The sequence below is a fragment of the Nibrella viscosa genome, assembly GCF_039541875.1.
GTDB classification, from domain to species: Bacteria; Bacteroidota; Bacteroidia; order Cytophagales; family Spirosomataceae; genus Nibrella; species Nibrella viscosa.
Window position 1 is genome coordinate 170,843 of the sequence record NZ_BAABHB010000005.1, and the last position, 115,343, is coordinate 286,185.

Sequence of the window (115,343 nt, forward strand, 5' to 3'; positions counted from 1 at the left end):
CTGATGACGTGCCGGAACATTACGCTGGAGGTTGCCATAAACCAGATCTCGTCTTCGCCAATCAAATCCTCCAGGGTCGACACGGGTGCCTGATCGGGAGGGTTGACCACGTGCGGGGGCGAACCATCTTCGTACGTAATCAGGGCATTGTGGTAACAGGTCGAGAAATCCGGATGCGCATCCAGGAAGTCTGCCTGCTTCTGCAATTTAAGCGGATCGGTCCAGTAATCATCACCATCCATAGCGGCAATGTACGCCCCCCTTGCCTGTTTGTAGGTATCCAGCGTGTTGAACAGGCCATTCTGCCCCATATTATGTGGGTGCAGCACGGGCCGGATCAAATCCGGATACCGTGCGGCATATTCCCGGATAATGTCGCGGGTGCCATCTGTAGAAAAATCGTCGCCGATCAGGACCTCAAACGGAAAGTTTGTCTGCTGCGCAACCACGCTGTCGATGGCTTCACGAATAAACTTTGCCTGATTGTACGTAATGATGCAGACGCTTACTTTCATGCTCCTTTAGGCGTAGATGCCTTTGATTTGCTCAGCAGTCGGAAAATCAGGCGTTACCAGTTCCTCCTGGGGTTTATAAATGTACGGCATGGGATAACCGCGATTGATAAACGTCTGCTCGAGCAGGTTGTTATACCGTAGCTGCACCGACCATCGAATGTTACGCGTTACGTTATTACCCGAACGGTGTACCAGGAACGCCGAAAACAACAGCACGTCGCCCACCTCATACTCGGTCTGAATGTATTCCTCCTCCCGCAGTTCATCGGTAATAGAGCCGGCATAGCCGGTGGTGCTGGCCTGCATCAGACCGGAGGTATGGCTGCCCGGAATAACCTGCAACGCCCCAATTTCCTCGCCGGCCGGCACCATCGGAAACCACACAACCACACTATCGAGCGACCCTTGTCCGGTGCGCCAGTCCTGGTGGGCTCCCAGTTTCCAGTGAGTACTCCCGTCTTTCGATAAAAACCGGCTGTTGAATTGCATAGCGGGCCGTACCGCAATGACCGGCTTCGCTACACCAATTGCCCGGACAAAATCAAGAATCTCGTCGCTCACACCCAGGCGGTGCAGCGAGAGCGTATGCTGCACGGTTTTTCCCGTGCTGACAAAGGCGTTAAAATCTTTCTCGAAGAAAGCGAACATAGCGGCCTCAAAGGCATCCCGATCGTCGATGTCTACCGACTGGCCCAACACATGCTGAATCTGAATAGCGAAAATTTCGCGGGCCTCCCGGTAGATGGCCGAAACAACATCCTTGTTCAGAGCGCCCTTCAGCAGCAGGTAACCATCTTTCTTATACTGGTCAATTTGCTCAGCAGATAACATAGCTTTTGTTCATTTATGGCCCAAAAGTGAGCCCTGTACGGCCTGGTAACACAGAACAAAAATCAGGTACGGGAGTGACTCTTGTCAGTCCTCCCAAACGGCATACGAAAAGCCGGCGGCCCCAAAACCGTTGCCGTTGTATAACAGATATTTCCGGCCGTTGTGTTCATACCGGTGAGCGTAGCAGATCATGAGGTAGTCGAAGGCAGCCGGGTCTTCCGACTTCTCAATCCCAACCAGGTGATCTTTGCGCTCCCACTGTACGCCATCGGCAGATTCTGCGTAACCCAGCCGGTAACTTTGGTTACGGTCGGTCCGGTAATCGCGGGTGTGGCGGTACGAGTAATACATTTTATACAAGCCATCTTCCCTGAAAACGCTGGGCCGCCCTACCGCCTGCAAAAAGTCATCGAACTCCAGCGTAGGCACGTCACTAATAGTCCAGTGAATGCCATCGGTTGAGGTAGCCGACTGCCCGCGATAGAACGGTTCCGGATAGCCGTGAATGTACTCGCACTTATGCCCGGAGATATACCACATACGCCAGGTACCGTCTTCGTCTATCAGAACGGATGGCTGAGCCGCCCAGATGGGATTTTCGATGCTACGGTCCATAATGGGGCCGGCAAACATCTTTTTGAACGTCAGGCCACCGTCGGTACTCAAGGCCAGCCCCATCGAGAGCCGGTAGGAGTTCCAGGTGCGGTTCCAGCCGGTATAATACAGCCGGATGTCTCCGTTCGGCATGGGCACGAACCAGGCCGGCATAGCACCGGTTTCGTCGTACTCGCCGGGGCCACCCAGCTCCAGCACCGAGCGGTCGTGGATGTACAGAATGCGGGTGGGATCGTCGTAATCAACATCAATGAACGTCGGACGTGACTGCCCATTGTCGTCGCGCGACGAAAAATAGATGCGTAAAAAATCTGTGTGCGGATAGGCAAAGGGCACCTGCGCATGCGAACGGCTGTGCGGCAATGATCCATCCGGTTTATATACCAATCCTTTTTTAATCCAGGGCATATCGTAAACGCATTGTGGTTCAACAGACCACAAACTGGTTAGTCTGTCGCTTTTTCGGCACGGAGCCGCCAGGTATCCACAAAATCTTTACCGGGTATGGGCAAATCAATATCTACTTCGGGCGCTTTATCGGCAACAACGTATTCCATGACGTAGTATGCGTTGCCAAAAATATAGTGCAGTTTGAAATCGGTGATATTGGCCGGCACATCTTCCAGCGGCACCTCCGCCCGAAACAGCGGGTTGGCTTTCAGCAGCGTGGCGTAGGTTGGCGTTTTCCGAAGCCAGGGCGCTACGCTTTCGTCGCCGATTACTACCTTGCCGCCAGGCTTCACCACGCGGGTCATTTCCAGGAAAGCCTGCCGGCGCTCCGAGAACGTATTGATGCCCCCGAAATGGAACAGCGCATCGAAGGTGTCATCTGCAAAGGGTAAATAAGACCCATTGGCCAGCAGAAAATGGACGTCTACCTCTTTCGGCTGCAGCTTCTGCGTAGCCAGCCGCAGCATATTCGGCGACAAGTCAGACAGCATAGCCGTACCGCCCGGCGAAATCTGCTCGATAATCAGTGCCGAATCTTTACCGGTTCCGGCGCCTACCTCCAGCACCGTCTGCCCGGGCTTCAGGTCCATAAGCCCCACCATAAACCGGCGCGTAGCCGCTTCGTCTGACTTGTTCAGGGTCTCAAATACCCAGGACACGCCCCGGTCATACCGCAGATATGCCTGATCGTACAGGTACTGTTCGCGGGCATCGTCTTCCAGCAGCGTTTTTGGATAGAGGGCATTGACAATGCCCCCCTCCATAATGTCAAAGGTGGTCCCGTTGGAGCCGATTAGCGTTTTGCCATCGGCCGAGTGTGTCAAAGGTTGCCGGGTTTCCGGGTCAACCAGCGTTTTATAAAATTCTTCCGTTGTCATTCAGCGTTAAGCGGGTTGGCGCAGGCGGGCGGCCATACTGTCGTGAATTTGGGCCAGCGTCTGCTGCAAATCATAAGTCCAGTTCCAGCTTGGATAGTGGCTCTTGAACTTGCTCAGGTCCGAGATGTACCAGATATGGTCACCAATCCGGTTGGTCTCCGAGTAGCTGTAGTTCATTTTGTTGCCGCTAATCGCTTCACAGACAGCTATTGCTTCCAGCATCGAACAGTTGGCAAAGCGTCCCCCCCCGGCATTGTATACCTCCCCTGGCCGCGGGTTCTGGTAGAAATGCCAGAACATGTTCACCAGATCCCAGCTATGGATGTTATCCCGCACCTGCTTGCCTTTGTAGCCGAAAATGGTGTAGTGATTGCCCGTGATGGCACACTTCATCAGGTACGACAGAAAACCGTGCAACTGAGCGCCTGAGTGATTCGGCCCCGTCAGGCAGCCCCCCCGGAACACGCCGGTCTTCATGCCGAAGTAGCGGCCATACTCCTGCACCAGAATATCGGCGGCTACTTTAGACGCGCCAAACAGCGAGTGCTTGGTATGGTCGAGGCTCATGTGCTCATCAATACCATTCTCGAAGTACGGGTGATTTTGGTCGATTTCCCAGCGGGTATCGGTTTCCACCAGGGGCAGGTAGTTGGGGTTGTCGCCGTAGACCTTGTTGGTGGAGGTAAAGATGAAGACAGCCTCGGGGCAGTGCCGGCGGGTCATCTCCAGCAGATTGAGGGTACCGTTGGCGTTAACGGCAAAGTCGGTGAAGGGCTCGCGGGCCGCCCAGTCGTGACTGGGTTGGGCGGCTGTATGCACAATGGCTTTGATGTCGGTGCCGTATTCGCGGAAGATGACGTCGAGTTCGTCAACCTGGCGAATGTCAGCCGTGTAGTGTCGGTAATTTGTGAAGGTATCGGCCAGGCGGTTGCGATTCCACTCGGTTGAGCCATCGGCACCGAAGAAGTATTGCCGCATATTATTGTCGATACCGACAATGACATCGAACTTTTCTGAGAAAAAGGCAACTGTTTCACTTCCTATCAAGCCGGCCGAACCGGTAACCAGTGCAACGTTCATATAGCGTTTATAACTTTTTGCGAAAGAAATATTAAAAATGTTATATTCTGCACTCAAGTACTAGGTCGACAAAGTAACGTAAAAAAGTTCTATACCGAAGAACCTTTCCCTAAAATTGTAGGCAAATAAAAAAGCGACGAACCGGTCTGCCGACTGGGTTCATCGCTTTCAGGAAGGCATTAACTAAAGTCTCAGGCTCCTTCGCCGATCGTGCCGGTGCCGAATAGCTTTTCCCGGATTTTTTGGGTACGGGCTTCCACTTCCGGGCGGGGCGTATACTTATATTTCGACTGAACAGCCGCCGAGTCGGGGTGAACGCCGTAGATATATGAATCGCCCCGGCGGACGTCTTTCTGACGAATGGTATTGTATTTCTGATAGTCACAAGATGCCAGCGACAGCACTGCTACCACCAATACACCTTTGCTCAGTACGCTTTTCATAGAAGATTGGTTACGAATTGATTCCGCAAATTTACAGCGTCAGTCGCTAAATCGGAACAGGAATCTTAATATTCTTCCGGTTAACCCTGCCTGAGTTGTGAAATTTCTTCCCAGACAAAGTTCATCAGTGAACTAATGTGTTCGCGGGAGAAGTCAAACGGCACATTAGCGGCCTGGTATATCTCCCGAATCGGTGCCATATAGCCGAGTGCCAGTGCGTCTTTGTAACCCTGAAGTCCTTTAACCTGATTTTGCCGATAGTTTTGCCAGACGCCAATAGCGCCCAACTGCGCAATACCGTATTCGATATAATAGAACGGCACTTCGTACAGGTGCAACTGCCGCTGCCAGAGGTACTCCTTATACGCTTCCAGCCCGCTCCAGTCGACAACCCGGTCGGTGAACTGCTCGTAGATACGCACCCAATTCTCCCGCCGGTCGGTAACCGAATGCGCGGGGTTCTCGTAGATCCAGTGCTGAAACGTATCAATGGTGGCTACCCAGGGCAAGGTTTCCACAATCGATTCCAGGTGCTGGAGCTTGGCCCGCCGGAGTTCTTCGGGGTCGTCGAAGAATACGTCCCAGTGATCCATCGATAATAGCTCCATCGACATCGACGCCAGTTCGGCCACCTCCATCGGCGGGTTCCGGAACGATTTCAACGGCAACTCCCGCGTCAGGAACGAATGAACGGCGTGCCCACCTTCGTGAACCATCGTCACCAGATCACGCAGGCTGGAGGTAGCGTTCATAAAAATGAAGGGAACACCAATTTCTTCCAGCGGGTAGTTGTAGCCGCCGGGCGCTTTGCCCTTGCGCGATTCGAGGTCCAGATGGCCCATTGCCTTCATAATGCGCAGGTAAGAACCCAGTTGCGGATCGAGCCGGTCAAAGCAGGTAATGCTTTTGTTAAGCAGGTCTTCGCCGGAGGCAAACGGCTTCAGCGGGGGGCGGCCTTCGGGGTCAACGCGGGTATCCCACGGCCGCAGGGCATCTACCCCCAGCTTCTGCTTCCGCGCTTCGGCCAACTGGTCGAGCAGCGGCACCACAGCCTCCGATACCGACGCATGGAAGGCAAAGCAATCATCGGGCGTGTAATCGAAGCGCCCGAGAGCCGCAAACATATAATCGCGGAAATTGGCAAAGCCGGCGTTGGTTGCCATCTGGTGCCGCAGGTCGCGAAGCTTGTTAAACAGGTTATCCAGCGTTTCATGGTCCTGGTACCGGCGGTCCTGAATCTTGCGCCAGGCGTCTTCCCGTACTGCCCGGTCGGTCGACTGTAGCAGGTCGGAGGCTTTTTGCAGGGTCATTTCCTCACCGTTGATCTCTACCGTCATGGCTCCGGTAATGGCCCCGTATTTCCGCTCCTCCATCTGCATCTCCGACTGAAGCGGGATATTTTCGTCCCGGAAGATTTCGATGGCTTTTTTCATACCCCGCACGGTGATATCGAAGCCCCGGTCGGTCAGCTCGGTCAGGTAAGGACTCTCTACGGCTTTTTTGTCCAGTTCATTACCATAAGCCGTCATCTGCGGCTGAATGTCGGCAATGAAAAAGTTCAGGCGGTTCACCAGCTCTTGGTTGGCCGTGTCGCAGGTCATCCGGATGTAGCGCCAGGCAAAATTTTCAGACAGGTACGATTCCAGTTCACTGCGGTCGACAAACCACTGCCGCAGGTCATCGGCGTTTTGAATGGGACGGCTGAGCAGGCTGTCGTAAAAAGGTTTTACATCGTCCCAGCTCTTGAGGTCTATCTCTTCGCCGATAAACCGGCGGGCCGGGCGGGTGGGCATCTGAAGCGAACTATCTGCGGTCATTGGTACGTAATGTTTCAGGCGTGCAAATTATGAATAATAATCCTTCGTATACCCCTTTTGTTCAAGGCTGCGAACGAACAGATTACGACCATCCCACACAGCCAGGCTGTGCCTGTTAAAACCTTATAAAGATGTCACCGTTCAGAAGAAAAAATACAAATTAAGCTTACATTGCATAAGGCATTCAGCATTTATACACCTTAACCGATACTTGATAAATTCTATATGAAACAACTACTACTTACCTGTCTGGTATTTATACCTGGGGTCTGCATGCCAGCCTGCGGTCAGCAATGCTGAAACCTGATTTTTGAAGAAACCTTTGACGGTAGTGCGTTACGGCCTAAGTTACTGCGCCCGGCAACAAACCCGGATTTTCCGGTAATGGCGAATTGCAGTATTATCTACCGCAGAATGTATCGGTGGCGAACGGCTTTCTGCAACTTACGGCGCATAAGGAAACGTATAACAGCTATGCATACACCTCCGGCTGGGTCGATACGAAGCAGAAAGTGAGTTATAAATACGGGCGCATAGTGTCGCGGATGAAACTGCCGGCCGGCAAAGGCTACTGGCCGGCATTCTGGCTGGCGCCCCGTGACGAAGTATATGGTAGCTGGCCACACAGTGGCGAAATTGATATAATGGAGTATCTGGGCCACGAAACCAATAAAGCCTATGGTACATTCCACACGGTCGACAATACCCGTAATCATGTCTTTAAATCGGTATCGTACACCCTGCCGAGCGGCAACTTGAGCAATGCTTACCATGATTTTGAACTGCAATGGACCCCGACCGAACTGCGATGGTACGCTGTACTCTACACCTTCTGGTTCGATGAGGTTACGTTTGGGAAGGTTGGTGCCGCCGGTGCCCGGATACCCGCTACCGAGGGGCAAATGCCAGCGTTTACTGTTGCGCCGAATCCGGTAGCCGATCAGTTTGTTCTACAGCACCAGCCTGTGCAGGAAACAGATAAAACCTACACCCTAACCATAACGGATATGCAGGGAAAAACCCAACGCGCTATGCTTCTCATCAATCCTGCCGCAAATTAAACGATTGATGTAAGTACCCTGCCGGTGGGGCAGTATATCCTGAACGTGTCGGATGGGGTGAACCGGGAGGCTTTAAAGTTGCAGAAGCAATAGGTGTTAACCGCAACGGCGCTAAGAAAACGCTAAGGGCGCAAAGGTTTTCTCTGCGCTCTTGGCGTTTTCTTAGCGCCGTTGCGGTTAACACCTTAATTTTTCTTAAAAACTCTTCCAATCACTTGCTATTACGAAAAGCTTCGTATATGTTTACTACGAAATTATTCGTAGACGACTATGAAGCCGACAGACGCAGAATTGGAAATCCTACAGGTGCTTTGGCAAAAAGGCCCCTGTACCGTGCGCCAGGTACACGACGAACTAATGCAAAACCGGGAAATTGGCTACACCACAGCCCTGAAACTTATGCAGATCATGCATGAGAAAGGACTGCTGAGCCGTGCCGAAGACAACCGCTCGCATACCTACTCGGCCAACATCACCGAAGAAGATACGCAACGGACACTGGTCGACCGGCTGGTCGAAACAGCGTTTCGGGGCTCAGCCTCCAAGCTGGTGATGCAGGCGCTGGGACAGGGCAAAGCCTCCCGCGAAGAATTGGACGAAATCCGGCAGTTACTTAATCAAATCAACCCCGATGCATGAAACCGATGTTAACCTTCCTGTCTGAGCCGGTGGTGGTTGCCCTGGGCTGGACACTCCTTCACGCCCTGTGGCAGGGCTTTGCGCTGGTGTTGCCGGCGGCTATTGCCATGTATCTGCTGCGCCACAAGGCCAGCCAACTCCGGTACAGCATCGGCGTCGGTACCCTGCTGATGCAGGTAGTGGCGTCGGTTGTTACGTTCAGTATCTACTACCAGCCGGTTCAACCTACCCTTTCGTCTGTTTCCCGGTCGGCTATAGCCACGCAGACCACTACCCTCTCTATGGTTCAGTGGCGTCAGTGGGCTGATGCCCTGCCCTGGCCGGTTCAGCTTCAGCGCCTGCTGGAAACCTATCTGCCCGAGATCGTGACCTGCTGGCTGCTGGGCGTAGGCCTGTTGCTGCTGCGGCTGATTGGCGGTTGGCTGTACGTGCAACGGCTCAAAACGATAGCAGTCCAGCCAGTGCCGGACCGGATAACGGAGACCCTCAACCGGCTCAGTCAGCGCCTGAACCTGCGCCAATCGGTTCGGCTCCTCGAATCGGCGCGGGTGCAGATACCGATGGTAATTGGTGCCTTTACGCCGGTGATTCTGTTGCCGGTTGGTCTGGTTACCGGCTTATCGGCGCGGGAGCTGGAAGCGGTGCTGGCCCATGAACTGGCGCACATCAAGCGGTTCGATTATGCGGTAAACCTGTTGCAGTCGGTGGTGGAGGTGCTGTTCTTTTTCCATCCGGCGCTCGGGTGGCTATCGGCACGGGTGCGGGAGGAACGGGAGAACTGTTGCGACGATCTGGCCGTACAGGCCTGCGGAAATGCGTATGCACTGGCGCAGGCCCTGACGCGGGTCGAAGAGTTCAGCCAGACACCGGTCCTGGCCGTGGCCCTGGCTTCGCGCCGGAAGCAACTGCTGGAGCGGGTGCGCCGGATGCTGGGTGTGCCGGGCAAACCCGTTGTGTCCAATAGTCACCTGATCGGCCTTACGCTGGCAACGCTGCTGCTGTTCAGTGCCTCCGTGTACGCCATTCAGCAGCAGGACGAACCCGGCAAACAAGCGAACAAGACTGCCCAAAAGAAATCACCCCGCACCGAGTTTTCCATCATCGACCAGAACAAAGTCGACTATATTATCTGGCAGGGCCAAAAACTGCCGGCCAAACGGGTAACGCAGTTGCAGCAGCAGCTCGACCAGATTATAGACGGCACGCTGGACCTGGAAAACATCACCAACAAAGAAGACCATGACATTCTGCGTATGGTCATTATGAGCCGGCAACCCCTGGAGGCCGATCCGGAGGTAATGGCCGTAGCAATGGTGCAGGATGATCCTGGTTTAGCGGCTACGGCACTGGCAACGCTAACGCCCGATGTGGCTACCACTATTCCTTATCCACAAACTAGTGCGTACAACCCGGTACCGGATACGCTGGACGATAAACTACGTGAGCTGCACAACCGGCAGATTGATAGTCTGGCCAGACTGGAGCGGCAGTTACACGCCCAGCTGCGGACGCTGAGTTTACAAGCCGAAAAGCATCAGTTTCGGGTAGAGGAATTTGAGCGCAAAATGGAAACGCTGAACTGGAAGCGCGAGAAGCTGCACGAGCAACGGCGGCAGCAAATTGAACGAAATATGCGCCAACTGCACGAAAACCAGGCCGCCAGGCAAAAAACCAGTGAAGCCGAACTGGAAAAACGAATCAGCGAGGGCGAACAGAAAATAAAGGAGAGCGAGAAGGGTATTGAGGAGCTTAACCAACAGATTGAAGCCGTGGAGAACGACCTCCGCTCGGTTCGCCAACCGCTGGAAGACCTGGAGCGGCAGATGGAACAATTAGCGCGGGTCCAGGAAGAATACGCCACTAAACTATCCCGGCTGAGTGATGATTTAAGTCGCGCTATGCCTTACATTCCGGAGCCTCCGGAGATCAACATCCGGGCAATGTCTCCTCCCCCACCGGCTCGTCCGGCCCGGGTACCCCGCCCAGCCACGGCTCCTACGCCGGGTGCGGTGCTGGTGCCGGGTCAGCCGGTGGCGCCGGTCTTACCTGTCGGCCCGGCCACCACAATCCGACCGGGAGCAGCCTCGCCCCGGCCCGCTACAATGCCGAAAGCCCGTACCGTACCAACGCCCAAACCGGCAACTTCACCCCGGCCGCCGAGAGACTGAACCAAAAATCCCCGCTCATCACAAGCGGGGATTTTTGTTATTCAATTTCGATTACCACATCCCTGGTCAGGGGGTGGGCCACGCAGGTCAGCACGTAGCCGGCACTAAGCTCAGACTCCGACAGGCCGTCCTCTTCGTCCAGCTTTACCTTACCGGAAACACAGCGTCCCATACAGGCAGTACACATACCGGCCTGGCACGAGTACGGCAAATCGATATCCAGTTCCAGGGCGGCTTCCAGAATAGTCTGGTGCGGCTCCACGGCAAACTTGTATTCGCTGCCTTCGTACAGAATGGTAACCTCCTGCGTTCCGCCGGCTTCGGCGCTAGGGTCTTCAATCACCTCCCCGGCCGCTTCCGGCGGAGCGGTGGCAAAGCTTTCTTTGTGAATATTTTTGGTGGGCACCTGCAGGATCGTGAGCGCATGACGTACCTCATCCATCATACCCTCCGGACCGCAGATGTAATAACTTGCGTCCTGAATCAAATCGTTTGGCTGCTCTTCCAGTACCTTCAGCAATGTCGATTGGTTAATACGTCCCTGCAAACCGCTCCAACCGGGCGTAGGCTGGCTCAGGATATGCGTAACCATCACTCGGTTGCCATGCACCTGCGTAATCGCATCCAGGTGTTGCTTATAAATAATCGACTCCTGGTTGCGATTCCCGTAAATAAGCCAGATGCGGCTTTGGGGCTCCACATGCAGGATGGATTTCATCATCGAGAACAGCGGAGTAATGCCACTACCGGCTCCAATCAGAATAAACTGCCGCCGGTTTGCCGCATCGAGCTGGGGAACAAAATGGCCCATCGGCTCCAGCGTTTCCAGCACATCGCCGGGTTGCATTTTGTCGCAGATGTGGTTAGATACCAATCCGCCGGGCAACCGCTTTACGGTAACAGACAACGAAGCATCGACATGGGGGGAGCTGGACATAGAGTAAGACCGGCGCACTTTACTGCCGTTCATCGGCAAAATAAAGGTCAGAAACTGACCTGGCTGGTACCGTACCGCTTCATTGAGCGGGTGCCAGAAACTAATGGTCACGGCATCCGGCGTTTCTTTGGTAATATCTTTAATCTTCAGGTAATAACGATTCGCCATCGAGAGAGTGAAAAAGTTACGATGTGGCTGCAGCCTATTGCACGCAATGCAACCAGCAACGGCAGTTCAGGAGTATAAACAATTAAAAGAAGGGATGGGTTTTGTACTATTTCGAGAAAGCTTACTTATTCTCCCCATGATACCGGGCCAAATGCTCCATGGGTGCTTGTAGCATCCTCCCCAGCCTTACCTGCCGCTCGGCAGCGGCCGCCCGGAGCAGGTCCTGGAAATAGAAAGCCACCGAACCGATAAAATGCACCGGCCATTCCACAGACTCCGGAAACCGCTTCACATACAAATCCAGAAAGGTAAGAAACGCCTGCTTGACTACGTTCTGCACGTATGGATGCGCCATGTTTTCCGACAGAAACGGGGTAAACGAAGCAAAATACCGGTTGGGCGCGGGTTTCTGATAGGCGTTTTCCAGCACGGTTACCCGACTGAGCGGATACTGCCCAACAAAACGCTGCTGTAAATCCGGAGGCAGCTTATCGTGCAAAAAATCGACTACCAGCGACTTTCCCAGATAGCCTCCGCTGCCTTCGTCGCCCAGCCAGAACCCCAGCGAGTGACTGGGGCTGGTAATCTGGCGACCATCGTACCGGCAGGCGTTGGAACCCGTTCCCAGTATGCATACGATTCCTGGCTCGTTGCCGCAGGCTGCCCTGGCCGCACCCAGCATATCACTCTCCACCTCCACAGTTTGCACACTCGGCCAAACCACCCGGATAGCCGTAGCCACAATGGCGCAACTGGCCGGGCTGTTGCAGCCGGTGCCGTAATAGTATACCGTCTGGATATCGGCACCGTTGGTAGCCGGAAGGAGCTGGTCGCACAGGACCATCGCAATAGCCTCTGTGTTGAGAAAATACGGGTTCAGCCCGACAGTATATATTGTTTGAGCCGTGCCGTCACTGCCGGTTAATAACCACTCGGTTTTTGTGGCTCCACTGTCTGCAATTAAAATCATAGGTTCTCCGTTAATTTACCGATGGCTTTAAACCGCCTGAATACCCAGTCGGCATGGGGGGCCTCGGCGAGTTCGGCGGTTAGGTCCTGGCCGGCCCAGTGTTCGTAATGTTTTCCGTTGCGCCACAGCCGCGAAGAAGTGACGTCGTAGATGATGCCCTGGTAAGCGCACCAGATTTCGTCCCGGTCGGTACCGTTACGCAAGGCCAACTGAGATTTGGTATACAGCTTTAGTTCGGGTGATTCCGCCGGCGTCATATAATCCGTTTACTCAATGCCCGTTAAAATGGGAACGGCACGTTTGTAAGTAAACACAAAATTAGCGTAACTTTAGCCTCATCTGTATTCTGGTTTATTTTTATGAAAAAGAGTTTATTCGCTACCCTGTTTGCTATACTACTAATGAGCGTTCTGGTAATCGGTTGTAAGCCAGCGGCCAAACAACCTGTTTCGGAGCGGATCGCCAAGGTCTGGACCGCCCGGACTGTCGACGAAAACAATACCACGGTATTCACCCGGGGAGGCACCAACAACGTCCGCCCGGCCTACAGTAACTTCCGTCTGGACCTGAGCAGCCCTACCGCCGTTAACCTGCGGGAGTTCGACAACAGCAGCTTTAGCGGTCAATGGGAAGTTCAGGGCGAAAACAAACTGATCCTGAAAAATCTGAATCCGCAGCCAACCGGCACCAATGGCACTATTGAGTTTACTATCAACACCATTTCCGATAATGAGTTGAAACTCACCCGCACAACTGCCAGTCAGAAAACGGGTGGCACCATGAATGTATACACGCTGTCGAACCCATAATCCGGCTCAACAGACTGTCTGCTAAAAAAGCCGTTCCAACCGCAGGTGGAACGGCTTTTTTATGCCCAATTTTGTTGTCAATATATCCGCTCTGCCAAAAGAGCTTTTTTGTACTATGACAACCATCGATTCTTTAGGCGAATTTGGCCTCATTCACAAGCTCAGTCAGTTGGTACCCGCTCCCCGGCACCCGGATACCGTACGGGGTATCGGCGACGATGCCGCCGTGATCGATACCGCCGGCGACGAGTACCTGCTGGTATCTACGGATATGCTGCTGGAAGGCATTCACTTCGACCTGATGTATATGCCGCTGCAACACCTGGGCTTCAAAGCCGTGGCGGTCAATGTCTCCGATATGGCGGCCATGAACGGGCTGCCGGCCCAGCTTACCGTCAGCATCGGACTCAGCAGCCGGTTTACCGTTGAGGCCGTTGAAGAAATCTACCAGGGGATTGCGGCTGCCTGTGAGGCTTACAACGTAGATTTGGTAGGCGGTGACACCACCGCGTCACGAACCGGGCTGACCATCTCGATCACAGTGCTGGGTCGGGTACCCAAAGACCGGATTACTTACCGCAGCACCGCCCAGCCCAACGATGTCATCTGCGTCACGGGTGACCTGGGCGCTGCCTACCTGGGCCTGCAACTTCTGGAGAGAGAGAAACAAGTGTATCTGGCTGACCCCAGTATGCAGCCCAACCTGGAAGAAAAAGCATACCTGGTGCAGCGCCAGCTCCGCCCCGACGCCCGCACCGACATTGTTCACGAGCTGCGCGATCTCGATATAAAGCCCACGGCAATGATCGATATTTCCGACGGGCTGGCCTCTGAAATCCTGCACCTATGCACCCAGTCTAAAACCGGTGCCGTCATCTTCGACGATACCATTCCCATCGACGACCAGACGTACCTGACCGCCGATGAGTTCAAGATCAGCCCCGTTACGGCTGCCCTCAACGGCGGAGAAGATTACGAGCTGTTGTTTACCATCCAGCCGCAGGCGTTTGAGAAGCTGAAGAACCACGCCCGCATCACCGCTATCGGCTACATGACCGCCGACCCCAGCCAGGTAGTTCTCGCTACCCGCGCCGGCCAGCAAACGCCAATTAAAGCCCAGGGGTGGAAGCATTTTTAGGATGAGGAATGATGAACGATGAATGCGCTTACACTTATTTCATTCATCGTTCCTCATTTATCATTCACACAAACTCCTCTCCTTTCTCCTTCGCATCGGCCACAAATTCTTTTACGCGCTGCTCTTCGTCTTTGCGGCAGATGAGCAGCACATTGTCGTATTCGGCTACGATATAGCCGTCGAGGCCATTGATAACCACCAGCCGGTCTTTGGGTGCTTTAATGATACAGTTCCGGGTGTCGTATAACATAACCCGTCCGTCAACTGCGTTCTGGCTGGCATCTTTCTCCGACACTTCGTATAAAGATTTCCAGGTACCCAGGTCCGACCAGCCAAAGTCGCTCAGCACAACATATACGTTATCAGCCCGCTCCATTACGCCATTATCGATAGACATACTTTTACAAAGCGAATAAGCCCGGCTGATAAAGGCGGTCTCCTGCTCATTATAAAAACACGGATTTCCCTCCTCAAATACCTCAGCCATTTCCGGCATATACCGGGCAAAGGCGTTCAGGATAGCCCTGACATTCCAGACAAAAATGCCGGCATTCCAGAGAAATTCGCCGGTTTCCAGAAACTGCTTCGCCAGTTGGAGGTGGGGCTTTTCGGTAAAGGTCTTTACCTTTTTTACCGTTTCACCCGATTCGGGAATATACTGGATATACCCATACCCCGTATCAGGACGGCTGGGCTGGATACCCAGCGTAACCAGAATATCCTGGTTCTGGGTAGCCGCCAGGGCTGTCTGAATCGTTTTTCGGAACTCTTCTTCTTTCAGGATAATATGATCAGCCGGAGCGACCACTAGATTAGCCTCGGGATCCCGAACGCTGATTTTATAACAGGCATAGGCGATACAGGGAGCGGTATTGCGCCGAACCGGTTCGCATAAAATCTGCTCGTCGCTAAGATATGGCAATTGCTCCTGCACCAGGTCCCTGTATTCGGCGCTGGTGACGATATATATATTTTCGGGTGGGCATACACCGGTAAATCGGTCGGCGGTTTGCTGCAGCAAGGTACGCCCGGTACCCAGCACATCATGAAACTGCTTCGGATTGTTTGTACGGCTAAACGGCCAGAATCGGGTTCCCACTCCACCCGCCATGATTACTACATACGTATGACTCATCAATGTACTGATTGATTTAATTGCAACATCGTTACAAAGTTGTTTATTCTCATCCGTATAAACATAAAAAGAAGCGAGCTTCCGGATTAATCTATTATGTAACCATTAAAATTTTGAGATAATTTTAAGAAAAAATTGTACGTATATAGCTTGTTATGTATGTTTAACACATCAAAATCTTTTGTTGAATATTACTTAACAACTACCAAACTTATGTTGAAAAACGCTACCTGGCGCTTATTGATTCTGATGGCGCATGGTTTATTAATGACAACGATGGTAATAGCCCAAACCCGGTTGTCGGGGCAGGTAACTGACGCAGGCACAAAAGAAGGCCTGACGGGGGTAAGTGTGTCGATTCGGGGAAGTGTAGCCGGCACCGTTACTGATTCAAAAGGCAACTTTTCGCTGGCAACCAACGTACCCACCCCGTTTACACTTCTCATCACTTCTGTGGGTTATAAATCGCAGGAGCTTTCTATTACCGGCAGCCAAAACAATATTACCATAAGGCTGGAAGAGCAGCCAGTAATGGGACAGGAAGTGGTTGTATCTGCTTCGCGGGTGGAAGAGAGCGTACTCAGATCGCCTGTGGCTGTTGAGAAGATGGACATTCGTGCGATCCGTGAAACTGCGGCCCCTTCGTTTTACGATGCTTTGGCTAACTTCAAAGGGATAGACATGACTACGCAGGGCCTGCTGTTTAAATCCTTAAACACGCGCGGCTTTAACGCTACCGGTAATGTGCGAACGGTCCAGATGATCGACGGGATGGATAACCAGGCTCCTGGCCTCAACTTCCCCGTCGACAATATCGTGGGTATGCCTGAACTGGATGTCGAGAGCGTAGAGGTACTACCCGGGGCCGCATCAGCCCTATACGGCCCGAATGCCATCAACGGCCTGATTCTGATGAACAGCAAGAGCCCTTTCCTGTATCAGGGGCTCAGCGCTACCTCAAAACTAGGGGTAATGAGCGCCAGCAACCGTGACCGGGTCACTACGCCTTTTTATGATCTGTCAGTACGATATGCCAAGGCCTTTAACAACCGATTCGCGTTCAAGGTAAACCTGGCCTATATCCGGGCACAGGACTGGCAGGCCACCGACTACACCAACCTGAACCTGGGAGGTGTAGAGAACGGCACCCGTGGCCCAGGGGTAAAAACCGATTACGATGGTATGAACATCTACGGCGATGAAGTTCAGTCGAACATCAATAGTGTAGCCTCCACCCTGGCGTCGCGGGGTCTGATCCCGCAACAGGCGGTCGGGCTGGTACCCAATGCCATTGTGAGCCGCACGGGTTTCCGGGAGCGTGACCTGGTCGACTACAACACCAAAAGCTTTAAAACAAATGTAGCCCTGCACTACCGCATCAACGACCGGGTAGAGGCTGTGGCGCAGGTCAACTATGGCTACGGGACTACGGTTTATACCGGAACCGGCCGCTATTCGCTGCGAAACTTTAACCTTACTCAGGCTAAGCTGGAACTGCGGGGCGATAATTTCACCCTGCGGGGCTACACTACCCAGGAGCGTTCGGGGCAGTCGTATACCGCTGGTCTGGCCGCTGTATCTATGCTGAATGACATTAAGCCCCACGCAACCTGGTTTGGCGAATACGTCAGCGCCTTTCTGCAGGCACGAACCGGTGGCCAGGCCGAAGAAGCGGCTCATATCGCAGCCCGTACTTTTGCCGACCGGACTATGCCGGCTCCTGGGTCGGCTGAATTTCAGACCCTGCTTGACCGATACCGGAATAAGCCTATTAGTGAAGGCGGAGGAGCCTTCTTAGACAGAACCAACCTATACCACGCTGAAGGTATTTATAATTTTAAGAATCAAATCAAGTTCATCGACCTGCTGGGTGGCGCAAACTACCGGCAGTACCAGCTGCGCTCCAACGGTACGCTTTTTGCCGATACCAAAGAAGGCCGCAGCGGCACAATTGCCATTAACGAATACGGTGCTTTTTTGCAGGCCTCCAAGAGCCTTTTTAGCGATCACCTGAAACTGACAGCATCGATCCGTTACGATAAAAACCAGAACTTCGCTGGTCAGTACACCCCCCGTTTTTCAGCGGTAACTACGTTCGGCGACCACAACTTCCGTATATCGTACCAGACGGGATTCCGAATTCCGACCACCCAGAATCAGTATATCGACTTAGCAACACCCGCGGGTACGCTCATTGGCGGCTTACCGGAGTTTGTCAACCGGTATAACCTAACCAGCGGTGTTCTGCGTCAGAATCTGGCCCCGGATGTGATTGCCCGGACGATCAGCAGCGACCCAAGCATTGTTCAGGCCGCGACGCAGTATGCCACTGCAGCTATTACTGCCCAGGTAACAGCCGGTGTTACCGCACAGGTGCAGCAAGCGGTAGCAGCCGGACAAGTCCCCAACAATCCGGCCGCTATTCAGGCCGCTGTTCAGGCTGGGGTAAACGCTTCGCTGCCGGGGGTACTCCAGCAGCAGCTCCCCGGCCTGGTGACTCAACTGGCTCCCGCCTTTGCCTTGGCCAAACTGCCTAAGTATCAACCCCAAACGCTGCAGCCGGAGCGCATTCAATCTATCGAGTTCGGATACAAAGGCTTAATTGCCAAGAAGCTGTTTGTCGATGCGTATTATTACACCAGTACGTATAAGAATTTCATTGGAGGGACTATTATCATCGTGCCAACAGCCGCAGCAGCACCGGGTCTGCCGATCGAATCGGGTATCGGGTCTGGTAACTTCAAGGCCTATTCACGTCCGGCTAACACCGCCGAGATAATTAAGGTGAATGGTTTTGCCATCAGCGCCAACTATTCACTCGACCGGGGTTTCTACGTGGGCGGTAACTTTGCACAGAATAACCTGATTGGTTTTACGCCTACTCCTGAGCAGCAATATGCGAGTTTCAACACACCTAAAAACCGCTATAACCTGATGTTCGGCAAGCGCATTGGCGCCGGTGACCAGTTTGGTTTTAACCTGACGTTCCGTCATCAGGATAGCTATGTTTGGGAGGCCGGCTTTGTCCAGCCTACGACAACGACCGTGCCGCTGTTTACCAACACAATAGTTCCGGCCGTCAGTAACTTCGACGCTCAGGTGAGCTACAAGTTGTCGAGTATGAAGTCTATTTTGAAGGTAGGTGGCACCAACCTTTTTGGCAAGCCTTACATTCAGGCGTTCGGCAGTGCCCAGGTCGGCTCTATGTATTATGTCTCGCTGACGTTCGACGAGTTACTGAACTAGCGCCCGGTCACCGCTAAAAAAGAACCCCGCGCCACTCTCTGGTGCGGGGTTCTTTTTGGCAGGCCTGACGCAGCTTAAACCTTTTCGCCAAAGGCCAGATCGCCGGCATCGCCCAGGCCGGGTACAATATAGTAGTGTTCATTCAGGTGATCATCAATTGCGCCGATCCACAGGTGACATTCCGGCATCCGACTCTGGAGAAATTCAACGCCTTCGGGACTGGCAATGATAGCCGCCACGTGGGTTTGCGCCGGAATGCCGTAGCGCAGCAGCGCATGGTACACTTTCTCCAGCGAGCGACCCGTAGCCAGCATTGGATCTGTGAGTACGAGGGTTTTGCCGCTCAGATCTGTGCAGGAAATATAATCCATGGCAATCTCAAAATTCTCTTCACCGACCACATACCCCCGAAAAGCACCCGCAAAGGCGTTATCGGCCTGGTCGAAGTAATTCAGAAAGCCTTGATGAAAGGGCAGGCCCGCCCGGAGAATAGTAGCCAGAACCGGCTGCCGCAGGGGCAACTGCGTCTCGGCAACACCGAGTGACGTCTGTATCTTTACGTTATGATACGGTAGTGTTTTCGAAATTTCGTAGGCAATCAGCTCCCCTAGTCGCTCCAGATTGCGCCGAAAACGCAGCCGGTCTTTCTGCACAGATACATCGCGAAGCTCGGCAATAAACTGGTTGGCCAGTGACGGTTGGTTGGCAAATACAAACATGCTTGGGGAGGGGTTATCCCGGTTGATTCGGCCCAATTTAGCCGGTACTTTACCGTTTATCCAAACGGTTTGCCTATTTTGTACTCGAATTCATTTGGCTGACCCGGCTCTTTTGATCAGCCCGCCGATATTTGTATGAAGTACAACGTTTACGTTACTCTTTTTCTTTTGCTATCCGTTGCCGCTCAGGCACAGAGTCCGTTTGTCCCGCTGACCCCCGATTACTATCACCTGGTCGACCGTATGGAGATTCGGCAGGGGCGCTGGGCCGAAGGGTTCCATAGTTCCATAAAACCATATAACCGGCAGAGTATTATCCGGCTCGCCGACAGCGTAGAAGCTAATTTACGGTACCCCCTATCCCGAACCGATTACTTTAACCTGGGTTACCTGCGCGACGATAGCTGGGAATGGGTTGTCGCTAAAGATTCGGCGAGCCGCTCCCGGCCTACCCAACTTTCGCCGGGCGACAGCCGGCGTCCTTTCCTTAAAACCTTTTACCGGAAAAAAGCTGATTTTTACAGCGTACAGACCCCCGATTTTGATCTTCACGTAAATCCCGTTTTTTATTACAGCACCGGCACGGAGAGCAATAGCAGCAATCGGCTTTTTGTGAACACCAGGGGCGTTGAGGTACGGGGCAGTATTGCCAAACGGCTGGGCTTTTATTCGTTCTTCTCAGACAATCAGGCGGTCTTTCCCCGCTACATCCGCGAATACGGTCAACTCTACGGGGTACCCGATATGGGCTTTGCACCGGGTGAAGGCTTTTCCAAGATTTACCGTCAGACGGGAGTCGACTTTCTGGCCGCCCGTGGCTACATCACCTTCAATATTCTTAAGATAATCAATTTTCAATTCGGCCACGACCGTAACTTTATCGGCAACGGGTATCGGTCGCTGCTGCTCTCCGACAATAGTGCGCCTTACCTGTTTTTGAAGCTGACCACCACCTTCGGTCGCTTCCAGTATACCAATCTGATCTCCGAACTACAGAATACCACCGCGCCTATCCGGCAAAATGAGCCGATTACCCAGAAATTTACGGCGATTCACCACTTGAGCATGAACCTGGGCAATCACATTAATGTCGGGTTGTTCGAAGCAGAGGTGTTCGGCCGGGATCGGTTCGATATTAATTACCTGAACCCAATCATCTTTTACCGATATGTCGAATCATTCCGGGGGAGTTCCGACAACGCCATTATTGGTCTTGATTTTAAAGCCAATTTCCGGCGGCACTTTCTCTTTTATAGCCAGATCCTGATTGATGAGTTCCTGATTAGCGAGTTGCGTGCCCGTCAGGGTTCCTGGACCAATAAGTTTGCGGTTCAGGCCGGCCTGAAATACATTGATGCGCTGGGCGTTCCGAACCTGGATCTGCAGGGGGAACTTAACCTGGCCCGGCCGTATACGTACTCCCACAAAACCGGCCAGACCAATTACGCGCACTATAGTCAGCCGTTGGCTCACCCGTTGGGTGCTAATTTTATTGAAGGGCTGGGCATTGCCCGCTACCAGTACAAGCAGTTCAACGGCGTAGGCACGTTTGGGGTAATCCTGTACGGGGCCGACCAGCCTTACCGAAACTACGGCGGTAATATTCTGAAAGATTACGACACGCGGGTTCGCGACTACGGAAACTTTATTGGACAGGGCCGGCAAACGGCCGTTACCTATGCCGATTTACGGCTATCATATATGTTCAAGCACAATGTTTTTCTGGAGGGCCGTTACCTGTATCGTTTTCAGGACAGCCAGTTTACCCCGCTGGCCTATACTACCCAACTCGGTAGCGTCGCCCTGCGCTGGAACCTGCCTTACCGGAACTGGACTTTTTAACTTAGTTTGAGGTTTGAAGTCTGAAGTTGAAAAAAGTGCGTTAGCCAACTTCAAACTACAGATTTCAAACTACAGACTTCAAACTACCACATGCAATCCATCATTCTTCAGGAGCTGACCGAAGCTCAGTCCGTTTTAGACGCGTTCATTACGAACTCCGAAAATCTGGCAGCTATTGAAGCGGCTGCCCGGCTAATGGCTGATGCCCTTCAGAACGGCCATAAGATTATCTCCTGCGGCAATGGCGGCTCACACTGCGATGCTATGCACTTTGCCGAAGAACTTTCGGGCCGCTACCGCGAAAACCGCCGGTCCCTGGCTGCCATTGCCATCTCCGATGTGAGTCACCTGTCCTGCGTCAGCAATGACTACGGCTACGAATATGTTTTTTCCCGATTTATTGAAGGGCTCGGCAATGAGGGAGATGTGCTGTTAGGCATCAGTACCAGCGGCAACTCCGGCAACATTATCCGGGCCGTAGAGGCTGCCCGCCAGAAAGGTATGAAGGTGGTGCTGCTAACCGGCAAAGACGGCGGTAAACTGGCCGGCACCGCCGATGTAGAAATTCGGGTCCCTCACTTCGGCTACGCCGACCGCATTCAGGAAATTCACATTAAAGTGATTCACCTGTTTATTCTGCTGATTGAGAAACAGGTGATTGGGGGTTAGTTGATCAGTTAACAGATAGATTGGCTGGCTGGTTATTTTCGCGCCACTACCATGGCTCGACCGGGAATACTCATGTAGTTGACGACTTTGTAGGGCTCCAGACCAGCCCGTTCCTGCCAGGTGCTGATTTCGTCGATGGTCCAGTTACCGGCGGTACTGCTCAGACCAAAGTAGAGATCGGTGCTGCTGCCGACAAGGTCGGGACGGCTGCCGATTTCGGGCCGGATGAACTCGTTGATGATAAAAACACCTTTGGGCCTTAGGGCACGGGCAGCCTTTTCGGCAACCAGTTGATTCTGCTCCGCAGTCAGATGGTGGGCCAGGCTTGACATCAAAATAATATCATAGGCCTGTTCGCCAAATTCATCGGTTACGGCATTACCGACCTGGTGCCGAACCCGGTCGCCCAGACCATACTGCGCCAGTATAGGTGTCGATTGTTCTACGGCTCCGGGCAGATCCAGGATGATGGATTGAAGGCCGGGATTACGCTTGCACAGGGCCACAGAATGCTGTCCGTGTGCCCCGCCAATGTCCAGCATATGGGTAGCGCCTTTCGGCACAGGTGCCCGGCGGCCAAACTCTTTGGCTTCGGTACCGGTCGCGGCCATCATGGCCCGCTGGTAATATCCCCACTGCTCCGGCGTCAGCATGTCATGGTATTGTATGCCTTCGCCGGTACGCAGGTACGCCCCCATCCGCTCCAGCCAGGGCCACACCACCCGATTGTTGAATACCATCATACCGTGGACCGACTCCGAATCGTCCGGGCGCATCCACCGGCGGGTCATTTTGGTAGGAGCAAATTGTTCATTACGGTAAGTAAAATAGCCGAGGGCCGTCAGCAGGCCCATCAGTTCGGTGGTTGCCTTCGGGTTCAGCTTGCAGGTTTCGGCAATAGCATCCAGGGTAGTAGCTCCCTGCATCACGGCGTCAAAAACCCCGGCATCGGCAGCTTCCAGCACAGCTTTAGAAATGACGGGAAAGATCTGGGCGTGCAGCAGGGGCATCGGCACCATATTCATGAGCAGACCAAGCCACTCCAGTGGATTATCAGGCGATACTTTCAGTTGCATCCGGCAGTAATGAACAGTGATATGGTAAAAGCTTAATCAACGAACGTCTGCCGGACCGAATAGTTTAACGCGGCCGGTTATTTTGTTGGTATTGGGCAGACTACCCCGCCCAGTTCTCCCGGTCCAGGCTACGGTACTGGATAGCCTCCGCTAAGTGTTCAATCTTGATGTCGTCGCTACCGGCGAGGTCGGCAATGGTGCGGGAGACTTTCAGGATGCGGTCGTAGGCGCGGGCCGACAGACCCAGGCGCTCCATCGCGGTTTTCAACAGCGTCCGGCCGGCATCGCTGATGGCGCATACTTCTTTGACCATCTGCGAGGGCATCATGGCGTTGGAGTAGATACCCTGCCCATCTTCAAACCGTTTTGTCTGTATATCTCTGGCCCGTATGACGCGCTCCCGGATTTGCTCGCTCTTTTCAGCGGGTCGGTTGGCCGTCATCTGATCGAAGGAGACGGGCGTCACCTCCACGTGCAAATCAATCCGGTCGAGCAGGGGACCGCTGATCTTGTTGAGGTAGCGCTGCACCACTCCCGGTCCGCAAACGCATTCTTTTTCGGGGTGGTTGTAGTAGCCGCACGGGCAGGGATTCATGCTGGCGATCAGCATAAAATTGGCGGGAAACTCAACAGCCCACTTGGCCCGGGAGATGCTTACCTTCCGTTCTTCGAGCGGTTGCCGCATCACTTCCAGCGCCGTTCGCTTAAATTCCGGTAACTCATCCAGAAACAATACACCATTATGCGACAGCGAGATTTCACCCGGCTGCGGAAAGCTGCCCCCGCCGACCAGGGCCGCATCGCTGATGGTATGGTGCGGTGACCGGAACGGCCGCGTTGAGATGAGCGTGGCCCGGCTGCCCAGCTTACCGGCTACGGAATGGATTTTAGTAGTTTCCAGCGCTTCATGCAGGGTCATCGGCGGCAGAATGGAAGGGAGCCGCTTAGCCAGCATGGTTTTGCCGGCACCGGGCGGGCCAATCATAATGACGTTATGCCCACCGGCAGCGGCAATCTCCATCGCTCGTTTAATGTTCTCCTGCCCCTGCACGTGCGCAAAATCGGCATCGTAAGCGTTCTGTGTATTAAAGAATAGGTCGCGGGTATCGGTCGTCAGCGGCTCGATGGCTTTCTTGCCCTCAAAAAACTCAACCGCATCCATGATGGTCTCAACCCCGATCACGTCGAGGTTATTGACAATGGCCGCTTCCTGCGCGTTTTCGAGGGGTAGCACAAACCCTTTGAAACCCTGCTTTCGGGCCTCAATGGCAATGGGCAACACCCCTTTGATGGGCCGCAGCCGCCCATCCAGCGAAAGCTCACCCATAATGACGTAGTCCTCTAAACTTTTCTGCGGTGTCAACTGCTCCGACGATTGGAGCACACAGAGCGCAATGGGCAGGTCATACGATGAGCCTTCTTTCCGAATATCGGCCGGAGCCAGGTTCACCACTACTTTCTGCCGGGGCATGCGGTAGTCAAAATATTTCAGCGACGCTTCGACCCGCTGCTGACTTTCCTTAACGGCGCTGTCGGCCAGACCTACCATAAAAAAGTGCAATCCCTGCCCTACGGTTACTTCAATGGTAATGATGGTTGCATTTACGCCGTAGACAGCGCTACCGAAGGTTTTGGCTAACATACTGGTTTGAGATATGGCACTCCTATGAAGGGCCAAAAATATGACGGAAAGGGTTCACAAAAATTAACCCCGGCTTAAAATGGCCGGGGCACTATTCGTACATCCAGCTTTTCGTCAAACAGTACCTTCATATTGGGCGGAAAAAGTCTGCAACAGCTTACCTGCTAATTCAATAATCTCCGCTTGTTTCCGGCTTACAGACGGATATCCTTCCAGGAAACTAGTTTCCAAATAGTCAGACAGCCTTTGCATAGAGACTCGGGTACCGGTAAAAACAGGCGTACCCCCCATGATCTCCGGGTCAACGGTAATCACTTGCTTAGCCGTTAACATACTTTTCTAAAGGGTTACTCTTTCCAGCGCCACTCATTCGCAATCTGCAACGGGGTGCGTAGGCCTTGTGTTACCAGAAAATCGCGGGTTTTGCTATCGTCCAGCCGCCGGGCCGGAATGTCGTCGGCATCGGCCAGGGCGTAGAGGACCATGGCGGAATAGCGAACGGTGTTCTTTAGCTGCTCTTTGTTCACCAGATTCATCTTGTCGCAGTTGGCGTGGTAGCAGTCCACCACCTCCTTCGGCAGGCTGCCGTTCATGCCCACTACGGGTATGCCTTCGATCATAAACGGCTGATGGTCGCTGTGCAGGCCCGCCTGATTGGCCATGTTGTTGGCAAATGCCGGCTCTACCTGCTGAATGGTTTCGCCCACCGTCCGGAAAAACGGCACCATTGCATCCCGGCCGAAGGCATTGATACCAGTGGGATTGTTGGTCATGTCGAGGTTCAGAATGTACCGTATTTTATCCAACTGTCCCTTGCTTTTCAGGTCTTCTACCATGCTGCGGGAGCCCAGCAGACCCTGCTCCTCACCCATGAACATAACAAACTCGATGGTCCGCTTGGGCTTCAGCTTCAGGGCTTTGAATGTCCGGGCAATGTCCAGCACTGAGAACGAGCCAATGCCGTTGTCAATAGCACCGGTAGCCAGGTCCCAGGTGTCGAGGTGACCGCCGATAATAATTTTCTCTTCAGGGTATTTAGAGCCTTTGAGGGTAGCCACAACGTTGCGGGCGCGGATTTTCCGGCTGGAATTGGTCATGTCGATGACCGCGTTGAGGTTTTTTTCTTCGCTCATCCACTTCCGCACTTCCTGACCGCTCTCCAGTGAGATACAGACCGACGGAATCGGAATAAGCTTGCCAGTTACCGACGCCGTTCCCGTCAGCAGGACATCGCCCGGCACCAGGTTAACCATAATAACGCCGATGGCCCCGTACTGAATCGCCAAAGCCGTTTTCTCAGAGCGGTGCAGGTTACGGGCCCCTTTGGTGGGAGCTGCCAGGCCGATGTTAACCAGGGCTATTTTCCCCTTCAGTTTGTCTTTTACGGCGGCAAAATCGCCCTCCAGGCCGTTACCCACATCCACAATATCACCGGCCACGTGGGCCTCTACGGGTGAATGGGCCAGCGTCACCACCGGCACGTCGCGGAAGTTATCGCTCTTGCGGGGAACCACCGATAGCGCTACCGTGCCGCGCATCCAGGATTCTACTTCAAAAGGTTCATAGCGAACGTCTTTGAAGCCGTACGTCTTCAGCAGGTCGTGAGTGTAGGCTTCGGCACGGCTGCCGTTGGTGCTGCCGGTCAGCCGGTGACCGATGGTAGCCGAGGCATCGTCCAGCGTTTCGTAGGCCCGGCTGTTTTCGAGTACTTCCCTGTTGATGCGGGCAAATGTCTTCTCCAGCGAGGGCTTGGCGACATTGACATCTTCCGGGTAAAAGGCCGTTAAGGATAAAGCGCCGACAGAGAACAGAACAACGTAAATTCGTTTGGTCATAGATGATGCGGAACTCATCAATTTTTTTTAAAAATACGAAAAAGATAGAATTTTTGGGTGTTGCTGTTTAGACTCCTTTTTAAGCGGAAGCGTTTACCCGAACAAAGATTTTTTTTTGCTACCCCAATGGCTGTATTGGAGCGATCAGATGCCCGACGGTATCCGCAAAACGCAACTATAGCCAACGAATTATGAAAAATAGTAGTTTTACCCTCATCACCACGCTGACTTTTTACAGCATGACACAAGCCCAGACACCGCCCATTGCCCAACAGAAACCCAAAGAATTAACGATTCACGGCCACACCCGCACCGATAATTACTACTGGCTGAACGACCGTGAAAACCCCGAGGTCATCAATTACCTCAACGCCGAGAATGCATACCTCGAACAGGTATTGGCACCGGTTAAAAACCTGCGGGAGAAGCTGTTTGAGGAAATGAAAGGCCGAATTAAACAGCAGGATGAGTCGGTGCCGTACAAAGAAGGCAGTTACTATTACTACACCCGCTTTATCGAAGGCGGTGAATATCCGTTGTACTGCCGGAAGAAAGGCTCGCTGGAAGCTGCTGAAGAGGTTATGCTCGACGAGAATGAGCTGGCAAAAGGCCATTCCTACTATGACGCGGGTGGTCTGGAAGTCTCCGATAACGAAGAACTGGTGGCTTTTGGCGAAGATACCGTGAGCCGGCGGCTGTATACGCTGCGCATCAAAAATCTGAAAACCGGCGAGATATACCCCGATGCTATCTCAGACACCGAAGGGGGCAATTACGCCTGGGCTACCGACAACAAAACTTTGTTTTACATCCGGAAAGACCCACAGACCCTGCTGGGCTACCAGGTTTGGCGGCATGTACTCGGCACCGATCCAAAGCAGGATGTGCTAGTGTACGAAGAAAAAGACAACCAGTTCTACATGGGTCTTTACCGGTCGAAATCGAAGAAGTTTATCCATATCGTCTCCGACCAGAACGGCGTGGCTACCGAGTACCAGATGCTGGAAGCCAATAATTCAACCGGCTCCTTTCGCACCTTTTTGCCTCGCCGGCACGGTCACGAATACGATGTGCTGCATGTGGGTGAAAAGTTCTACATCCGCACCAACTGGCACGCCGAGAACTTCCGGCTAATGGAGGTGCCCGAAGACAAAACTGCCGACCGCAACGCCTGGAAAGAAGTCATTGCCCACCGGCCCGATGTGTACCTGCAGCAGATGGACATCTTCACGAACCACCTGGTGCTGGGCGAGCGCAAAGAGGGCCTGATGCACCTGCGCATTATCAACCAGAACGACCAAAGCGAACACTACCTGAACTTCGGCGAACCGGCGTATGTGGCCGCCATCGGCTACAATCCGGAATTCAACACCAACGTGCTGCGCTTCGGCTACTCCTCGCTGACCACACCCAACTCCACGTACGACTACAATATGGATACGCGGGAGCGGACGCTGATGAAGCAGCAGGAAGTCCTCGGAGGGTTCAACTCAGCCAATTACGTATCGGAGCGGGTATACGCCACCGCCCGCGACGGGGTGAAGATTCCCATCTCGCTGGTATACCGCAAGGGAACACCCAAAGACGGTTCGGCACCGCTGCTGCAATACGCCTACGGCTCGTACGGTATTTCAATGGACCCGGCCTTTAGCTCTACCCGGCTGAGCCTGCTCGATCGGGGGTTTATCTTTGCCATCGCGCATATTCGCGGGGGGCAGGAGATGGGCCGCCGGTGGTACGAAGACGGTAAAATGCTGAAGAAAAAGAACACCTTCACCGACTTCATCGACTGCTCCGAGTTCCTGATTCGGCAGAAATATACTACTCAGGAGAAGCTGTTTGCTATGGGCGGCAGTGCGGGTGGCCTGCTGATGGGGGCCGTTGCCAACCTGCGCCCCGACTTGTACCGGGGCATTGTTGCCTCCGTGCCGTTTGTGGACGTGGTCACCACGATGCTCGATGAAAATATTCCGCTGACGACCGGCGAGTTTGAGGAATGGGGCAATCCAAAGCAGAAGCAATACTATGACTATATGCTCTCCTACTCCCCGTACGACAATGTGGAGAAAAAAGCCTATCCCAACATGCTGGTCATGACCGGCCTCCACGACTCGCAGGTGCAGTACTGGGAGCCGGCCAAATGGGTCGCCAAACTGCGAACCATGAAAACCGACAACAACCAGTTATTGCTGCACACCAATATGGAAGCGGGGCATGGCGGGGCCTCCGGTCGTTTCCAGGCGCTGAAGGAGATTGCGCTGGAGTATGCGTTTATGTTGAATCTGGTGGAGAAATAGAACGTGGATGACGCGGATTGGGCGAATTTACGTGAATACATTTCAAAAATAAAGCTGCGTAAATCCGCGTCATCCGCGTTCTATGAGAGAGTTATTTACTCGCAATCGGCCGGGGGGGTATGTCGCCAAACACGTACTTGCCGAACCAGTCCCAGTTATGCCACATGGCTGCCAGGCGTTCTTTAGGTTTAGTAATACCGTGACCGAATCCTTTATACACCACCAGCCGAGCCGGCACGCCAACATCCTGAAGGCCCTGGAGCAGTTCATAGGCATTCGCAATAGGAACCCGCCGGTCGAACTCGCCATGTTGAATGAGCGTGGGAGTCCTGGCATTCCGAATAGTGGTCATCGGGCTGGTTTTCCGGTAAATCTCCATATCCTGCCAGGGAGTGGCTTTCAGGTACTGGCGGGTAAACGGATGAATGTCTGTGTTTACGTAGTACGTCATCCAGTTAGAAATACCGGCCCCAACCGAAATGGCTTTAAACCGACTGGTATTGGTGGTGAGGAACGCCGAAATATACCCGCCCTGGCTCCAGCCCATGCAACCCATGCGGTTCGGGTCAATGATGCCCTGTTTCTCCAGGTACTCGACACCTGCCAAGACATCCCACATATCACCCACGCCCAGGTTCCGCACGTTCAGCGACCGGAACTTCTCGCCGTAACCCGCCGAGCCCCGGTAGTTCGGGCGCAGCACCAGGGCCCCTTTCTCCAGCCACTGCAATACCGGATACACCGATCCGGGTACCGGGGTAGGCAGGTCAATACCCGTGGGCCCGCCGTGAATCATCACCAGCAGCGGGTACTTCTTCGACGGATCGTAGTTTTTCGGCTTGTGCAGTACGCCCTCTATCTCGGCACCGTCTTTACTCTTCCAGCGAATGACCTCACTCAAGGCCGTATTCCAGCCATCAATCTGTTTCGTCATACTTGTTAGCTGAACGGGGCTGAAGCGGGCAACTGGTGATTTGAAGATTTCAGATAGGGTAGTAGCCGACGAGGCCGAATAGGCAATCTGCTTCCCGTCTTTAGAGAAGGTATAACCACCTACCAGGTCCGGGTTTGTCGTAAGTTTGCCGGCTACACCCGTAGCCGGATCGAGCCGGTACAGATAGCGGTTGGTTTTCTGGAAAGCCGAAAAGAAGATGCCTTCAGGTGTCCAGATCAAGCCCCCTATATTCTCATCAAAATCTTTCGCCAGTTGGACGGGCTGCGCTGTGCCTGAAACAGCTAAGCGGAAGACCCGGTTGTTTTTGTAGAAGTATGAGGTAGAATCATCGGCGCTGGTGGTGAACAGAATCGTCTTTGAGTCCGGCGACCAGGCGGCAAAGAAATCACCCAACGGATTTTTCACGATAGTCATCGCTTTTTTCGTGGCTACGTCCAACACGGCAACATCCGAATTTTTTGAGCTATTAATTAATGGGTTGGGCTGGAAGCTATACGCTATCTTCGTGCCGTCAGGTGACCAGTCAAATGCCGTAATCGTAAACGTTCCCTCTGTTAACCGTGTCGGTTTGGGCAAAGACAGGCAATCTTTGGCTTTGGTAGAATCAGCTGAGTCGTAGCAGGGCAGTTCGGTCAGAGCCGGATTCATATCGGGTTTTACCTCCACCAGCCAGAGATGCGACAGGTCGAACTCTTCATCATCGGCGGCCCAGCTTCCGAGTCGCTCTTTACGCTTTTTCTGATCCTTAGGCTCCGGGTCGTTTTTCAGGAAAGCAATTTTTACACCGTCGGGAGCCCATTCAAACGCACTGATGCTCTCTGCTTCTTTAGTAACAGGCTGGGCCTCCCCGCCCCGGGCACGGATTATAAAAATCTGCGTTTTGTCGCCCCGGTCAGCCAGAAAGGCAATCCACTTACCATCGGGCGACCATTTGGGCGAGGTACTGCTGCCTTTGGCTGTCCGGGTAAGCTGAAACGGCTCGTCTCCAGCGCGTGCCAGCCAGATTTCAGTATCGTAGGTATTCTCCTGCCAATCCGCAGCCGTTACGGTGTAGGCTACATGCTGCCCATCGGGCGAGATAACCGGATTACCGGCCTGGCGCAGAGACAAGAAAGCCTCAAAACTGGTAATAGCCCCCTGCTGTGCGTTGGCAACCAGCGAAAGGCAGAGGCCGGCAAGGACCAGACATGTAGAGATTCGTAGCATATATTTATAATCGTGGCGTTTGTCGATTTATCGTTTATCTCAGGCAACTTATACCGGCATAAGCCCTCAACAGCCGCCCGAAAGAGCCCCTGTTATTGCCTGGTGCGCTCACCGAAGCGTCAGCGTATGCGACAGGCTCAGGCCAAAGTAGCTTACGGGATTGGTAGAAATCGACTCCGTAGGGTATAGTTTTACCGGAAAGACAAGGTTATACATAGTCCCCACACGAACAGTACCTAACGTAAACCGCAGGGGTACCGACAGCGTATAACACATTAAACCAAAGTAAGATTGCTGGGCTATAGCATTATTGGCGGGAGGGACAGGCGGCTGCGCCACAGGGCCGGAACCCTTGCTCTTACCATTGCCTTTACCGCTGTTGGCGTTTCCGTTGGCTTTCTGCTTACTGTTGTTGGCAATGGCCTGCAGGCGAGGATTGTCATCAGTCAACATACTGACCGGACGAAGCTGCTCAAAAGAAATCTGATCGCCCCCAAAGGTAGCGCTGAGAGTAGGGTTCAGGGAGATGCGATCGAAGATCCCCACATTCTTCCAGCTCATATAATACGATATTCGCGGCCGCACCCGGTGCGCTGTTTCGTTGCCGAACAGGAAGGTATAATCAAGGCCAGCCATCCAGTTACCCCAGTCGTAGCTACCCGACAGATACGCATTGTACGGAAATAGGGCCGGGAATTCAGCATCGGTCTGGGTGTAAAATGACCGGCTCAAATCAACCGATAGCAGCAGGTTATCGCTGACATTATGCATATAGCCAACCGATAAGGCCGTTAACTCATAAAGCGGCTGACTCTGGCTAAAATAATAGCCGGTTACGTCAACATTAATGCCTGACTTATGGTAGTACGTGATTCCGGGCGTTATCATGTACTGATTAATACCAAAGTCGCGCCCGGCAAACAAAGTCCGGTTGGCATAACCCAACCGCGTGACCACTGTCGACTGCTCCAGGGTATCGGCCACCGTCATTTGCCCCAGCGTCAGACCCGGCATAGCTGCTGCCCATAAGCCGAAAAATAGCGTAGCATGTTTCATAAAAGTCCGAAACAGGAATAAACAAATTGGGCAAACCAGTGATGGCTTGCCCCGAAACGATAGCAAAATATCGGATTAACCGCCCTTTTTGTCATGACCACGGTGCTGACCGCGGTTATCCTTGTTCTTTTCTTTGAGTTCCTTTACACGCTCGCTGTTATCATCCTGTTTGGCTTTCATCTCTGCTTTATGCCTTTCGCGCCATTCAGCTTTTTGCTCACGAGTCATACCGTTTTTGCGATGTTCGGCACTCTTGCCTTTTGGATCATCCTGTTTTATTGAAGCTACCGCGGCCATGGATATCATTAGCGCAATGGCTAAAACTACTGATCTGATTTTCATAGTCTAACAGTCCATTAATGGTTGATTTTCTTTCTTTTGCACGAACAGTAAATGTACATAAAAAAGATTTTATTGTAATCAAGCAATCAGAAATTTAATCCCTGGCTCTATTTTGGTGGTTAAAGAGCAAACCAGGCACGGGCAACGCATATGATCGTCAGCAGTATACACAAACTAAAAAGCCTATGGCTAACTATCCAAACCAGCTTATGGTTTGTACCAACTGTTATGGTAAGTACGGCCATTATCCTGGCCATTACGTTTATTGAGATCGACAGTTGGGCGTCCGATGATTTTCTAAGGCAATATCCCCGGTTGTTTGGTGCCGGTGCGGATGGCTCACGGGGTATGCTGACTGCCATTGCCACCTCGATGATAACCGTTGCCGGTCTAACCTTCTCGTTAACGATCACTACCCTGGCTCTGGCATCCAACCAGTATACGTCGAGAATTCTTCGAAACTTCATGAATAACCGGATAAATCAGCTTGTACTCGGCTTTTTTGTTGGGTTGTTTACCTATTGTCTGGTGGTCTTAAGGACCATACGAGGGGGCAATGAGGATACGTTTATTCCTTCACTCAGTGTCTTATTCGGGCTTGTGCTGGCCATTATCGGCATTGGGGTACTCATCTACTTTATTCATCACATCGCTTTATCCATTCAGGCCTCCTACATTATTTCACTGGCCGCCGATGAGACGATCAGTGCCGTACATCGCCTGTTTCCTCAGGATGTGGGAAAAGAAGCTCCTCACGAGAAAACCCTGGACGTTCTTCAGGAGCTTGCCCACCAGCCTCGGCAGCTAATTCCGGCCAAAGCCTCCGGCTATATCCAGTCTATTGATGAAGACGCACTTTTTGAGTTCGCCCACAGCCACGATGTGGTACTAAAAATGGAAAAAGCCATCGGGGAGTTTACTGTTCAGGACACCCCACTGGTTGCCCTGATAGGTAGTTATGAGGTCAGTGATTCGAATATCAGCACCATCAACCAGGCATTTACCATCAGCCGCTACCGCACCATCAATCAGGATGCCGCTTTTGGTATTCGTCAACTGGTCGATATTGCCCTGAAAGCCTTGTCGCCCGGCGTAAATGACACAACCACGGCTATTTTAAGTATTGATTACCTCAGTGTCATACTGGCTCAGCTCGCTCAACGGCGTATTGAAAAACCATTTCGTACCGACGAATCAAAAAATCCCAAAGTCTTTCTGGTGGCGAAAATGCTGACGTTTGAGACATTTGTGAAAGGGGCCTTTGACCAGATCCGCGACAATGCAGCCGGCAATACCGCCGTGCTGGTCCGGCTCCTGAAAGCCATTGCGACCATAGCCTCCCAAACGGCAAACGCCGGTCGCCTGGAAACGCTCCTGAATCAGGCTATACTGGTGGCGAAACTGGCCGACCGCTCCGTTGAGGATGCCTACAACCGGAACCTGATCCGGCTGCAGTTCACCGAAACGCTGCAGCAGCTAAGTGCTGAAGAATTTCTGGCGATTCTCCCCTTATCATCCTCCCAACCGGAAACATCTAATTGATTTCTAATATTTTAGCCTTCCTCAGGACCAAACCTTTTGTCAGTAAGCAGGTTCATTTGTTACCATCCACTCGACAAAACTCTTGATGTATGAAGGACGTATTGGACCAGGACTGGCATACCGCCGACATGGCTGAGGTGCTCAAACTCAGCGACGAGAAGACAGGCCTGAGCAGTAGCGAAGTACAAAAGCGCCGGGACGAATTTGGCACCAACACCATTCCGACCGGCAAAAAAATATCGCTTTTTGACATTATATGGCATCAGTTTAAAAGCCCCCTGATCTATGTTCTGATTGCGGCCGGTATCTTATCGCTGGTTGTGGGCGAATACCTGGACGCAGGCTTTGTCGGCCTGATACTGCTGGTCAACGCCGGCCTGGGGGCGTTTCAGGAGTGGCGGGCCGAAACCGGTGCGCAGAGTCTGCAGGAGATGATCAAGCTGAAGGCGCGGGTCAAACGCGATGGCGAATGGCTGGAGGTAAATGCCGAAGAACTGGTGCCCGGCGACCTGATCAGCCTGGAGTCGGGCGCTCAGGTACCCGCCGATGCCCGGCTGATCGGCATCAACAACCTGCAGGTTGAAGAAGCGATGCTGACCGGCGAATCCCTGCCCGTCCAGAAAACCATTGAACCCGGTAAAGAAGAAACCGCCAACGCCGGCGATAAAACCAATCTGGTCTATGCCGGTACAACCGTGCTTACGGGACGTGGTACGGCCGTGGTTATTGCCACCGGCCTGAAAACTGAAATTGGAAAAATTGCGCACTCCCTTACCGAAAACAGCGGCACCCAGACCCCCCTGATTGAGCGGATGGAACGCTTTGCGCGGATGGTGAGCCTGCTGGTGCTGATTGCGGCTGCATTGCTGGGCGTTATCGGCTGGGTACGGGGTATGGATATGACCGAAATCCTGTTTATAGCCGTAGCTATGGCCGTATCGGCTATTCCGGAGGGCTTGCCCATCGCCATGACGGTGGCCCTCTCTATCGGCTCGCAACGGATGGCCAAACGCAACGTCATTGTTCGCAAACTGTCGGCGGTAGAAGGGCTGGGAAGCTGCACCTACATCCTGAGTGATAAAACGGGAACGCTGACCGTTGACCAGCAGACCGCCCGGAAAATTTACCTGCCCGGCGGCCAGACGCTGGATGTGACCGGCCAGGGCTACAACGGCGACGGCGACATTGAAAACGCCGACCCTGCCGACGAAGCCCTGCAGCGCTTTCTGCGTATTGCCACGCTGGCCAACGAAGGCCGCCTGCGCCGGAAAGGAGATGACTGGGAACAGCAGGGCGATGCCGTCGATATAGCCCTGCTGGCATTGCCTTATAAACTTGGCACCTCGCCGGATGAGGTCCGGCAAAACACCGATATTCAGCGGGAGATTCCGTATGAGTCGGCCAACAAATACTCGGCGGTGTATTACCGGCGCAACAACCGGCTGGTGTTCGGTGCGAAGGGAGCCTTGGAGGTATTTGTTGATAAAGTGGCCGAAGAAGAGCGGGCAACCATTAACCAGGCCGCCGAAGAAATGGCCGCCGAGGGGTACCGGGTGCTGGCGATGGTGTACACCATCACAGATGATGACAAATCTGACCTGCCCGACTCACTGCACCTGGCGGGGCTCGTGGGCCTGATCGACCCCATCCGGCCGGAGGTAAAAGATGCCATCAACGAATGCCACCGGGCGGGCATCAAAATCGCTATGGTTACCGGCGATCACCCGCTGACGGCCCTCGCCATTGCCCGGGAGATTCACATTGGCGATTCAGAAGATAACCTGATCTCCGGTGCCGACCTGGCCAAAATAGAGGATGATGAAGCTAAACTGGCCGAAACACTGACCAACAAAACGGTATTTGCCCGCGTGAGCCCCGAGCAGAAACGCCTGCTGGTAAAAGCCTTTCAGGCCCGCAATGAATTTGTGGCCATTACCGGCGACGGCGTTAACGATGCCCCGGCCCTACGCCAGGCTAATATCGGCGTAGCGATGGGCAGCGGTACAGACGTTACCCGCGGAGCAGCCTCCATTGTGGTCAAAGATGACAATTTTGCGTCTATTGCCGCCGGGGTAGAAGAAGGTCGATTCAGCTACGACAACATCCGCAAGATCGTTTACCTGCTCATCGCCACTGGTATTGCCGAGGTGCTGCTGGTCATGCTCAGCACCATTTTTGGCCTGCCCAAACCCTTAACGGCCGTGCAACTGCTCTGGCTGAACGTGGTCACCAACGGTATTCAGGATGTGGCGCTGGCGTTTGAGAAAGGCGAGCCCGGTGCCATGCTCCGCAAGCCCCGCGACCCCAACGAGGGTATCTTCGACCGCCAGATGATTTCGCAAACTATGGTAGCAGGCCTGGTTATGACAATCGTGGTGTTCGGCCTGTGGGTAATGTGGATGAACGAAGGGCGGGACGAAGTAAGCTCTCGCAGCGATATTCTGCTGATTATGGTACTGCTGCAAAACTTCCACGTCTTCAACTGCCGGTCAGAAACAGAATCGACGTTCCGGGTGCCACTCAGCAACAACTATTTTCTGCTGGGCGGGGTGCTGCTGGCGCAGGGCGTTCACATTGCCGCCATGCATATTCCCATCACGCAGCGGCTGCTCGAAACCGAGCCGAACCCCATGAACGAATGGCTGCTCTTTTTCGGCTACGCTAGTGTTATTCTGGTGGTGATTGAAGTATATAAGTGGATTTTGCGACGCAACCGCACCCCCTACCTTGCCTAAAGGCCCTGCTCCCCAAAAACCAGCGGCTTTTGGGGAGCACAACTGAACAGTCTGCCTCAGGAAGAAACCGTTGAATGGCGCACTATAGCGCGGGGGTAGGGTTAACCTGCTCTGCCAGTTCTTTTAACAGCGCGAGTACCTGCGAAACATTTTCGACGCGGTGTCGGGCGTTGGTACTTCCCCGGCCAACTTTGATGGTGAAATGGTTTTTTAAGGTTAGGGCACAGAACATATCTTCGTCGGTACGGTCGTCGCCAATGGCAACCACCAGTTCGTAGGGATGCGCCAGGGCCAGTTGTCTGGCAACTTTGCCTTTATCGGTGTCTACGTTTTTGATTTCAACAACTTTGTTACCGTCCAGGACCCGGAGCTGGTAAGGCAGCAGGTGCTCCAGGGTGTGAATAAGCTCGCGGGAGCGGATGAAACCGGTATCGGGGTCGGCGTTCCGATAATGCCAGGCCAGCGAATAGTTTTTCTCCTCAATAAAGGCGTCCGGGCAGCGGCTCGCAAAATCATTTAAAAAGGGGCGGACCAGCGCTTTCCAGGAGTCATCGTCCAGCAGGTCGTTTCGCCAGACGCCCTCTTGTTTTAGATAAGCACCGTGTTCGGCCACCATATCAATAGGCAGATGACCCAGCCAGCTTTCGAGCGTTTCGTGGTCGCGACCGCTGATAACCACCACCGTATTGCCGGGTATGGAGGCCAGCTTCTGCAACACATCGATAACGTCGCTGGAAGGAGCCGCCAGTTCCGGCTTGGAGGCAAAGGCAGACAGCGTGCCATCGTAATCCAGCAAGAGCAAGCGGGATTGAGCCTCAGCAAATTGGTTCAGCAAGGTTTGTTTTCTGGCGGTTTTCAACTGCCGGGGTTGGCTTTTCTTCAGCGTCTCCTGGGTTTGGAGCAGGTCGTTCATAAAGCTGTTGGCCCACTTCTCCACATCGTACTTACTGATTCGCTGCTGCATAATGGCCATCCGGCGGGTCTGCTCGGCCGGCTCCATCTCCAGGGCCAGTTTCAGCTGTTCGGCCACCTCAAACTCATCCAGTGGGTTTATCAGCAGGGCCTCACCCAGCTCGTTGGCTGCGCCGGTCATTTCACTCAGTATCAATACGCCCTGCTGGTCTTTCCGGGAAGCTATAAACTCTTTCGCCACCAGGTTCATACCGTCCCGGATGGGTGTAATCAGGGCTACATCGCAGGCGGTGTAAAGCGCTATCAGTTGCGGAAAGGCCAGCGAAGCATACTGGTACATAATGGGTAGCCAGGTTAGCGTACCGTACTTGCCATTAATACGGCCAACGGCCTGCTCAATCATCTGCTTGCGCTCCCAGTACCGCTGAATCTCGTCACGCGAAGGCACCACTACCAGAATAAACACAATTTTACCCTGCCATTCAGGGTATTCCTGCAAAAAGGCATCAAGAGCGTCGAGCCGTTGCATCACGCCTTTCGTATAATCGAGCCGGTCGACGGAGAAAATGATTTTCTGATCCTTATAGGCCGATTTCAGTTCGATGCGCTCCCTGATTACCTCTTCATCGCTGTATGCATCGTTAAACATCGCGTAGTTGATGCCAATGGGATAGACGCCGGACTGAACCAGTCGCTCCTGGTACGCAATTTTCCACATCCGGTGCTGCATACCCAGAGCCAGTTGCACCGATTGCAAAAATTGGATGGTATAGTCGGTAGTGTGAAACCCCACCAGGTCGGCTCCCAGCAGACCACTCAGCAGGTAATTGCGGCACTTTCCAGGAAGCAACCGCAGCAGTTCGTAGGATGGAAACGGAATATGAAGAAAAAAACCAATGGTAGCAGCGGGATGCCGCTCCCGAATAAGTTGGGGCAGCGCCAGAAAATGGTAATCATGCACCCAGACAATATCATTGGGCTGAACCACCTCACCGACAACCGCAGACACGGCCTCGTTGGCTGCCTGATAAGCCTCCAGATAGCTATGCCGGTAGTCGACAAATGAGGGAAAATAGTGAAAGAGCGGCCAAAGTACGGAGTTGGCGAAGCCGTTGTAAAAGTCCTGATTTGTTTTTTTATCCAGAAAGACCGGCACATATTCGAAATCATCATCGGCAACCAGCTGCCGGTTTGTCTCCCAAAGGCGTTGGGTAAAATCGGCGCAGCCAACCCAGACGGGTTTCTGGGATGATCCGCTCAGATCCAGCGATTTTACTGCCGTTACCAGTCCCCCTGCCGAGGGCTTGACGGAAACCGTTCGATTTTCTGTTTTGAACGTAAAAGGCAGACGATACGAAATAATGACAAGTCGGTTATTCTTCATAACGTAAAGGTGTAGTGTGCTGTAAAGCTAAGCAACATTGGCTGTTGCGGGGGCTTCTTAATCAACCCATTAGGCGAAAAAGAGTTAGCAGGCTAATCGTTTTTTTCTGTTGTCAGAAAAATTGGCAACGGCTCTGCACTTCGTCTACATCGGCTATTTAATCGGCAGCACGCGCAAAATCAACCGGATTTGTATCAATCCATAACCCTACAGTTCAAAAATGGGTTCAGCAAGAAAACCATTCACTTTACGCTGTGACTCAGACACACCAACATCTGCTGACGTATATGCAGACCCTGGGCTTATTGCCGCCCGACCAGTTGTATGGCCTGCTCTTTCATGATGTGCAGATGCAGCCTGTTTTTACCGATTCAAAAACCTTTGCCGACTGCTTTCCCCGGCATTCACCGGAAGAGATTTTAAGCCATTATGAAATTGAAAAATGCCATGAAGGCTTTCAGCTGATTGACTTTATCCGGACCAATTTTGACATACCCGTAAAAGCCGGCAAAGATTTTACGGGCAATCCGGAACTGGCCACCGCCGATCATCTGCATCAAATGTGGGATGTACTCACGTTTGACGCTCAGCCCAACAGTTCGCTGCTGCCCGTACCAAACCGCTATATTGTGCCGGGAGGACGTTTTCGGGAGTTTTACTATTGGGATTCGTATTTTACCCTGCTCGGCCTGCGCGTATCCGGCAATACCGATCTGATCCGGTGTATTGTGGATAACTGCGCCTTTATGATCGACTTTTTCGGGCATGTGCCAAACGGCAACCGCAATTATTACCTGAGCCGCTCACAGCCGCCCTGCTTCGCCCTGATGCTCCGGCTGCTAACCGATATCGACGGATTCGATGTGTTGACCAAATACCTCCCGCACCTCCAGAAAGAGTACGTTTACTGGATGGATGGCCACTACCGGCTCGACGAAGCCGAGCCGGCCTTTCGCCGGGTTGTCCGGCTACCCGACGGCACAATCCTGAACCGATACTGGGATGACAACTCGGCTCCCCGTCCGGAATCGTACCGCGAAGATGTTGAACTGGCGCACGAAGGGGCACCGTACGGCATATTTCCCCAGGACCTGTACCGGCACATCCGGGCGGCCTGCGAATCGGGCTGGGATTTCAGCAGCCGGTGGTGTGCCGACCCCGATAAACTGGTGACCATCCACACCACCGATATTCTGCCGGTTGACCTTAACTGTCTGCTGTATTTCCTGGAAAAAATGCTGGCGATCGCCTACAGCCGCAGCCCCATGTCGGAAGCAACGGAACGCTTCCAGCGCATTGCCGAAGAACGGCGGCAGGCTATCTGTAACTATTTCTGGGACGAAAAGCGGGGTTTCTTTATGGATTACGACGCCAAAGCCGGGCAACCCACCAGCACCTGGTCCCTGGCGGGACTATACCCGTTGCTGTTCGGTATCGCTACCGACGAGCAGGCCCGTCGGGTTCATGAACATATCTGCCGGGATTTTCTGAAGACTGGGGGCCTGGTAACTACTCTTCACCAGTCTGGCCAGCAGTGGGATTCGCCCAACGGCTGGGCTCCGCTCCAGTGGATTGCCCACCAGGGCTTGCTCCGGTATGGCTACACCGAAACAGCCGCCGAAATCCGAAAACGCTGGCTGGCCCTGAACGATAAGGTTTTTAAGGAGACCGGTAAAATGATGGAGAAGTACAATGTTATTGACCCGGATGTGCCGGCGGGTGGCGGAGAGTATCCGAACCAGGACGGCTTCGGCTGGACGAACGGCGTGTATCTGTGCCTGCAAACAAATGATCAGCTGGTTGAGGGAGCGGATGTGGTGTTCGAAGAAAATACCCGGTAATTACGTCCGGCAACCTCCGATACGGCACTCAGCACACGGGCCTCTGTCATCGGAGCCGATTTTTAGGGTAAAACAACGGTGCTGATGTCTCTTAGGGTAAACCCATAGCTTTACAGCCTTGCAAACCGTTACGCTCCAGACTCCCGGCCAGTTTAAGTACCACCAATCTGACCCTGACCTAACCCTGCACCCTGGCGAGGCCCTGGTGCGTGTTCACCGCATTGGCGTCTGCGGCACCGACCTGCACGCCTACCGGGGGCGGCAGCCTTTTTTTACCTATCCCCGCATTCTGGGTCACGAACTGGGCGTAGAAGTGGTCGCCCTGGCTGAAGCTTCCACTACGGTACAGATCGGCGATCGGTGTTCGGTAGAGCCTTACCTGAACTGCGGCCACTGCAGTGCCTGCCGCCGGGGCAAAACCAACTGTTGTGTAAACCTGCAGGTGCTGGGCGTACACACCGACGGCGGTATGCGGGAGTACATAACCCTGCCCACCCACAAGCTGCACCCGTCGGCTACGCTCTCCTACGAGCAACTGGCGCTGGTAGAGACCCTGGCTATTGGCGCTCATGCCGTTGAACGGGCCGGCCTGACGCCCGATGATACGGTATTGGTAATCGGCGCGGGTCCTATTGGTCTTTCGGTCATTCAGTTTGTGCAACTGGCCGGGGTACCGCTGGTAGTTACCGACCGGGAAGAAAGCCGCCTGGGTTTCTGCCGGTCGCAGATGGGCGTAACGCATACCCTGCCGGCCAATGAGGAGTTGGCAACACGCCTGCCCGACTACCTGAACGGCGATTTACCGACCGTAGTCATTGATGCTACCGGTAACCCAGCCTCCATGCTACAGGCGTTCGAGTATCTGGCAAACGGCGGGAAGTTGGTTTACGTAGGCTTGTTTCAGGGCGATGTTACATTTCATGACCCCATGTTTCACCGGAAAGAGGTTACGCTGCTGGCCAGTCGGAATGCGCTGCCGGCAACCTTTACGGCCATTATCAGAGCTATGGAAGCCCGGCAAATCGATACAACCCCCTGGATAACGCACCGCAGTTCGTTGGCGCGGCTGACCGACGACTTTCCGGGTTGGCTTGAACCGGGCAGCGGAGTGGTAAAAGCCATAATTGAGGTATAAAAATTACCGCTTGACGTGCTTTAGTACCGGTGGCTCCTCCGTATGGGGAGTTGCTGTTCTGTATAATACCGTAAACTCACCACTTGTTTCCATAATAATGGCATCGACCTGATCCAGCGACTCCAGGCCTTCTTTCCGGATCACCGATCGCAGTTCATCTTCGGTAACCCGCTCATCCTGCATCGCATCCCGCAGAAACCGACCGTGATAAAAAAGTAGCCGGGGGTCCGCCTTCACCAGGTTACTGATGGCTTTAAAATTTACCGATAACTTGGTAATAACAAACTGTAGAAAAATAAGCAGCGCCAATGCCAGTACACCACCCGATAAGGTTGTGTCTTTTGATATGATAATTGATGACAGGGTAGAGCCTAAGGCTACGGTGATGACAAAGTCGAAGGCATTCATTTTTGACAGCGTTCGTTTACCTGATACACGGAGCATCACAATGAGCAGAACGTACGATAAGACCGCAAGTATCAGAATTCGCAACAAACTATCCCAGTTATCAAAGAATATCTTATTCATGGCTGTCTATGTTTCCTCTCAGTAGTTTAACAGCCTCTATACTTTTTTGTTTGTCATGACTTTTACAGGCAGATGTCGGCGGTTGGTTTGTCCAACTGCCTGAAGATGCTTTACTTCGTACCCAAATTTATTTCTGAATCACCTGCTGCATGTATCTTCTTGGATTTGACGTTGGAAGTTCGTCCGTAAAAGCCTGCCTGCTGGAAGCCGAAACCGGTACCGCCGTTGCTTCTGCCTTTTTTCCCGAAACCGAAATGGCAATTGAGGCTCCCGAACCGGGCTTTGCCGAACAGCACCCGGAAGCCTGGTGGCAAAACGCTTGTCTTGCATCGAAAGCGGTGCTGGCTAAGGCTAATGCTCAGCCTCAGGATGTCAAGGCCATTGGCGTTTCATACCAGATGCACGGACTCGTGGTAGTAGATAGAAAGTTAAACGTGCTGCGCCCGTCTATTATCTGGTGCGACAGCCGGGCCGTTCCGTACGGTAACCAGGCGTTTGAAGCGCTAGGCCGCGGTAAAAGCCTGACGCACCTGCTCAATTCACCGGGCAACTTTACGGCCGCCAAACTGGCCTGGGTCAAAGCCAACGAGCCGGGTATCTACGCCGAAGCAGACAAATTTATGCTTCCCGGCGATTATCTGGCAGCCCGCATGACCGGCGACATCGTAACAACTCCCTCCGGCCTATCGGAAGGCATTCTCTGGGATTTCCTGGAAAACCGCCCCGCCGATTTCCTGATGCAGTATTACGGCTTCGATGCCTCGCTGATACCAACCATCAAACCGACCTTCTCAGAGCAGGGCCACCTGACTGGGCCGGCAGCCGCCGAACTGGGGCTGGCCGAAGGCACCCCGGTCACCTACCGCGCCGGCGACCAGCCCAACAATGCGCTTTCGCTGAACGTACTTGACCCCGGCGAAATTGCCGCTACGGCCGGCACCTCCGGTGTCGTATACGGGGTGAGTGAGCTGGCAAAATACGACCCGCAGTCACGCGTCAACACGTTCCTGCACGTCAACCACACGGCCGAAGCGCCCCGCTATGGCGTGCTGCTCTGCGTCAACGGTACCGGTATTCTGAATAGCTGGCTCCGCAATCAGGTGCTGCGGGGCTCGGTCAGCTACGCCGATATGAACGATATTGCAGCCCACGCGCCCGTTGGTGCCGATGGCCTGGTATGTCTGCCCTTTGGCAACGGCGCCGAACGGGTGCTGGAGAACCGCGATTTAGGCGCTACCTTCCAGGGCCTGCAACTGACCCGCCACAGCCTGCCGCACCTGATCCGGGCAGCCCAGGAGGGTATCGTGTTTGCACTTTACTACGGTATTCAGGTGATGGAGCAGGTCGGCGTTGGCCTGAAAACCATCCGCGCCGGCGAAGCCAATATGTTCCTGAGCCCCATCTTCGGCGATACCCTGGCCAACCTGACCGGGGCCGAAATCGAGCTGTACAATACCGACGGTGCCCAGGGAGCCGCCCGTGGAGCCGGTTTAGGTTTAGGCATATACAAAAACCGCGACGAAGCCTTCACCGGCCTGAAAGTAGTACGAACCATCAACGCCGACATCCGCGACAAAGATCGTTTTCAGGATGCTTATGGGCGGTGGCTTGATCAGCTTGCCAGGGCTATTCAGTGAAATAGTCTTCCGGCAAAAGGAGATAAGACCTGATGCCTGTCTTTAGTTTAAAAATTGTGTAATGCTTATGTCACAAATTACCCTCACCTTAGGCGAAAAAGAGTACTTCCCGTTTGTTAAGGAAGCGATTAAATACGAAGGCCGCGAGTCGGACAACCCCCTTGCCTTTAAGTGGTACGACGCCAACCGCACCATCATGGGCAAACCCATGAAAGACCTCTTCCGCTTCGCCGTTGCCTATTGGCATACCTTCTGCGGCACTGGTGCCGACCCCTTCGGGCCGGGCGTAAAGCACTTTCCCTGGGATGCCAACGCCGACCGGCTGGCGGCCGCGCACGATAAAATGGATGCCGCTTTTGAGTTCATCACTAAAATGGGCATGGAGTTCTACTGCTTCCACGACGTCGATGTAGCGCCGGAAGGTAACTCGAACAGCGAGTTTGAGAGCAACTTCCGCAAGATTGTAGATTACGCCAAGCAGAAGCAGCAGGCCAGTGGGGTAAAGCTGCTGTGGGGAACCGCCAACCTGTTCTCCCACGAGCGCTACATGAACGGAGCCTCTACCAACCCCGACTTCCACGTACTGGCCCACGCTGGCTGGCAGGTAAAGAACGCCATCGATGCGACCATCGAACTGGGTGGCTCCGGCTATACGTTTTGGGGAGGTCGTGAGGGCTATATGTCGCTGCTGAACACCAACATGAAGCGGGAGACCGAACACCTCGGCCGCTTCCTGCAAATCAGCCGCGACTACGCCCGTAAGCAGGGCTTCAAAGGGGCGTTTTACATTGAGCCGAAGCCGATGGAGCCCACTAAGCACCAATATGACTTTGATGCCGCTACGGTAATTGGCTTCCTGCGCCAGTATGGCCTGGAGAATGATTTTGAGCTAAACCTCGAAACCAACCACGCGACGCTGGCCAACCATACCTTCGCCCATGAACTCCAGGTAGCCGCCGACGCCAATATGCTGGGCAGCATCGACGCCAACCGGGGCGACTACCAGAACGGCTGGGATACCGACCAGTTCCCAATAGACGTTTACGAATTGACCGAGGCCATGCTGGTGATCCTGGAGGCCGGTGGTCTGAAATCCGGCGGGGTGAACTTCGACGCTAAGACGCGCCGGAACTCGACCGATCTGGAAGACATCTTTATCGCCCACATCGGCGGTATGGACGCGTTTGCCCGTGCCGCCATCACGGCCGAAACCCTGCTGAACAAGTCGCAGTACAAGAAACTCCGCGCCGACCGCTACGCCAGCTACGACAGTGGCGAAGGGGCCCGTTTCGAGAAAGGCGAACTGACGCTGGACGACCTCCGGGAATATGCCAAACAAAACGGCGAGCCTAAGCAGGTCAGCGGCAAGCAGGAGTTGTACGAGATGATTATCAATCAGTATATTTAAAGGAGGAAGGGAGAAAGGCTAACTCAGATCTTTTCTCCTTTTTATATGGGTTTACCGGGCTAACCGTCTGTGTAAACCCTTTTTTGTTTCTATAAACTTCGTCCTATATTGGGTCAAACTTCGTCCTATATTGGGTCACGTTAAGCCTAAACACGTACCTCATGCAGCTATTTATTGGTTTAGGAGGGGCCGAGATTTTACTTGGCCTTCTCTTTCTTGGTTTAGTTATTTTACTGCCGCTAATCGCCCTTATTGATGCGCTGCGCAGTAGGTTTCAGAGCGATACCGCTAAGCTTATCTGGATTTTGGTTATACTGTTTCTGCCGTTCCTCGGCTCTATTTTATACTTTATCATTGGCCGCAAACAACGTATAGGATAAGTGTCAAGTTATACGTATCTTTAACGAAATTCAAAAATTACACGTATGCCAAAGGTTAAGCTAACATTGACCATAGATGAAGATTTACTGGTTAGTGCGAAAGCGGTGGCCAAACAGCGCCATACTTCACTATCTGGTATGATTGAGCAGCTACTAGCAGGAGCCGGTGTGGTGAAAGGTCAGGACGCTCCGGTAACGGAATCAGTTGCTTTACGGCTCAAAGGGATCGCCAAAAGCAAGCTTGGCAAGAAGACGGATAAGCAAATTCGGGAGATGATGTACCGCGACCGCTACGGTATATGACTCTTTTTCTGGATACCAATGTAGTCCTGGCCTGGCTGCTCGACCGGCAAGACACCTATTCGGAGGAAGCTACTACCGTTTTTCTGGCTGCCGAACAAAAGCGCGTCACGCTTTATGTCTCTGCCGGTTCTGTTTACACCGTAGCGTATGTCCTTCACAAATCGGGCAGACGCAGCCTTGCGCTTCGAAATGACCTACAGGCTTTTCTATCGTTAGTTGAAGTCGCTCCTGCTGATAAACAAACCTTTATAGCTGCCTGCTGGCTTGGGGATATGAAAGACCTTGAAGATGCGTTTCAATATCAGACAGCGCTAAAGCAAACCGGTATTGACTACTTTGTAACGGGAAATATCCGGGACTTTATAGCGAATCAGCATCCTGAGCTTCCTGTACTGACACCCGCAGAAATGGTTCAGAAGTTAAAGGCATAAAGATTCAGACACCTACATTAACAATACTTAATGAAAATGCTCTTTGTTATCAGCAGCTTATTGGTTAGTTCTGCTGCCTTTGCCCAATCCGCTGAGGAACAGGCCGTTCGCGCTACTATTACGCAGATGTTTGATGGGATGCGGAAAGCCGATACAACCCTGTTTAAGGCAGTATTTGCGCCCAATGCTACGCTGCAAAGTGTTATCAAAAATAAGGAGGGTATCGTATCGGTACAGCAGTCGGCTATTCCCGGCTTCATCACATCGGTAGGCAAGCAGCCGGCCGGGGCCCTCGACGAGCGCCTATCCGGCATGGACATCAAAATTGACGGCGAATTAGCCACCGCCTGGACGCCCTACACCTTCTACTATAACAAACAGAAAAACCACTGTGGCGTCAATGTATTTACCCTGGTTAAGCTAAACGGCCAGTGGAAAATCCAGAACATCATAGACACCCGCCGACGCGAAAACTGCCCCGACTTATAGGAACCCGCGTCTCGCTGGTGCGGCCGGGGGCGCCCAGCCGCACCAGCGATTAACAATAATTGGTACAATTCTCTCCACACCCCCATGAAACCCCACCACCTCCTCCTCACCCTGCTCCTCTCCTACCCCCTCTTCGCCCAGTCACCCCTCCAGACCCAACTGAAACAAATAGCCCAGACCGCCAATGGTCGCGTAGGTATAGCGGCCACCGTGATCGAAACGGGCAAGTCGGTAGCGCTGCACGGCAACGAACGCTTTCCCATGCAGAGCGTCTATAAGCTCCCTATCAGCATGGCCGTGCTGCAGCAGGTCGATAAAGGCAGGTTAAAGCTGGACCAGCGGGTGAAGGTCAAGACAAGTGATTTTGTTACGCCCGGTCAGCATAGCCCCATTCGGGATAAATACCCCAACGGCACCGAACTATCCCTTAGTGAACTGCTCCGGTATAATGTCTCGGAGAGCGACGGCACCGCCTGCGATGTGCTGCTACGCCTGATTGGTGGTCCAAAGGTCGTAATGCAGTATTTGCATAGCCTTGGCGTTAAGCACATGATTGTGGCAAATACCGAAAAGGAGATCGGCAGCGACAATGCCGTGCAGTACCAGAACTGGAGCACCCCAACCGATGCCGTACTGCTGCTGAAAGCCCTGCAGGAAGGGCGTACGCTGGCAGAAAGCAGCCGCGGTTTGCTGTTCCGCTGGATCACCGAAACACCGACAGGGGTACGGCGCATCAAGGCACTGCTGCCCAAAGGCACGGTGGTAGCCCACAAAACGGGATCGTCGGGTACGGTAAACGGTGTTACGGCGGCCACCAACAACATCGGGCTGGTTACCCTACCCAACGGGCATCATATAGCCATCGCCGTTTTTGTTTCCGACGCCAAAGCAGATGAGTCCGTACGGGATAAGGTAATTGCCAGGGCTGCACAGGCCGTTTACGACGCCTGGAGCCCGGCCATTCTGAAATAACATATCAATTCTAAAAATTTCGGGTGGCCTTCATTAGGTAAGCAGCGAGTTAGCCTTATTCCGGTATAGTACCTGTGTTCCTAACCCTGATACCCGTGAAAGCCACTACCCTAGTTCTCTTCCTTGCTTTGAATACACTCCTAAACCAGACCGGTGCTGGTCAAAAAACCACCCGGCCGAAAGCCGGTATTCAGAAAGCCGTATTCGGCCGGTTCCCCGACGGCCGCGAAGCCGACCTCTTTACCCTGCGCAATGCCGCCGGCATGGAAGTGCAGATTACCAATTACGGCGGCTATATCGTCTCCTGGACGGCTCCCGACAAAACGGGTAAACAGGAAAGCATCACGCTGAACGTGCCCACCTTCGCCGATTACCTGAAAGGCACCCCCTCTTTTGGGCCAATTATCGGCCGGTTCGGCAACCGGATTGCCAAAGGAAAATTCACCCTCGACGGGCAGGAATATACCCTGGCTGCCAACAGTGGCGGCAACCATATTCATGGCGGCCGCGTCGGCTTCGATAAGAAACTCTGGACGGCAACGCCGATACAGGGAGCCGAACCGGCGCTAAAACTCAGCTATACCTCTCCCGATGGTGAAGAAGGCTACCCCGGTACCCTCGCGGTAGAGGTTACCTATACGCTCCGGAAAGACAACGCCCTCCGCATCGACTACAAAGCCACCACCGATAAGCCGACCGTTATCAACCTGACCAACCACGCTTATTTTAACCTCACCGGCATGAAGCGCGATGTACTCGGTCACGTGCTGATGATCAACGCCGACCAGTACCTGCCTACCGACAAAAGCCAGATCCCGACAGGAGAACTGAAACCATTGGCCGGTACGCCGTTCGATTTTACGAAACCAGCCGTAGTAGGTACCCGTATCAACGACACCACCGAAACCCAGATCCGGTACGGCCACGGCTACGACCACTGTTTTGTATTTTCCGACAAATCGAACAGGCTGAAACTGGGTGCAACCGTATACGAGCCGGAGAGCGGGCGCTATATGGAGATGTACACGACCGAGCCGGCTGTTCAGCTCTATACCGGCAATCACCTGAACGGACGGGTAACGGGCAAAGAGGGCGTAGCCTACGGCCGTCGCTACGGCCTATGCCTGGAGACTCAGCACTTCCCCGATTCGCCCAATCACCCGAACTTCCCGAGTACCACCCTGCAACCCGGTGAGACCTATAAGTCGACTACCCTGTACAAGTTTTCGGTGAAGTAGGGCGCTGGTGCTACTCATTTTGCCAGTGCGGGTGGCGTTTTTCCAGGAAAGCGGTCATGCCCTCTCTGGCGTCGGCGGTTTGCTGGATCTGCTGAAACTGCTCGAACAGAAATGCCTGATGCTGGTCGGGGGGCAGGCTTTTTAGCTGCTGATAGGCTCGCAGACCGAATTGAATAGCCAGGGGCGAAAACTGCTTCAGTTCCTGCAGCAGCCGGCGCACGGCATTGTCCAGATTTTCGGCTTCGGCTACCTCCGTCACCAGCCCCAACTGCAACGCCCTGGTAGCCGGTATCGACTTGGCGCGAAGGCACAGATCCAGTACGGTCCGGGCAGGCATTAGCGCCAGCAGACTGGCCATCACCTGAAACGGAAACAAGCCACGCTTCACTTCCGGCAAACTAAACGATGCGGAATCTACCGAAATGGCGTACGTGCAACCGGCCACCAGCAGAAAGCCCCCGGCATAGACGGAACCCTGCACACGGGCAATACACGGTTTGTGTACACCCGCAAACAGCTCCGCCAGCCGAACCGGTCCGGCCGGCTCCGGCACCCTAGTTTCGTCGTTAACTTCTTCTGCCGGTTGCGATAGGTTTTGCAGGTCCATGCCGGCGCAGAAGGTATCGCCTTTAGCGCCGAGCACCACCATCCAGACTTTTTTCTCGTAATGGGCGTAGGACAAGGCAAAAGCCAGTTCGTTGAGCAGGGCCGGGTTCAGCGCATTTTTCTTCTCGGGCCGGTTGAGGGTCACTGTCAGCACATGATCGTCATAGTTAATCAGCAGGTGTCGAAAGGCATAGCGCTGAAGGTCGGCGGTTTGTTGCTGCGTGTAAAGCATAGCGGTAAATCGTTGAATAAAAAAGGTGTGACGGATATACGGCAAAATAGGCTTTTTGAGTTGAAAAGATGTACTCTTCCCCTACAAACGTCCTTGCCCATGAAAACTGCTACATTCGTTGCCTTGTTCTGGCTGGTTACGCTCCGTGTTTCGGCGACTCACCTGCTGGGTGGCTACATTCAGGTAAAGAAAACAGCTTCAGCAACGCTGGAGTATGAGTACAACGTCTTTTTATTCCTGAACGCCGTGGACGGCAGCGGAGCCGCCCAGCAGCAGGAGACCGTTCTGCTCTGCTTCGGCGACGGCACTACGGGACAGGCTACACGGGTAAGGCAGCAACCGCTGGAGCAGAACCGGGCCATTGCGCTTCACACCTATCGCGTTACGCATACCTATGCCGGTTCGGGTACTTACACCGTGTCCTCCACGGTCAGCAACCGCACGGTTGTCCAGAACGCAGGCAACGTATCAAACGTCTCTTTCTTCATCTCAACAACATTTACTGCCGGCGTACCCAACAGCACCCCGATAATAGATATTCCGGCAAATGGTTTTGTCGCAGCCGCCAACCAGCGCACTACGTTTACCCTGCGCGGGGTCGATGCCGACGGCGATAGCCTGGTCTATAAATTAGCCTCCCCGCTCACCAGCGCAGCCTCTCAGGCCAGTAACGCCTGTGGCCAGACCGTATTACTGCTTGCGCCCTTCCAGTTCCCGAACGACGTAGCCCAGCGTGGCATCTTCAGGCTTAACAACCGCACCGGCGACCTCGTTTGGGACGCGCCGGTTCAGGTGGGCCGGTTTACCTTTGGCATGAGCATTGACGAATGGCGCAACGGCCTTAAGATTGGTACTACCCTATACGAGATGGCCATTACCGTAGAAGACCGCAATGTTCAGCCCGGTACTCTCCCAACCTATGAACCGGCCTTCAGCGGCCCTGTCATTACCGGTCTGGCCTCCGGCTACATGAACGAAGACATTCAGATTTCGGTGTACCCGAACCCCACGCACGACCGCGTTCAGGTCCGCGTCAGCAGCCGGGAGGCTTTGGCCGTAACGCTTCAGTTGATGAATAGTAAGGGCGGTATAGTAGGCGAATGCCATATAGCCAACCCGCAGGCCGAACAGCTATCGGAGTTCGGCATGGCCGCTTTACCGACGGGCCTGTATCTGCTGCGCACCGAAGTTAGCGGGCGGAGCTATACGCAGAAGATCGTGAAGCGATAGGCGGCTACAGCAGTTGTTTCCAGGTGCCTTTGATGCGGTTGTACTTGAGGGTGCTGGGCAGGGCTTTCCACCAGTATTTGTTCAGCTCTACGGCAAAGGACGGCTGCATGTAGCAGTTGATGGCGCAGCCTTCGCAGGCGGGCAAGCGCCCTTCCAGCGCTACCAGTTGCTGCACCTCCGCCGAGCGGTAGAGATCGTACAACTGACCGTCGATAGCAAATTCTTTCAGGCCGAGGTGGTAGCAGGGCAGCACCAGTTTATTTTCGGGCGAGATGACGAGGGTGGTGCTACCGGCCTTGCATACCGGCTTGTCGATATGGTTGCCGCCGTCCCGGCGCAGGCTAATGAAGGCATCGTTGAGGTAGACGTTTTTCTGCCGTCCCCACCAGGTCATTTCCTGTAGCGCGTTCTCCGAAAACCGCTCGCCGGTGTCAACCGTATTGTACTCAAAAACCGGATTGAGAATCAGCACCAGGCCGTTGGGCAGGCAGATTTCCTCGTGAAGCTGTTTGATCTGATGGACGTTGTGCTCGAAAACGGTAAACAGAATATCCGGCCGCTCGCCCAACTGCCGCGCCAGCGCAATGGACTCCATCACCTTATCGAAACACTTTACCCCCCTCGACCGGTCGTGCTCCTCCGCAATGGGCGAATCGAGCGAGAAATGCAGCATATCGACCAGCCCGCGCAGCCGCTCGGCGTATTTGGGGTACAGCAGGCCATTGGTCGTGATGGTGGTAATCAAGCCGGCCTGCTTAGCCTCCTTCAGCAAAACATCCAGTTGGCGGTGCAGCAGCGGCTCCCCGCCGGTGAAGTCAATGACCTTTACGCCCAGCCGCTTCAAATCGCGCAGGTTATCCCGCACGTTCTCCACCGTCACATACGGCGATGGCCGCTCCCAGATGTCACAAAAACTACAGGTGGCGTTGCAGCGATACGTCACATAGTAGTTGCACAGGACGGGGTGGGAGACAAGGCGCATGGGTGCCGTTTGAGGTTTGAAGTTTAAGGTTTGAGGTTGGGCTGACGCACGCTTCAAACGATAGCGCTCTTTTTAACCTCAAACTTCAAACCTCAAACTCCTACTGAAGCATTTGCAGCAGGCTGGACACTTTGTCTTTGAGGTCTTTGCGGTCGACGATGAAGTCGAGGAAGCCGTGTTCGAGGACGAATTCGGCGCTCTGGAAACCTTTGGGCAGGTCTTTGCCGATGGTTTCGCGGATGACGCGGGGACCGGCAAAACCGATCAGGGCTTCGGGCTCGGCAATGTTAAAATCGCCCAGCATGGCGAAGGATGCCGTAACACCACCCGTGGTGGGGTCGGTCAGCAGCGAGATGTAGGGAATGCCGGCTTCGGACAGCAACGCCAGCTTGGCGGAGGTCTTGGCCATCTGCATCAGCGAAAAACCGGCCTCCATCATCCGGGCACCACCCGACCGCGAAATCATCAGGAACGGCGTTTTGGTCTGCAGCGAATGATCGATGGCCCTGGCAATTTTCTCACCCACCACCGAGCCCATGGAGCCGCCGATAAAGGCGAAGTCCATACAGGCAATGGTAATGTCCACCTCGTTCATTTTGCCGTAGGCCGTGCGGACGGCATCTTTCAGCCCGGTCTTTTTGATGGTCGAGCGAACCCGGTCCGGATAGGCTTTGGTATCGGTAAACTTTAGTGGATCGGCCGAAGTCATATCGGCGTCCAGTTCGGTAAACTGATTATCGTTGAACAGCAGCCCGAAGTACGCTTCGGAGCCTATTTTTTCGTGGTAGTTACAATGCACACAGGTATAGGCATTCAGTTTATGCTCCCGCGTGTGCATTATTTTCTTACAGTTTGGGCATTGGTACCATAACCCGTCGGGGGCCTCCCGCTTCATTTCGGTCGGGGTAATAATGCCTTTTTCTTTGCGTATGAACCAGGACATGTATCAGCTTGCCGTTTAACGTTTTCGTCTGCGTTTAATAAAAACCTAACACTGTTGGCAATAGGGATGCAAAGATACCATAAAAATGAGTTGAACAACTACAGCAGCAGGTAGTACTTTCGCCGGCCGGGCTCAAACCGCTCAATGGCGTAGCGGAGGGCCGTCCGCGGCATCTGCCGGATATGGTCGTGCAGAAACTCCTCCAGCGCTTCCGGGTTACGTTTGCCTACCTCCCGCAGCATCCAGCCGACGGCCTTATGAATCAGATCATGCCGGTGGTTCAGCAACAGTTCCGCAATGGCAAATGTATCGGCAAACTGGTTTTTGCGGATAAAGGCGAAGGTGGAGACAATGGCAATCCGCTGGCTCCAGAGGTGGTCCTGCCGCGCCAAATCGTACAGCACGGAGCGGTCCTGATCCAGCAGGTAATTGCCGACCACCTCCGGGCAGGTGACATCCACCAGATCCCAGTTGTTGACATATATCCGATTGGCCAGATAACGCTGGGCAATGGCCTCCCGTAATGCCGCCCCAGCTTTTTTGCACTGGTAGGTCCAGATGAGCAGGCCCGTCATCCGAATTTCGTGGTACGGGTTTTGCACCAGTAGCACTACTTCGTCCATGGGGAGTTGCAGAAACTGCCGGGCAACCTCCCGCTGCTGCGGCATAGTGAGGCCCAGAAACTGATCGCCTTCACCATACTGGCCGGGGCCGGTCTTGAAAAAACGCGCTACCAGCGGAGCCCGTTCCGGATCGGCCAGGGCATGAATGGCCCGACGGATATCTTCTGCTTTGTTCATGTGTGGATTGAACTTATTTACCAGTGGGTTGTTTATGCAAAAACACCGTAGCCGTCTACCCGTTGAGCTACCCAGATTTGTCGCATCGACCGCCCGTATGAACCCCGTTGCCAGTCCAGCTATCACGGACGATACAATTGTTGTTATTGTCGGCACCAACCGGCGCAACTCCCTGACGAGGCAAATTGCCCACTACTACCAGCAAATTCTCGACAAGCACCAGGCCGACAGCTACCTGCTCGACCTCAGTGGCCTGCCCGCCGATTTTACCGTGTCGGCCCTGTACGAAAATACGGGAAAGAATCCGGAATTTAACCACTACAAAGACATTGTTGAGCGGGCCAGAAAGATGGTGTTTATCGTACCCGAATACAACAACTCCTATCCGGGTGTGCTCAAGGCCTTTATCGACGGCATGAGCTACCCCAGCGGCCTGTCCAACAAAAAAATAGCCCTTGTGGGCTTATCGGCCGGGCACCAGGGCGGAGCGCTGGCGCTAAGCCACCTGAACGATATTTTCAGCTACTTGGGCTCCAATACGCTGGCGTTGCGGGTAAAACTGGCGCAGATCAAAACCTACTGGAAAGAGGGCTGCATACAGCACGAGTTATACAACGAACTGCTCCACCAGCAGGCCCGGCAGATCATGGCTTTCTGAGTTCGCAGAGGTGGCTTTTTCGCGGTGCAGATTCAAAAGACTTAGGGTTCTGATTCACTCTCGGTGAAAAGGTGGTATTTTCCCAAGTTTAGGGCATGGATTTGTCTTCGATTCTGCCCGAACACTTTCAACTCACTGACCAGTACGTCGGTGAAATCGATATTCAAATTGGCCTGGTTGCCACTCAGACCGTTGGTCGATGCCCCGACTGCCAGATGCCTGCTAACAAGGTGCACAGCTTCTACCAGCGCACCCTAACAGACTTACCCATCTGCGGAAAAGCCGTTTTCCTGCGGCTTCATTTACGAAAATTCTTCTGTCACAATACTAACTGCGCCCGTAAGATTTTCGCCCAGACCGCACCGGCCTACTTCTGTCCGTATGCTCGTCGGTTAAACCGAGCCGAGCAGCCCTTGCAGGCTATTGCCTTACAAACCGGTGCTCGGCCGGCTGCCCGGATCTGTGCACTAACGGGTCAGCCAGTTAGCCACTCTACCTTGTTGAGGATCAGCCATAAAACGGTTGTCCAAACTCAGCACATGCCGAAGCGTGTGGGGGTAGATGATTTTGCCTTTAGAAAAGGGCGACGCTACGGCACCATTCTAATCGATTTGGATCGGCATCAACCAATCGATGTCTTACCCGACCGGGAAGGCAAGACCCTGGAAGATTGGCTTGGCCTTCATCCGGGCATTGAGTTAGTCACACGAGATCGTTCGAGTGTATATGCCAATGCAATCACCAAGGCTTGCCCCCATGCCGTTCAGCCGGGCGGCCGGGGCCGTAGCCGACCGGTGGCATTTGTTGGCTAACCTTTCCGAAGTGATGGAACGCTTTCTGGACACTCAACGAGAGAACATTAACCAGTCCATCCTGGCCACCCTTCCAACACTTAATACGCCTAGGCCAGACCTGCCACTGACTGAAGAGCAGCTACCGCCCTCGCTGACCTGGCACCATGACTTGTCAAAACTCATGACAACATGTCGAGTAGATCCAGCCTCCAAGCCTTATGAAAGGTATCAGAAAGTTAAACAGCTTCAGGCAGAAGGCCATGGCATACGGGCTATCGCCCGGCATCTGGGCATCTCCCGCAATACGGTCAAACGCTATTGGCAGCAGGATAGCTTTGTGCCCCGCCAGACGACAAAACGCTCAAACCTGTTCCTGTATGAGGGCTATCTGCGTAAGCGGTGGCTGGAGGGGCAAACCAATGTGAAAGAGCTATTGACTGAGATTAAGGATTTTGGCTACAATGGGAGCTATACGATTCTGGCTAACTTTCTGTCCGCCTATCCTCGGTTAGAAGTGGTACCCACTTTACCACCCGCCCGCAAAACTAACAGCTACAGTAGCCGTCGAATCTGTCGACTCTTGAATGAGCCAGCTTCTGAGTGGTCTGCCGATGAAGCAGCATTTTTGACACATCTGCTGAGCGAACACGAGTCGATTCGCCAGACACATGAATTGGGTCAGCAGTTTCGGCAATTGATAAAGGAAAAATCAGCAGCGGGTCTGGCCAAGTGGTGCGAAGAAGCCGAGAAGGTGTCTGCTTATACGGGTTTTGTCCGTGGCTTGCGCCAAGACTATGCGGCAGTCGAACAGGCATTCGTATCGGAGTGGAGTAACGGGCAGACCGAGGGCCAGGTGAATCGCTTGAAAATACTCAAACGACAGGGGTATGGACGAGCAGGTTTCGAGCTGTTGCGCCGACGAGTCCTATTCCGAAATTGCACTACTCACCGAGAGTGAATCAGAACCAGCATCTCCGAAATACACATATGGTAAAGTACAAAAACCACCCGAAACGACAAATTAGATTTTTATTAGACCCGTGTCTCCAAAGCTGTAAATAGGAAGCTTATTGACCCAACGGCAACGGCCGACCGTTTGGGACGGTCGGCCGTTGCCGTGAGGTCAATAACGCAACCAACTACCCCTAATCATTAAGCCGCATACGCACCAGATCGTTTTCGGAGCCCAGTGGTAATTCGTACAGCATAACTTTGTAGCGTTGGTAGGTGGGCGTGTCGAGGTCGCGATCCATATAACGCCCGTTCAGAAATCCGGTAATCATCTGCTGGATCTGGGCGCTGTCTTCCGGCCGCTCCTCGGCAAGGAGTACATCGGCATACACATCGCGTTCGCGCACGCTGCTGACCGTGGTGGGCGCGTGTACAAAGACCGGGTTGGTCGGTGTGGTGGCCTTGTCGGTAGAGGATACCACCTCCTGCGGAGCGGCCCCAACCAGTTCGGCCTCAGCCTCCTCCTCCGGTTCATTCAGCTCGGCCTCAGCCATCGGTTCTTCCTCCGGTTCAGGCTCCTCCTCCACAACCGGTTCAACCACGGGTTTGCCCAGTGATTCCTTGAACTCATTCATGGTGTCGAAACCGGCGGCAATGACCGTCACCCGCAGCTTAGGCCCCAGACTATCGTCAAAAATGGCCCCCAACTTGAACATGCGGGCCTCTTCGCCGATTTTCGTCAGAATGTAGTCGGAGATCGTGGTCTGTTCATCCAGGGTTACCTCGTATTCGGAACTCGATGAAATCGTCAGCAGGATTCGCTTGGCACCCCGGATGTCGCGGTCGTTCAGCAGCGGTGAGTTCAGGGCTTCCTCAATGGCCCGTATGGCCCGGTCTTCGCCCTCGGCATCGGCCGATCCCATCACCGACTGACCGGCGTTCTGCAGCACCTTCTTCACGTCCATGAAGTCGGCGTTGACATCTCCCCGCGTGGTAATGATCTCGGCAATGCTTTTCACCGCTGTTGCCAGCACATTATCGGCATGGGCAAAGGCTTTGCGCAGCGGCAGTTTGCCGTATAGTTCCGCCAATTTATCGTTCAGCACCACCAGCACGGTATCGCAGCTCTTTTTCAGCAGTTCGATACCCTTCATGGCCTGCTCCTTTTTGTCTTTTCCTTCGTACTTGTACGGAGCCGTCACAATGGCCACCGTCAGCAGGCCCATGTCGCGGGCCAGTTGAGCCACCACGGGAGCCGCGCCCGTACCGGTTCCCCCACCCATACCGGCCGTGATAAAGACCATTTCAACGGGTTTCCCCAGCAGATGCCGCAGGTCGTCGAGGCTTGCCTCGGCGGCCTCTCTGCCTACTTCGGGGTCGGTGCCGGCTCCCAGGCCGGCTCCCAGTTGCAACCTGGTTTTTACGGGACTACTCAACAGCGCCTGCCGGTCGGTATTACAAACGGCAAAGTCCACGTCTTTTATCTCCATTTCCACCATGTGCTTAACGGCATTACTTCCCCCCCCGCCTACACCAATTACTTTGATGATCGGCCGGTTGTCGTCCGGGATTTCATACGTATAGCCGTGATCCAGCATAATATTGTTCGCTATTGAATGGTCAGTCTACTCGTTGTCAGGTACCAAAAACCGGCTGTCTGGAGCCGGTCACGCGTACACGGTCAATATCTTTCGGTGTTGCCGATGTCGTCGTTCAGGAAGCTTTTTATGGCTTTCCAGACTCCCCAGCCGGTTTTCTCCTTAGTCTCCGTCTCTTTTGCCTTTTCCTCTTTGCGGCCGTTCGGCTCCTTCTCCCGTCCGTAAAGCGGGTTTGGTGTAGCCGGCATCGCCGGGCGAGGCTCTATGTGACGGGCCGGATCGCTGACGAACGAAATCCGCTCATCCAGCGACTTAAAGCCGGCCCAAACCAGGCCCAGGGCGGTGGCGTAGGCCGGGTCACCCACCAGATCGGCTCTGGGGTTGCGCTCCAACTGGTCGGGGTAGCCAATGCGCACATCCATTCCGGTTACGCGCTGAAATATACGCTCAATACCCGGCACGGATGCCGTACCGCCGGTCAGCACAATGCCGCCCAGCAGTTTGTGTTCGTAGCCCGACCGGGTAATTTCGGCCTGCACCATAGCCGCAATTTCTTTCAGCCGCTCTTCCATAATGATGGCCACATTTTTCAGCAGCACATCTTTTGGCTGGCGACCAGCCAGACCCGGCACCGAAACAACTTCGTTGAGTTTAACGTCTGCCGGATCAGCGCAGCCAAATTTCGTTTTCAGGAGTTCGGCCTGGGGCGGCAACACCTTACAGCCCTCCTGAATATCGGCCGTCAGCGTATTACCCGCCCACGGAAACACCGCCATATGCCGCAGCACATTCCGGTGATAAATAGCCACATCGGTAGTGCCCCCGCCAATATCCACCAGGGCCACGCCGGCTTCGCGCTCTTCGGCGGTCAATACCGCCAGACTGGACGCCAATGGCGACAGCAGCATCTGCTCCCGCTTGATCCGGCCATTGTCGGCCCGCTCCACGCACTTGCGGGTATTGGTAGCTGCGTTGGTTTGCGCGGTAATGATCTGGAACTCGGCACCCAGTTTCACGCCGTTGCGCCCGACCGGATCTTCTACCCCCAGTTCGCTATCGACGGTAAAATCCATCGGCAGCACATGAACGATCTCCATACCGGGCGGAATAACGGTGCGGTACATATCGCCCAGCAGGTGATTGATGTCGGAGATCGTCACCTCATCGCCGGGTGAGCTGCGGGTGATGCTGCCGCTCTGGCGACGGGCCGCCACATGCTGCCCGCTGAAGTTGACGTTGACCACCTGAATATCTAGATCGGACTGGTTGGCCGCTTCCGAAATAGCCTGTTCAATTGCTTTAGCCGTTTTGGTAATATTAACTACCGAGCCCTTGGTAACACCGTCTGAAGCGGCCCGGCCTACACCGAGTACTTCGAGCGTTGCGTGATCTTTGTTGCGAACCAGCCGCCCGGCAACAGCACACACCTTGGTGCTGCCAATATCGAGCCCTACCACAATCTTTTCGTCCGTCATTGTCTTTATTCGCACACAATTTGGTTACGGTACTGCACACTCACCCGTTTGTACGCCTGCGCGTCTTTGAGGGGCAAAATTCGTTTATAAAATACTTTCAGCTTTTTAAACTTCGTCTCAATATCGGTCGGTTCTCCCAGTTCGATCTGCTGCTCGCCCACCTGCGGGGAGATCACTACCTCTCCGCTTCGGTCTACCTCCAGTTCGGCCACCTGCGCCCGCCAGAACGGGTCGTTGTGAATAAACCGGAGCAGGTCCAGCAGCGGTTTGGCTTTTTCGGTCGATACCGAGCGCCGGTTCTCAAAATACGCCCCGGTCACTAACGGCACCCGCGCCGAGTAATTCATGGACAGGGCAAAAAACCGCCCTTCTTCGCTAATGTACCGCCCGGATGCCGACCGCAAACCATCGCCCGAGGCAATCAGCCGGGCCACCGGCCGGGGTTGCTCTATATCGACGATCAGGTTACCGCTCAGGTCACGCGATACCTGACACTTTTTGATCAGGCCGTACTGCGACAGTCGCTTTTCGAGCTTTCGCAAGTCGATTTCGCTGAACAGGTCTCCTACCAGGGGGTCGGCACCATCGTTGGTCAGGTAGCGCTTTACATCGCGCTGGGTCAAAAACCGGTGGCCGTCGAGGTCGGTTATCCGAACAACAATAGCCTGGCAACGCTTCTGATTATGCCGGACTTCCGTAAAAGCCAGCAAACCTAGGCCCAATAATCCGGCTCCCAGCGTCCATAACCACGATTTTTTTACTCCTAATGTAGAAAACATCTGTAAATAAGCTACCTGCGCATACAGATAAATTTATTCATTGGTAAGTAATTGACCTTTTATGCTCTCCAGCAACTGGTCAATATCCCCCGCACCGATGGTGACAACCAGTTCCGTCGGGCTTTCCCGCAGAACGGCCAACAGTTCGCCTTTGGTGCATTGCCGCTTACTTTTCGAGTGTACGTTCTGAAAAATAATGTCCGATGTCACACCTTCCATTGGCAATTCCCGCGCCGGGTAAATATCCAGCAGAATCACATGATCGGCCAGCGACAGGCTTTCGGCGAACTCATCGGCAAAGTCCCGCGTCCGCGAAAACAGGTGCGGCTGGAAAATGGCCGTCAGTTCCCGGTTCGGGTACAAGGCTTTTACCGACGACAGAAACGCCCGGATTTCGGTTGGGTGGTGGGCGTAGTCGTCAATAAACACCACCTTATCCGATTTAATATGGTACTCGAACCGGCGTTTAACCCCCCGGTAGCTGTTTAAGGCGTCGCGGATGGCCGCCGGCGAAACACCCAGTTCGAGCGCTACCGCCGAAGCCGCAATGGCATTCTCTACATTATGAAAACCGGGTACCGTCAGTCGAATAGCAGAAATAGCCCCCTGCGGATACATCAGGTCAAACACGAAGCAGGCATCGTCGATCCGCAGGTTGCGACTATGGTAGTCGCCCTCCTCCAAGGCGAACGCACGGGTTTCGGCCTTTGTTTGACCGGCCAGCCCTAAACCTTTTTTCTGGAACAGGACCCCTTCAGGCTTTATCTGGCCGACGTAAGCCCCAAACGAGTTCAGCAAGGCATTGCGGTCGCCGTAAATGTCGAGATGGTCGGCATCGGTAGAGGTAACAATGGCCAGGTGCGGGTACAGCGTCAGAAACGACCGATCGAACTCATCGGCCTCAACCACACAAACCACGGAAGACAAGTCTTCGGCCGGCTCATTGAGCAGAAAGTTAGTGCCGTAGTTCTGGGTGATGCCGCCCAGAAAAGCCGCACAGTTTACACCCGCATGCCGCAGAATATGGGCAACCATCGAGGAGGTTGTGGTCTTGCCGTGTGTACCGGCTACGCCTACGGCTTTCATCCGGCCTGCCAGTAAACCAAGTACTTGCGAGCGTTTCTGGGGGGTAAAGCCGTTTTCGGTCAGGTAGATATATTCGGTATGGGTCTTCGGTACGGCAGGGGTATAGATCACCAGCGTTTCGGCCGGATTCTGCCGGAAGGCTTCAGGTATCTTTTCGACAGCTTCGTCGAAGTGAATTGCCATCCCCTCCTGCTGCAGGGCCTCGGTTAGCGGAGTGGGCGTCCGGTCGTACCCGGCCACCTGATACCCATTAACGACAAACCAGCGGGCGAGGGCGCTCATACCGATACCCCCAATTCCCAGAAAATAGACGTATTTAACGGAATCTAAATTCAACCTGTTATTAATTTACGGTATGACTACTCGTCCCCGGCAATTTCAGAAAACTGGCCGAAAGGCTTGTAAACAATTTATTAACTGGTACGCTTTATAGTTCAGCCAGATTCAGCACAGCTTCAGCAATTTGCCGACCCGCGTCCGGCTTCGCCAGCTTCAGCATATTTTTGCTGAGTTCCTGCTGCTGAGCCGGATTATCAATAAGGGCCAGCGTAGCCGTAATCAGCTCTGTCCGGGCCGCCCGGTCGGCAATGAGCAGGGCTGCGTTATGCTCCACCAGGCTCATGGCATTTTTGGTCTGATGATCGTCCGTAGCCGCCGGAAACGGCACCAGAATGGCCGGTTTGCCGACCAGGCATAACTCCGACACCGACAGGGCACCAGCCCGCGATACTACCACCTCGGCAACGCCGTAGGCTTTATCCATTTCGTAGATAAAGTCGTACGGCTTCACGAGCGGAGAACCGGCATCTGCTGCGGCCTTGCGTGCCCGCTCGATAAACTGCGGCCCCGTCTGCCACACCACCTGAATACCGGCTTCAATGAAGCGCGACAAGCCCTGCTCCATCGTCTCGTTCAGCGTACGGGCACCCTGACTTCCGCCAATGACCAGCAGCGTGCGCCGGCCGGGTTCCAGCCCAAAGTACGGCAGACCAGCTTCCCGTTGCTGCTCAGCAAACTGAATGTCTTTCCGGACGGGATTACCCGTGGTAATGATTTTGTCGGCCGGGAAGAACTTGTCCATGCCCGGATACGCCACGCAGATGGTTTTGGCCCAGCGCGACAGCAGCTTATTGGTCAGCCCCGCGTAGGAGTTCTGCTCCTGAATCAGGGTCGGAATGCCTTTCAGGGAAGCCGCCAGCAGCAACGGCCCACTCGCATAGCCGCCAACACCCACGGCGACATTGGGCTTAAAGTCCCGGATAATCTGCTGCGCCCGCATAAAGCTACGACCCAGCTTCACCGGAAACGCCAGGTTCTCCAGCGTCAGTTCGCGCTTGATACCGACCACCGGCAGACCCACAATTTTGTAGCCTGCCTTGGGTACTTTTTCCATCTCCATCTTCCCTTCTGCCCCGACAAACAGAATCTCAATAGTCGGATCAATCGCCTTCAGTTCGTTGGCAATAGCAATGGCCGGATAGATATGGCCTCCCGTTCCGCCCCCACTTATGATTATACGCATTTTTTAAGTCTGCTAAATAGTACTTTCATCCGCTTCGTCGCGGCTGACGCTGAGCACGATACCGATAGCGATACCTGTAAAGAGCAGCGAGGTCCCCCCCATGCTCAGCAGCGGTAACGGCAAACCGGTTACGGGTACCAGCCCAACCGCCACGGCCATGTTTATCATAGCCTGTAAGACAATACTAAAGGTAAGTCCGGCAGACAACAACCCCCCAAAAGGTCGGGTACTCTTCTGAATCGCCCGCATTCCGCGTGCCAGCAGCCATATATAGGCCGCAATAGTGAGCACTCCTCCCCATAAGCCGTACTCCTCAACAATGATGGCAAAGATAAAATCAGAATACGGGTGGGGCAGAAAGTTCCGCTGGTGGCTATTACCCGGCCCCTGACCCTGCAAGCCCCCATTGGCCAGCGCTATGTATGATTGCTCAACCTGGTAATCAATCTTTTCGGTGTTACTGAAGCGCTCCAGACGACCTTTTACCGTTTCGTATCGCTTGCCCATCAGCAGGGCAATTCCGCCGACCAGCACACAAAACGCGACCATTCCAAGCAGGTATTTTCTGGGTACCCGGCCAATGTACATTAGCAGAAAGCAGGTTATACCCAGCAAGACCGCCGTTGAGGTATTGGTCAGGATAATGAGGGCACAAATGATGCCGATCCAGCCGATCATGTTGACCAGAACCTGGGGCTCGTATTTGATTCGCTGTCGCTTGGCCAGCATGGCCGCCAAATTGGCAATTAAAGACAGCTTGGCTAAGTCGGAGGGCTGAAAAGTCTGGTTGATAATGGGAATAGTAATCCACCGGGGCGCTTCGTTCAGCGTAGTGCCGTTAAAAAAAGTCCATAACAGCAAGGGTACCGACAGCCACATACCAAATTTGGAGAGCCGGGCGTAGTGCACATAGTTGAAGCGGTGGGCAATGTACATACACGCCAGACCCGCCACCACCAGGGAACCGTGCTTGAAGAGGTACATCTCGGTGTTGCCCTCCATTTTCTGGTAGGCGATGGTACCCGTAGCACTGTAGACTACCAGCACGCTCAGGATCGACAGAAATAGGACGATCCACCAGATCTGGCGATCCCCTTTCAGGTGGTCTTTGGCCCAGTCGCGAATTGATAAAGTTGTCATTAGGCAATAGTGGATAGTCGTTAGTCGATAGTCGTTAGTCAGTAGTTGTCAGTAATCAGGCGCCAGCACGATTGACGAACGACTATCGACTATCCACTAACCTCTGTACCGCTTCTTTAAACTGATTACCCCGGTCTTCGTAGTTGCGGAACAGGTCGAAGCTGGCGCAGGCGGGTGACAGCAGCACCACATCGCCGGGCTGCGCCCACGCCAGTCCTTTGGCTACGGCATCTTTCATGTCCTGCGTTTCGTACACAAGAGGTACAATGCCGGTGAAATACTCCGTCAATTTACGATTATCTTTTCCTAAGCAAATCAGGGCTTTCACTTTCTGACGCACCAGCCTATCAAGCTGGCTGTAGTCATTGCCCTTATCCAGCCCGCCGGCAATCCAGATGGTAGGTACTTCCATACTGGCCAGCGCATAAAATACCGAGTCGACATTGGTGGCTTTGGAGTCGTTGATGAACTGCACTCCATTGACCGTACCCGTCGGTTCAAGCCGGTGGGCTGCATTTTTGAAGGTTCCAAGGCCTTCGGCAATAGCCTCGCTATTTACCCCTACTGATTGAGCCGCCAGAATCGCCGACAGCATGTTAATGGCGTTATGCGGCCCTTTCAGCGGCAGTTCGGCCATGTCCAGGTTAAAGGCCTGCTCCCCGTAGCCGGCAATCAGCCGTCCGTTTTGCAGGTAGCCGCCGGGATTAACGGCCTGCTCCAGCGAGACCGGCAACCGGTTTACGTCCGGAGAGCGTTTTGCCAGTTCGTCGGCTATGGCTGGGTTCTCCCGAAAGTAGATAAAATTGTCCTGCGGCTGCATATTTTGCAGGATGCGAAACTTGGAGTTGACGTAATGCTGAAAGTTGTATTCGTACCGGTCGAGATGATCGGGCGTGATGTTCAGCAGAATGGCCGTGTGGAGCCGCGTCTGGTACATATCGTCCAGTTGAAAGCTGCTTAGCTCCAGTACGTAGTAGTCGAACGTGTCGTCGATTACCTGCCGGGCAAAGCTGTCGCCAATGTTACCGGCTAAGCCTACGTTGAGTCCGGCTGTTTTCAGCAGGTGATAGATCAGCAGCGTGGTGGTGGTTTTACCGTTGCTGCCGGTGATGCCGATTAACTTAGCCCTGGTGTAGCGGGCAGCCAGTTCGATCTCCGAAATAACGGGGATGCCTTTTGCTTTTAGCTGCTGCACCAGCGGGACTTTCTCCGGAATGCCGGGGCTTTTCACCACTTCGTCGGCCTGTAGAATGCGTGCTTCGGTATGGTGCCCCTCTTCAAAAGGAATACCGGCGTCGCGCAGAACAGCGCGGTAGTTGTCCAGCAATGGCCCTTTGTCGGACACAAACACGTCAAAGCCTTTGGCCTGCCCCAGCAGGGCGGCCCCAACACCACTTTCACCACCGCCTAATACAACTAATTTTTGCGCTGCCATCCCGTCCGGGTTAAGTTTACTCATTTGGGTCGGCAAAAATAAAGGAATAGTAGAAAAGCCCCGGCTATATGTCGTAGGCTTTTTTAGCTAATGCACCAAAATTATGTATATTTTTCCATAATTGGTAACATCAGGCACCGCCATTTACTTAATCAAAGACTTCTACCTTTTTTGACTGTAAGGCCTGTAAGGGAAAGATAGTTGTTGAGTCGCCCGTCTTTAGTGTCAGCGAGGTATTGTCAATCTGCATAATGCTCCCTTTTACATCATCAATCTGAATCGTCTGCCCTTCCCGAAATTTGTTTTTGGAATAGAACGACGACAGCATATTGGCCATTACATCCCGCGAAGCAATGCCGTAGCCGACGGCAAAGGCAAAAATCACTCCCCCGATGAGCAGGTTGAAGCTGGACTCCAGCAGTTCGGTGTTGATACCCGCCTGCCCCAGCGCACTGATTACGGTAATAATCAGAAAGAAAAAGAATACCACCATGCCCAGCAGCCGCCCTGACGCAATATTGAACGATTGGCAAACGCTGATTACGGCCCGCTTCAGCGCATCGGCCACCAGCACGCCAATCTGGAGCATGATTGCGGCCGCTACCAATTGCGGAATAAAATTGACCAGTGACAGCACCATGCTCGTTATAGCCGCCACACCCAGGGTTTCGGTAGCTGCCGTGATAAAAACCAGCAGGATAAAGTAATACAGCACCACGGCGACAATCTCGCTCAGTTTTATCTCCGTCTTAAGCTGCTTAATAATATCAATCTCGTTGAGCTTATCACCAATTTTATCAAACCCAACCCGGCTCAGCACCCGGCGAACCACCAGGGCTACGAGTTTGGCGACCAGCCAGCCAATCAGCAGGATAACCAGCGCCCCCACCAGCCGGGGCATAAAGCTCACAAACTGATCGATCAGCGTCTGAAACGTATTCAGCAGGATTTGGGTCAGATTAGGTAGATTATTCATGGGTTACGATTCGGTTTCAGATTGAGGTGAATCTGCCATAGAGGCCGCCACGCTAAACAGGCCGCCGGTGTATAGCACGACAACCTGTAGGGCATTCCGGATAAGGTCAATTTCCGCCACCAGTTCGGTTTTTACATGAGCCGGGCAACCGGCTTCCGGCTCTATCTGCTTAAAGGGGTTTTCCATAACTACGGGCTTAGCGGAATGGCCATTTACACGTACTCAGTAGTTTCAGCAGCAATACCAGCCAGAAGATCACTCTTTCCAGGTAATACTTCCGCAGCTTCTCCTTCGACCGTTTCAGGCGCATTTTAACCGCGCTTTCGGATACCTCCAGCATGCCGGCAATGTCCCGGATGCTGAGGTCGTCCTGGTACTTCATCATCAGAATACTTTGCTCGTCGGGCGTCAGGTGATCCAGCGCCTTGTGAAGCCGTTTAGCCTCCATGTCGGCCACCTCAGCATCATCAGTGTCAGTATAATCCGGAAAGTTTTCGTAACCTTCTTCTACATACACCTCCTTATGTTTATGGCTGCGCAGGTGGTCCATGCAATAGTTGTAAGTGACCGAGTACAGCCAGGTCGAGAATTTTGCCTGCTCCTTAAAGCTCCCCAGCTTGACAATAAGCCGCAGAAAAATGTCGTGCGTAAAGTCCTCGGCTTTGACCGGATCTTTGGTCAGTTGCAGGCACCGGCGGTACACCTTATCGCAGTATCGTTCATAAAGGACTTCAAAGTAAGCATTACGCTGGGTGACGACGTACGAGCGGATCAGTTCCTCGTCGGTAAGCTCTTTCATTCCGGCAGTACTTGGTTTCTGAGACGCTTTTATAGTAGTTTGGTAACGAAGAGCGGTTGGATAGACTGGTGTAAAATATGAAGCAATCTACTGAAAAACAAAAAAGCCCTGACCAGCAGGCCAGGGCTTACGAAGTGTAATTATAACGGATTAACCGATTGCTACGCGCTTGAACACCGATACGGTCAGGCCTTTGCTGGTGCGATCCAACAGTTGCGCAATCGTTACGGAATTGTCTTTGACGAACTCCTGGTTCAGCAGCGTATTTTCTTTGTAGAACTTCTGCAGCTTACCCATGGCAATGCGCTCCAGCATAGCCTCCGGCTTGCCTTCCTGGCGAGCCTGCTCCTTGCCGATTTCGATTTCACGCTCCACGATGGTCGCGTCAACGCCATCTTTATCCAGCGCTACGGGCTTCATAGCGGCAATCTGCATGGCAATGTCCTTACCTACTTCGGTCACATCGGTACCGTTAGCGTTGGTCAGCCCAACCAGTACACCCAGTTTACCGTTTGAGTGGATGTAAGACACCACTTTCTCCGCCGTCACGTTTTCGTAAGCAACGACGTCGATTTTCTCCCCGATTTTACCCATGAGGTCAACAATGTGCTCCTGTAGCGTGCGACCATCTTCCTGCGGAGCGGCCAGCAGGGCTTCTTTGTTTTCGGCGTTGGTGGCCAGCGCGGTTTCTTTCGCCCGGTTGGCCAGGTTCTGGAAATCCGCTACTTTCGATACCGGCTCAGTTTCGCAGGCCAGGGCGATCAGCTTACCGTTGGTACCGTCTTCGCTTACCTCTGCCAGCACAATACCTTCGGCCGTTGTGTTCTCGGCGCGTTTGTCGGCAATTTTCTGACCCTGCTTCCGCAGAATCTCTTTTGCTTTATCGAAATCGCCGTCGGCTTCGGTCAGGGCTTTTTTACAGTCCATCATACCGGCTCCGGTTTCCTGCCGAAGTCTGTTAACGTCTTGTGCGGTAATAGCCATAGTAAATTATAGAAATTGAATGGTTGTCAGAATAAAATTTGTTCATCTCCGGGTGGAGCACTATAATGGAATAGCCCGAAGCAGGGCTACGGGCTATTCGATTCATTGCCTTCGGAAGCGGAATTATTCGGCCCGGTCTTCTTCGGCAATGGCTGCAGGTGAGCCGGTAGCCTCCGGACCTTCAGCCAGTTTCGACTCATCTTCGGCCTTAGCCTTAATCAGTGACTGGTCTTCGAGCCGCTTGGCTTCTTCTTCTTCCTGCAGACGCTGATCGTCTTTATCTTGTTTACGCTCCAGCAGGCCTTCTTCAATGGCTTTTCCGATGGCCAGTGTAATCAGTGAAATGGATTTATAGGCATCATCGTTGGCCGGGATCGGGAAATCAACCAGATCCGGGTTCGAGTTGGTATCGCAAATCGCGAAGACCGGAATACCTAAGCGGTTTGCTTCGGCAACGGCAATATGCTCGCGTTTTACGTCTACCACAAACAGAGCTGCCGGTAGGCGCGTCAGGTCAGCTACACCGCCCAATACGCGCTCCAGTTTGTCTTTTTCGCGGGTTAGCGTCAGTCGCTCACGCTTTGCCAGATTGTTGACCGTCGTCTCGTCTTTCAACATCTTCTCCAGGCTTTGCAGTTTCTTCAGCGACTTCCGGATGGTGGCAAAGTTGGTGAGCATACCACCCAGCCAGCGGTCGGTCACGAACGGCATTTTCAGCCGGCGTGCTTCTTCCGACACAATTTCCTGGGCCTGCTTCTTCGTGGCCACGAACATCACCTTGCGGCCCGACCGAACAACTCCTTTGATGGCGTTCTGAGCCTCTTGCAGGCTGGCCAACGTTTTGTTGAGGTCAATGATATGGATACCGTTCTTCTCCATGAAGATGTACGGTGCCATTTTGGGATCCCACTTACGCGTCAGGTGACCAAAGTGTACACCAGCGTCGAGCAGGTCTTTATATTCTACTTGTGCCATTTTGCTTAATGAACAATGAATAATGAATGATTAAAAAATACGCAGCACAGTACGTCGGCATCATCTAAGTACTGTCTGGACTGTTTTTTCAGTTTCATGTTCCAGGTCTCAAGTTTCAAGTTGTAGACTATTAGCGTCAGCAACTTGGAACATGAAACATTGAAACTTGAAACAATTGGATTAGCGCTTGGAGAACTGGAACCGACGGCGGGCCTTGGCGCGACCGTATTTTTTCCGCTCAACCATGCGCGAGTCACGCGTCAGGAAGCCTTCTTTCTTCAGGGCCGGACGGAACTCCGCGTTTGACTCAACAAGGGCGCGGGAGATCGCCATCCGGATGGCTTCGGCCTGACCGGCAATACCACCACCCCGAACGTTTACTTTCACATCGTAGCTCTCGTTGGCATTGATAGTGGCGAACGGCTGCTTGGTGATGATCTGCAGAATCTCAGACGGGAAGTACTGGGTGTACTCTTTTCCGTTTACCTGGATGGCACCGGTACCGGGTGACAGATACACACGGGCAACAGCAGTTTTCCGGCGGCCAATGGTGTTAATTCTTTCCATTCTTTTGGTTCTTACAACTTAACTTCTTTCGGTTGCTGTGCGGTGTGGGGGTGCTTGTCACCGGCATATACATGCAGGTTGGTGAACAGGCGACGACCCAAACGGTTTCTTGGCAGCATGCCCTTTACGGCGTGCTCGATAACGCGGGTTGGATGCTTTTCCAACAACTCGCGGGGCGTAGTAAAACGCTGACCACCCGGATAGCCGGTGTGACGAACGTACACTTTGTCGGTCATCTTACGGCCGGTCAGACGGATCTTATCGGCGTTGATGATAATCACGTTATCTCCACAATCGACGTGCGGGGTAAAATTGGGCTTATGCTTGCCGCGGATAATGGCGGCCACCTGGCTGGCCAGCCGACCTAATACCGCGCCCTGAGCATCTACGACAACCCAATCCTTCTGCGCCGTTTCCTTATTGGCAGAGATGGTTTTGTAGCTTAACGTATCCACTGGATTTTGAGCGTATTGATTGATTTACAGACGATTTGCAAACACAAAAAACTCCCGTCCGAAAACGGGAGTGCAAATATAGGTGATAATTGGGTGAAAGACAAGAAATTTGTAGTTGTAAGTCGATGGTGGTTAGTCAATAGTCGTTAGTAATCAGGCGTCAGCACTAACGACTATCGACTAATCCCTATCTCAGCTTAAGCGTCACCAGACTGATTACCGCCAGCATGATACCCACAATCCAGAAGCGGGTTACGATCTTGGCTTCGTGATAGCCTTTCTTCTGAAAATGGTGGTGCAGGGGAGCCATCAGGAAAATTCGCCGGCCTTCTCCGAATTTTTTCTTGGTATAGCGGAAGTACGTTACCTGGAGAATGACCGACAGGCTTTCAACAAAAAAAATGCCGCACAGGACCGGAATGAGCAGTTCTTTCCGGATTGCCAGGGAGAGTACCGCAATGACACCACCCAGCATCAGGCTGCCCGTATCGCCCATAAACACCTGTGCCGGATACGAGTTGTACCAGAGAAACCCGACAAGGGCTCCCACAAAGGCTGCACAGAAAATCACCAGCTCACCCACGTTGGGAATGTACATGATGTTGAGGTACTGCGAGAAGATCTTGTTACCCGACAGGTAGGCCAACACCCCTAAGGTTAGTACAATGATCACGGAGGTACCACCCGCCAGCCCATCAATACCGTCGGTAAGGTTAGCCCCGTTTGATACGGCTGTAATAATGAACGTGACGATCAGCACAAACAGAATCCAGGTGTACTGCTCCGGAATAAAACCAGGCAGCAGTGAGCTGTAATCGAACTCATTGTTTTTGACAAAGGGTACCGTAGTCACCAAAGACTTTACGTCCCGGTACACATCCGGCGCAATGGAGGTGCTGAGCGTGCGCGGCTGGTAAATCCGGATCTTAACGTACTGGTTAAAGTACAGCGTTAAGCCAACAATCAGGCCGAGACCAATCTGACCGACAACTTTGAACTTACCGGCCAGGCCTTCCTTGTTTTTTTTGAAGACCTTGATGTAGTCGTCCAGGAAGCCGATGAGGCCGGTCCAGACGGCCGTTACCAGCAGCAGAATAATGTAGACATTAGAAAGTTTGGCAAACAGCAGCGCCGGAATCAGCATGGAGGCCAGGATGATGAACCCGCCCATAGTGGGCGTTCCCCGCTTTTTCATCTGACCCTCCAGCCCCAGGTCACGGATCTCCTCGCCAATCTGAAGGCTTCTGAGTTTATTGATGATACGACGGCCAAAAATGGCGGCAATGAGCAGCGACAACGCCAGAGAGCCGGCAGCGCGGAAAGACAGGTATCGGAATACCCCGGCTCCCGGTATATCGAACTGCTGATCTAAGTAGGAGAATAGATAATAAAGCATACTGGTAAGCTGAGGATCAGGGTATGGGCGGTTGCATTCCGGGGGTTCATACACCGATTACGCCATCAAAGTTACAGCGGTAATTCCGGTATTTCTAATTTCTTTCTAAGGAGTATCCACCGAACCTGACTTCACGTTAGCGAAGGCTTCGAGCAGCACCTGCCGGTCGTCGAAATCGTGTTTTACACCGTTGATTTCCTGATAGGTTTCGTGTCCTTTTCCGGCAACCAGAATAATATCGTGGGGGTTGGCCATCGATACGGCTTTCTGAATGGCTTCGCGCCGGTCGGGAAGGGTCAGGGTTTTCTTAAAGTCGATGGGGGGCACGCCCGCCTGCATCTGCTCCAGAATGGCCATCGGGTCTTCGTCACGGGGATTATCGGATGTCAGAATGACCTTATCACTGAACTTACAGGCAATTTCGGCCATGATGGGGCGCTTGGCCGCATCGCGGTTACCTCCGCAACCGACAATGGTTATAATCTGCTCATCGGCCTGCCGCAGCCCGTCGATGGTCTCCAGCACATTCTGCAGGGCATCAGGCGTATGGGCATAATCGACAATACCGACTATCTGCTCATCAGACACCACCTGCTCAAAACGGCCGGGGGGTGGCATCAGACCGGAGAGTTGCGTCAGGACCTCTTCCGGATCTTCGCCCAGCAGCACGGCGGCCCCGTAAACACCCAGGATATTATAGGCATTAAACCGGCCGATAAGCTTGAACCAGACCTCCTTGCCGTCGATTTCCATATGCAGCCCAAACAGGCTATCGGCCAGCAGCTTACCTTTAAAGGTGGCCAGCGTTTGCAGGGAAAAGCTTTCTTTGCGGGCGGCCGTGTTTTGCAGCATCACCATACCCCGCTTATCGTCAATATTGACCAGCGCGAAGGCCGAAGCGGGCAGCTGGTCGAAAAAGCCTTTTTTGGCTCTGATGTAATTATCAAATGTGCCGTGAAAATCGAGATGGTCATGGGTAATATTCGTGAAAATACCCCCGGCAAAATGCAGGCCGGCAATGCGCTGCTGCACCACGGCGTGCGAGCTAACCTCCATAAAGCAATGCGTGCAGCCGTGCTTCAGCATATCGGTCAGCAAAGCATTGGTCGTAATGACATCCGGTGTCGTATGCGTAGCCGGAATAACAGTATCATCAATCTGATTCTGCACGGTTGAGATCAGCCCTACCCGGTAGCCGAGCGCCCGGAACAGCCGGAACAGCAGGGTAGCCGTGGAGGTTTTGCCGTTGGTCCCTGTTACCCCCACCAGGTTTAGCTTGCGGGACGGATGGCCGTAAAAAGTAGCCGCAATTAGCCCCTGCGTATAGGCACTATCCTGCACCTGTACGTAAGTAACGGCCGGCTCAGGATTGACCGGCATTTCTTCGCACAGAATAGCCGAGGCACCCTGCCGCACGGCGGTGTCGATAAAGGTATGACCATCGGTCACGGTCCCCCGGACGGCTATGAACAGACTACCAGGACCAACGTTTCGGGAGTCAAGCGTAAGGTGATTGATTACGGCCTCCATATCGCCCGCCGTAGCGAGGATGGGCACTTTATACAAGAGTTCTTTGATGGTCATTCCAACGTGAGTGTTATTTGTTTGGTGCCGGCCAGCGCTGTACCGGGCTCAACCGACTGTTCTTTTACTTTCCCTCGCCCCTGCACCGATACCCGCAGTCCCCGGTTTTCGAGTAAGTGCAGGGCATCGCGCAGGGTAAGCCCCCGTACATTAGGCACCTGAGTGGGTCGGGTGGCCTGGCTTCTCCACGAAACCCGGCTCCCGTTCGAGACCGTACGTACCCATCCTTCGGTAGCGGGTTGACTGGTCAGGCCAACTTCACCGGCAATAATGTGCAGGTCGTCGGCATAGCCGGCGGTCGGCATCGGTACCGGCGTTGTTCTCCGGTGGGTCATCGGTTTTGGTTCGTGAATATTGATATCGTAGCCATAAATACGATCGGCGACCTCCCGGAATACGGGGGCCGCCACGCTCCCCCCATACAGCGCATTGATATAGTCGCCATGCGGATTGTCGACCACCGTAATGCAGCTATACTTAGGATTATCGGCCGGGAAGTAGCCAATAAACGAGGTATAATAACGGCCCTCCTGGTAGCGACCATGTATAATCTTCTGGGCGGTACCCGTTTTACCGGCAATTCGGTAGTTATAACTCTGAATTTTCTTAGCTGTTCCGTTCAGCACAACCCCCTCCAGCATATTCTTAACGATTTTGGCTGTTTGGGGCGAACAGATTGGCTCGGGTGCCGTGTAGGGCTTTATTTCTTCCAGCACCTCATCGGCCAGTTTAATCTGCTTCACAATCATGGGGCGCACCCACTTCCCGTTGTTGGCTACGGCATTGTAAAACGTCAGCATCTGCAACGGTGTAAGCGCCATTTCGTAGCCGTACGCCATAAAGGCCAGCGAGGTTTTGCTCCACCCTTTTGAGTTCGGGTTACGGATAAAAGGCTTGGCCTCCCCCTGCATCTGAATACCGGTCGGCTTGGTTAGCCGGAACTGGTTCAGGTAGCGGCAGTAAATCTCCGGACGCGTGTAGAAATAATCGCGCATAAGCAGGTGGATACCCACGTTGGATGATTTCTCGAATACCTGCCGGGCCGTCAGGATACCGGAGCCGTGCCCGCTGGCGTCGGCAATAGTAAGGCCGTAGTAACGCATGGAGCCTCCGCCGGTATTGACCTGCTTCTCGGGCCAAACCGCTTTCTCTTCCAGCAGCGCCATCATGGTGGCCAGTTTAAAGGTAGAGCCGGGATCGGTGCGGCCGGCCAGCGCGTGGTTAAACGTTTCCAGGTAACGGACCGAGCCACCGGTCACGTAGCGGGTCAGGTTGGCCATCGCCCGGATTTCACCCGTTTTTACCTCCATCACAATCACGCATCCTTTATCGGCTTTGTAGGTATCGAGCGCATTCCGCAGAGCCGTCTCGGCAATATCCTGAAAGTTGACATCCAGCGTGGTAATGAGGTCATGGCCCGGCTCGGGTTTCAGACCGGGACCATCGCCCACCGGCTTGGGAACGCCCCCGGCCAGAATCTCGACCGTACCCACGGCGTCTTTACCGGCGAGATGCGTCTGATAACTGGCTTCAAGGCCGATTAGCCCTCTACCCGTTTTCGGGTCCAGGTCGCCGATGGTTCGCTTGGCCATCTGCTCGAATGGGTGATACCGCTTATAAATGGGCCGCAACACGCCCCCGCGAGCCGCTACCTTGGCCGTACTCCGGAAAAAAGGCCATTTCCGCATTTCCTGCCGTTCCTGATAGCTGATCAGGCGTCGGCTCAGCCGGATGTACCGCTGGCGCTCATTGTTCCGGGCGTCTTTAATCAACTCTTTGTAATCCTGCACCGAGCGGTCTTTGAACATCCGCGCCAGCAGGATAGATAAGGAATCAACTTTGTTTTTGAAATACTCGTCTTTGGCTACGTGGGGATCAAACCCAACCTCGTAAAACGGCAGCGAAGTGGCCAACAGGCTATTGCCGTCTGCCGCGTAGATGTTGCCCCGTTTGGCCCGGAGGGTATCGCTTTTGATCCGGACGCCCTCGATACGCTGGCTCCAGTATTTGCCTTTATACTGGGCAAAGTACTGTACGTACACCAGTCGCCCGACAACGGCCACGGCAAACACGATGATAAAGATGTACGCGTGCGTGGCCCGACGAAGAATATCCTGCTTAATATTCATCCCGCTTTACAACTATTTTCTGGGGTGGTCTGATGGTATCCTCTTTCGTGATTTGCCGGTCAACTAAGCCAAAGGCCGCCACGCGCTTACCAATTTCTGATTGCTTACTACTCCGCATAAATTCTGCCTGAAGGCTGGTATAGTTTGCCCTCTGTTCGTCTACCTCAGCCTTGGTCCGCAGCATCCGCCGAACCAGCCGCTCGGCATTGTGGTTCAGGCCGATGTAAATCGTCAGCAGCAGCGAGACCCACAGGATACGGTCCAGATTGCGCATCGGCCAGGCATCCTCCCGCCCGAATATCCGGATAGCAGTTTCGTCCACCCACCGCTGCAGCCGGTTTGGTCCCTTCTTTTTGCGGACTTTGGGCGGAGCTTTCTCCGTCGGGGTGGTTTTAAATGTGTTCTGTGCCATAGTTAGTCGTTAGTCGTTAGTCGATAGTCGATAGTCGTCAGGAGTTAATCCGGGCTTTGCCTACTAACCACTATTGACTACTGACTATCGACTAATTTACTCTATTTTCTCCGCTATTCTCAGTTTCGCACTCCGGGCGCGGGGGTTGCGGCTCACCTCTTCGGCCGATGCTTCAATCGGCTTCCGGGTAATGCCCTGTAAGGGTTTCTGCTCGTTGCCGAACAGGTCTTTTTCTACCTCCCCGTGAAATTTTCCCTTGTTGATGAAATTTTTCACCAGCCGGTCTTCCAGTGAATGATACGACATCACTACCAACCGCCCACCAGGAGCCAGCACATCCGGCACCTGCTCCAGAAACTCCTCCAGTACCTTTAACTCTTCGTTAACTTCAATCCGCAGGGCCTGAAACACCTGGGCAAAGTACTTGTTCTCCCGGTTTCGGGGCGCATAGCGTTGTAAAACCGCTTTCAGGTCGTTTACTGTCTTCATGGGCCGGTTCAGCCGCGCCGACACAATGGCGCCGGCCAGGGTGCGGGCGTTGGTCACTTCGCCGTACATACCCAGAATGCGGTGCAGCTTTTCTTCCGGATACTCATTCACGATCTGCGCAGCCGTAAGGGGGGCCTGCTGATTCATCCGCATATCAAGATCAGCGTCGAAACGGGTCGAGAAGCCCCGCTCCGGCGTATCAATCTGGTGCGACGAGATGCCGAGGTCGGCCAAAATGCCGTCTACTGTTTTGATGGCATACAGACGCAGGTAGCGTTTCAGGTGCCGGAAGTTGGCGGCTATAAAGGTCAGTCGCCGGTCGTTCAGCGCATCGGCATTAGCTTTGGCGTCGGCATCCTGGTCAAAGACCAGTAAGCGGCCGCCTTCCAGCCGTTCCAGAATAGCCCGGCTGTGGCCTCCACCCCCAAAGGTTACATCAATGTACGTGCCACCGGGTTTGATGGCCAGCCCGTCCAGACAGGCCGCCAGCATCACCGGCTCGTGGTAATTGGTTGTGTGCATAAAATAGCATTTCCCGGCCACTTTTTTGTCTTTCTGCGGGACAACATTGAATAGCCGTTCGGATAGGAACCTTCGCTAATCGGTGGCCGTTACAAACATAGCAATTTCGGCGAAATGCCGCCGACCGGCTGATAAAGCCACCTGCACAAACTTCCTGAATGAATGAAAAATTTACTATTCTGGACAGTTCTCACGATTGGGCTACCCCTGGCCTGCACCAGTCAGCAACCTGTTTCTGTTAAATCCGGCCCCTGGCGAGCCGCGCTAAAGACCGCCGGCGGAGAGCTTCCGTTTGGTTTGGATATTCAGCCCAACCCCGACGGTAAAACGTATTCGGTATTTGCCCTCAACGGCGGTGAGCGGCTGAAGCTGGATACCGCTACCGTGCAAAACGATTCGCTCCGCATCCCGATGCGCCTGTTCGAATCTGAACTGGTGGGAAAGGTAACCGATAACCGGATACAGGGAGTCTGGCGCAAACGGCGCACCGGCAATGAGTACCAGGTGCTGCCATTCGAGGCTCACTATGGCGTTACCAGTCGGTTTGCGCCCAATGGTCGGCCGGCAAACGTCAATGTTTCCGGCAAATGGGCTACGCTCTTCCGGGCAACCGCCGGCAGCGACACTACGCTGGCCGTTGGAGTGTTTGATCAAAACGGCGACCGGCTCACGGGTACGTTTCTGACCCCGACCGGCGATTACCGGTACCTCGAAGGGAATGTCTACGGCGATAGCCTTTTCCTGTCTACCTTCGATGGCAACCACGCCTACCTGTTCAAAGCAAAACTACAGCCAGACGGTACCCTGCGCGGCACTTACCGGTCCGGTGCTACGTATACAGAGACCTGGAACGCCCGCAAAGACCCCAAGGCCGATCTCCCCGATCCGGCGACGCTGACATACCTGAAGCCGGGTAACAAAACCATCAGCTTCCGCTTTCCCGATGCGAATGGTACGCTGATCTCCAGCAATGATGCGCGGTTTAAAAACAAAGTGGTCATTCTCCAGATTCTGGGATCCTGGTGCCCCAACTGCATGGACGAAACCAACTTCCTGAGTCCCTGGTACAAAAAGAACCGGGATCGGGGGGTGGAGATTGTCGGGCTGGCCTTTGAAAAATCGGCCGATTTGAAAGAGTCGGGGCCCAAGTTGCAGCGGATGGTCAATCGCTTTAACATTGATTACCCGGTCGTGCTGGCCGGCACAAACGATAAGGTTGAAGCCTCCAAAGCATTACCTGCCTTAAACCGGGTGGTAGCCTTTCCGACGACGATTGTGCTGGATAAAAAAGGCAACGTCCGCCACATCCATACCGGCTTCTCCGGACCCGGAACCGGTACGTATTACGATGAATACGTAGAAGAGTTTAACCGGCTGGTGGACAAGCTGGTGGCGGAGTAGTGTGTGTAGACCGGAATGTAATTCCGGTTATTATTTACTTAAACTCCCGGAATTACATTCCGGGGTACTTATGTCTCGTCAGGAAAAACTACTGCTGTTTGTGCTGGGGTGCATCAACTTCACGCACATTGTCGATTTTATGATTATGATGCCGATGGGGCCGCAATTGATGCGGTACTTTCACCTGAATCCGCAGCAATTCAGCTTTCTGGTATCTGCCTACAGCCTGAGCGCCGGTATCTCCGGTTTTCTGGCTGCCTTTGTGGTCGACCGCTTCGACCGCAAGAAGGTTATTCTGTTCGGGTATATCGGCTTTGTCGCCGGTACGCTGGCCTGTGGTTTGGCCCCTACCTATGGCTTACTGGTGGCGGCCCGTACCGTAGCCGGTTTATTTGGCGGGCTGCTGGGAGCGCAGGTAATGGCCATTGTCAGCGATGCGTTTGCCTATGAACGCCGGGCGCAGGCGATGTCGTTTGTGATGGCTGCTTTTTCGGTGGCTTCGGTGGTGGGCGTTCCGCTGGGATTGTACCTGGCAACGGAGATTAGCTGGCATGCACCGTTTCTGGTGGTAGGCAGCTTGGGAATTCTCGTTACCGGGCTGGTTGTTCGTTTTGTGCCCCGCCTGGATGCCCATGTGCAGCAGCGCGGTACCCGGCCGCATCCGCTAAAAGCCATTACGACCGTCTTGCATACACCGAACCAACTCCGGGCCTTACTGCTGACGACCGTACTGATGCTGGGTCATTTTAGTTTAATCCCCTTTTTGTCCCCCGCGCTGGTTTCCAATGCCGGCTTCAGCGAAAAGCAGCTGTACCTGATTTATTTCATCGGCGGCTTCCTGACCATCTTCTCGGCTCCGCTGGTTGGCAAACTGGCCGACCGTCGGGGCAAGCACCTGGTTTTTACGGTCTTTGCCATCCTGTCGCTGCTTCCCATTCTGCTCATCACCAATATGGGTCCTTCGTCGATGGCCTATGTGCTGTCGGTGACAAGTATCTTTTTTATCTTCACCAACGGCCGCATGATTCCCACGCAGGCAATGGTCTCGTCGGTAGTGTTGCCCCAGCAGCGGGGGAGTTTTATGAGCTTCAACTCCTCAGTGCAACTGCTGGCCCAGGCTGCGGCTACGTATGGGGCAGGTCTGATTATTCAAAAAGCCCCAACCGGTCAGCTACTTCACTACAACTGGGTCGGCTATATGGCCGTCACCCTTATTTTCCTGAGCATCTTTATAGCCCGGACGGTTAAGGCCGTCGACAAGGCCCCCGTAGCAGTTCCTGCCGAATAAATCCCGCTCTGCCCCAGGTCCTCTGAATAGCTTTTTAGGTGCTAAAAAGCGACAGATGACCTGGGGTAAAATTTTTGTCCTCAAAATGGCCTCTCAAGAATAATAGTATGCTTGCATAATATTAGCAAAAACTTGTAGCTTTACCGACCTTGACAAGAACGTGGAAACAGAAGCGAGACTGGTATGAAGAAGGAAAAGACGGTTGATTTTCATGTTAAATGGGCCTGGCACGCCATTTCACGGATGTACAATGCCTATGCCGCCCAATATGATATGACGATGGCCATTGGCTACGTCCTGCTGAACATCGATACCGAAACGGGTACACCGGCCACCAAAATTGGCCCGCTGCTGGGCATGGAGCCCCGGAGCCTGGTCCGGATGCTGAAAAGCCTGGAAGACCGGGGCTGGATTCGCCGGGAGACCGACGAAAACGACAAACGCTTTGTCCGGATTCTGCTGACGGAAGAAGGCAAAAAGAAGCGCGAAATTGCCCGCGACGGTGTTATCCAGTTTAACAACATGATCCGCGAACGCATTCCGCTGGATAAACTGGTGGTCTTTTTCGATGTTATTAAAGACATAAACCGAATTGTGGAAGAAGAAAACGGCCGGATCAAAGAAAGTTCCTCCCCGGCAACGGAAGAAATAACCATGGAGTAGCCTCCAGTTTACCTGAAAAAGCCATGGCAACTGTGACGGAAATCTCCGTGCAGGTAGGCCATCCGGGCTTTACACTAAATATGGGCCATGCGCTGAAAGCCTTTCGGGATATTGATTTCGACGCCTGTTACGGCCGGGCGATGGATGCTCAACTCGATGGTGTTCCGTTCAGGGTCATTCACCTGCACGATTTGTTGCAGGAGAAGCCGGCGACTGGCCGCACCAAAGACCTGGCCGATGCCGAAGAACTGAAAAAGATTGCCGACCGCCAGCAAAATACCGATTAAGCCACAAACTACAGAACCACAGTATAGTGTATGGAAGCAACCCTCGAACAACAGAAAACCGCTATCAAGAACCGCAGCATACGCCGGGTAGCCGTATTGGGCTCCGGTATCATGGGCTCCCGCATTGCCTGCCACTTCGCCAATATCGGCGTGGAGGTGCTGCTGCTCGATATTGTCCCGAAAGAGCTAACCCCCGCCGAGCAGGCCAAAGGACTGTCGCTGGAGAAACCGGCGGTCAGGAACCGGATTGTCAATGAAGCCTTCCAGAACACCCTGAAAGGCTCTCCGGCCTCGCTGTACAGTCCCAAATTTGCCGACCGCATCAAGCTGGGCAACTTTGATGATAACCTACAGGAAATCAACAAATACGACTGGGTGATCGAAGCCATTGTGGAGCGGCTCGACATCAAACGGTCGCTGTACGAGCGGGTAGAGCAGTTCCGCAAGCCGGGTACGCTGATTACCTCCAATACATCAGGCATCCCCATTCATATACTGTCAGAAGGGCGCAGCGACGATTTCCGGCGGCATTTCTGCGGGACACACTTTTTTAATCCGCCCCGCTACCTGCGCCTGCTCGAAATTATTCCGCTCGCCGACGCGACCGGCCCCAATACCGACCCGGCCGTTATCGATTTCCTGATGAAGTACGGCGACCTGTACCTGGGCAAAACCACCGTGCTAGCCAAAGATACCCCGGCCTTTATCGCCAACCGGCTTGGTATTTACGCGATGGTGCAGACCATCCGGGTAGCCGAAGAAATGGGCCTGACGGTTGAAGAAGTCGATAAGCTGACGGGACCGGTTGTGGGCCGGCCCAAGTCGGGTACCTTCCGGCTGTCGGATGTGGTGGGGCTGGATACCACGGTCAATGTCTCCAACAACCTTTACCAGGCCCTGACGCATGACGAGTCGCGGGACGCTTTCCAGTTGCCGTCGGTGATGCAGAAGCTGATGGAGAACAAATGGCTCGGCGACAAAACCGGTCAGGGTTTTTACAAGAAGACCAAAGACGAAAAGGGACAGACGCAGATTCTGGCGCTCGACCTGAAAACGTTTGACTACAAGCCTTCGGAGAAGGTAAAATTCGCAACCCTGGAAACCACCAAAAACATCGACAACCTGAAAAAGCGCTTCTCGGTGCTGCTGGCCGGTCAGGACAAAGCGGGCGAATTTTACCGCAAGACCTTCGCCGATGGCTTCCGCTACGCCACCTATCGCATTCCGGAGGTGTCGGATGAGCTGTACCGCATCGACGAAGCCATTAAAGCCGGTTTCGGCTGGCAGTTGGGCCTGTTCGAGACGTGGGACGCCATTGGGGTACGGAAAGGGCTGGAGATGATGGAGGCCGGGAACCTGAAGCCGGCCCAATGGGTGTACGAGATGCTCGACAGTGGAGCCGACTCCTTCTATAAAGTAGAGAACGGCGTCCGGAACTACTACGACATTCCATCAAAGAGCTACAAGGCTATTCCGGGCACCGAGAGCTTTATTATTCTGGAGAATCTGAAGAACAATGTGGTCTGGAAAAATGCCGGCACCACGCTGTATGACCTCGGCGACGGTATCCTGAACCTGGAGTTCCATACCAAAATGAACACCTTCGGGGCGGAGGTACTCGAAGGCATCAACCGGAGCATCGCCATTGCCGAAAAAGATTTCCGGGGGCTGGTCATCGGCAATGAATCGACCGAAGCCTTCTCGGCGGGGGCTAACCTGGCCATGCTGTTTATGTTTGCCATCGAGCAGGAGTTCGATGAAATCAATATGATGATTGCGCAGTTCCAGCAGACCATGATGCGGGCGCGTTACTCATCTATCCCGGTAGTTGGGGCACCGCACAGCCTGGCGCTGGGCGGTGGCTGCGAACTGAACCTGCACGCCGACCAGACCGTGGCCCATGCTGAAACCTATATGGGGCTGGTCGAAGTAGGCGTCGGCCTGATTCCGGCCGGGGGCGGTACGAAGGAGATGGCGGCTCGTGCCTCCGACCTGTACCAGACCGGCGACCCGGAGCTGAACATCCTGCAGAGTATCTTCATGAACATCGCTACGGCCAAGGTATCTACCTCGGCACAGGAGGCCAAAGAAATGAACTACCTGCGGCCGACCAGCCAGATTGTGCTGAACCGCAGCCGCCTGATTGCCGAAGCCAAGCAGGCCGCTATGGAACTGGCCGATAACGGCTATACCCAACCCAAGCCGCGCAACGATATCAAAGTGCAGGGCCGCACCGGTATTGCCTTGTTCAAAGCGGGTATTACCGCTATGCGCATGGGCCGCTACATCTCCGACCATGATGTGAAGATTGCCGATAAGCTGGCCTACGTTATCTGCGGGGGCGACCTGAGCTACCCGCAAACCGTTACCGAGCAGTACCTGCTCGACCTGGAGCGCGAAGCTTTCCTGTCCCTCTCCGGCGAGAAGAAAACGCTGGAGCGGATTCAGAGCCTGCTGCAGGGCGGCAAGCCACTGCGGAATTAATTGACTATATTACCGCAAAGTCGGGCGAACCCAACGTTTGCCCGACTTTTTTGTTACGTATAATGTGGAAGAGCAAGTTGCAGAAAAACTAACCTATCCGGCTATTGCCAGTATTGTCTTAACGGTTATCCCCCTGTTTACGACCTCTTTGGTCGTGTACTACATCGTCACGCACGAACCTGTTATTGCGGCCTTCAGCGGTTGGGAATGGCTTATTGCTACCATAGTGTGCAGTATTACCTCTACTATTTCGCTGACCTTACCCACCTTTCTGGCCCTGGTCTTCGGGTATTTTCTGGGCTGGAACGCCCTGGCCCCCCTGCTGTTCCTGAATATGGTGGCCATTATTCTGGTGTACATCATTGTTCACTGGCTCGACCACGATCAGGTGCGGGCGGTGCTGGAACGAAACCCTAAAGTCCGAAATATGCTGGCGCGGATTCGGGAGCAGGAGATGCGGTTCATCTTTTTTGCCAAGCTCTCCCCTATTCTGCCCTTTGCCGTTACCAACATTGTGTTTGCCTTGTCGGGCGCCCGGCTGCGGAACATCCTGATTGGCGGGTTTCTAGGCATGGTTCCGCGTACGGTGCTGGCAATCTGGACCGGCAGTCAGGCGCGGGAAATTCGCACCCTGCTGGAAAACCCAAATGAGGGGAACTTAACCAAAATAGCCTTCGCCGTCCTGCTGCTGGTATCCATTGTCGGCCTGTTTTCCGTGCTGAAGCGTGCCCTGTCCCGCACTAAATAACGTCGGCCGCTTTCTCCACCAGCCGGTGGTGCCCTGTTTTCAACATGTGCAGCTCGTAGGTATATAAGCGCCGGGTGAGCGGTTTCACAAAATCAGCCGGCAACACCCGGTCGAAATACCCCAGGATAAACCGCGTACGAACGGGGTGATGATTCAGCAAACTGGCTAGTATATCAAGACGAACTCCCAGCTTACGAAACCCTACCCACGACCGGTACACTCGCTCACGCTGCTCAGCGGTTGCCAGTGTACGCTGTGCAAACCGGAGTGCGCTGCGGTCGAGTAAGCCTACCGCAGCTAAGGTGTTACCCACCCGCCGGAACAGAAGCATGTGCTGTAAAAAATAACGGAAGAGCCGACGGCCTACTGCCGTACCTGTCGCCAGCCGGTACCAGGGACTGACGGTAATGCCATCCGGAGCCAGCAGGATAAGCTGGTCGATGCGGTCGGCGAAGGCTTCGGCAGTAGCCAGCGCAAACTTCCCGCCCATGCTGAAGCCGATGACCGAAAACCGGCTAATGTTTTTTTCTTTCAGAAATTCCGAAACAATTCGGGTCCAGTCCGTTTTTGTAAGTACGAATTCGCCGGTAGCCGAGTCCGGGGCCGGACTGGCCCCGTGGAAGAACAAATCGAAGCTGTAGGTTGTAAATTGCCGGCCAACCGTATCCGCCAGCGGCAGAAAACACGCGCTATTCTGCCCTATACCGTGAAACGCCAGCAGGATAGCCGGGCCATAGCCTAATTGTCGGTAAGCCAGGTGATAGTTGTTATAAACAATACGTTGTATATCCGGATCAGGCGTCATAAAGCCGGCGCAAAATCAGTATGCAAGCATACGAATTTTGCAATAATTTCTTAAATTTACCCATCACTACATCATTAACAAACAGAAACTAAAAACATGGCATCGGCAACACTGGAACTACAAGGCATGAATTTCAACCTGACCGAAGAACACCTGGCCGTACAGGAAGCTGCCCGTGATTTTGCCCAGAATGCGCTCCTGCCCGGAGTGATTGAGCGTGACAGTGAAGCAAAATTTCCCAAAGAGCAGGTCCGGCAAATGGGCGAACTAGGCTTCTTAGGCATGATGGTGTCGCCGGACTATGGTGGGGGCGGCATGGACACCCTGTCGTACGTGCTGGCGATGGAGGAAATCTCAAAAATAGACGCTTCCTGCTCGGTTATCATGTCGGTCAATAATTCGCTGGTATGCTGGGGCCTGGAGGCTTACGGCAGTGAAGAACAGAAGCAGAAATACCTGACCCGCCTGGCCTCCGGCGAGGTAATCGGGGCCTTTTGCCTGTCGGAGCCCGAAGCCGGCTCCGACGCTACTTCGCAGCATACCACCGCCGAAGATATGGGCGATTACTACCTGCTCAACGGGACTAAAAACTGGATTACCAACGGCGGTTCCGCCGAGATTTACCTCGTCATGGCCCAAACTGACGTAGGTAAAAAGCATAAGGGTATCAACTGCCTGATCGTGGAGAAAGGTCAACCGGGCTTTACCATCGGCAAAAAAGAAGATAAACTGGGCATCCGGGCGTCGGATACGCACTCGCTGATGTTTACCGACGTGAAAGTGCCGAAGGAGAACCGCATCGGCGACGATGGGTTTGGGTTTAAGTTCGCCATGTCGACGCTCAACGGGGGCCGCATCGGTATTGCCGCGCAGGCGTTGGGTATTGCCGCCGGGGCTTACGAACTGGCCCTGACGTATTCGCAGGAGCGCCGGGCGTTCGGCAAAGCTATTTTCGAGCATCAGGCTATTCAGTTCAAGCTGGCCGAAATGGTTACCAAAATTGAAGCCGCCCGGCTGCTGGTGTACAAAGCCGCCCGGCTGAAAGATGAAGGCAAGGATTATGTGCAGGCTGCCGCCATGGCGAAACTCTTTGCGTCGGATGTAGCGATGTGGGCAACGGTAGAAGCGGTTCAGGTACATGGTGGTTACGGCTACGTAAAAGAGTATCATGTAGAACGCCTGATGCGCGACGCCAAGATCACCCAGATATATGAAGGAACCTCTGAAATACAAAAATTAGTGATAGCCCGGGAGATAACCCGGTAGCGGTTTTCTGGTAAAAAGTAAATTTTTCAAAATGCGAGCGCGGAAATTTGTCGTTTCCGCGCTATTTTTTTTATTAGCCGGAAACTTTTATACTTGTATTAGTTTTGTACAAATTATTAGATTTGTGCAATAAACAACAGATCATTGCCACCAGCCCTAAATTATCTGGTATATGGAAGACTATAACAAGATTATAGAGTCTCTCGGAGTTAAGTTTATCAAGTCTCGAAATATTCGGGTGCTACAACCTATTACCATAAAAAACTTCTACGATGTAGAGAATTCGCTGACGATTTTGTACGATGGCGAAGTTTCGTTCGGCGAAGAAAAACAGAAAGTAGATGTAGGCGATATGCTTTTCATCCCGGGCGGAAAGCACATCACCGTGACCTACGGTGATGGCAGCAATCCCAAAACGGTCAGCAACGAAGAGTTTATGACTCACCGTGAGCTGTACTTTGAAGCAAACCGTGACCCCGAACGGATTGGTAACCTGCCCAACTCCTTCGGCTATGTCTCTTTTGAAGCCAAAGTATTTGACTCGGTCAACTTCTTTACCTCGCTCGATATTCCGCCGTTTATTATCAAGGCCGAAGAACATCTGGCGAAGACGATCAATCATATCCTGGCCGAAGACATGACCGATTCTGCCGGCAAGGGCCGGATTATTAAGATCAAGACGGAAGAGATCGTGATCGAAGTGATCCGGTACATCCTGAAGCACCGGCTCTTTGTGGAGCAGTTGGTGACCAACAGCACCTACTTTAAAGACCCTCGCCTGATCGACATTTTCGCCTACATCAAGGAAAATCTTGGGGGTGATCTGTCCAACAAAGTCCTGGCCAACGTTGCCAATGTATCGGAAGACTATGTAGGACAGTATTTTAAGATGCTAACGGGTATTAACCCGCAGGATTATATCGAATACCAGCGGATGGAAGCGGCTGTGGGGCTGCTCAGGACCAGCAAAAAAAGCATCCGGGCCATTGGTGCTGAGGTAGGCTATAAGGATACCGCTTATTTCTGCCGCCGGTTCAAGATGATGTTTGGTATACCGGCCGGCAAAATGCGCCGTCGGGAGTCGCTGATGAATGTGTAAGATAAGCCGGCAATTGCCGGCTTATCTTTTATACCTAAACCGCTACCTGATTGTATGCGTGAACAACCGTTGCCAGCTCCGGTAAAAAGTCGGGGTCCTGTTCAATGGCGTTACCGACAACGATCAGGTCGGCCCCGGCCTGGAGAGCCGCATGGGCTTTTTCGGCGGTGTTGATCCCCCCTCCTACGATAATGGGTATGTCGACGGCCTGACGAACGGCCGCAATCATCTGCGGAGACACCGGCCGGCGGGCTCCGCTACCGGCATCCAGATAAATAAGCTTCAATCCCAGCATTTCGCCGGCCATGGCCGTGCAGGCGGCCACGCTGGGTTTATCGTGCGGTAACGGCGTGGTGTTGCTGATATACGAAACGGTGGTCTGGGCTCCACTATCAACCAGCATATAACCCGTTGGTAAAATTTCAAGGCCGCTGCTTTTTAGTAAGGGAGCCGCAATTACGTGCTGGCCAATCAAAAACTCAGGATTGCGGCCGGAAATAAGCGACAACAGCAGAATACCGTCGGCGCCAGGCTCGATATGGAGGCAATTTCCCGGAAACAGAATAGTTGGCGTTTGCGTATGCTGCCGGATAGTATCGATAAGCCGGCGGTGAGCATAATTAGTGATAAGGCTCCCTCCCACCAGAAAAAAATCGACGTTGTATTGCCTTGTCCGGGTGAGCAGCTCTATAAACGAGTCTTGCTCGACCTTATCGGGATCGAGCAAGACGGCATACGCTTTTTTACCAAGTTGCTTAGTATGAATTAGTGTATCCAGAACCCGGTGAGGAGCCCCGGTACCCTGTTGAAGATGATGCGGATGGGTTGGTTGCATTAGTCTGACGTAAACGCGATAAAAATTCCGAAGCCTGCTGCTTAGCCAGATTCGTTAGGATAGAAGTGACCAGACCACCCAGCATACCGATCAGGGCCGATTTTCTGGGTTGCTCGTTCAACTCTTTGGTCAATTGCTTTTTCGACTTCGGTTTTATGTGTCTGGCATCTTCGTCTTCGTGCTCACCTACGGCATTTGTATGATTCTCAGCATCGTAGTCTTCATCATCCTCGTCGAGTTCGCCATATTTGTCGGCATATCGGTACTCGTCAGACTTCGGCAGAATAGCGTCGGCGATCAGAAAAACGGCCAAACCAACACCGGCCACAAAAGCAACTGTTTTACCTACTTCTTTGGCATCGCCTTTCAACGACTGTACATTGTCTTCGATCGACGACTTATACTGCTCGGTTGCTTCCTGCAACTGAGCCCTTCTGGCTGAGGTATCAGCAAAAGGTATGTTCGGGTCTTGCATTGATTTTGCAGGTCTAAATTAGTAAAAAATTCATTTGTGAAAGGAATCCTTTGCGTTAGTGTATACCTGGCCGCTGCTGCTCCTGCTCCCAACTTCGTCCGCTCTCCTGCATGGAGGCACGTGTCTGGTCCATCAATTCGCGAATAGCCTCCGATTTCTCTTCTGCTTTATGCTCCTGCCGGGCCTTTATTGCTTTGTATGCCGTATTCCGAATCCAGTTTTCGATGCCTTTTCTGGCAAAAAACCAGACTGCTGTCAGAATCATAAACAATCCGGCAACGATCAGAAAGCCCAGGTAACGGCTATCGAGGACATAGTTTAGAAAAGCGGCCAGTAGCGAAAAAATAAATATGACGGTAATGAGCGACAGAAAGGCCAGCCCCATAAAATATGTGCCCGTAACGGCACCTTCTTCAACCTTGCTGCGCGTCTCCAGTTTGAAGAGTTCAATCCGGGCTTCGAGGTACCGAAAAATATTCTCCCGTATTTCGTCTAATTTCTCTAACATGGTTGCCATAATTAGTGAGCACAGTATATTGTTTACAAAAATTCATCCATTTTGTTTGCCAAATTGAGTTTATGGCATTATTCATCATAGGTAAATGATAAATCTCTAATTTATAAACATTTATCGTAAAGTATATAGCCATATCGCAACAAAAGGCGTTCGGTTTGTACGCAAGCTGCCTGTTTGCAGTTGCTGTTTGGTTACAGCATTGTAGAAGTTTTTCCCTAGCGGTAGAGACCAGCGGGTTGTAAAGGAGGTTAAGGGCTATAGCCATGAGGAACCAACAAAAAAGGCTGCCTCTGGGGGCAGCCTTTCGGTCATGTTTTCCGAGTGATGCGTTAACTTCCTTTTTTCAATTTGGCCTCAATCGTTTGTTGGGTGTGCGGTACAGCACGCAGGCGCTCTTTCGGAATCAGCTTACCGGTATCAATGCAGATACCATATGTGCCATTTTTGATGCGTACCAGAGCGGCCTCCAGTTGCGTAATAAACTTTTGCAGGCGACCCGCCAACTGACTCAAGTTCTCACGTTCGCTGCTGTCGGCCCCATCTTCCAGCAGCTTGGAGTTCCCGGAGGTGTTGTCCGTACCGCTGTCGTTCCGTTTACTCAGGGCTTCCTTGATGTAATTCAACTCGTTACGGGTAGCTTCCAGCTTGAGATTGATAAGTGCCTCAAATTCCTTCAGCTCTTCTTCCGAGTACCTTTTTTTCTCTTCCATCAACATAGAGAACAGAGTTGGTTAAAGTGAAAGGCGGTTGTTTATTAACTAAAAAACAAAAGTAAGCACGTTTATAGTTCTTTTCAATTAATACACCATTAAAGGTGGACCGCTTAGGACAATTTTTGAAAATTTAGTAAACTGTCTTTTTTATATTTTACCAATTTTTGTTTGGTAAAATGCCTATCTGCAATTATACTATTTTGAGATACGACGTATATCAAAAGAAATCAGCAGAGGCTTAAAAATTAGACAATATGTAGAAAAAATAGTTCTTTAGCTTTGACGTTTTTGTTTTGTTAAGTTTGCGCTGCACTTCATCGACGAGTAATTGAAAGGACATAATTATGGGTATGGCATATATAGAACCAGCTCCAATTAAAGATAAGGAGAATCCGCTTGAATCGATGATGTCCCGCTTTGACGCAGCCGCCCGGCTGCTGGGCATCACCGAAGAAATGTATCACATTTTGAAGGTCCCCGCCCGCCAGGTAATCGTGGGACTGCCCATTACGATGGACAGTGGGGAAATTAAAGTATTTGAGGGTTACCGTGTTATCCACTCCAACATTCTCGGCCCCGCCAAAGGGGGTATCCGGTTTGATCCGGGCGTTCACCTCGACGAGGTGCGGGCGTTGGCTGCCTGGATGACCTGGAAATGCGCAGTGGTTGACATTCCATACGGGGGTGCTAAAGGCGGAATTGCCTGCAACCCCCGCGAGATGTCGGTGGGCGAAATGGAACGGCTGATGCGGCAGTATACGGTGGCGATGCTGGATGTGTTTGGCCCCGACAAAGATATTCCGGCCCCGGATATGGGTACCGGCCCACGCGAAATGGCCTGGCTCATGGATGAATACTCAAAAGCTAAGGGCATGACCGTCAACAGCGTGGTAACGGGTAAACCGCTGGTATTGGGCGGCTCGCTGGGCCGTACCGAAGCGACCGGCCGGGGCGTTACCGTGGCAGCGCTGTCGGCTATGGACAAACTTCGGATGAACCCCTACCGGACTTCGGCCGCTATTCAGGGATTTGGCAATGTGGGTATGCACGCGGCCGATCTGCTTCAGGAGCGGGGGGTAACGGTGCAGGCCATCAGCGATATTTCGGGCGGCTACTACAACGACCGGGGTATCGATATTACGGCCGCCATGACTTACCGGAGTGCTAACAACGGATCGCTGGAGGGCTTCAACGGAGCAGAACGCATCTCGAACGAAGAACTGCTGTCATTGCCGGTCGATGTGCTGGTGCCGGCGGCTAAGGAGGATGTTATCAACCAGGATAATGCAGCCTCTATTCAGGCTCGCATGATTGTGGAAGGTGCCAACGGCCCTACTTCGGCCAGTGCCGACGAGATCATCAACGGCAAGGGTATTCTGGTAGTACCCGATATCCTGGCCAATGCCGGCGGGGTAACCGTATCGTACTTCGAATGGGTGCAGAACCGCATCGGGTATAAATGGAATCTTGATCGCATCAACCGCCGGGCCGACCGTATCATGAAGGATGCGTTTGACCGCGTGTTTGAGACCTCGAAAAAATACCAGGTCTCAATGCGGCTGGCGGCATACATTGTGGCTATCGACAAGGTTGCCAGTACGTATAAGTACCGGGGCGGCTATTAATTCTTACATCATCGACAAACGTATCGGGTGTCGCACACGGGGTTGCCGGACGGGGTAGAGCGCATAAACAGATTTGGGGTGTTTCCGGTTTGTTTAGTAGTTTTACCCGGTTCGTCACCCGGTGTGCGCACCCGGTTTAATTTCGTACAAACGTCAACGTAGCATATGCACATCCATCGCGAAGGGTACATCATTATTCTGATTACGGCCGTCTTTTTGCTGGCTTTCAACGTAGTCGGCTATCTGTACTGGTTTCCGAATACGGTCACAATGCTTCTTTCCCTAATTGTGAGCCTACTTGTTTTCGGCCTGATTGTACAGTTTTTCCGCGTACCCCACCGAACCCTGACCCGCCACGAAAGACAGGTTATTGCCCCGGCCGATGGTACGGTGGTGGTGATTGAAGAAACAAATGAAGGCGAGTATTTCAAGAGTCCGCGCCGGCAGGTTTCCATTTTTATGTCTCCGCTGAACGTGCATGTCAACTTCAACCCCGTTAGCGGTACTGTTCGTTACTTCAAGTATTTTCCGGGCAAATATCTGGTGGCGTGGCATCCGAAATCCAGCACCGAAAACGAGCGCACCACTATTGTGCTGCAACTGGCCAACGGCGTTGAGGTACTGCTCCGGCAGATTGCCGGGGCTGTGGCCCGCCGGATCGTCTGGTATGTGAAGGAAGGGCAAACCGTAGAGCAGGGCACCGAACTGGGCTTTATCAAGTTCGGCTCCCGCATCGACGTTTTTCTGCCGCTGGATGCCGAGGTTAAAGTCAGCATCGGTGAAAAAACCAAAGGGGGCGTTACTGTTTTGGCGGAGCTGGCTGATTAGTTGTTCGGAGAATTGGTGAATTCGTTGATGGGGAAATTGGTGGACTTTTTAACCAATTCCCCATTCTACCAGTTAACCAATCAACCAGTTAACCAAGCAACCAATCCATGCCGGCAAGAAAACAGCGGAGAAAAATATTTAGTGAACTGCTGAAAAGTGGTCAGGCAGCGGGTATTATCCTGATTATTTGTACGGCTACTTCACTCTTTCTGGCGAACTCTGTTTTTTCGGAACCCTACCTGGCATTCTGGGAGACAAAATTTGGTTTTCAGGCAGGTACGTTTGAGCTGGTCGAATCTGTCTCCCACTGGATCAACGATGCCCTGATGGCGGTTTTCTTCCTGCTGGTGGGTCTGGAGATCAAGCGGGAGATGCGGCTGGGCGAGCTCTCGAAGCCTCGCAGTGCCCTCTTGCCACTAATGGCGGCAGTAGGCGGTATGGCGGTACCGGCCGGTCTGTACGCCTGGGTTAACTATGGGCTGCCCACCTCGCCCGGTACCGGTATTCCGATGGCCACCGATATTGCTTTTGCCCTGGGCATTTTGTCTCTGCTCGGCTCCCGCGTACCGTTCGGCCTGAAAATTTTCCTGATGGCCCTGGCGGTGATCGACGACCTGGGAGCCATTGCAGTGATTGCCTTATTCTACTCCAAATCATTCTCGCTGCCCTTCTTTCTGGCCGCGATGGCGGTGCTGGGCGTCCTGATCTTTCTGAACCGGCTTCGGCCAAAAAGCTTTAAACCGTTTTTGTGGCTGGGCGTTCTGCTGTGGTTCTTTATGCTGGAATCCGGGGTTCATGCCACCGTGGCCGGGGTATTGCTGGCGCTTACCGTCCCCCTGGGCCGGGGCTATCAGCACTCCCCGCTGATCCGGCTGGAGCATCGTCTTCACAAACCGGTTAACCTGTTTATTCTGCCACTGTTTGCGCTGGCCAATACGGGCATCATTCTACAATCGCCGTTTGTGCAGAGTTTATCTACCCCCGATAGTCAGGGTATCCTGCTGGGATTGCTGGTGGGTAAGCCCGTAGGTATTGTGCTGATGACCTGGCTGGCGGTTCAGTTCCGGATTGGATCGCTGCCGGAATTTGTCGGCTGGCGGCATATTGTTGGGGCCGGCTTCCTGAGCGGTATCGGCTTTACCATGTCTATATTCATCGCCATTCTGGCCTTTGATAACCCAATCTTCATTAAAAGCTCCAAAATAACGGTGCTGACGGCTTCGGCCATTGCCGGAATTATTGGTTACATTATCCTGCGGTTCACGCCATTTGCCATGAATGATGCCTCTACCCCGCAGCAGCCGGAAGCGGTGCCGAGTTCAACGGATGTAACAGGGCGGTAGCTCGTCCGCAATTGTATCGCGAACGAGCTACACAATGCCCACTTACAAACTCGTCGCTTCCGTATGTACCGCTTCTTCGTAGGCCTCTACCGGCACGCAGGAGCAGACCAGATTACGGTCGCCGTAAGCGTTGTCGATGCGGCTGACGCTCGGCCAGAACTTGCGGGCCTTTACATAGGGCAGCGGGAATACCGCTTTTTCGCGGCTATACGGCCGGTCCCAGCTATCTGATAAGGCCACGGTGGCCGTGTGCGGGGCGTTCTTCAGCACATTATTAGCTTTGTCGGCCTGTCCTTCTTCGATCTCGCGGATTTCGTCGCGGATGCTCAGCAGGGCATCGCAGAAACGATCGAGTTCTTCCTTCGACTCCGATTCGGTGGGCTCAATCATCATCGTACCGGCTACCGGGAAGGAGACCGTCGGTGCATGGAAACCATAGTCCATCAGCCGCTTGGCAATATCTTCTACCTCAACACCCGCCGACAGCTTGAACGGACGGCAGTCAATAATCATCTCGTGGGCACAGCGGTTGTTAGTACCGGTATACAGCACCTCGTAATGACCGTCCAGCCGCGCCTTAATGTAATTAGCGTTCAGAATAGCGATGCGGGTCGCATTGGTCAGCCCCTCCGCACCCATCATGGCAATGTAGGCGTATGAGATCGTCAGGATGCTGGCGCTCCCGTAAGGAGCCGCCGACACCGCATGGATTGCCTGCTCACTGCCCAGTTCTACCACGGCATGGCCCGGCAGGAACGGCACCAGATGAGCCGCTACGCCGATGGGTCCCATACCCGGACCACCACCACCGTGCGGAATGCAAAACGTCTTGTGCAGGTTCAGGTGGCAGACATCGGCCCCGATAGTCGCCGGACTGGTCAGCCCAACCTGGGCGTTCATGTTGGCACCATCCATGTACACCTGCCCGCCATGCTGGTGGATTATATCGCAGATCTCGTTGATGCTCTCCTCAAACACGCCGTGGGTGGAGGGGTAGGTAACCATCAGGCACGAGAGATCGCTGCTGTATTGCCCGGCCTTGGCTTTCAGGTCTGCTACATCAATATTGCCCCGCTCATCGCATTTCACAATAACTACCTTCATTCCGGCCATTACAGCACTGGCCGGGTTGGTACCGTGCGCCGACGACGGAATCAGGGCCACATTCCGGTGATGCTCGCCCCGGCTTTCGTGGTAGGCCCGGATCACCATCAGCCCGGCATATTCGCCCTGGGCACCGGAGTTGGGTTGCAGCGACACATCGGCAAAGCCGGTGATCTCGCTCAGCCAGGCGCTGAGGTCTTTAAACAGCTGCTGATAGCCTTCGGTCTGCTCTTTGGGGGCAAACGGGTGCAGCCGCCCGAACTCCGGCCACGTCACCGGAATCATTTCGGCGGTGGCGTTGAGCTTCATGGTACAGCTACCCAGCGGAATCATGGAATGCACCAGCGAGAGGTCTTTCTCCTCCAGCGACTTCAGGTACCGCAGCATCTCGTGTTCGGTATCGTACTGATTGAAGACCGGATGCGTCATGTAATCGGATGTGCGGAGCAGCCCCTGCGGCAGGTCCAGTTCCAGGCTGTCGATGAGAATATCCAGATCGGCGCACGAGATGCCGAAGACATCCATCAACTCCACCACATCATTCAGAGTCTTAGCCTCGTCGAACGACACGCCCACGCAATCATTGTCAAAGTACCGCAAGTTGACCAGAGCCGCCCGCGCCGATTTCCGCAAGGCCGTTACATCACTTACCCGGACGGTCAGCGTATCGAAATATGTTTTATTCAGGATTTCAACGCCGTTCAATTCGAGTACCTTGGCAAACAGCCTGGTGAGGCCATGTACCCGCCCGGCAATGGTCCGCAGCCCGTTGGGGCCGTGGTACACCGCATAGCTGCTCGCCATCACCGCCAGTAAAACCTGGGCGGTACAAATATTAGACGTGGCTTTCTCCCGACGAATGTGCTGTTCCCGCGTTTGCAGGGCCATCCGCAGCGCCGGTTTACCTTCTGCATCCACCGACACGCCAATAATCCGGCCGGGTATCTGCCGCTTAAAGGCATCGCGGGTGGCAAAAAAAGCCGCGTGCGGCCCCCCAAAGCCCATCGGCACGCCAAACCGCTGCGCCGAGCCAACCACCACATCGGCTCCCATTTCGCCGGGCGGGGTCAGCAGCGTAAGGCTAAGCAGGTCGGCCGCTACGGCTACGTGAATACCCAGTTCGTGGGCTGCGGAGATCAAATCGGTATAGTTAAAGACCTCACCATTGGTCGCCGGGTACTGGAGCAGCGCACCAAAAATGCCGGGATTGGTCAGGTCTACTGTGCGGTGATCGCCAATCAGCAGTTCAATGTCCAGCGGAGTAGCGCGGGTACGCAGCACATCAATGGTTTGCGGGTGGCACAGCTCCGAGACAAAAAAGACGGCCGCATTTTTCTTGGCCGCCGGACGCATGGCGTACAGCACGTGCATAGCCTCGGCAGCGGCCGTAGCCTCGTCCAGCAGCGAGGCATTGGCCAATTCCATACCCGTCAGATCAGAGACTACGGTCTGGAAATTCAGCAGCGCTTCGAGCCGTCCCTGCGCAATTTCCGCCTGATATGGCGTATAGGCCGTATACCAGGCCGGATTTTCGAGTATATTGCGAAGAATTACATTGGGTGTGAGGGTATCGTAGTACCCCATGCCGATGTAGGACCTGGCCACCTTATTTTTCTGAGCCAGTTTCCGGAAGTCAGCCAGAAACTGATGCTCCGAGCGGGGTGCCGGTAAGTTGAGCGGTTTTTTGAGCCGGATAGCCGCCGGTACGGTCTGATCGATGAGTTCATCCACCGAGCCGGCGCCGATGGTGTGCAGCATGTCAGCAATCTGGGAAGCATCGAGGCCATTATGGCGATTCTCAAATGCCTCCTGCGCGCGAAGATCTAACTTCATGAGTTTGAGATGAAACAGCGTAGTCTAGTCGTCTATACCGAAGAAAACACAAAGTTAGGGGAAAATGTGCGAAAGAGAAGACGTTAAAATGAAAACAAAGCCCAAAGCTCAAGTCAAGCTTAACTTTTGACTTAAGCCTTTCAGGACAAGGACTTGGCAACTCCAATCTATTTTTAGAATTGTGAGTTTAAAAGAGAGCTATTATAAATTTTAACAGTATGTACTTAAATACTATTATAAGAGGTAAAATTACCAAAGACTTTAAAAGACTTTTGATGTCCAAACCTTTTTCGTAGATAAAGCCTTGAGGGTTGGTATAAAAAATCAGTTGAGTCAGCTTTAATAAACTTATCAGAAAGTAAATCCTTACGAACAAAAAAGGCGTTTGTTCCCGATAAGTCGCAGCAAACCAGAGCGTACCCTTTTTCTTCACCTAAAAGCTGTAGCGACTTCAAACTTGCACCATGGTATACAGTTAAATGGTCCCAACTATGATTGGGATTATATTTCATTATCCAATCTACATTAGGTCCGAAGAAGGGATTATACTCAACAATAACGACACGAGGTTTAAATATATTAATTGATTGCCAAACCCAGAAGTCATTACCGTCGATATCTATTGATAAAAGGTCTAATTCGGTTGGAACGTCATTATACAATTGAATTAGTTCTTCAATATTCTCAGCAGTAATAAAGCTATGGCGAACATATAATACATTATTTTTTATTAGTTCTTTAAATTTATTAATAATCATACTATAATATTTACTATACCCTTCAATCCAAACTCCTCTCCATCCACTTAGCAGTAAAGCAGCAGTGTTATTTTCACTTCCATCTCCGACCCCAAACTCAACAAAAAACTTGTTAGTTGTACCTATTCTCCTAAAAATCTCATTGATTATACCATCTTCACCATGTTGAGAGAACATAGAATACTCAAACCGATTCAAATGTTTTTCATCACCATACTTTGGATTTAGCCACAACTCTTGTTGGTCTAAAATGGATGCATTTGTGTAAATTATCCTATGAAGCGAATCAAAAATTCTATTAAAAAGATTCTTCATGAAAATCCTGAGATGTTTTTATTAGAAAAATAAGTCAAGCTAACCAATTACAGTTAGTAAAGCAATTTCACTTTCGATGAAAATATTGTTAAAAATTAGTTATTAACTGATGAAAGTAGGTCAATCAAGTTTTTTATAGTATTTTCTTTATCAAAAATTGGCAATCTTTTATATCCATTTAAAACTAGGGTCTCCCTTAAAACCTTGTCATTGTAAAGCTTTTTCATACCTTCAACAATATTTTCAACATTATAAGGATCGACATATACACTTGCATCACCACAAACTTCGGGTAGGCTTGTTACGTTTGAAACTAAAGTGGGACAACCGCATGCCATCGCTTCTAAGGGAGGAATGCCAAAACCTTCAAGGAAAGACGGATAAGCAAAAAATAGCGCATTCTTATAAATTGAAATTAACTCTTCATCTGTTACATACCCAGTAAAAACAATATTTGGGTCGTTTTTACATAAATCAAAAATTGGGTAGTCTTTCATAGTTTTTTCATAAGCGCCAACTATAACCAACTTGGTATCATAGAAAGATGCCATTTTATAAGCTTTTATTAAACCATCAAAGTTTTTCCTCGGAGTTAATGCACTAACCCCAAGTATATACTTACCATACTTATTCTCGTAAAAAGATTCATTTTTATGAATGAAGGAATTTGACAAATAAGGATAAACAATTTCTATCTTTTCAGGATCACACTTTATTATATTGACAATATCTTGTTTTGAATAATTACTAATTGTAATAACTTTTTTGGCTTGGCTAATTATTATAGGCGTTGTAACTTTAAAGTATTGTGTGGTTGCCCAAGAGTAAGCTTTTTGATTCTCTTGAAGTACATTATCAACTCTTTGAAAGAAAAGATCAAGTACAGAAACAACCTGATTGTCATACAACAAAGGTGCAGTATTTCCTAAGCTTAATAATAAAGGGCTTCCTTTACTTTTTAAATAAAAAGGCAAGTCTATTTGTTCCCAAAGAACTCGATGCTTATTTACTCCTATTCTCTTCACCCCCAAGCTATCAGCTATATCTGAATGAGGAACAGCATTAGGAGCAACAATAATCAAATCGTCTTTTAAACATTTTTTTAGCTCAAGACAAATGTTTATTGCAAAACGAGCGAGGCCTGTCAGATACTCTGAACAAAGGAAGGTAGCATTAACGTAGATCTTCACTTGACATTAGTTTAGTGTAAAGTTCAGAATGTTCATTTATCATTCGGTCTATTGTAAATTGCGTGGGCTTGGGTTTAACCTGATACAAATCTTTACTCATTGAAATGATAGCTTTAGACAGTGCCAATGAGCTCCCAGGTTCAGACAGTATATAATTACCTCCAACCACTTCAGGAATAGATGTAACACCCGACGCAATAACTCTTTTTCCAATACAGCAGCTCTCAACTACTGCATAACCAAACCCCTCTGATAAAGAAGGAATAACTATACAATCTGATAGTTGAATACACTCTAAAAGTTCACTCCAGGTTTTCTTACCAACAATTTTATAATTCTGCTCATTAACATTCTCCTGTAAACTTCGAACCAATTTATCCCGAACACTTATAAAGTTCTCTGCCTCCGGCCAAATGAATAAAAACTTAGCCTGAGGCAATTGCTTAATTACGGAAGGAATTGCTTCTACTAAATATTTGAAGCCCTTATTTAAAGCAGTACGGCCAAAGGCTAATACAACAAAGTCTTTAGCAGTGAATCCTACTTTTCGCTTCCAATCTTCATTCTCTGGATCAGTTTTTGGAGAAACCAATAATTCCTCATAAACTACACCTGGATAAATTCTTACTACCTCCCTCAACGGGTTTACTTTTTTGTATTCTTTTAGCGTACTATCTGAATCACAAATCGTCCTACTGAATCGAAGAAAGAGCACAGCACGCTCCAAAACAAATAAGAGAGTGGCTAAGAGTTTATTACCCACAAATCTAAACCAACTTTTCCCCCAGACTTCATGAACAGTTATTATAGACTTAGTACCTGTTACTTTTGCAGCAACCCATGCAGGCAACGCTGAATTATAAACCGTCGTATGAATAATATCGTGTTGCCGGGCCAATTTTATAGCTTTCGGAATACTTAGGAACGTAAAAAAGTAGCGTTGTAAAAACGTAGGTACCCACTGCCGGACAATATGTACGCCATTAACGATCTCTTCTTTTTTGTAACTTGGTAATATTTGGGGTGTAAAAACGGTGACGCTATACCCACGCCTGACTAATTCTTCGGCCAGATTTTGAAATAGTTTTTCGGCTCCACCGATATGTGGATAGTAGTTGTCAAGAATAAACAGTACTCTCTGCACTTGAATTAGCCTCCGGGGTTACTATTTGCTGAACAAGGTTTATTCGTTCCAGATTAACCAGACTGATAAAGAAGCTGACAATAATCAGTTGAAAGCCCATTAGGAACGATAACATAAAGGGCACAAGAACGCGAATCATTCGGCTAGGGTCTAAGCCGCCAAAGCTTTGCTTTTCCCACCGGATAAAACTATATACAAAGCCAAAGGAACCTAGTAAAACCAGGCCTGCCCCTAAAAAAATCATGGTGTTGATGATCCGGCCGTTTGTAAAAAAATTAGTCCAGTTGTTAGGCTGCTTAGTTCCTAGTTTTATCGCATAGATTCGGCTGACAATTCCGAGCGATAATGCTTGAAAACCGGCCACAACCATTGTCATACCGAGCAATAGCGTGTGCACATCCAACCCAAAACGGCCGATTTGAATGGGACTTGGCAGTACCAGTACCATTAAAATTAACCCAAACACAAATAGCGAAAAGCCGGGGATGGCAAAAAGCCAGCGCGGGCTATGAATAAGCAGGAACTGCAAATGGCGCCATCCATCCTGCCAGGTCCGCAGGTGCGGAGGCCGGGAACGGCCGTCCGGCGAAAGGGTCACCGGCACCTCAGCGATATGCGCTTTTTTTAAAGCGGCTTTGACAACCATTTCGCTGGCAAATTCCATACCGGTAGTTTTGAGCCCCCAGGTTAAATAAGCTTTTCGATTAAACCCACGCAAGCCACAGTGAAAATCACCTATTGGAATATTATAGAATAACCGGCCGAAGAACGACAGAACCGGATTACCAAGATAGCGGTGTAGAAATGGCATAGCCCCTTTTTTAACGCCCCCTTTAAACCGATTGCCCATCACAAGTTCATAGCCTTTTCGAAGCTGAGTCAGTAATACCGGTATTTCTTCAAAATTATAGGAAGAATCGGCATCGCCCATGATTATATACTCACCCAAAGCCGATTTTACGCCCCCGTCTATGGCGCTTCCGTACCCACGCTGACTTACTGGAACCACTCGGGCTCCTTCGCGCACAGCTATCTCAACCGAGCCATCAGTGCTCCCGTTATCGGCAATGATCACCTCTCCTGGAATATGATTGGCCTCAAATGTGCGCTTGATCTGCCGAATACAGGCCGCGAGTGTTTCGGCTTCGTTCAGGCAGGGCATAACTACGCTCAATTCAACCGAAAAGTCTCTATCTAACTCGCTAATCATTGGACTTATATATTTGAAGACTCCCTAATGTTGAAATTAAACGCATACAATGCACCTCTACAGGTTGGGGCTGCTTATCGAATATGAAATAGCGTACGTTCAGCGCTTTTAGCTTTGGCGAACATGGGTCAATACCTACCGAATAGGCATCTTCAAAGTTATTCCGGAACACGACCGTGTCTGAACCTGTGCCGTCAATATAGCTATAATAAGCGGTATGCGCGTAGCGATTATAAGCCGAATCCTGCTTCATACTGGGGTCGAGTGTATGCAGTGTCGGAAAATCGGGGATACCTTTCAAGCCACTAAGCAGATCGACGCCGGTAGCCGAAACCATGTAAGAAATGTATTGATTCCCGATTACTACCCATCTGGCCTTGGGGTCTGTCTGATGTATCCCTCTCACGGTTTGGTATAATGGATGCTCCGTAATAGCTCCCAGCCCTTTATTCACGGGGTTAACTTTAAAATTCGGCAGAATTACCAGCAATACGATAGCGGCAAAAGCCGAAAATTTATACGGAATGCCAGTACCCGAAAACAGCAGGATATTCAGTATGATAAACAGCAGAGAGGAAACCAGCAGTTGGTTAAATCTGAAAAAGTTATTTGTCGATTCCTGTAAATAGCTGTTCACAAAATACACGGTAACAGCCGCTAACACGGCTACTACTGCGGTCAGGGTAGCATTGGTAAACTGCTGACGCTTGACGGCAAAGTCAATGTAAACAATTGTAAAAACAACACTGGCCAGGCCAAACGGGATCTGAGTCCGTCGGGTGGGACTGGTATTGTACAGGGTTATTTTGGCCAGCCACTCCGGAAACCCAACCAGAATCCAGATTAGGTTAAAAATCAGAAAAGCTCCCAGTAATATCAGCAGATAATCTACCCTCTTTTCTTTCACAAACAGATAGCCCGAGCCAATCAGAACAATTGGAATAAAGTTTAGGGTATGTGACAGTTCGCATATGTTTAGCCAGTTTTGTGGATGTTTTGTATCTGTCAGCCACCAAGAGTAGAATTCGACAAACCAGTGTGCAATAAAACCCGTACCACCCAGTTCGCTCCGCTTACCTGGATAAACAGTATTAGCCAATACTTCATAGGTGCTTTTGGCATCTCGATAATAGAAGAACAAAATTAGCCCTACCACTATCAAACCGGCAGCCGCAGTGCCCAACTTAACCATACCTTTCTCCCTGATCTGCCCCCAAGCCCCTTTTCTAATGAGCAGACCGGCAGCACAAATGAGCAGAAAATAGCCAAAAGGAACCTGATAAGGAGGGTATAACAGCAACAGGAACATCATCAGGCACTCTATACCCAATAGCGCGCTTATAATAATGGTTCGGGTATTGCGGCTGTATAAGAACATACATAAACATACAAACAGGCCGCAGCCACTCATAAAAATTTCGGGGTGCGAGATGGAAAACCACCATTGCGTACCTGATGAGAGATATAACCAAAGAGAACCGAACAGGGATAACCAGAAATTATTATCTGTAAGGGCTAACAATAGAAACATTCCGGCAATCAGCATTCCGAATGCCTTAAAATTCCAGTACCAAGAAATACCTCGCTCCAAATCCAGAAAAAAGTAGCCCCAAAAATTTGGTTTAAATATAACGGAGAAATGTCCTGTCGGACCACCAGTTAATTGGATTTTCTCACCTCCGCTAGTAAAGTTTTTAACGGGGAAGCTCTTTGCGTATTGAGACATTTGACCAGGTGTAGATAGGGCCCATTCATCCATCCTGATAGGTTTAGGTGTACTGTACAAAATAGTCCTATTTGGCTGGTTACCTGATGGTAAATATTGATCCCATATAGCTATTGACAATCCGTTTATCTTCGCCAGCACTAAAAAGAAGAAAAGTCCAATACAAATAGTCAGAAACCATTTAACTTTCTTATCAAAAAGAATCAAATCATAAGCAGTTTCAGCTTTTTTTGTAACAGATTTGGGCGTTTCAATTTTCTTGGCTGAATTTATATTTATCAGTTTAGCCGCTTCGGCAGTAGCCGCGACTGGTCTTGGCTTTACCGAAGTACCTGTTGACTTCTTCTTGGAGGACTTGGACATACAGTGGTAAATACTAATCTTTTATGGCTTGGCACTAACTTTTTCACACCTAAATACTGTCAAAATTAAACACTTACCTTACCTCCTCCAAACAGATAGCTGACATTTAATCAATGGGATGGCTTATCTTTAAGCCCATTTTAATCCTGCATGAAGCGAATCCTCCAGCGACTACTCCCAGCCTTGTTAGCCATTGTATTGCTCGCGTATGCGCTTAGAGGCATTTCGGTTGCTGATATCGCCGGTCAGTTCCGGCAGGCCAATTACGGTTGGATTGCCGCTGTCGGACTCATTATGGCGCTTACTTTTTATATTCGGGGTATGCGGTGGCAGCAGGTGCTGCTGGCATTAGGCTATCAACCTACGGCCTTTCGGGCTACGGTGGCCTTCCAGGCGGGTGTTATTGCCAGCATGATCGTGCCGGGCTCGGGGGAACTTGCCCGCTGCGCTACGCTGCAACGGACAGATGGTGTTCCTTTTGCTCAGGGTGTTGGTTCGGTCGTGGCGGAGCGGGTTATTGATCTGTTCATGCTCGGCCTGTTGCTGCTACTTACATTTGCCCTGGAAGTCCGACGTATGCAGGCCTATTTCTCCGGACTGGCATTGGCGAGTCCGGGTACAATAGGCTGGTGGCTTATTGCTCTTGTATCCATTGGCGGATTGCTCGGTCTGTGGCTGCTCCGAAAGGCACTCCAAACCCATACGGTTTCCCAAAACCGCTTTGCTCAGAAAATAATCCGGGCGGTAAATGGGCTGTGGACCGGGTTTATAGCTATTCGGCAGTTACCCCACCCCTGGCTATTCGTTTTCCTTACCGTGTTAAATCAGACGCTGGTCTGGCTGGCAACCTACTGGTCACTACTAGCCCTGGAAAGCACCAGGACATTACCGGCAACCGTCGCGTTGACAATAATTACCGTAAGTTCTATTGGAGGTATTATACTTCCTACGCAGGGAGGTGTGGGTACGTTTCACTTTCTGGCCAGCCGGGTGCTGGTGCTTTACGGCTTCACAACAACGAATGGCGTCATTATCGCTACGTTCCTTCACGCCGTTGGGTTCGGGTTTGGACTGTTGCTGGGTAGTCTGAGCTTTCTGATCGTTCCTTATCTGTTAACCGCCAGAGCTAATAACAAGCAGCCCAGCGCCCAACAAGATAACTAACCAGTGGGTGACCGGGGAACATTTTTCCGGCGTCTATACTTTCTAAAGTAGTACCTTCGTTACCACTAACCGGACCAGGGCATTGCATCCCCTGTTTATCTACTTACCAGTAATGCGAAACGCCATAACCAGCAGCCTCACCGGTCTGCTTTTACTTCAATCCTTTCTCCTGCCGGCCCAGTCGCCGGGAAACCCGACTCCCTACGCCCAGACCATTACGGCCGCCGATCTGGAAAAGCACCTCCGCGTGCTGGCCGCTGACGATATGGAAGGCCGCGAAACGGGTACCCCCGGCCAGAAAAAAGCCGCCGAATACATTGCCAGACAGTTTGCGGCCGATAACCTGGTGCCCATCGTCAAAAACGGGGGCGAAAAAGGGGCTTACCTTCAGCCGTTCAGTCTGTACCGGAAAACCTGGGGCGATTTTTATGTCAAGGCCGGCAATAAGCAGTTCGCTTACCTGAAAGACTTTATCACTAACGGCCTGCTGAGCGTGCCGCAGGAAACGTCGTACGAAACGGTATTCGTCGGCTACGGCATCAGCGACGGTAAATACGATGATTACGCCAAGCTCGACGTGACCGGCAAAGCGGTTGTGATGCTGGAGGGTGAACCGAAAAAAGCAAACGGTCAGTCGCTGATCAGCGGCACGTCGGAGCCCTCCAAATGGGGGACGGCTGACAGCTGGCGGGCCAAAACCACGCTGGCCAAAGACAAAGGCGCTGCGCAGGTCTTTATCATCTCGGCCGAGTCGGCAGAAGGCTTCCGGCAGGTGGTATCGCAGCGGGGTGCATTACAGGGCCGCTTCAACCGGCTGACGCTGCGGCCGGGTACGGAGCAACTGGGTTCCGTCGGCACATTTCTGGTTGCCGAGGAGACCGCAGCGGCTTTGCTGAACACGAAGCCGGAGCAGTTTAAGAAGCTGAAAGAGCAGATTGCCAAAGCCGGTGCGCCGGTATCGGCCGGCCTGAAAGGCAAAGTGAGTGTGAAAGCGGAGCGGAAGGAAGAAACCGTTCAGACGGAAAACGTGCTGGGCTTTATTGAGGGCACCGATAAAAAAGACGAGGTCGTGATTGTGTCATCGCACTACGACCATATCGGCATCAGCCCCAACGGTCAGGTGAACAATGGCGCGAACGATGACGGCTCCGGTACGGTATCGGTGCTGGAAATTGCGCAGGCCTTTGCCAAAGCGAAAGCCGATGGGCATGGCCCCCGCCGGAGTATGCTGTTTCTGACAGTGACGGGTGAGGAGAAAGGCCTGCTGGGCTCACAGTACTATGCCGATATGGACCCCGTGCTGCCGCTCGAAAACACCGTTGCCGACCTGAATATCGACATGGTGGGCCGGGTGGATGATCTGCACCAGGGCAAATCGGACAACTATATCTACGTGATCGGGTCGGATAAGCTGTCGTCGGAACTGCACCGCATCAGCGAAGAAACCAATAAACAATATGCGAAGATGGAGCTGGATTATAAGTACAACGACCCGAAAGATCCCGAGCGGATCTATTACCGCTCAGACCACTACAACTTCGCCAAGCACAAAATACCCATCATCTTCTATTTCAACGGTCTCCACGCAGATTACCACCAGCCAACGGATGATGTAGAAAAAATGGATTTTACATTGGCCGAGAAAACAGCCCGGCTGATTTTCTACACCGCCTGGGAGATCGCCAACCGGGATAACCGGCTGGTTGTAGACAGCAACAAGCCTTAAATCAAACGGGCCGGCATCTGATGCCGGCCCGTTTGATTTAGCACACAGCCAGTTTGGTTTCGTCCCGGTGTTTGGCGAGGTATTCCATAAAAGGCGTACCGCCGGTGCCAACCACGTTGCTGTTGTTGGCCTGCTGCGCCTGCTTGTGAATATAGGAGGCTGCATATTCCAGGTGTCTGGCGCGGAACCGGAACAGTTCTTCCACACACTCGTTGTACAGACTTTTTAAAGCATCATTGTTGCCGGCGGCTGCGACGGCTCTGATTTGGGCGTTCTGTTCCACATATTCGACAAACTGCCGGTGGGCGGGTACCATGTAGCTGCGCATCTCCAGCAGGTATTCTTTGAGGGGGTCGTTGCGGTGGGTAACGCCCAGCAGTGCGTCGAGCGTGGGCACGATGGCGCTCTGGGCACCGGTTTCGCCCCGGAACAGTTGGGGCTGATTGTCGTAATGGCCGTCGTAGATCAGTCCCTGCGGTAAGGCCGGGTTGTTTTTGGTGCCGAAGATATAAGGCCGGACGCGGGTGTAGTAGATATACGGATCGCAGTACTCCGGCATCCGGTTCAGGGTGGCATTCATCCGGCGAAGGCTTTCCAGCACCTCACCCAGTCCCTGCCGAACCGCCTGCCCGTTGTGCTGGGCGGCTGCTTCGAGCAGGCCGGGCACAGCCCGGATGGCCTGGGCCGCCCGGGCTTCAATGTCTACGTGAATCAAAATGAACCAGTCCTCATCTACCCCTCCCAGAAAATTCTGACTAATCTGCACATTCTCCAGGTAAGGTGGCTGCGCGGGATCAATTAACCGGTAATTGTACAGGCAATACGAGGGATATGACAGGATCGGCGGCCGGCCCACCTGCCGGGCGACTTGCACCCAGGCATCGGACAGGTTGCGGGGTAGCCGGTCGGGCACATACGTTTTATCGCCCCAGAGGTAGGCATGCCCCAGGTAACTGAGCATGCGCATGGCCGGCTCAGGAGGGGTGTTGTCCGGCACAAACGCCGGCAGGGCCTCTATGCGTTGCCGGACAGTGCCGGTGGGCAGCAGTTTGGGCAGGTCGTCGGCGAGGTGGTACCAGGCCTGATTGGTCCGGGCCGGCTTTTCGACCGGTAGTTCGGGTAAAAAGCCGGTGCGGGGGCTGATCTGAAAGTCAGCCAGGTGTAAGGGTGCGTGCGCAATCATGATGATGAAGTGACGAGATTTAGACCGTTAAGATAAGAAATCCGCCTTCATCCTGCTAACTAATTCGATAGTTATGTATTAAAAATTAGTTGTTACACGGTCTAACCTCAATTCCGCCCACTAGACACCTTACCGGCTTTTGGCGAAACACCCGGCTGGGTAATTTCAAAGTTTTCCTTCTGCTTGGCAGCGGCTACAATCCGGCGGACATCGGCCAGCAGTTGCCTGGCATCGTACACTACGCCATCTTTTACGGTATACTTTACGCCACCTACCCGCACCACTTCGTTCTTGTCGTTCAACTGGATGGCACCGGTGCCGTACAGCGTTTTCAGGTTGGCCAGCGGGTTCTCTTCCACAATCACAAAATCTGCCAGCTTGCCTACCTCTACCGAGCCAATCTGGTCGGCCATGCCCAGCGCTTCGGCCCCTTTCAGCGTAGCGGCCCGTATCACCTCCAACGGGTGGAAACCAGCTTCGCGGAGCAGTTCCAGCTCGCGGATGTAGGCAAAGCCGTAGAGCTGGTAAATGAAGCCGGAATCGGAGCCGGTAGTAACGCGACCACCCCGGTTCTTATATTCATTGATAAACTGCATCCAGAGCTGGTAGTTGCGTTTCCAGGTCACCTCCTGCTCGGTACCCCAGTTGTGCCAGTAGGAGCCGTGCGAAATGCGGCTAGGCCCGTAAAACCGCCACAGCGACGGCAGCGTGTAGTCATCATGCCACTCGGCCCGGCGTGCCAGCATCAGTTCGCGGTTGGCTTCATAGATATTGAAAGTCGGGTCGATGGTGAAGTCGAGGGCAATCAGCTCATCCAGCACCTTGTTCCACTTCTCCGTACCTGGTTTGGCCGCCTGCTGCCAGAGTTTGCCGGCTTCTTCAAAGCGATTCTGCTCGTTGTTGTAATTATAATCGGCGGGGTAGGTCTGGATGGTCTTGTCTTCAAAGAGCGCTTCGGGCAGGCCGTACCAGTGTTCCATTGAGGTCAGGCCGGCTTTGGCCGTAGCCAGCACGTTCATGCGGGCCACTTCCAGTTGGGCATGGTGGCAGGCCGAGCGAAGGCCCAGCTTTTTGTTCTCGTCCAGGGCTGCCCGGAATATCTCCGGAGCTGCGCCAAAGAACTTGATACCGTCGGCTCCCCGTTTGGCGTTTTCCCGCACCCAGGCACGAGCCTGTTCGGGCGTGGAGATGGGTTCTTTGGCACTCTGCCCGAAAACGGTATAGGCTTTAATGCGCGGGGCCGTAATTTCGTTGCGTTCGCTTTTGGCGCGGTGTTCGAGTACCCAGTCGAGGCCGTTGCCGCAGGACGGATCGCGGATGGTGGTGATGCCATGCCCCAGCCAAAGTTTAAAGACGTACTCGGCACCGGCTCCCTGCGCCTGTCCGCCGATATGGCCATGCATGTCAATGAACCCCGGCATCAGGTACATGCCTTCGCAGTTGAGTTCTTTGCCGTTGATACCCGCATTCGGGCGGTTGCGGGCGTCGACGGGCACACCGGGGTAGCCTACCTGTTTTATCTCGGTAATGCGGTTTTTCTCCACCACAATATCGACCGGGCCGACGGGGGGCGCACCCGTGCTGTTGATCAGCGTAACGCCCCGAATCACCAGGCGGTTGTAGGGGCCGTCACCTTCCTTGCGGGCCGGTGCTTTTTCGACCTGGGCAAAAACCGATTGGTACAGGCCGTTCAACAATACAGGTACGGTAAGTAGCAGAAAGTAAGGCGTAAATCGTTTTAACATAAGTAACGGCTAAGCAAAAGAGAACAATAAGGAGTTGTAAGATAGCGAAAAGCATCGGTACTTTGAACGTCGAAACTGATCTATGTTCATCCAAAAGAATTTCCTGCTGATTATCGTCCTGCTGTCGGTAGTATTTGCCGTTGCCATGCGGGCCACGATTTACCAGACTACGCCGGCCGCGCCGACGGCTACGGCCCAGTCCCCTGCCGATTTCAGCGCCTACTGGCATACGGGCAAGGCGGAGCTGAACCGCTATACGCTGCAACAGGCGCAGTACGGGGCCATCAATCCCGGCGAAGCCGTACTGGTGTTTGTAACGGAGGATTTTCGCACCGACAAACAGGTAAAAGCCGAAACCGACGAGGGCAAAGGCCGGGCTACCAACGTCCTAAAGCTGAACGCGATCCGGAAGTTTGTGACGGGCATCTACGATTATTCGGTGTACACCTCCGTCTTTACGCCCATCGACCGGAAGCTTTTCCCCAACACGCTCAAAGTAAGTACTTCGGTGCAGGAGTGGTGCGGGCATAGCTACCTACAGCTCAACTACCGCAGCAGTGGCTATCAGGTGAGCGGCCATTCGTATTTCGAGAACGAAGTAACCGACGATTACCGGGTCAGCAAAGCGCTGCTGGAAGATGAACTCTGGACGCTGATCCGGCTGACGCCGGACAAACTACCGGTGGGTGCCATCAAGCTCATCCCCGCAACGCAATCGGCCCGGCTACGGCACAAGACCCTGAGCGTGCTGGATGCGACCGCTACCCTGGCCGATTATACCGGCAACACATTTCCCGGTTCCGGCCTGAAAAGCTACACGGTCGATTACAAGGAAGACGGCCATACCCTGACCATTCTTTTTGAAAATGCCTTTCCGCACCGGATTGCAGGTTGGGAGGAAACCTCCCTGAGCCGGAATAAACCATTGACGTCGCGGGCGGTTTTACAGAAGACTATTCAAACAGATTATTGGAACCATAATACCCCCGCCGATACCGTGCTTCGGCAATCGCTGGGGGTGCAGTAAGATTTTAGACGTTGGACATTAGATGTTAGGCGTTGGATGTAGACAACAACGATAAGGTGGTAGAGCCGTCAGAAGTCTAAGGTCCAACGTCCAGCATCTAAAATCTACTAGGATTCAGACCATGAAAAAGATGTTGGCCGGTTGTGCCCTGTTGCTGTTCCTGACCGGTTGTTCTTCGGATAGCGATAAAGAGGCTGGTCAGGCAGGCAGCCCGTTAACGCCTACTTATACGCTTATTTTTGTTGATAAGAGTCAGAGTGTCAGCACGAATAAGGCCTATATAGACCAGAAATACCGGCAGGCTGTTACGTCCATTATCGACGAAAACATAAAAGACAAGGGTGACAAGCTGGAGGTCTACTTCATTCACGAAAATACGGCCAAAGGCCGGGCGCTGAGCCTGACAACCCGCACCGAAATGGACGATATAGGTCAGGCTAATGCCACCGACCGCGAAGCCGCCCAAACCGCCTTTGACCTGTCGCTGCAGCGCGAGCGTACCAATATGCGACAGCAGGTATGGTCGAAACTGGCGCAGCAGAATACCAATACCTCGAACCAGCAGACCGACATCTGGGCCAGTCTGCCCGTGATTGCCAAAGCCGGCGAAAGCGGGGCAATGGTAAAAGTCTACTACCTCAGCGATATGGTCGAGAGCATGAAGGGCACCGGCCGGCGCGATTTTCATACCAATCCGCCCCGCGATAATGCTCAGGCTGAGCAGTGGGCCAAAGCCGATGCGGAACAGCTAAAGCGGTACACCCTGGGTAATCCCGACATTACTATGATTCTGCCCTTTGAGCCGAATGCTTCTGTGAGAGAGAACAACCCAGCCGTGACGCAGTACTGGCAGACGCTGTTCAATGAATTAGGTGCTAATACGGTTGAGGAGCAATAAACCCACAGGCCGCCCAAAAGCGTTTCTTACTCATTTGAGCCTCTACGGCCTTACTCCTCTTTTTTCTGCCGTTGGCCTAATCAGTCTTACCGTTTACTCAATTGCCTGGTTTTGACTTTTTCCTTGTCAAAACCTGCTTTACCTTTGCATTATTCAAAGGACGCAGGCTGTTTATCTGCACCTGACGCCTTTGGAAGAACACACTATCCACACAACACATGTTTCGTTCAACATCACTCGTAAAGCCCGCGATGGGAGTTATCGTGGCTTTATTTCTGCTCAGTTCCTGCAAACCGGAGGGCGAACCGGTACCCGTTAAGCAGCCGGATGTTACCAAACCGGACCCAATCAGTAAGCCGGATAGCAATACCGGCAATCAGCAAACCGATCCAACGAAAGACCCGGAGTATCCGGCCGGCACGGTGCTGAAGCTGAAAAAGCTGTCGTACAGCGCCAATGATTATCACGAAGTAGCCTACAATGCCGATGGCGCAATAAGCCGTTACCACAACCAGTATCTGTACAACCCGGCCGACGGTTACATCCAGAAATTTACGTCCGACTTCCAGTACGATGCCAACAAGCGGCTGGTACGGCTGAACCGGAACCACGGTTCGTATGTAAAGTATTTCTACGAAGGTGATAAAGTGGTGAAAACCGAAGAGTACAATAGCTATAATGAGCTGATTGGTTCGCACACCTACCAGTACGCCGTAGACCGGCTGACGGCTTCGTACGATGTCACCATCAACGTGTCGCAGAATAGGCGCTTTGAAAGCAAAACCACGTTCGAGTACGACACGAAGGGTAACCTGACCAACCGGAGCCTGTTCAACCGCAACCTCGAAACGGGCGAGTACAAACTGGATTTCAGCATTCTGTACAGCAACTACGATGATAAAAAGTTCGTAGAAAACCTGACCGAGGTTAACCCGTATCTGCCTGGTGTAGTCTTCAAGGTAAATAACCCCGGTCTGAAAGTGTTGAAGAACCGCGACGGCTATGAACTGACTGGCCGCGAGCAGTACTCGTACACCTACAACGCCGACGGCTATCCGCTCACCCGACGCACAACCGGCGCAGGCGGTACCATGAACGCTACGTATTCGTATCAAAAATAACAACCGGAACTCTCGTAAAAACGAAACGCCCTCAGTGTTACACTGAGGGCATTTGCTATAGTAGAGGTTTTATTACTTACTCCGTTTTATCCGGCTGATACCCGCTGCTCCTTTTCTCCTGATACAGCCGGGCGGCTTCGGCAATGGCCCGCATAACGGCTCCGTCTTCGTCGTCATAAGCCGCACTGGTGGCGGTATGATTGGCAGGTGCCGGCCTTACCTTATCCGGGGGCGTATCGGCCCGCTGAACCAGATTGATAATTTGTGTGATTGACATCATATTTCTCTATAACGTTGAATTGCCGCACTTGTTCAACTATAAAGGGAGGTTAATCTACCGTTACTTTTCCGGAAAACAAAGCAGGTAAGACCGGAAATGAGGAAATGGTTCATCACGATACTGTGCCCGCCAACCACCTGCTGTCAATAGACAGCCATATCGGGTTCAATCTCCCGCGCCCAGGCATTGATGCCACCGTCCAGATTGTACAGATTGGTGAACTCACCCTGGGTAAACAGATAGCTGGCAACGTTGGCACTGCGCATACCGTGGTGACAGTACACCACCACCGGCCGGTCGGTTGGAATGCGCTTGATGTTGTGGGGAATAATGCTGATGGGAATCAGAACGGCCCCATCCAGGTGGCACATTTCGTATTCGAGACGCTCGCGAACGTCCAGCAAAAAGATGTCTTCGCCCTTGGCCAGCCGGTCGGCGAGCTCGTGAACCGACATTTTTTGTGGACCCGTCACCGTTGTCGTGGACCGCATACCGGCAGCTATGCCCTGATGCGCCAGTTCATCGGCATCGGGCCGGCGCTTCACTTTTATTTTGTGCGAGGTCATGGCCAGCAGATCCACCGTCAGCAATTGTTCGCAGAGCGGCTTGCCAATGCCGGTGATGAGCTTGATAACCTCATTAGCCTGATACGTACCAATTACCCCCGGCAACACACCCAGCACCCCGGTTTCGGCACAGTTCGGTATCTCCATCTCATTGGGGTATTCGGGAAACAGACAGCGATAGGTAGGCCCCCGGCGATCGTCGCCCAGGTCGGCGTTCAGCACGGCTACCTGCCCTTCAAACCGGTGGATGGCCCCGTACACAAAGGGTTTGTTCATAACCACGCAAATGTCATTGACCAGATAGCGAACTTTAAAGTTATCGGTGCAGTCGACCACAATATCGTAGTTCTGTACGATAGACCGGGCGTTGCTGTGATCCAGTGCCAGGGTATGGGTATCAAACGAGATTTCCGGGTTCAGCTTCTTCAGGTGCCCAACCGCCATTTTAGCTTTAGGCTGCCCTACTTCGTCTGTTGTATACACCACCTGCCGCTGGAGATTGCTGATGTCTACCGTATCGGGGTCGACAACGCCGATGGTACCCACGCCGGCGGCTGCCAGATACAACAATACCGGACAGCCCAGGCCACCCGCGCCAACGACAAGAACGCTGGCATTTTTAAGCTTAAGCTGACCCTCGGCACCTAATTCAGGCAGGTTCAGGTGTTTCTGATAACGCTGTTGTTCAGACGGAAGAAGCATGTTCTGGGAGCAGATTTAGACGTAAATACGTTTATCTTACTCGTTTTAGTTTATGACCTACGTAATTTACCATTAAATATACTCAGAATGGTGTCACGTTCTGCCACTTATTTATTTACCGTTATACCAGATTTCGTAAGATGAAGCAACGGTCGGAATACAAGCCGGAAACGGAGCCGATAAAACATTCCTCAGGGAATAGCTTCTTTTTTCGGGGGAGAATATCTTACTTTGACGTTCAACCTGTTAACTATACAGATCGAATGAAACGCCAATTTTTACCTGCCCTGACCGGCCTGCTTACGCTGGTGCTGCTCACGCTAACCAGTTTTACGCCCCTTGGCTCCGTCAGCCAGATGGTTGCCGACTGGCAGCGGGCCAAAGAATTTACGAAGGAGTACCTGGATACCATGCCCGAAGACGGTGTCAATTACAAGCCTAATGCGGAGATCCGGACGTTTGCCGAGCAGATGCTGCACCTGGCCAACGGTAACTTCAACTTTGTGGCGGCCGCTAGCGGAAAAGCCAATCCGTACCAGGGCAAAAACCTGGAGAAGATGGACGACATGAAAACCAAAGCTGCTTTGTCGAAAGTGGTGCTGGAAAGCTACGACTTTGCCATCGACGCGCTGAAAGGGATGAACGATACTCAGATGGGCGAAACCGTAAAGGTTTTCAACCGCGACATGCCCCGCGAACTGGCCTTTGCCAAAGCTTTTGAGCACCAGACGCACCACCGGGGGCAAACCACCATTTACATCCGGATGAAAGGCATCAAACCACCGAACGAGAAGCTTTTCTAACGATGAATGATGAATGATAAACGATGAATGAGCTTCGCAGTGATTCCATCCATCGTTTATCATTCATCGTTCTACTTCTTCACCACCCCGATACTCAATTCATCCAACTGCTTCTGGGAGATCGGCGAGGGGGAGTCGATCATGACGTCGCGCCCGGAGTTGTTTTTGGGGAAAGCGATGAAGTCGCGGATGGAATCGGCCCCGCCGAAGAGCGAGCACAGCCGGTCGAAACCGAAAGCAATGCCGCCGTGTGGCGGAGCACCGTATTCGAAGGCATCCATCAGAAAACCGAACTGAGCCTTGGCTTCTTCGTCGGAGAAGCCAAGCAGACTGAACATTTTGGCCTGCAGGTCGCGGTTAAAAATCCGGATGGAGCCCCCGCCTACCTCGGTGCCGTTGATAACCATATCGTAGGCGTTGGCCCGGATAGCCCCAAGTTTAATGTTGTCGTTACTGTCAAGCAGCGGAATGTCTTCGGGCTTGGGCGATGTGAACGGATGGTGCATGGCAAACCACCGGCCTTCCTCTTCGCCCCACTCCAGCAGCGGGAAATCCAGCACCCAGAGTACCTTGTACTCATCCGGCTTGCGCAGGCCCAAACGGCTACCCATCTCCAGCCGCAGTTCGTTGAGCTGCTTGCGGGCTTTAGCGGCATCGCCGGAGATAATCAGCATCAGATCGCCGGGCTTCGCCTGGAAGGCTACTACCCAGTGCTTCAGGTCTTCTTCCGAATAAAATTTATCGACGGATGATTTAATAGTACCGTCCTCGTTGTAGCGAACATACACCAAGCCTTTGGCACCGATCTGTGGCCGCTTCACCCACTCGGTTAGTTCATCGATCTGCTTGCGGGTGTAGCCGGCGGCACCCGGCACATTGATACCCACTACCAGCTCGGCTGCGTCGAACACGCCGAAGTTTTTGCCGGAAGTCAGGTCGACGGTATCAAACGTACCTTTCAGCTCCACAAACTGCATCCCGAAGCGGGTATCGGGTTTATCGGAGCCGTAGAACCGCATGGCGTCGGCATAGGTCATGCGGGGCACCTCGCCCAGTTCGATGCCCTTCACCATCTTGAACAGGTGGCGGATCAGCCCTTCAAACATTTGCAGAAT

At 52.8% G+C, this 115,343-nt stretch carries 102 protein-coding genes (2 of these 102 running past the window's edge); 42 read left to right on the forward strand and 60 right to left on the reverse strand.

All coding sequences use genetic code 11. The annotated features are described in order from the left end of the window. The 7 genes from ABD931_RS14515 to ABD931_RS14545 all read right to left on the reverse strand — a co-directional run. Positions 1–515, reverse strand: the 5' portion of a protein-coding gene (locus tag ABD931_RS14515) for a glycosyltransferase (RefSeq protein ID WP_345268294.1). The gene continues 466 nt to the left of window position 1, outside the view; only the first 515 of its 981 coding nucleotides appear in the window; the start codon lies at positions 513–515; its stop codon lies beyond the left edge, outside the window. Between the two features lie 6 nt (positions 516–521). Continuing rightward, entirely contained in the window at positions 522–1,346 is an 825-nt protein-coding gene (locus ABD931_RS14520) for a phytanoyl-CoA dioxygenase family protein (RefSeq protein WP_345268296.1), read from the reverse strand. Between the two features lie 84 nt (positions 1,347–1,430). Then, positions 1,431–2,369 (reverse strand): hypothetical protein, encoded by a 939-nt coding sequence (locus tag ABD931_RS14525; protein ID WP_345268298.1) that lies wholly within the window; start codon positions 2,367–2,369, stop codon positions 1,431–1,433. Between the two features lie 38 nt (positions 2,370–2,407). Beyond that, positions 2,408–3,289, reverse strand: coding sequence for a class I SAM-dependent methyltransferase (locus ABD931_RS14530; RefSeq protein WP_345268300.1), 882 nt, complete (start codon positions 3,287–3,289; stop codon positions 2,408–2,410). 6 nt (positions 3,290–3,295) lie between these two features. Further along, positions 3,296–4,369 (reverse strand): NAD-dependent epimerase/dehydratase family protein, encoded by a 1,074-nt coding sequence (locus ABD931_RS14535; protein ID WP_345268302.1) that lies wholly within the window; start codon positions 4,367–4,369, stop codon positions 3,296–3,298. A gap of 191 nt (positions 4,370–4,560) precedes the next feature. Then, on the reverse strand, positions 4,561–4,812 hold the full coding sequence (locus tag ABD931_RS14540) for a hypothetical protein (RefSeq protein WP_345268304.1): 252 nt from the start codon (positions 4,810–4,812) through the stop codon (positions 4,561–4,563). Between the two features lie 80 nt (positions 4,813–4,892). After that, positions 4,893–6,629, reverse strand: coding sequence for a M3 family oligoendopeptidase (locus ABD931_RS14545; protein ID WP_345268306.1), 1,737 nt, complete (start codon positions 6,627–6,629; stop codon positions 4,893–4,895). A 392-nt stretch (positions 6,630–7,021) separates the two neighbouring features. On the opposite strand from ABD931_RS14545, the gene ABD931_RS14550 reads away from it, so the two are divergent. The 3 genes from ABD931_RS14550 (at position 7,022) to ABD931_RS14560 (ending at position 10,497) form a co-directional block, all read left to right on the forward strand. Beyond that, positions 7,022–7,690, forward strand: a complete 669-nt coding sequence (locus ABD931_RS14550) for a glycoside hydrolase family 16 protein (protein WP_345268308.1) — start codon at positions 7,022–7,024, stop codon at positions 7,688–7,690. A gap of 270 nt (positions 7,691–7,960) precedes the next feature. Further along, positions 7,961–8,329, forward strand: coding sequence for a BlaI/MecI/CopY family transcriptional regulator (locus ABD931_RS14555; RefSeq protein ID WP_345268310.1), 369 nt, complete (start codon positions 7,961–7,963; stop codon positions 8,327–8,329). Next, on the forward strand, positions 8,326–10,497 hold the full coding sequence (locus tag ABD931_RS14560; RefSeq protein ID WP_345268312.1) for a M56 family metallopeptidase: 2,172 nt from the start codon (positions 8,326–8,328) through the stop codon (positions 10,495–10,497). Before ABD931_RS14555 ends, ABD931_RS14560 begins: the two co-directional genes overlap by 4 nt. A 37-nt stretch (positions 10,498–10,534) precedes the next feature. On the opposite strand, the gene ABD931_RS14565 is transcribed toward ABD931_RS14560, so the two are convergent. From ABD931_RS14565 to ABD931_RS14575, 3 genes are all read right to left on the reverse strand, one after another. Next, the gene (locus tag ABD931_RS14565; RefSeq protein WP_345268314.1) at positions 10,535–11,602 is read right to left on the reverse strand and encodes a 2Fe-2S iron-sulfur cluster-binding protein; all 1,068 of its coding nucleotides are present in this window, start codon (positions 11,600–11,602) and stop codon (positions 10,535–10,537) included. A gap of 121 nt (positions 11,603–11,723) precedes the next feature. Continuing rightward, positions 11,724–12,572, reverse strand: a complete 849-nt coding sequence (locus ABD931_RS14570) for an N-acetylglucosamine kinase (protein WP_345268316.1) — start codon at positions 12,570–12,572, stop codon at positions 11,724–11,726. Next, positions 12,569–12,829 carry a cytochrome b5 domain-containing protein gene (locus tag ABD931_RS14575; RefSeq protein WP_345268318.1) on the reverse strand — a complete coding sequence of 87 codons (261 nt, stop codon included), beginning with the start codon at positions 12,827–12,829 and terminating at the stop codon, positions 12,569–12,571. The genes ABD931_RS14570 and ABD931_RS14575 overlap by 4 nt, the downstream gene beginning before the upstream one ends. A gap of 102 nt (positions 12,830–12,931) precedes the next feature. On the opposite strand from ABD931_RS14575, the gene ABD931_RS14580 reads away from it, so the two are divergent. Both ABD931_RS14580 and thiL read left to right on the forward strand, forming a co-directional pair. Further along, positions 12,932–13,381 (forward strand): hypothetical protein, encoded by a 450-nt coding sequence (locus ABD931_RS14580; protein WP_345268320.1) that lies wholly within the window; start codon positions 12,932–12,934, stop codon positions 13,379–13,381. A 115-nt stretch (positions 13,382–13,496) separates the two neighbouring features. After that, positions 13,497–14,519 carry a thiamine-phosphate kinase gene (gene thiL, locus ABD931_RS14585; protein WP_345268321.1) on the forward strand — a complete coding sequence of 341 codons (1,023 nt, stop codon included), beginning with the start codon at positions 13,497–13,499 and terminating at the stop codon, positions 14,517–14,519. Between the two features lie 64 nt (positions 14,520–14,583). Here the strand turns inward: thiL and ABD931_RS14590 are convergent, their stop codons facing one another. Further along, positions 14,584–15,654 carry a mannose-1-phosphate guanylyltransferase gene (locus ABD931_RS14590; RefSeq protein ID WP_345268323.1) on the reverse strand — a complete coding sequence of 357 codons (1,071 nt, stop codon included), beginning with the start codon at positions 15,652–15,654 and terminating at the stop codon, positions 14,584–14,586. Between the two features lie 213 nt (positions 15,655–15,867). On the opposite strand from ABD931_RS14590, the gene ABD931_RS14595 reads away from it, so the two are divergent. Next, positions 15,868–18,900 carry a carboxypeptidase-like regulatory domain-containing protein gene (locus tag ABD931_RS14595; protein ID WP_345268325.1) on the forward strand — a complete coding sequence of 1,011 codons (3,033 nt, stop codon included), beginning with the start codon at positions 15,868–15,870 and terminating at the stop codon, positions 18,898–18,900. 74 nt (positions 18,901–18,974) lie between these two features. Here ABD931_RS14595 and upp read toward each other — a convergent pair whose 3' ends face one another. Then, the gene (gene upp, locus ABD931_RS14600; protein WP_345268327.1) at positions 18,975–19,619 is read right to left on the reverse strand and encodes a uracil phosphoribosyltransferase; all 645 of its coding nucleotides are present in this window, start codon (positions 19,617–19,619) and stop codon (positions 18,975–18,977) included. Positions 19,620–19,754: 135 nt separating this feature from the next. On the opposite strand from upp, the gene ABD931_RS14605 reads away from it, so the two are divergent. Both ABD931_RS14605 and lpcA read left to right on the forward strand, forming a co-directional pair. Beyond that, a complete protein-coding gene (locus ABD931_RS14605) occupies positions 19,755–21,461 on the forward strand; it encodes a hypothetical protein (RefSeq protein WP_345268329.1) in 1,707 nt (568 codons plus the stop codon). Positions 21,462–21,551: 90 nt separating this feature from the next. Next, complete coding sequence (lpcA, locus tag ABD931_RS14610; protein WP_345268331.1) at positions 21,552–22,130, forward strand: D-sedoheptulose 7-phosphate isomerase; 579 nt, start codon at positions 21,552–21,554, stop codon at positions 22,128–22,130. Between the two features lie 32 nt (positions 22,131–22,162). Here lpcA and ABD931_RS14615 read toward each other — a convergent pair whose 3' ends face one another. The 4 genes from ABD931_RS14615 to ABD931_RS14630 all read right to left on the reverse strand — a co-directional run bounded on the left by ABD931_RS14615 (position 22,163) and on the right by ABD931_RS14630 (position 26,683). Next, positions 22,163–23,206, reverse strand: coding sequence for a methyltransferase (locus ABD931_RS14615; RefSeq protein ID WP_345268333.1), 1,044 nt, complete (start codon positions 23,204–23,206; stop codon positions 22,163–22,165). A 100-nt stretch (positions 23,207–23,306) separates the two neighbouring features. Further along, entirely contained in the window at positions 23,307–24,848 is a 1,542-nt protein-coding gene (locus ABD931_RS14620) for a YifB family Mg chelatase-like AAA ATPase (protein ID WP_345268335.1), read from the reverse strand. 114 nt (positions 24,849–24,962) lie between these two features. Beyond that, the gene (locus ABD931_RS14625) at positions 24,963–25,181 is read right to left on the reverse strand and encodes a DUF433 domain-containing protein (protein ID WP_345268337.1); all 219 of its coding nucleotides are present in this window, start codon (positions 25,179–25,181) and stop codon (positions 24,963–24,965) included. 14 nt (positions 25,182–25,195) lie between these two features. Beyond that, entirely contained in the window at positions 25,196–26,683 is a 1,488-nt protein-coding gene (locus tag ABD931_RS14630) for a M20/M25/M40 family metallo-hydrolase (protein WP_345268339.1), read from the reverse strand. A gap of 191 nt (positions 26,684–26,874) precedes the next feature. Here ABD931_RS14630 and ABD931_RS14635 point away from each other — a divergent pair, with 191 nt between their 5' ends. Beyond that, positions 26,875–28,980, forward strand: a complete 2,106-nt coding sequence (locus tag ABD931_RS14635) for a S9 family peptidase (protein ID WP_345268341.1) — start codon at positions 26,875–26,877, stop codon at positions 28,978–28,980. Positions 28,981–29,071: 91 nt separating this feature from the next. On the opposite strand, the gene ABD931_RS14640 is transcribed toward ABD931_RS14635, so the two are convergent. The 3 genes from ABD931_RS14640 to ABD931_RS14650 all read right to left on the reverse strand — a co-directional run bounded on the left by ABD931_RS14640 (position 29,072) and on the right by ABD931_RS14650 (position 32,539). After that, on the reverse strand, positions 29,072–31,141 hold the full coding sequence (locus ABD931_RS14640; RefSeq protein WP_345268343.1) for a S9 family peptidase: 2,070 nt from the start codon (positions 31,139–31,141) through the stop codon (positions 29,072–29,074). Positions 31,142–31,249: 108 nt separating this feature from the next. Beyond that, a complete protein-coding gene (locus ABD931_RS14645) occupies positions 31,250–32,197 on the reverse strand; it encodes a hypothetical protein (RefSeq protein ID WP_345268345.1) in 948 nt (315 codons plus the stop codon). A gap of 75 nt (positions 32,198–32,272) precedes the next feature. After that, positions 32,273–32,539 carry a hypothetical protein gene (locus ABD931_RS14650; RefSeq protein ID WP_345268347.1) on the reverse strand — a complete coding sequence of 89 codons (267 nt, stop codon included), beginning with the start codon at positions 32,537–32,539 and terminating at the stop codon, positions 32,273–32,275. A 150-nt stretch (positions 32,540–32,689) separates the two neighbouring features. Between ABD931_RS14650 and ABD931_RS14655 the strand changes: the two genes are divergently transcribed. After that, complete coding sequence (locus ABD931_RS14655) at positions 32,690–34,081, forward strand: DUF2254 domain-containing protein (protein ID WP_345268348.1); 1,392 nt, start codon at positions 32,690–32,692, stop codon at positions 34,079–34,081. 89 nt (positions 34,082–34,170) lie between these two features. Further along, positions 34,171–36,816 carry a cation-translocating P-type ATPase gene (locus ABD931_RS14660; protein WP_345268350.1) on the forward strand — a complete coding sequence of 882 codons (2,646 nt, stop codon included), beginning with the start codon at positions 34,171–34,173 and terminating at the stop codon, positions 36,814–36,816. 82 nt (positions 36,817–36,898) lie between these two features. Here ABD931_RS14660 and ABD931_RS14665 read toward each other — a convergent pair whose 3' ends face one another. Beyond that, positions 36,899–39,112 carry a bifunctional alpha,alpha-trehalose-phosphate synthase (UDP-forming)/trehalose-phosphatase gene (locus tag ABD931_RS14665; RefSeq protein WP_345268352.1) on the reverse strand — a complete coding sequence of 738 codons (2,214 nt, stop codon included), beginning with the start codon at positions 39,110–39,112 and terminating at the stop codon, positions 36,899–36,901. 254 nt (positions 39,113–39,366) lie between these two features. On the opposite strand from ABD931_RS14665, the gene treF reads away from it, so the two are divergent. Further along, positions 39,367–40,953, forward strand: coding sequence for an alpha,alpha-trehalase TreF (gene treF, locus ABD931_RS14670; RefSeq protein ID WP_345268354.1), 1,587 nt, complete (start codon positions 39,367–39,369; stop codon positions 40,951–40,953). Positions 40,954–41,071: 118 nt separating this feature from the next. Next, positions 41,072–42,088, forward strand: a complete 1,017-nt coding sequence (locus ABD931_RS14675) for a zinc-binding alcohol dehydrogenase family protein (RefSeq protein WP_345268356.1) — start codon at positions 41,072–41,074, stop codon at positions 42,086–42,088. A gap of 3 nt (positions 42,089–42,091) precedes the next feature. Here the strand turns inward: ABD931_RS14675 and ABD931_RS14680 are convergent, their stop codons facing one another. Continuing rightward, positions 42,092–42,616 carry a DUF421 domain-containing protein gene (locus ABD931_RS14680; RefSeq protein ID WP_345268358.1) on the reverse strand — a complete coding sequence of 175 codons (525 nt, stop codon included), beginning with the start codon at positions 42,614–42,616 and terminating at the stop codon, positions 42,092–42,094. Positions 42,617–42,765: 149 nt separating this feature from the next. Here ABD931_RS14680 and ABD931_RS14685 point away from each other — a divergent pair, with 149 nt between their 5' ends. The 8 genes from ABD931_RS14685 (at position 42,766) to ABD931_RS14720 (ending at position 49,474) form a co-directional block, all read left to right on the forward strand. Further along, on the forward strand, positions 42,766–44,253 hold the full coding sequence (locus tag ABD931_RS14685) for a xylulokinase (protein ID WP_345268360.1): 1,488 nt from the start codon (positions 42,766–42,768) through the stop codon (positions 44,251–44,253). Between the two features lie 67 nt (positions 44,254–44,320). Beyond that, positions 44,321–45,661, forward strand: coding sequence for a xylose isomerase (gene xylA, locus ABD931_RS14690; RefSeq protein WP_345268362.1), 1,341 nt, complete (start codon positions 44,321–44,323; stop codon positions 45,659–45,661). 161 nt (positions 45,662–45,822) lie between these two features. Continuing rightward, positions 45,823–46,041 (forward strand): PLD nuclease N-terminal domain-containing protein, encoded by a 219-nt coding sequence (locus ABD931_RS14695; protein ID WP_345268364.1) that lies wholly within the window; start codon positions 45,823–45,825, stop codon positions 46,039–46,041. A 45-nt stretch (positions 46,042–46,086) separates the two neighbouring features. Then, positions 46,087–46,344: a DUF6364 family protein gene (locus ABD931_RS14700; protein WP_345268366.1), complete on the forward strand. Its 258-nt coding sequence runs from the start codon at positions 46,087–46,089 to the stop codon at positions 46,342–46,344. Then, positions 46,341–46,775, forward strand: a complete 435-nt coding sequence (locus tag ABD931_RS14705) for a type II toxin-antitoxin system VapC family toxin (protein ID WP_345268368.1) — start codon at positions 46,341–46,343, stop codon at positions 46,773–46,775. Before ABD931_RS14700 ends, ABD931_RS14705 begins: the two co-directional genes overlap by 4 nt. Positions 46,776–46,805: 30 nt before the next feature. Then, positions 46,806–47,264: a nuclear transport factor 2 family protein gene (locus ABD931_RS14710; protein ID WP_345268370.1), complete on the forward strand. Its 459-nt coding sequence runs from the start codon at positions 46,806–46,808 to the stop codon at positions 47,262–47,264. Between the two features lie 84 nt (positions 47,265–47,348). Next, positions 47,349–48,236: a class A beta-lactamase, subclass A2 gene (bla, locus tag ABD931_RS14715; protein ID WP_345268372.1), complete on the forward strand. Its 888-nt coding sequence runs from the start codon at positions 47,349–47,351 to the stop codon at positions 48,234–48,236. A 128-nt stretch (positions 48,237–48,364) separates the two neighbouring features. Then, positions 48,365–49,474: an aldose epimerase family protein gene (locus tag ABD931_RS14720; protein ID WP_345268374.1), complete on the forward strand. Its 1,110-nt coding sequence runs from the start codon at positions 48,365–48,367 to the stop codon at positions 49,472–49,474. A gap of 10 nt (positions 49,475–49,484) precedes the next feature. On the opposite strand, the gene ABD931_RS14725 is transcribed toward ABD931_RS14720, so the two are convergent. After that, positions 49,485–50,312 carry an enoyl-CoA hydratase-related protein gene (locus tag ABD931_RS14725; RefSeq protein ID WP_345268376.1) on the reverse strand — a complete coding sequence of 276 codons (828 nt, stop codon included), beginning with the start codon at positions 50,310–50,312 and terminating at the stop codon, positions 49,485–49,487. A gap of 99 nt (positions 50,313–50,411) precedes the next feature. Here ABD931_RS14725 and ABD931_RS14730 point away from each other — a divergent pair, with 99 nt between their 5' ends. Beyond that, a complete protein-coding gene (locus ABD931_RS14730) occupies positions 50,412–51,542 on the forward strand; it encodes a T9SS type A sorting domain-containing protein (RefSeq protein ID WP_345268378.1) in 1,131 nt (376 codons plus the stop codon). A 4-nt stretch (positions 51,543–51,546) separates the two neighbouring features. Here ABD931_RS14730 and ABD931_RS14735 read toward each other — a convergent pair whose 3' ends face one another. The 3 genes from ABD931_RS14735 to ABD931_RS14745 all read right to left on the reverse strand — a co-directional run bounded on the left by ABD931_RS14735 (position 51,547) and on the right by ABD931_RS14745 (position 54,267). Beyond that, positions 51,547–52,524: a radical SAM protein gene (locus ABD931_RS14735; protein WP_345268380.1), complete on the reverse strand. Its 978-nt coding sequence runs from the start codon at positions 52,522–52,524 to the stop codon at positions 51,547–51,549. Positions 52,525–52,624: 100 nt separating this feature from the next. Continuing rightward, positions 52,625–53,467: an acetyl-CoA carboxylase, carboxyltransferase subunit beta gene (gene accD / locus ABD931_RS14740; RefSeq protein WP_345268381.1), complete on the reverse strand. Its 843-nt coding sequence runs from the start codon at positions 53,465–53,467 to the stop codon at positions 52,625–52,627. A gap of 98 nt (positions 53,468–53,565) precedes the next feature. Then, on the reverse strand, positions 53,566–54,267 hold the full coding sequence (locus ABD931_RS14745) for a DNA alkylation repair protein (protein WP_345268383.1): 702 nt from the start codon (positions 54,265–54,267) through the stop codon (positions 53,566–53,568). A gap of 34 nt (positions 54,268–54,301) precedes the next feature. Between ABD931_RS14745 and ABD931_RS14750 the strand changes: the two genes are divergently transcribed. The 3 genes from ABD931_RS14750 to ABD931_RS14760 all read left to right on the forward strand — a co-directional run bounded on the left by ABD931_RS14750 (position 54,302) and on the right by ABD931_RS14760 (position 56,677). After that, positions 54,302–54,925: an NADPH-dependent FMN reductase gene (locus ABD931_RS14750; protein WP_345268385.1), complete on the forward strand. Its 624-nt coding sequence runs from the start codon at positions 54,302–54,304 to the stop codon at positions 54,923–54,925. Positions 54,926–55,020: 95 nt separating this feature from the next. Next, a complete protein-coding gene (locus tag ABD931_RS14755) occupies positions 55,021–55,737 on the forward strand; it encodes an ISL3 family transposase (RefSeq protein WP_345268387.1) in 717 nt (238 codons plus the stop codon). A 13-nt stretch (positions 55,738–55,750) separates the two neighbouring features. Continuing rightward, entirely contained in the window at positions 55,751–56,677 is a 927-nt protein-coding gene (locus ABD931_RS14760) for a transposase (RefSeq protein WP_370469323.1), read from the forward strand. A gap of 187 nt (positions 56,678–56,864) precedes the next feature. Here ABD931_RS14760 and ftsZ read toward each other — a convergent pair whose 3' ends face one another. The 19 genes from ftsZ to rsmH form a co-directional block, all read right to left on the reverse strand. Continuing rightward, a complete protein-coding gene (gene ftsZ, locus ABD931_RS14765; RefSeq protein WP_345268389.1) occupies positions 56,865–58,268 on the reverse strand; it encodes a cell division protein FtsZ in 1,404 nt (467 codons plus the stop codon). An 83-nt stretch (positions 58,269–58,351) separates the two neighbouring features. Further along, entirely contained in the window at positions 58,352–59,743 is a 1,392-nt protein-coding gene (ftsA, locus tag ABD931_RS14770; RefSeq protein ID WP_345268391.1) for a cell division protein FtsA, read from the reverse strand. Between the two features lie 5 nt (positions 59,744–59,748). After that, positions 59,749–60,522 (reverse strand): cell division protein FtsQ/DivIB, encoded by a 774-nt coding sequence (locus tag ABD931_RS14775; RefSeq protein WP_345268393.1) that lies wholly within the window; start codon positions 60,520–60,522, stop codon positions 59,749–59,751. 33 nt (positions 60,523–60,555) lie between these two features. Next, complete coding sequence (murC, locus tag ABD931_RS14780; protein WP_345268395.1) at positions 60,556–61,944, reverse strand: UDP-N-acetylmuramate--L-alanine ligase; 1,389 nt, start codon at positions 61,942–61,944, stop codon at positions 60,556–60,558. A gap of 91 nt (positions 61,945–62,035) precedes the next feature. Continuing rightward, on the reverse strand, positions 62,036–63,130 hold the full coding sequence (gene murG / locus ABD931_RS14785) for an undecaprenyldiphospho-muramoylpentapeptide beta-N-acetylglucosaminyltransferase (RefSeq protein WP_345268397.1): 1,095 nt from the start codon (positions 63,128–63,130) through the stop codon (positions 62,036–62,038). A gap of 12 nt (positions 63,131–63,142) precedes the next feature. Next, positions 63,143–64,270 (reverse strand): FtsW/RodA/SpoVE family cell cycle protein, encoded by a 1,128-nt coding sequence (locus tag ABD931_RS14790; RefSeq protein ID WP_345268399.1) that lies wholly within the window; start codon positions 64,268–64,270, stop codon positions 63,143–63,145. An 82-nt stretch (positions 64,271–64,352) separates the two neighbouring features. Further along, positions 64,353–65,705: a UDP-N-acetylmuramoyl-L-alanine--D-glutamate ligase gene (gene murD, locus ABD931_RS14795; RefSeq protein WP_345268401.1), complete on the reverse strand. Its 1,353-nt coding sequence runs from the start codon at positions 65,703–65,705 to the stop codon at positions 64,353–64,355. Positions 65,706–65,853: 148 nt separating this feature from the next. Next, positions 65,854–66,681, reverse strand: a complete 828-nt coding sequence (locus tag ABD931_RS14800) for a mechanosensitive ion channel family protein (protein WP_345268403.1) — start codon at positions 66,679–66,681, stop codon at positions 65,854–65,856. Positions 66,682–66,684: 3 nt separating this feature from the next. After that, positions 66,685–66,867, reverse strand: a complete 183-nt coding sequence (locus tag ABD931_RS14805; protein WP_345268405.1) for a hypothetical protein — start codon at positions 66,865–66,867, stop codon at positions 66,685–66,687. 10 nt (positions 66,868–66,877) lie between these two features. Next, complete coding sequence (locus ABD931_RS14810; RefSeq protein WP_345268407.1) at positions 66,878–67,480, reverse strand: RNA polymerase sigma factor; 603 nt, start codon at positions 67,478–67,480, stop codon at positions 66,878–66,880. Positions 67,481–67,630: 150 nt separating this feature from the next. Further along, positions 67,631–68,464, reverse strand: a complete 834-nt coding sequence (tsf, locus tag ABD931_RS14815; protein ID WP_345268409.1) for a translation elongation factor Ts — start codon at positions 68,462–68,464, stop codon at positions 67,631–67,633. Positions 68,465–68,587: 123 nt separating this feature from the next. Further along, on the reverse strand, positions 68,588–69,439 hold the full coding sequence (rpsB, locus tag ABD931_RS14820) for a 30S ribosomal protein S2 (protein ID WP_345268410.1): 852 nt from the start codon (positions 69,437–69,439) through the stop codon (positions 68,588–68,590). 180 nt (positions 69,440–69,619) lie between these two features. Continuing rightward, entirely contained in the window at positions 69,620–70,006 is a 387-nt protein-coding gene (gene rpsI, locus ABD931_RS14825; RefSeq protein ID WP_345248789.1) for a 30S ribosomal protein S9, read from the reverse strand. Between the two features lie 11 nt (positions 70,007–70,017). Beyond that, complete coding sequence (rplM, locus tag ABD931_RS14830) at positions 70,018–70,461, reverse strand: 50S ribosomal protein L13 (RefSeq protein WP_345268412.1); 444 nt, start codon at positions 70,459–70,461, stop codon at positions 70,018–70,020. A gap of 187 nt (positions 70,462–70,648) precedes the next feature. Further along, positions 70,649–71,857 carry a phospho-N-acetylmuramoyl-pentapeptide-transferase gene (gene mraY, locus ABD931_RS14835; RefSeq protein WP_345268414.1) on the reverse strand — a complete coding sequence of 403 codons (1,209 nt, stop codon included), beginning with the start codon at positions 71,855–71,857 and terminating at the stop codon, positions 70,649–70,651. 105 nt (positions 71,858–71,962) lie between these two features. Beyond that, positions 71,963–73,441, reverse strand: coding sequence for a UDP-N-acetylmuramoyl-L-alanyl-D-glutamate--2,6-diaminopimelate ligase (locus tag ABD931_RS14840; protein ID WP_345268416.1), 1,479 nt, complete (start codon positions 73,439–73,441; stop codon positions 71,963–71,965). After that, a complete protein-coding gene (locus ABD931_RS14845; protein ID WP_345268418.1) occupies positions 73,438–75,570 on the reverse strand; it encodes a PASTA domain-containing penicillin-binding protein in 2,133 nt (710 codons plus the stop codon). Before ABD931_RS14845 ends, ABD931_RS14840 begins: the two co-directional genes overlap by 4 nt. Next, the gene (locus tag ABD931_RS14850) at positions 75,560–75,982 is read right to left on the reverse strand and encodes an FtsL-like putative cell division protein (RefSeq protein WP_345268420.1); all 423 of its coding nucleotides are present in this window, start codon (positions 75,980–75,982) and stop codon (positions 75,560–75,562) included. The genes ABD931_RS14845 and ABD931_RS14850 overlap by 11 nt, the downstream gene beginning before the upstream one ends. Before the next feature lie 96 nt (positions 75,983–76,078). After that, positions 76,079–76,993, reverse strand: a complete 915-nt coding sequence (gene rsmH, locus ABD931_RS14855; RefSeq protein WP_345268424.1) for a 16S rRNA (cytosine(1402)-N(4))-methyltransferase RsmH — start codon at positions 76,991–76,993, stop codon at positions 76,079–76,081. 162 nt (positions 76,994–77,155) lie between these two features. Between rsmH and ABD931_RS14860 the strand changes: the two genes are divergently transcribed. The 6 genes from ABD931_RS14860 (at position 77,156) to ABD931_RS14885 (ending at position 83,864) form a co-directional block, all read left to right on the forward strand. After that, a complete protein-coding gene (locus ABD931_RS14860) occupies positions 77,156–78,394 on the forward strand; it encodes a peroxiredoxin family protein (protein WP_345268426.1) in 1,239 nt (412 codons plus the stop codon). A gap of 70 nt (positions 78,395–78,464) precedes the next feature. Beyond that, entirely contained in the window at positions 78,465–79,682 is a 1,218-nt protein-coding gene (locus ABD931_RS14865; protein ID WP_345268428.1) for an MFS transporter, read from the forward strand. Positions 79,683–79,865: 183 nt separating this feature from the next. Beyond that, positions 79,866–80,345: a MarR family winged helix-turn-helix transcriptional regulator gene (locus ABD931_RS14870; protein ID WP_345268430.1), complete on the forward strand. Its 480-nt coding sequence runs from the start codon at positions 79,866–79,868 to the stop codon at positions 80,343–80,345. Positions 80,346–80,368: 23 nt separating this feature from the next. After that, positions 80,369–80,632 carry a hypothetical protein gene (locus ABD931_RS14875; RefSeq protein ID WP_345268432.1) on the forward strand — a complete coding sequence of 88 codons (264 nt, stop codon included), beginning with the start codon at positions 80,369–80,371 and terminating at the stop codon, positions 80,630–80,632. Between the two features lie 30 nt (positions 80,633–80,662). Then, positions 80,663–83,116, forward strand: coding sequence for a 3-hydroxyacyl-CoA dehydrogenase/enoyl-CoA hydratase family protein (locus tag ABD931_RS14880; RefSeq protein WP_345268434.1), 2,454 nt, complete (start codon positions 80,663–80,665; stop codon positions 83,114–83,116). 37 nt (positions 83,117–83,153) lie between these two features. Next, a complete protein-coding gene (locus ABD931_RS14885) occupies positions 83,154–83,864 on the forward strand; it encodes a TVP38/TMEM64 family protein (RefSeq protein WP_345268436.1) in 711 nt (236 codons plus the stop codon). Here the strand turns inward: ABD931_RS14885 and ABD931_RS14890 are convergent. Next, positions 83,857–84,669 (reverse strand): alpha/beta fold hydrolase, encoded by an 813-nt coding sequence (locus tag ABD931_RS14890; RefSeq protein ID WP_345268438.1) that lies wholly within the window; start codon positions 84,667–84,669, stop codon positions 83,857–83,859. The genes ABD931_RS14885 and ABD931_RS14890 overlap by 8 nt on opposite strands. A 126-nt stretch (positions 84,670–84,795) precedes the next feature. Here ABD931_RS14890 and ABD931_RS14895 point away from each other — a divergent pair, with 126 nt between their 5' ends. Further along, positions 84,796–85,935, forward strand: a complete 1,140-nt coding sequence (locus tag ABD931_RS14895; RefSeq protein ID WP_502258374.1) for an acyl-CoA dehydrogenase — start codon at positions 84,796–84,798, stop codon at positions 85,933–85,935. Positions 85,936–86,107: 172 nt separating this feature from the next. Beyond that, positions 86,108–87,034 carry an AraC family transcriptional regulator gene (locus ABD931_RS14900; protein ID WP_345268441.1) on the forward strand — a complete coding sequence of 309 codons (927 nt, stop codon included), beginning with the start codon at positions 86,108–86,110 and terminating at the stop codon, positions 87,032–87,034. 34 nt (positions 87,035–87,068) lie between these two features. Here the strand turns inward: ABD931_RS14900 and ABD931_RS14905 are convergent, their stop codons facing one another. From ABD931_RS14905 to ABD931_RS14920, 4 genes are all read right to left on the reverse strand, one after another. Then, positions 87,069–87,869 carry a phosphoglycerol geranylgeranyltransferase gene (locus ABD931_RS14905; RefSeq protein WP_345268443.1) on the reverse strand — a complete coding sequence of 267 codons (801 nt, stop codon included), beginning with the start codon at positions 87,867–87,869 and terminating at the stop codon, positions 87,069–87,071. Then, positions 87,790–88,344 carry a hypothetical protein gene (locus tag ABD931_RS14910; protein WP_345268445.1) on the reverse strand — a complete coding sequence of 185 codons (555 nt, stop codon included), beginning with the start codon at positions 88,342–88,344 and terminating at the stop codon, positions 87,790–87,792. Before ABD931_RS14910 ends, ABD931_RS14905 begins: the two co-directional genes overlap by 80 nt. A gap of 55 nt (positions 88,345–88,399) precedes the next feature. Continuing rightward, on the reverse strand, positions 88,400–88,861 hold the full coding sequence (locus ABD931_RS14915; protein WP_345268447.1) for a phage holin family protein: 462 nt from the start codon (positions 88,859–88,861) through the stop codon (positions 88,400–88,402). Positions 88,862–89,190: 329 nt separating this feature from the next. Then, complete coding sequence (locus ABD931_RS14920; RefSeq protein WP_345268449.1) at positions 89,191–89,577, reverse strand: TraR/DksA family transcriptional regulator; 387 nt, start codon at positions 89,575–89,577, stop codon at positions 89,191–89,193. A 347-nt stretch (positions 89,578–89,924) separates the two neighbouring features. On the opposite strand from ABD931_RS14920, the gene ABD931_RS14925 reads away from it, so the two are divergent. The 3 genes from ABD931_RS14925 (at position 89,925) to nhaA (ending at position 93,370) form a co-directional block, all read left to right on the forward strand. Continuing rightward, the gene (locus tag ABD931_RS14925) at positions 89,925–91,199 is read left to right on the forward strand and encodes a Glu/Leu/Phe/Val family dehydrogenase (RefSeq protein ID WP_345268451.1); all 1,275 of its coding nucleotides are present in this window, start codon (positions 89,925–89,927) and stop codon (positions 91,197–91,199) included. Positions 91,200–91,364: 165 nt separating this feature from the next. Next, positions 91,365–92,027 (forward strand): phosphatidylserine decarboxylase family protein, encoded by a 663-nt coding sequence (locus tag ABD931_RS14930; protein ID WP_345268453.1) that lies wholly within the window; start codon positions 91,365–91,367, stop codon positions 92,025–92,027. A gap of 107 nt (positions 92,028–92,134) precedes the next feature. Continuing rightward, positions 92,135–93,370 (forward strand): Na+/H+ antiporter NhaA, encoded by a 1,236-nt coding sequence (gene nhaA / locus ABD931_RS14935; RefSeq protein ID WP_345268455.1) that lies wholly within the window; start codon positions 92,135–92,137, stop codon positions 93,368–93,370. Positions 93,371–93,412: 42 nt separating this feature from the next. Here the strand turns inward: nhaA and gcvP are convergent, their stop codons facing one another. From gcvP to ABD931_RS14965, 6 genes are all read right to left on the reverse strand, one after another. Continuing rightward, positions 93,413–96,307, reverse strand: coding sequence for an aminomethyl-transferring glycine dehydrogenase (gene gcvP, locus ABD931_RS14940; RefSeq protein WP_345268457.1), 2,895 nt, complete (start codon positions 96,305–96,307; stop codon positions 93,413–93,415). Between the two features lie 224 nt (positions 96,308–96,531). Continuing rightward, on the reverse strand, positions 96,532–97,380 hold the full coding sequence (locus ABD931_RS14945; RefSeq protein ID WP_345268459.1) for a hypothetical protein: 849 nt from the start codon (positions 97,378–97,380) through the stop codon (positions 96,532–96,534). A 95-nt stretch (positions 97,381–97,475) separates the two neighbouring features. Further along, positions 97,476–98,570 (reverse strand): glycosyltransferase family 4 protein, encoded by a 1,095-nt coding sequence (locus tag ABD931_RS14950; RefSeq protein WP_345268461.1) that lies wholly within the window; start codon positions 98,568–98,570, stop codon positions 97,476–97,478. Next, the gene (locus tag ABD931_RS14955) at positions 98,554–99,714 is read right to left on the reverse strand and encodes a glycosyltransferase family 4 protein (RefSeq protein WP_345268463.1); all 1,161 of its coding nucleotides are present in this window, start codon (positions 99,712–99,714) and stop codon (positions 98,554–98,556) included. The genes ABD931_RS14950 and ABD931_RS14955 overlap by 17 nt, the downstream gene beginning before the upstream one ends. Then, positions 99,689–100,924: a glycosyltransferase family 2 protein gene (locus ABD931_RS14960; protein WP_345268464.1), complete on the reverse strand. Its 1,236-nt coding sequence runs from the start codon at positions 100,922–100,924 to the stop codon at positions 99,689–99,691. Before ABD931_RS14960 ends, ABD931_RS14955 begins: the two co-directional genes overlap by 26 nt. Further along, positions 100,917–103,013, reverse strand: a complete 2,097-nt coding sequence (locus ABD931_RS14965; RefSeq protein ID WP_345268466.1) for a DUF7657 domain-containing protein — start codon at positions 103,011–103,013, stop codon at positions 100,917–100,919. Before ABD931_RS14965 ends, ABD931_RS14960 begins: the two co-directional genes overlap by 8 nt. Before the next feature lie 150 nt (positions 103,014–103,163). Between ABD931_RS14965 and ABD931_RS14970 the strand changes: the two genes are divergently transcribed. Further along, positions 103,164–104,177, forward strand: coding sequence for a lysylphosphatidylglycerol synthase transmembrane domain-containing protein (locus tag ABD931_RS14970; RefSeq protein WP_345268468.1), 1,014 nt, complete (start codon positions 103,164–103,166; stop codon positions 104,175–104,177). A gap of 112 nt (positions 104,178–104,289) precedes the next feature. Continuing rightward, complete coding sequence (locus tag ABD931_RS14975) at positions 104,290–105,903, forward strand: M28 family peptidase (RefSeq protein ID WP_345268470.1); 1,614 nt, start codon at positions 104,290–104,292, stop codon at positions 105,901–105,903. A 37-nt stretch (positions 105,904–105,940) separates the two neighbouring features. On the opposite strand, the gene ABD931_RS14980 is transcribed toward ABD931_RS14975, so the two are convergent. Both ABD931_RS14980 and ABD931_RS14985 read right to left on the reverse strand, forming a co-directional pair. Continuing rightward, positions 105,941–107,086, reverse strand: a complete 1,146-nt coding sequence (locus tag ABD931_RS14980; protein WP_345268472.1) for a PrnB family protein — start codon at positions 107,084–107,086, stop codon at positions 105,941–105,943. A 107-nt stretch (positions 107,087–107,193) separates the two neighbouring features. Further along, a complete protein-coding gene (locus ABD931_RS14985; protein ID WP_345268474.1) occupies positions 107,194–108,831 on the reverse strand; it encodes an amidohydrolase family protein in 1,638 nt (545 codons plus the stop codon). 82 nt (positions 108,832–108,913) lie between these two features. On the opposite strand from ABD931_RS14985, the gene ABD931_RS14990 reads away from it, so the two are divergent. The 3 genes from ABD931_RS14990 (at position 108,914) to ABD931_RS15000 (ending at position 111,877) form a co-directional block, all read left to right on the forward strand. Then, positions 108,914–109,858, forward strand: coding sequence for a hypothetical protein (locus ABD931_RS14990; protein ID WP_345268476.1), 945 nt, complete (start codon positions 108,914–108,916; stop codon positions 109,856–109,858). A 121-nt stretch (positions 109,859–109,979) separates the two neighbouring features. Beyond that, on the forward strand, positions 109,980–110,756 hold the full coding sequence (locus tag ABD931_RS14995) for a hypothetical protein (protein WP_345268478.1): 777 nt from the start codon (positions 109,980–109,982) through the stop codon (positions 110,754–110,756). 218 nt (positions 110,757–110,974) lie between these two features. After that, a complete protein-coding gene (locus ABD931_RS15000) occupies positions 110,975–111,877 on the forward strand; it encodes a hypothetical protein (RefSeq protein ID WP_345268479.1) in 903 nt (300 codons plus the stop codon). Positions 111,878–111,953: 76 nt separating this feature from the next. On the opposite strand, the gene ABD931_RS15005 is transcribed toward ABD931_RS15000, so the two are convergent. Both ABD931_RS15005 and moeB read right to left on the reverse strand, forming a co-directional pair. Further along, complete coding sequence (locus tag ABD931_RS15005; protein WP_345268481.1) at positions 111,954–112,157, reverse strand: hypothetical protein; 204 nt, start codon at positions 112,155–112,157, stop codon at positions 111,954–111,956. A 143-nt stretch (positions 112,158–112,300) separates the two neighbouring features. Further along, positions 112,301–113,425 (reverse strand): molybdopterin-synthase adenylyltransferase MoeB, encoded by a 1,125-nt coding sequence (gene moeB, locus ABD931_RS15010; RefSeq protein WP_345268483.1) that lies wholly within the window; start codon positions 113,423–113,425, stop codon positions 112,301–112,303. 263 nt (positions 113,426–113,688) lie between these two features. Between moeB and ABD931_RS15015 the strand changes: the two genes are divergently transcribed. Continuing rightward, positions 113,689–114,228 (forward strand): DinB family protein, encoded by a 540-nt coding sequence (locus ABD931_RS15015; RefSeq protein ID WP_345268485.1) that lies wholly within the window; start codon positions 113,689–113,691, stop codon positions 114,226–114,228. Positions 114,229–114,299: 71 nt separating this feature from the next. On the opposite strand, the gene aspS is transcribed toward ABD931_RS15015, so the two are convergent. Next, positions 114,300–115,343, reverse strand: the 3' portion of a protein-coding gene (aspS, locus tag ABD931_RS15020) for an aspartate--tRNA ligase (RefSeq protein ID WP_345268487.1). 738 nt of this gene lie beyond the right edge of the window; the window shows 1,044 of its 1,782 coding nt (coding positions 739–1,782); its start codon lies off the right edge, out of view; the stop codon is at positions 114,300–114,302.

Bases quoted from the DNA above. Each gene is read 5' to 3' on its own strand.
- ABD931_RS14775 (WP_345268393.1), bottom strand. From the start codon at position 60,522: ATGTTTTCTACATTAGGAGTAAAAAAATCGTGGTTATGGACGCTGGGA.
- ABD931_RS14695 (WP_345268364.1), top strand. From the start codon at position 45,823: ATGCAGCTATTTATTGGTTTAGGAGGGGCCGAGATTTTACTTGGCCTT.
- ABD931_RS14880 (WP_345268434.1), top strand. From the start codon at position 80,663: ATGGAAGCAACCCTCGAACAACAGAAAACCGCTATCAAGAACCGCAGC.
- ABD931_RS14520 (WP_345268296.1), bottom strand. From the start codon at position 1,346: ATGTTATCTGCTGAGCAAATTGACCAGTATAAGAAAGATGGTTACCTG.
- ABD931_RS14625 (WP_345268337.1), bottom strand. From the start codon at position 25,181: ATGTTAACGGCTAAGCAAGTGATTACCGTTGACCCGGAGATCATGGGG.
- ABD931_RS14800 (WP_345268403.1), bottom strand. From the start codon at position 66,681: ATGAATAATCTACCTAATCTGACCCAAATCCTGCTGAATACGTTTCAG.
- ABD931_RS14910 (WP_345268445.1), bottom strand. From the start codon at position 88,344: ATGCAAGACCCGAACATACCTTTTGCTGATACCTCAGCCAGAAGGGCT.
- ABD931_RS14630 (WP_345268339.1), bottom strand. From the start codon at position 26,683: ATGACCAAACGAATTTACGTTGTTCTGTTCTCTGTCGGCGCTTTATCC.
- ABD931_RS14540 (WP_345268304.1), bottom strand. From the start codon at position 4,812: ATGAAAAGCGTACTGAGCAAAGGTGTATTGGTGGTAGCAGTGCTGTCG.
- ABD931_RS14595 (WP_345268325.1), top strand. From the start codon at position 15,868: ATGTTGAAAAACGCTACCTGGCGCTTATTGATTCTGATGGCGCATGGT.
- ftsA (WP_345268391.1), bottom strand. From the start codon at position 59,743: ATGACGGACGAAAAGATTGTGGTAGGGCTCGATATTGGCAGCACCAAG.
- ABD931_RS14980 (WP_345268472.1), bottom strand. From the start codon at position 107,086: ATGATTGCGCACGCACCCTTACACCTGGCTGACTTTCAGATCAGCCCC.
- bla (WP_345268372.1), top strand. From the start codon at position 47,349: ATGAAACCCCACCACCTCCTCCTCACCCTGCTCCTCTCCTACCCCCTC.
- ABD931_RS14745 (WP_345268383.1), bottom strand. From the start codon at position 54,267: ATGAACAAAGCAGAAGATATCCGTCGGGCCATTCATGCCCTGGCCGAT.
- ABD931_RS14545 (WP_345268306.1), bottom strand. From the start codon at position 6,629: ATGACCGCAGATAGTTCGCTTCAGATGCCCACCCGCCCGGCCCGCCGG.
- ABD931_RS14750 (WP_345268385.1), top strand. From the start codon at position 54,302: ATGCAAAAACACCGTAGCCGTCTACCCGTTGAGCTACCCAGATTTGTC.
- ABD931_RS14635 (WP_345268341.1), top strand. From the start codon at position 26,875: ATGAAAAATAGTAGTTTTACCCTCATCACCACGCTGACTTTTTACAGC.
- ABD931_RS14725 (WP_345268376.1), bottom strand. From the start codon at position 50,312: ATGCTTTACACGCAGCAACAAACCGCCGACCTTCAGCGCTATGCCTTT.
- nhaA (WP_345268455.1), top strand. From the start codon at position 92,135: ATGCCGGCAAGAAAACAGCGGAGAAAAATATTTAGTGAACTGCTGAAA.
- xylA (WP_345268362.1), top strand. From the start codon at position 44,321: ATGTCACAAATTACCCTCACCTTAGGCGAAAAAGAGTACTTCCCGTTT.
- ABD931_RS14655 (WP_345268348.1), top strand. From the start codon at position 32,690: ATGATCGTCAGCAGTATACACAAACTAAAAAGCCTATGGCTAACTATC.
- ftsZ (WP_345268389.1), bottom strand. From the start codon at position 58,268: ATGCTGGATCACGGCTATACGTATGAAATCCCGGACGACAACCGGCCG.
- ABD931_RS14680 (WP_345268358.1), bottom strand. From the start codon at position 42,616: ATGAATAAGATATTCTTTGATAACTGGGATAGTTTGTTGCGAATTCTG.
- ABD931_RS14660 (WP_345268350.1), top strand. From the start codon at position 34,171: ATGAAGGACGTATTGGACCAGGACTGGCATACCGCCGACATGGCTGAG.
- gcvP (WP_345268457.1), bottom strand. From the start codon at position 96,307: ATGAAGTTAGATCTTCGCGCGCAGGAGGCATTTGAGAATCGCCATAAT.
- ABD931_RS14930 (WP_345268453.1), top strand. From the start codon at position 91,365: ATGCACATCCATCGCGAAGGGTACATCATTATTCTGATTACGGCCGTC.
- ABD931_RS14710 (WP_345268370.1), top strand. From the start codon at position 46,806: ATGAAAATGCTCTTTGTTATCAGCAGCTTATTGGTTAGTTCTGCTGCC.
- ABD931_RS14640 (WP_345268343.1), bottom strand. From the start codon at position 31,141: ATGCTACGAATCTCTACATGTCTGGTCCTTGCCGGCCTCTGCCTTTCG.
- ABD931_RS14790 (WP_345268399.1), bottom strand. From the start codon at position 64,270: ATGACAACTTTATCAATTCGCGACTGGGCCAAAGACCACCTGAAAGGG.
- ABD931_RS14850 (WP_345268420.1), bottom strand. From the start codon at position 75,982: ATGGCACAGAACACATTTAAAACCACCCCGACGGAGAAAGCTCCGCCC.
- ABD931_RS14645 (WP_345268345.1), bottom strand. From the start codon at position 32,197: ATGAAACATGCTACGCTATTTTTCGGCTTATGGGCAGCAGCTATGCCG.
- ABD931_RS14805 (WP_345268405.1), bottom strand. From the start codon at position 66,867: ATGGAAAACCCCTTTAAGCAGATAGAGCCGGAAGCCGGTTGCCCGGCT.
- tsf (WP_345268409.1), bottom strand. From the start codon at position 68,464: ATGGCTATTACCGCACAAGACGTTAACAGACTTCGGCAGGAAACCGGA.
- ABD931_RS14960 (WP_345268464.1), bottom strand. From the start codon at position 100,924: ATGATTAGCGAGTTAGATAGAGACTTTTCGGTTGAATTGAGCGTAGTT.
- ABD931_RS14895 (WP_502258374.1), top strand. From the start codon at position 84,796: ATGAATTTCAACCTGACCGAAGAACACCTGGCCGTACAGGAAGCTGCC.
- ABD931_RS14985 (WP_345268474.1), bottom strand. From the start codon at position 108,831: ATGTTAAAACGATTTACGCCTTACTTTCTGCTACTTACCGTACCTGTA.
- ABD931_RS14945 (WP_345268459.1), bottom strand. From the start codon at position 97,380: ATGAAGAATCTTTTTAATAGAATTTTTGATTCGCTTCATAGGATAATT.
- upp (WP_345268327.1), bottom strand. From the start codon at position 19,619: ATGTTTGTATTTGCCAACCAACCGTCACTGGCCAACCAGTTTATTGCC.
- rpsB (WP_345268410.1), bottom strand. From the start codon at position 69,439: ATGGCACAAGTAGAATATAAAGACCTGCTCGACGCTGGTGTACACTTT.
- ABD931_RS14975 (WP_345268470.1), top strand. From the start codon at position 104,290: ATGCGAAACGCCATAACCAGCAGCCTCACCGGTCTGCTTTTACTTCAA.
- ABD931_RS14840 (WP_345268416.1), bottom strand. From the start codon at position 73,441: ATGACCATCAAAGAACTCTTGTATAAAGTGCCCATCCTCGCTACGGCG.
- ABD931_RS14525 (WP_345268298.1), bottom strand. From the start codon at position 2,369: ATGCCCTGGATTAAAAAAGGATTGGTATATAAACCGGATGGATCATTG.
- ABD931_RS14575 (WP_345268318.1), bottom strand. From the start codon at position 12,829: ATGACGCCGGCGGAATCACCCGAACTAAAGCTGTATACCAAATCTCAG.
- ABD931_RS14845 (WP_345268418.1), bottom strand. From the start codon at position 75,570: ATGAATATTAAGCAGGATATTCTTCGTCGGGCCACGCACGCGTACATC.
- rsmH (WP_345268424.1), bottom strand. From the start codon at position 76,993: ATGCACACAACCAATTACCACGAGCCGGTGATGCTGGCGGCCTGTCTG.
- ABD931_RS14560 (WP_345268312.1), top strand. From the start codon at position 8,326: ATGAAACCGATGTTAACCTTCCTGTCTGAGCCGGTGGTGGTTGCCCTG.
- murG (WP_345268397.1), bottom strand. From the start codon at position 63,130: ATGCGTATAATCATAAGTGGGGGCGGAACGGGAGGCCATATCTATCCG.
- ABD931_RS14570 (WP_345268316.1), bottom strand. From the start codon at position 12,572: ATGATTTTAATTGCAGACAGTGGAGCCACAAAAACCGAGTGGTTATTA.
- ABD931_RS15000 (WP_345268479.1), top strand. From the start codon at position 110,975: ATGTTTCGTTCAACATCACTCGTAAAGCCCGCGATGGGAGTTATCGTG.
- ABD931_RS14615 (WP_345268333.1), bottom strand. From the start codon at position 23,206: ATGCAACTGAAAGTATCGCCTGATAATCCACTGGAGTGGCTTGGTCTG.
- ABD931_RS14990 (WP_345268476.1), top strand. From the start codon at position 108,914: ATGTTCATCCAAAAGAATTTCCTGCTGATTATCGTCCTGCTGTCGGTA.
- thiL (WP_345268321.1), top strand. From the start codon at position 13,497: ATGACAACCATCGATTCTTTAGGCGAATTTGGCCTCATTCACAAGCTC.
- ABD931_RS14605 (WP_345268329.1), top strand. From the start codon at position 19,755: ATGAAGTACAACGTTTACGTTACTCTTTTTCTTTTGCTATCCGTTGCC.
- ABD931_RS14650 (WP_345268347.1), bottom strand. From the start codon at position 32,539: ATGAAAATCAGATCAGTAGTTTTAGCCATTGCGCTAATGATATCCATG.
- ABD931_RS14810 (WP_345268407.1), bottom strand. From the start codon at position 67,480: ATGAAAGAGCTTACCGACGAGGAACTGATCCGCTCGTACGTCGTCACC.
- moeB (WP_345268483.1), bottom strand. From the start codon at position 113,425: ATGCTTCTTCCGTCTGAACAACAGCGTTATCAGAAACACCTGAACCTG.
- ABD931_RS15005 (WP_345268481.1), bottom strand. From the start codon at position 112,157: ATGATGTCAATCACACAAATTATCAATCTGGTTCAGCGGGCCGATACG.
- ABD931_RS14920 (WP_345268449.1), bottom strand. From the start codon at position 89,577: ATGTTGATGGAAGAGAAAAAAAGGTACTCGGAAGAAGAGCTGAAGGAA.
- ABD931_RS14555 (WP_345268310.1), top strand. From the start codon at position 7,961: ATGAAGCCGACAGACGCAGAATTGGAAATCCTACAGGTGCTTTGGCAA.
- ABD931_RS14900 (WP_345268441.1), top strand. From the start codon at position 86,108: ATGGAAGACTATAACAAGATTATAGAGTCTCTCGGAGTTAAGTTTATC.
- ABD931_RS14865 (WP_345268428.1), top strand. From the start codon at position 78,465: ATGTCTCGTCAGGAAAAACTACTGCTGTTTGTGCTGGGGTGCATCAAC.
- ABD931_RS14735 (WP_345268380.1), bottom strand. From the start codon at position 52,524: ATGCGCCTTGTCTCCCACCCCGTCCTGTGCAACTACTATGTGACGTAT.
- ABD931_RS14915 (WP_345268447.1), bottom strand. From the start codon at position 88,861: ATGGCAACCATGTTAGAGAAATTAGACGAAATACGGGAGAATATTTTT.
- ABD931_RS14530 (WP_345268300.1), bottom strand. From the start codon at position 3,289: ATGACAACGGAAGAATTTTATAAAACGCTGGTTGACCCGGAAACCCGG.
- ABD931_RS14665 (WP_345268352.1), bottom strand. From the start codon at position 39,112: ATGAAGAATAACCGACTTGTCATTATTTCGTATCGTCTGCCTTTTACG.
- ABD931_RS14590 (WP_345268323.1), bottom strand. From the start codon at position 15,654: ATGAGTCATACGTATGTAGTAATCATGGCGGGTGGAGTGGGAACCCGA.
- ABD931_RS14535 (WP_345268302.1), bottom strand. From the start codon at position 4,369: ATGAACGTTGCACTGGTTACCGGTTCGGCCGGCTTGATAGGAAGTGAA.
- accD (WP_345268381.1), bottom strand. From the start codon at position 53,467: ATGTCCTGGTTCATACGCAAAGAAAAAGGCATTATTACCCCGACCGAA.
- ABD931_RS14755 (WP_345268387.1), top strand. From the start codon at position 55,021: ATGGATTTGTCTTCGATTCTGCCCGAACACTTTCAACTCACTGACCAG.
- ABD931_RS14580 (WP_345268320.1), top strand. From the start codon at position 12,932: ATGAAAAAGAGTTTATTCGCTACCCTGTTTGCTATACTACTAATGAGC.
- ABD931_RS14890 (WP_345268438.1), bottom strand. From the start codon at position 84,669: ATGACGCCTGATCCGGATATACAACGTATTGTTTATAACAACTATCAC.
- ABD931_RS14870 (WP_345268430.1), top strand. From the start codon at position 79,866: ATGAAGAAGGAAAAGACGGTTGATTTTCATGTTAAATGGGCCTGGCAC.
- ABD931_RS14760 (WP_370469323.1), top strand. From the start codon at position 55,751: ATGGAACGCTTTCTGGACACTCAACGAGAGAACATTAACCAGTCCATC.
- mraY (WP_345268414.1), bottom strand. From the start codon at position 71,857: ATGCTTTATTATCTATTCTCCTACTTAGATCAGCAGTTCGATATACCG.
- rpsI (WP_345248789.1), bottom strand. From the start codon at position 70,006: ATGGAAAGAATTAACACCATTGGCCGCCGGAAAACTGCTGTTGCCCGT.
- ABD931_RS14620 (WP_345268335.1), bottom strand. From the start codon at position 24,848: ATGTTAGCCAAAACCTTCGGTAGCGCTGTCTACGGCGTAAATGCAACC.
- ABD931_RS14685 (WP_345268360.1), top strand. From the start codon at position 42,766: ATGTATCTTCTTGGATTTGACGTTGGAAGTTCGTCCGTAAAAGCCTGC.
- ABD931_RS14860 (WP_345268426.1), top strand. From the start codon at position 77,156: ATGAAAAATTTACTATTCTGGACAGTTCTCACGATTGGGCTACCCCTG.
- ABD931_RS14565 (WP_345268314.1), bottom strand. From the start codon at position 11,602: ATGGCGAATCGTTATTACCTGAAGATTAAAGATATTACCAAAGAAACG.
- ABD931_RS14875 (WP_345268432.1), top strand. From the start codon at position 80,369: ATGGCAACTGTGACGGAAATCTCCGTGCAGGTAGGCCATCCGGGCTTT.
- ABD931_RS14700 (WP_345268366.1), top strand. From the start codon at position 46,087: ATGCCAAAGGTTAAGCTAACATTGACCATAGATGAAGATTTACTGGTT.
- ABD931_RS14925 (WP_345268451.1), top strand. From the start codon at position 89,925: ATGGCATATATAGAACCAGCTCCAATTAAAGATAAGGAGAATCCGCTT.
- ABD931_RS15015 (WP_345268485.1), top strand. From the start codon at position 113,689: ATGAAACGCCAATTTTTACCTGCCCTGACCGGCCTGCTTACGCTGGTG.
- lpcA (WP_345268331.1), top strand. From the start codon at position 21,552: ATGCAATCCATCATTCTTCAGGAGCTGACCGAAGCTCAGTCCGTTTTA.
- ABD931_RS14995 (WP_345268478.1), top strand. From the start codon at position 109,980: ATGAAAAAGATGTTGGCCGGTTGTGCCCTGTTGCTGTTCCTGACCGGT.
- ABD931_RS14705 (WP_345268368.1), top strand. From the start codon at position 46,341: ATGACTCTTTTTCTGGATACCAATGTAGTCCTGGCCTGGCTGCTCGAC.
- ABD931_RS14970 (WP_345268468.1), top strand. From the start codon at position 103,164: ATGAAGCGAATCCTCCAGCGACTACTCCCAGCCTTGTTAGCCATTGTA.
- murD (WP_345268401.1), bottom strand. From the start codon at position 65,705: ATGGCAGCGCAAAAATTAGTTGTATTAGGCGGTGGTGAAAGTGGTGTT.
- ABD931_RS14905 (WP_345268443.1), bottom strand. From the start codon at position 87,869: ATGCAACCAACCCATCCGCATCATCTTCAACAGGGTACCGGGGCTCCT.
- ABD931_RS14730 (WP_345268378.1), top strand. From the start codon at position 50,412: ATGAAAACTGCTACATTCGTTGCCTTGTTCTGGCTGGTTACGCTCCGT.
- ABD931_RS14965 (WP_345268466.1), bottom strand. From the start codon at position 103,013: ATGTCCAAGTCCTCCAAGAAGAAGTCAACAGGTACTTCGGTAAAGCCA.